This is a genomic window from Streptomyces humidus (assembly GCF_014649655.1).
Lineage (GTDB): Bacteria > Actinomycetota > Actinomycetes > Streptomycetales > Streptomycetaceae > Streptomyces > Streptomyces humidus.
Window position 1 is genome coordinate 1 of record NZ_BMTL01000037.1, and the last position, 96,736, is coordinate 96,736.

A 96,736-nucleotide genomic window follows, 5' to 3' on the forward strand; every position below is an offset into this window, starting at 1 on the left:
CAGCGGCCACCATAAACAGCGACGATCCCGGCAGCGGAGGCCAGGGCCAGATCACGGAGCGTACGCACACTCACCGTATTCGAGCGTCACGCTCTGCCATGGAGTGGCGGCTTTTACGCTTATCTCCTCCGCCCACCTTCTTCAGGAAGCCGGTGTCGTCCATGATCAGCACGCCACCCGGTTCACCGAGATGCTCGATCACGTAGTCCCGCACATCGTCGCGAACACCGTCGGTGTCTCAGTCCGTCCAGCGCAGCAGCCGCTGCATTCCATCTGGCGACACCTCGCCGGCCTGCTCGGCCAGCGTCTACCCGTTCTTCCGCTCCAACCCCGCAACCAGCCCGCTTACATAGTCGCGGGTCCGAGCCCGCTGCTCCAACCGCGCGGAACCCGGCGCAAGCCGCGGCTGAGACACCGTGCGCGGCGGAACCGGGCGACCTGGTCCCGCAGGCGCGTCGGCAGTCCTGCCGGAGCCCATCGCGCCAACAGCGCCACGATGGCGTCGCTCGCGAACGCGCTCCGGACGGGCTCGCTGGTGAGCATGATCCCGGAGGGCACGACGTGGTGCGGCCTGGCATCCGGTCGTTTCACTACGGCGACGTTCCAGGCGGCCATCGACGGCGGCGTCCCGGTCCGCCCGATCGCGCTGAGGTACCGCCTGGCCGACGGCCGCGAGACGAGCCGTCCCGCATTCATCGGCCCGGAGTCGCTGATCGCGTCCCTGCGCCGGGTCGCGGCCCTGCGCGGGCTGGTGCTCGAGATCCACATCTGCCCCGGAGATCGCCGCGGGCCGCGCGGAGAACCGTCGTGAGCTGGCGGCGCTCGCCGAGGCTGCGGTGCATTCGGCGCTGGGGACGGTGCAGATCCCGGCCCAGCGGCGCCGGAGCACCCAGCGGGTCCCACTGGCTTCGCCTCCTGCGAAGTGATCCGGGCCTGTCGCCGCGATCCGGCGACAGGCCCGGGTTAGGAGGCTTTCGCGGTTTTGCGCGCGGGCCTGTCATCGTGATCCGATGACAGGCCCGTTCGCCGATCTTCCGCGTGGAATTCGACGGCGGCTGCGGCTCGCTTGGCCGGCTCGGCCTGGCTCGGCCCGTCCGGTCGGCTGGCTCGGCTTACCCGACCCCGTCCGAACTCGGTCCAACCCGATCGGCCGGCCCGTCCGGTCGGTTCGCCCGTCTGAGCTCGGTCCAACCCGGCTGGCTCGGACCGTCAGGCCGGACACGTCCCGCTGACTCGGCGCGCTGGACTGATCGGTCTGTCGCGCGCGCCCGGTCTGCGCCGGGCACGAAGCCGCGCTCCCGTTCAGCTGATGGCGAGCGTGAGCTTCCCGCCGGGGTGACCGTCCTCGCTCTCGATCTGCGCGGCGGCCGCGTCATCGAGCGGGTAGCTCTTGCCTTGGGCGATCCGGACCCCGCGGTCGGTGACCCAGCCGACGATCGCGGTCAGCACCTCCCGCGACTGCTCGGGACCCGAGTACGGGATCCTCAGCTCGTAGGCGGCCTCATCGGCGATGGTGACGATCCGGTCCTTCGTGCCCCGCAGCTTGACCGACCCGGGCAGCACCCCGTGCCCGGCGGCGTCGAACACGGCGTCCACCGGTCCCGGCGTGGCCTCGCGAACCCGTTCCTCCCAGCCGTCGCCGTAGAGGACGGGCACGACCCCCAGCGACTTCAGGTCGTCGAGGTTCCGGCTGCCGGCGGTGCCGATGACGGTAGCGCCCTGCGCGACGGCCACCTGCGCGGCGAAGCGCCCGACCGTGCCGCTGGCGCCGTGGACCAGCAGCGTCTCGCCTTCGCGGACCTCGAGCAGTCCGAGGACGCGAAGCGCGGTCTCGCCGGCGACCGGCAGCGCCGCCGCGTCTGCCCACGAAATGCCTGCGGGCTTGGGCGCGAGCGCCTTCGCCAGCGCGTACTCGGCGTAGCCGCCGGTCTCGGGCCAGCCGAACACCTCGTCACCGACAGCGAACTCCGCGCCCTCGCCTGCGGCGTCGACGACGCCGGCCACTTCGAAACCGGGGGTGTGCGGGAAGGAAACCTGGAAGTTCTGCCGCTTGGAGCCGTTGCGGATCTTCCAGTCGAGAGGGTTGATCCCGGCGGCCCGGACGGCCAGCCGCACCTGCCCCGGGCCGGGTTCCGGCACCGGGACCTCGGACAGCTGCAGGACTTCCGGCCCGCCGTAGGCGGAGAAGGTGATCGCTCGCATGGGTTCTCTGCGTTCCTCGAGTTGTGACTTCGAATGTTGGCGGATGCGTTGCCGTGCCCAGAGCGCCGAGGCCGTGGGCACGATCGCGGGGCGCTCATCGCGGCCGGAGGTTCAGGAACCAGCCACGTTCGTGGGCGCGGTCCAGCCGGTGGATCGGATCCACTCGGCCAGGTCCAGGGTGGCCGGCTCGATCGCCCGCACAACCGCAAGATCCGACGGGTGTTCCGCCGCCTTCGCGAACTGGCGGAACATCGCCCTGTCGAGGTCGCTGGGAAGCACGCTCAACGGGAGGGCCTCGTAACGTGCCGGGAGCCCGGCGCGCGCGCCGAACGCCGCGGCGATCTGAGGGCCCGTGAGCTCGTCGCCGACGAGCTCGACGGCTCCGCCGGGTGCCTCCGCGGTGTCGAGCAGGAGCGCGGCGGCGACCCGGCCGACGTCCCTGAGCGAGATCATCTTCAGGGCGACGTCCTCCGGCAGCGGCAGCCTCAACACGATCTCTCCGTGCTCCAGGCTCGGTGCCATCTCCTCCATGAAGGGGGCCGGGCGAACCACCATGGCCCTGAGGCCGGACTTCCTCAGGTGCTCCTCGATCGAGTGCTTCGAGTCGTGGTGCGGCACACCCCACTCCCGGTCCGCGCCGATGACCGAGTTGAACACGACGTGCGGGACGCGTGCCGCGACCGCCGCGTCGACGAGCGCGGTGCCGATGCGGATCTCCGTCTCGACCTCTTCGAGGCTGTTCGCCTCCGGGGTCATGAAGTAGAACCCCTCGACCGCCGTCAGCGCGGCGGCCAACGACGCCGGGTCGTCGGTCCGGATGGCCGCCAGCTCGACGCCGCGGGCGGCCAGCGCCTGAGCCCGGTCGGACTGCGGGTTGCGGACCAGGGCCCGCACCGGGGCCTTGTGATCCAGCAGCGCGTCGACCACGAGCCCGCCCTGTCGCCCCGTCGCGCCGAAGACTGCGATAGTGCCGGTCGTCTGTGTGCTCATCGCTGCCACCCTTCACCAGCGGCCTCGACCTTGATCTTTTGTGACATGTCTCTACGGTGCGGTCCGCGGCGCCAGGCGCACCACCGGTATCACGCCAGGTTCTTCCGATAACCCGCCAGTGGCGGGTAGCCTCGATGGCGTGTCCGACTTCAGCGGCGAGCCGAGCTTCTGCACCGACGATGCGCCGTTGTCGGTGCCGCTGGCCCATGGCGCCGAGGTGGCCGCGCACTTCCACGACTACGGCCAGCTCCGCTACGCCGCGCGTGGGGCCCTGGTCACAGCGACCCAGGTGGGCACCTGGGTGGCGCCGGCCAGTCGGATCATGTGGGTGCCGCCCTTCGCGGTGCACAGCAGCAAGGCGTACGGCGAGACGGACATCCGGGTGCTGTCGCTGCCCGTGACGCTGACCGGACAGCTGCCGGCCGAGCCGTCGGTCTTCGTGGCGAGCGCGTTGCTGCGCGAGGCCTATCTGGCGCTGATGAGCGAGGGCGAGCCGCTGGAGAGCCCCCGTGCGCGGCTGCTGATCGACGTCGTACTCGCCGAGCTCGCCCGCGCCGCACAGGAGCCGCTGCGCCTCCCGGAGCCGAGCGACCGGCGTCTCAAGGCGGTCACCGACCTGCTCCACGTGGACCCAGCAAGCCCGGCGACCCTGGCCGAGCTGGGCCACCGCGCCGGCGCCAGCGAACGCACCCTGAGCCGACTGTTCGGCAGGGAACTGTCGATGAGCTTCCACCAGTGGCGCACCCTGCTGCGCATCCAACGGGCGCTGATCGAGCTCAGCGACGGTGCCTCGGTCACCGCCACGGCGATCCGGCTGGGCTGGTCGAACCCCAGCAGCTTCATCGACGCCTTCACCGAGCTGGTCGGTCAGACACCCGGGGGCTATCGCTCGTCGGCTCGGTCCTCCGGCAGCTCCCATGGGTGAGAGGTTGGCGGGGTAGCCGTAGTTCCTGGCGGAACATCGGTAGCAGCCCAATGGTGCGGGAGCTCACGCTGGGGGGGTGTCCCAGTGGTTGTCAAGCCGCTGCTGGGGCAGGAGCGGCTTCGGGGCGGTAATGAGTCCCGTTGCGCAGCATCGCGTAGAGGACGTCGCAGCGTCGGCGGGCCAGGCAGATCAGCGCGGCGTTGTGCTTCTTGCCTTCGGCGCGTTTGCGGTCGTAGTAGGTCCTGCTGGTCGGGTCCGACAGGGCGGCGAACGCGGCGAGGAAGAACGCGCGTTTGAGCTTGCGGTTGCCGGTGCGGGCGGGGTGCTCGCCTTTGATGCTGGTGCCGGAGCTGCGGGTGACCGGGGCGATGCCGGCGTAGGCCGCGAGATGTCCGGAGCTGGCGAAGTTGGAGGCGTCGCCGATCTCGAGGAGGATGCGGGCTGCGGTCCTGACGCCGATGCCGGGCATCGAGGTCAGGACCCCGGCAAGAGGGTGTGCATCGAATATCCCCTCGACCTGGGCGGCGACCTGCTTTCGTTGCTGGAGAACGGTTTTGAGGCTGTCCGCGAGTCGGGGCAGGACCGTGTCTGCGGCCGCGGTGCCGGGGACGGTGACGGTCTGCTCGCCGAGCGCGGTCATGATCGCCTCGACCAGTTTGTCGCCCATGCGAGGCGCGTGGACCTTGGCGATCGCGGTGAGTTTGCGGCGGCCGGCCTTGGCGATGCCGGTCGGTCCGCCGCAGCGGGACAGTATTTCCAGCACGGCCGGGTGGCTGATCTTGGGGCCGATGGCGTGCTCGAGGGTGGGGTGGATGCCGGTGAGCAGGCCGCGGATCCGGGTAGCTCCGCCGGCCAGGTCGTCGTCGAACCCGACCAGCACCTCCAACTCGGCCAGGGCCTCGTCGCCGACATCGACCGGGCGCAGGGTGTGGGGCAGCGAGCGGGCGGCGTCGGCGATGACGAACGCATCCCGGGCATCGGTCTTCGCGCGGCCGGGGTAGAGGTCGGCGATGCGGCGCATGGCCAGGCCAGGCAGGTAGGCGACCTGGTGACCGGCCGCGCGAGCGACCGCGACGGGCAGCGCCCCGATCGTGGCCGGCTGGTCGACCACGACCAGCAGCGTTCCGTGCCGGGCGAGTTTGTCGAACAGGGCTCTCAGTTTGGGTTCGGTGTTGGGCAACGGGGCGTCATGCAGCCGCTTGCCGTCCGGGTCGAGGCCGACCGCGTGGTGGGCATCTTTGCCGACGTCCAGGCCGAGGAACACGCTGAAACTGCTGCTCATCCACCATGCCGTTCACTCGTCGCGAGTGGTCACCGGGAGGGCATCGATGGCCGGCACCCACGTTACGACGAGACCTACCAGTTGGTGGCCGTGTCCCTATCAGCGGTCCCTCGATGCCACCAGACCCGGTGACACCACCCCCCCGGATCATGCCTTCGACTGGGGGCGTTAGTCATGCCGGGCCTGGCGACCACAGCTCCTTGAACAGGAACTACGAAAAAGGTAACGGGGGTATCGCTGCCCGATCACTGCAAGTTGTGGTCAACCCGCAGCAGGCTCGGGAACTGCTCACCGCCCTCACCTACGTGGGCGGCTATGAGCGGGCGAGTGGTCGGCGGCTGCGGGCCTTCTTCGGGTGCCTCTACTACGCGGCCATGCGGCCGGGTGAGGCACTCGGCCTCCGCCGCGCCGACTGCACGCTTCCGGCACAGGGCTGGGGCCGCATCGAGCTGGCGGAGACCCGCCCGACGGCCGGTAAGGCGTGGACCGACTCCGGCGAGGCGCACGACCGGCGAGGACTGAAGCAGCGGGCCCAGGGAGAGGTACGCACCGTGCCGATTCCGCCCCCGCTCGTGCGGCTGCTCCTTGACCACCTGGACGAGTTCGGCACGGCGGAGGACGGCCGGCTGTTCTCCAGCGAGCGGGGCAACGTGATCGCTGCCTCGTCGTACTCCCGAGCGTGGAAGCAGGCCCGGGAACTGGCGCTCGTCCCCGACCAGGTGTCCTCGGTCCTGGCCTTCCGGCCGTACGACCTCCGGCACGCGGGCGTCTCCCAGTGGCTCAACTCGGGAGTGCCCGCCCCGGAGGTCGCCGCTCGCGCCGGCCACTCGGTGGACGTGCTCCTGAAGATCTACGCCAAGTGCATCGACGGCCAGGAGCAGGAGATGAACGACCGGATCATGCAGGGGCTCGGGGAGGACGACACCGAGAACTGAAGACGGTCACGATCAAAGGACGGAAGCCCCGGAGTGATCCGGGGCTTCCGTTCGTCCACGCATAGTCCACAGAGACGTGCTGAGGCCTCTCGAAACCTCCGCTGACCTGCTGCGGAGCCCTCCAAGATCAACACGCCATTACAACGTGATCAGTGGCAAACGGCTGCTCCCGGCGGCACCCGCCTGCACATACGCGAAGACCCCGGCTCCAGCGTTTCCGCTGGTGACGGGGTCTCGGACACACTTACACAGTGTGCCCCCGGCAGGATTCGAACCTGCGCACACGGCTCCGGAGGCCGTTGCTCTATCCCCTGAGCTACGGGGGCGTGTCGGTCGTGAGGTGTTGCTCGCGGCGACGGGTAGAACACTACCAGCTCGCTCGGGGTGATCAGGAACGGGTTTCCGGGGCTCATGGAGGGCCGGGTGGCTCGCACGGGGTGGAAGTGGGGAAAACCCGGACGCGGTGGCCGGTCCCGACCTACTCTCGAGTGGTGTCAGGCGCGTCGGGCCGGGTGCTTGTGGTGGACGACAACAAGGTCATCCGGCAGCTGATCAGGGTCAATCTCGAGCTGGAGGGCCTCGAGGTCGTGACCGCGTCCGATGGTGCCGAGTGTCTGGATGTCGTTCATCAGGTGCGGCCCGATCTTGTGACCCTCGACGTCGTCATGCCCCGGTTGGACGGGTTTGGCACCGCCGCTCGGTTGCGTGCCGATCCGCGGACACGTGACCTTCCCCTGGTCGTCATCAGCGCCTGTACGCAGTACGAGGTCGAGGCCGGCCTCGAGGTCGGCATCGACGCTTTCCTCCCCAAGCCCTTCGATCCCGCCGAACTCGTCTCCGTCGTAAGGGCGTTGGTGGAACGGGGGCAGGGCGTGGGCGAGGACGGCGCAGCGGGCGGCGTGGTGCGGTCGGGACTGGGAGCAGGACCGGAACGGGGGTCGGGGCTGGAGCTGGGGACGGGGGCCGTGATCGGGGCGGGGAAGGGCGGCGGGCCGAGTGGGGGTGCCGCGGCCGGGGAGTAAGGCGCTGCCCTGGAGCCCGGGGCCCTTCCTCCGTTTCCTCCGCGCCCCTTTGTCCACCCGTCCACTTCCTCCCCGTTCTCCGCTTTCCCGGCGTTCCCCACCGTGGGGTTCCCTTCCCGTCCCCTTTACCGTCGTCCTCTTCCGCGTCGTCCTCTTCCGCGTCGTCCTCTTCCGCGTCGTCCCTCTCCGTCGTCCCCTGTCCTTCTCGGCGTCCACATCTCGGGACCTCGGCCGACCGGCTCGCCCGCTCACCCCCCTCCTCCCATACGCTGGTCCCGTGACCCCCGTCGAGCTCTCCCGTACCGTGCTGTGCGCGGTGCGTCGTGCTGTCGACGAGGGGGAACTCAGCGTGGCAGTTCCTGCTCGTGCCGTGGTCACGCCGCCGGGGCCCGGAGGGCAGGGCGACTACTCCACCAACATCGCCCTGCAGCTCGCCCGGCCGGCCGGGCAGACGCCGCTCCGGGTGGCCGAGGTTCTCCGGCCGTATCTGATGGGCGCCGAGGGCGTCTCCGGTGTCGAGATCACCGGGCCCGGGTTCCTCAACATCAGCCTCGACGGTTCCGCCGTCGCCGGCCTGGTCCGGCGGATCAGGCTCGACGGCTCGCGGTACGGGCACAGCGACGACCTCGCCGGAGAGGTCTTCGAGGTGCGGGTGCCGTACGAGGTGCGGGCCGAGGTGCTCGCCGACGTGCTCGCGCGGATCATCGGGGCGCAGGGCGGCCGTGTCGACGTCAGTCACGACGTCGGCCACGGGGCCAGCCGCGACATCGGCCATGGGGCCAGCCGCGAGGCCGGTCACGGGGTTGTCCGCGCCCTCGTCCACGGAGTCCGCCGCGATGACGCACAGGGCGTCGGCGACGACGACCGCGGAGGCACTGTTCTCCGGCCCGTTCCCGCTCCCGAGGATCCTGCCCCGCTCGGTCTCGACGCCGCTCGCTGGGCCCTGCTCCACCCGGCCCCGCACGACCGGCCCCGCATCACCGCCGACCATCTGGTCCAGCGCGAGGGCAACCCCCTCTTCCGCGTCCGCTATGCCCACGCCCGCACCCGGGCCGTGCGCCGGAACGCCGCCGACCTGGGCTTCGCCGCCCGGCCCGGCCCGCTGGACGCCGCCGACCTCGTCAGCCTTCTCGCGGACTATCCCCGCATCCTCGCCACCGCCGTCGCCCCGGCGACCCGTTCGTCCAGGCCGTCGCCGCACCCGCTGGTCGTTGTCGACTTCGCCGCGCCGTCGCGGCTGGCCCGGCATCTGGTCGGGGTGGCCGACGCCACGCTCGCTCTGCTTCCCGCCGTCCTCCCGCGTGGTGCGGAGAAACCCTCGGCCGCCCATCGTGCCCGGCTCGCGCTCGCCGAAGCGGCCGGGGCGGTGCTGGCCGGCGGCCTGTCCCTGCTCGGCATCGACGCACCCGACCACCTCTGAAAGAGCACGCCCAGATGAGCCGTTCCGCCCACCCCGCCGGGCCCCGTCACGCCGACGTCCTTCCCGAGGGCCACTACTCCGCTCCGCCCGCCGACCTCAACGCCCTCGACCCCAAGGTCTGGGCGCGGACCGTCGTCCGTGACGACGACGGTGTCGTGACCGTCGGCGGCGTCGACGTCGTCACGCTCGCCGAGCAGCACGGCACGCCCGCCTACATCCTCGACGAGGCCGACTTCCGCGACCGGGCCCGTGCCTGGCGCACGGCGTTCGGGGCCGACGCCGACGTCTTCTACGCGGGCAAGGCGTTCCTGTCCCGGGCCGTCGTGCGGTGGCTGCACGAGGAGGGGCTGAACCTCGACGTCTGCTCCGGCGGCGAGCTCGCCACCGCTCTGTCCGCCGGCATGCCCGCCGACCGGATCGCCTTCCACGGGAACAACAAGTCCACGGAGGAGATCGAGCGGGCGGTCGACGCCGGTGTCGGGCGGATCGTGCTCGACTCGTTCCAGGAGATCGTGCGGGTCGCGCACGTCGCGCAGTCCAGGGGCAAGCGGCAGCGGGTGCAGATCCGGATCACCGTCGGCGTCGAGGCGCACACGCACGAGTTCATCGCCACCGCCCACGAGGACCAGAAGTTCGGGATCCCGCTCGCCGGCGGGCAGGCCGCCGAGGCCGTGCGGCGGGCGCTCCAGCTCGACGGGCTGGAGCTGATCGGGATCCACTCGCACATCGGGTCGCAGATCTTCGACATGTCCGGCTTCGAGGTCGCCGCTCACCGGGTCGTCGGGCTGCTCAAGGACATCCGTGACGAGCACGGGGTGGAGCTGCCGGAGATCGACCTCGGAGGCGGGCTCGGGATCGCCTACACCAGTGACGACGATCCGAGCGAGCCGCACGAGATCGCCAAGGCGCTGACGGAGATCGTCACCCGTGAGTGCGAGGCGGCCCGGCTGCGCACGCCCCGTATCTCCGTGGAGCCGGGCCGCGCCATCGTGGGCCCCACCGCCTTCACCCTCTACGAGGTCGGCACCGTCAAGCCGCTCGACGGACTGCGGACCTACGTCTCCGTCGACGGCGGCATGTCGGACAACATCCGTACCGCGCTCTACGACGCCGAGTACAGCGTCGCGCTCGTCTCCCGCGTGTCCGACGCCGCGCCGATGCCGGCGCGGGTCGTGGGCAAGCACTGCGAGAGCGGGGACATCGTGGTCAAGGACGCGTTCCTGCCCGCCGACCTGGCGCCGGGCGACCTGATCGCCGTGCCCGCCACCGGTGCGTACTGCCGGTCCATGGCCAGCAACTACAACCACGTGCTGCGGCCGCCGGTCGTCGTCGTGCACGAGGGGGAGTCGCGGGTCGTCGTGCGGCGCGAGACGGAGGAGGATCTGCTGCGGCTCGACGTCGGCTGAGCGCGTCGGCGCCGGTGCCGGCGGCCGGTGGGACGGTGACGGAAGAAGCCCGGGAACATCCGGCGGAACGGCCGCCGGGACGGTTGCCGGCCCGGGCGGTGGAACGGCCGGTGGAACGGCTGCCGGAACGGGCGGTGGGGCGGGTGGAAGATCTCCTGTCTGCCGTCCTCCGGAAATGAAATAGATGTCTCACGATCCGGACCAGGGGCAGAAAGTCCGGTCCGGTGAGTGAGACTGGGTCAACCGGAAACATCCGTAGACGGTACGAGGAAACGAGGTCGGATGATGCGTACGCGTCCGCTGAAGGTGGCGCTGCTGGGCTGTGGAGTGGTCGGCTCAGAGGTGGCGCGCATCATGACGACGCACGCCGACGACCTCGCCGCCCGGATCGGGGCCCCCGTGGAGCTCGCCGGAGTGGCGGTGCGGCGGCCGTCCAGGGTCCGGGAGGGCATCGACCCCGCCCTCGTCACCACCGACGCCACCGCCCTGGTCAAACGCGGGGACATCGACGTCGTCGTCGAGGTCATCGGAGGCATCGAGCCGGCTCGTACGCTCATCACCACCGCCTTCGAGTACGGCGCGTCCGTCGTCTCGGCGAACAAGGCGCTCCTCGCCCAGGACGGCGCCGCGCTGCACGCCGCCGCCGAGGAGCACGGCGAGGACCTCTACTACGAGGCCGCCGTCGCCGGCGCCATCCCGCTGATCAGGCCGCTCCGTGAGTCCCTCGCAGGGGACAAGGTGAACCGGGTGCTGGGCATCGTCAACGGCACCACCAACTTCATCCTCGACAAGATGGACTCCACGGGCGCCGGATACCAGGAGGCGCTCGACGAGGCCACCGCCCTGGGGTACGCGGAGGCCGACCCGACGGCCGACGTCGAGGCGTTCGACGCCGCCGCCAAGGCCGCCATCCTCGCCGGGATCGCCTTCCACACGCGCGTGCGCCTCGACGACGTCTACCGCGAGGGCATGACCGAGGTGACGTCGGCCGACTTCGCCTCCGCCCGGGAGATGGGCTGCACCATCAAGCTGCTCGCCATCTGCGAGCGGGCCGCCGACGGCGCGTCGGTCACCGCGCGGGTGCATCCCGCGATGATTCCGCTGACCCATCCGCTCGCCTCGGTGCGCGGCGCCTACAACGCCGTGTTCGTCGAGTCGGACGCGGCCGGGCAGCTCATGTTCTACGGTCCCGGCGCCGGCGGTGCTCCCACCGCCTCCGCCGTGCTCGGCGACCTGGTCGCCGTCTGCCGCAACCGGCTCAGCGGGTCTACGGGGCCCGGCGAGTCGGCCTACGCCGCGCTGCCGGTGTCGCCGATGGGCGACGTCGTCACCCGGTATCACATCAGTCTCGACGTCGCGGACAAGCCTGGCGTTCTCGCCCAGGTCGCCACCGTCTTCGCCGAGCACGGAGTGTCCATCGACACCGTGCGGCAGCAGGGCCGACTGGACGGAAGCGGCGAGGCCTCCCTCGTCGTCGTCACCCATCGCGCGTCCGACGCCTCCCTCACCGGGACCGTCGAGGCGCTGCGCAAGCTCGACACCGTGCGGGGTGTCGCCAGCATCATGCGGGTTGAAGGAGAGTAACCAGCAATGACCCACCAGTGGCGCGGAATCATCGAGGAGTACCGGGACCGGCTGCCGGTTTCCGACAGCACGCCCGTAGTGACGCTCCGTGAGGGCGGCACGCCCCTCGTGCCCGCGCAGGTGCTCTCCGAGCGCACGGGCTGCGAGGTCCACCTCAAGGTGGAGGGCGCGAACCCCACCGGGTCCTTCAAGGACCGGGGCATGACCATGGCCATCACGCGGGCCAAGGAGGAGGGCGCGCAGGCCGTCATCTGCGCCTCCACCGGCAACACCTCCGCCTCCGCCGCCGCGTACGCCGTGCGCGCCGGTATGGTCTCGGCCGTCCTCGTCCCCCGGGGCAAGATCGCGCTCGGCAAGATGGGGCAGGCCCTCATCCACGGCGCGAAGATCCTCCAGGTCGACGGCAACTTCGACGACTGCCTCACGCTCGCGCGTGCGCTGAGCGACAACTACCCGGTGGCGCTGGTCAATTCGGTGAACCCGGTGCGTATCGAGGGCCAGAAGACGGCCGCCTTCGAGATCGTCGACATGCTGGGCGACGCGCCCGACATCCACGTCCTGCCGGTCGGCAACGCGGGCAACATCACCGCGTACTGGAAGGGGTACCAGGAGTACGCCGCCGACAAGATCGCCGCGCGCACGCCCCAGATGTGGGGCTTCCAGGCGTCCGGCAGCGCCCCGATCGTGCGCGGCGAGGTCGTCAAGGACCCGTCGACGATCGCCACCGCGATCCGCATCGGCAATCCGGCCTCCTGGAAGTTCGCGCTGGCCGCGCAGGAGGAGTCCGGCGGCTTCATCGACGAGGTGACGGACCGTGAGATCCTGCGCGCCTACCGGCTGTTGGCCGCGCAGGAGGGCGTCTTCGTGGAGCCCGCGTCCGCCGCGTCCGTGGCCGGTCTGCTGAAGGCGGCCGAGCAGGGCAAGGTCGACCCGGGGCAGCGGATCGTGTGCACCGTCACCGGCAACGGTCTGAAGGACCCCGACTGGGCCGTCGCGGGCGCACCGCAGCCGGTCACCGTGCCGGTCGACGCGGCGACGGCCGCCGAGCGCCTCGGACTCGCGTAAGCGACACCGGAGCACCGCGGGGTGGACGCCGGGCACGGGCGTCGGCGCCGGCACCAGCGCCGACGCCCACGGCCGGCGCGGGCGCCCCAGGGCCTCGGCTCTCGAGGCGACCTGCCGGTGCACCGCCCGGTCGGCCCAACGCCTCCGTCGTCCGGGCGGCCGGGCGGCCGGACGCCGAACCGCCCGGTCGGCCCAGGGCCTCGGCCCTTCGGGCGACGTGCCGGAGAAGTGTCAGGCGGCCCGGATCCTCGTGGTCAAGGGGACTTCCCCGGCGGATCGTTCGCAGGCTCAGGGCGGTCCGGACGGTCCGGGTGATCCGGGCGGTCCGGACGGTCCGAGCGACGCGCGACCCCGTGAGCGGCAGGTCGGGGGAGTTCCCCGGTGTGGGTGCACGAGGGGCCTGCGACACGCATCGTGCGCCTCCTGTGCGCCCTATGTCGCCGCAGAACCTTCCTTCGATAGGCTGTACCGGACCCGCCCGCTCGCATATGCCGCAGTGACGCGTCGCCGTCGCGGTCCCGGGTCCTCCCCACGCATCGCCTCTCATTCGACAGTCCCGCAGCTCAAGGAGAGTCATCGCGAGATGGCCGGTCCCGCCTTCCGCGCCGCCCCCGTCCGGGTGCGCGTCCCCGCCACCAGCGCCAACCTCGGCCCGGGTTTCGACGCCTTCGGCCTCGCGCTGGGACTCTACGACGACGTGGTCGTCCGGGTGGCCGACTCGGGGCTGCACATCGACATCGCGGGCGAGGGCAGCGAGACGCTGCCGCGGGACGAGAAGCACCTCCTCGTCCGGTCCCTGCGCACGGCCTTCGACATCCTGGGCGGTCAGCCGCGGGGCCTGGAGATCGTCTGCGCCAACCGCATTCCGCACGGCCGGGGCCTCGGCTCGTCGTCGGCCGCGATCTGCGCGGGCATCGTCGCCGCGCGCGCGGTGACCATAGGCGGGGAGAGCAGGCTCGACGACGCGGCCCTGCTGGAGCTTGCGACCGAGATCGAGGGGCACCCGGACAACGTGGCGGCCTGTCTGCTCGGAGGGTTCACCCTGTCCTGGATGGAGGCGGGCGCCGCGCGGGCGATCAGGATGGAGCCCGCCGATTCCATCGTTCCGGTGGTTTTCGTGCCCGGGAAGCCGGTGCTGACCGAGACCGCGCGCGGACTGCTCCCGCGCTCCGTGCCGCATGTCGACGCTGCCGCCAACGCGGGCCGCGCGGGCCTGCTCGTCGAGGCCCTCACGCGCCGCCCGGAACTGCTGCTGCCGGCCACCGAGGACCGTCTGCACCAGGAGTACCGCGCGCCGGCCATGCCGGACAGCGCGGCGCTGGTGGAGCGGTTGCGCGCGGACCGGATCCCCGCGGTGATCTCCGGCGCCGGCCCCACGGTGATGGCGCTGGCCGACGCGGGAACGGCCGACAAGATCGAAGCCTCGGCCGGCGCGGACTGGGCCGCGAACCGCCTGGCCCTGGACCTGCGAGGGGCGAGCGTGCTGCCCCTGGCGCCCTCCGGCGACATCTAGAAGTGCGCGGTTGCCGGATTTCGAGAGGGGGAATGTTTGTTGGATCCGGTAGTGTTAATCTCAAGTCTGCACCCGACCCCACCATGGCGAGGTGCTTCGTGTCCCCCTCCGGGACAGACATTCTTCCGGGAGCTTCCCAAGCCGCACTGCGTTCCGTACGTCGTACCTGGGCAGTACGCCGTGCAGCGACGCTGAGCGGTCCTCGGGGCACGCTCCGGAATCGGTGCGACCACGCGACGTGACACTGGGTGTCGCGGTTCGTTCAGGAAGCGCCATCACCAGAAATCTCTTCCGCCGCTTCGGCGGACAACCGCCCCGGCTTCGCCACAGCAAGGACCGAAGCCGGACAGCACAAACGGTCGCCGAGCCAGACAGGCCGACGTCCGCTCCAGGGAAGGACCCTTCGTGAGCGACACCACCGATCTGATGGGCGCACGTGTCGAGGAGACCGCTGCCGCGCCCGCCACGGACGCCTCCGCGCCTGCCACCGGTGCGGGCTCCCGGCGGCGCCGCGGTACCGGCCTCGACGGCATGGTGCTGGCCGAGCTGCAGCAGGTCGCATCCGGACTCGGCATCAGGGGCACCGCGCGGATGCGCAAGAGCCAGCTGATCGAGGTCATCAAGGAGGCGCAGGCCGGGGGCAACTCCCAGGCCCCTTCGGGCACCGGGGGAGGCGCCGCCCCCGCGAAGGCGTCTCCCGCTGAGGACGCCGCCGAGACCAAGCCCAAGCGCCGCGCCACCTCCAAGGCGCGCACGGGCGAGTCCGCCGAGAAGAAGGCGGAGACCGCCCCGGCCGAGGCCGCCGCCGAGAAGGCCGTGGCCCAGCAGCAGATCGAGATCCCCGGCCAGCCGGCCGGCGGCGAAGCCCCCGCCGAGCGCCGTCGTCGGCGCGCCACCTCCGAGGCGGGCAGCCCGGAGACGGTCGTCGCCGAGGCGAAGAGCGCCGCGAAGACCGAGGCCCCCGCTCAGGCGCAGACCGAGGCCCAGGGCCAGCCGCAGGGCGACGCCCGCGGTGACGCCGACGGCGCCGAGGGCCGTCGCCGCGACCGCCGTGAGCGCGGCCGCGACCGCGGTGACCGCAGCGACCGCGGCGACCGCCGCAAGGGCGACGAGCAGCAGGGCGGCCAGCAGCAGCGTGGCGGCCCGCAGCAGGGCCAGCAGCAGAGCGGCGGCCGCCAGGACCGCCAGCAGCGTGACAACGGCCCGCGGGCCGACGAGGACGACGACTTCGAGGGCGGCCGGCGTGGCCGTCGCGGCCGTTACCGCGACCGCCGCGGCCGTCGTGGGCGCGACGAGATCGGCGCCCCGGAGCCGCAGCTCGCCGACGACGACGTCCTGATCCCCGTCGCGGGCATCCTGGACATCCTCGACAACTACGCCTTCATCCGTACGTCGGGCTACCTGCCGGGTCCGAACGACGTCTACGTCTCCCTCGCCCAGGTCCGCAAGAACGGCCTGCGCAAGGGCGACCACGTCACCGGCGCGGTCCGCCAGCCCAAGGAAGGCGAGCGGCGCGAGAAGTTCAACGCGCTGGTCCGACTGGACTCCGTGAACGGCATGGCGCCCGAACACGGCCGCGGGCGCCCGGAGTTCAACAAGCTGACCCCGCTGTACCCGCAGGACCGCCTCCGTCTGGAGACGGACCCGGGCGTGCTGACGACCCGGATCATCGACCTCGTGTCGCCGATCGGCAAGGGCCAGCGCGGTCTGATCGTGGCCCCGCCGAAGACCGGCAAGACCATGATCATGCAGGCGATCGCCAACGCGATCACCCACAACAACCCCGAGTGCCACCTGATGGTCGTCCTGGTCGACGAGCGTCCGGAAGAGGTCACCGACATGCAGCGGTCGGTGAAGGGCGAGGTCATCTCCTCGACCTTCGACCGCCCCGCCGAGGACCACACCACGGTCGCCGAGCTCGCCATCGAGCGCGCCAAGCGTCTGGTGGAACTGGGCCACGACGTGGTCGTGCTGCTCGACTCGATCACCCGTCTGGGCCGTGCGTACAACCTCGCCGCGCCCGCCTCCGGCCGCATCCTGTCCGGTGGTGTCGACTCGACCGCCCTGTACCCGCCGAAGCGCTTCTTCGGTGCGGCCCGCAACATCGAGGACGGCGGCTCGCTGACCATCCTCGCCACCGCCCTGGTGGACACCGGGTCCCGCATGGACGAGGTGATCTTCGAGGAGTTCAAGGGCACCGGCAACATGGAGCTCAAGCTCGACCGCAAGCTCGCCGACAAGCGCATCTTCCCGGCGGTGGACGTCGACGCGTCCGGCACCCGCAAGGAAGAGATCCTGCTCGGCAACGACGAGCTGGCCGTCGTCTGGAAGCTGCGCCGGGTGCTGCACGCGCTCGACCAGCAGCAGGCGATCGAGCTGCTGCTCGACAAGATGAAGCAGACGAAGTCGAACGGCGAGTTCCTGCTGCAGATCCAGAAGACGACGCCGTCGCCGGGCAACAACGACTGACGCCCGTCCCGCAGCAGACCGAAGAAGGGCCGCCCCCCTCAGGGGGCGGCCCTTCTCGTGTCGGTGCGCGTTGTTAGGATCACGCTCTTCGCCGGGCTGTTCGAGCCCGTGACGAATCTGATTCCTGATCCCTAGGGGGGGACCGAGTGGGTACACCCACGTCCGGGGGCCGTCGGCACAGACGCAAGCTGCGCATAGCCCTGCCCGTCGCCGCGGCAGGGCTGGCCGCGGCCGTCGCCGGTGCGCTGCTGACCTCGTCCGCCTCGGCCGTCACGGCGCCTCCGAGGCCCGCACACGGCGCGCCGTCGGCCGAGCAGCTCATGGACCGCCTCGCCATCGCCGTGGCCGGTGACGACACGCCGGGCGAAACGGGCAAGTCGTCGCTGAGCGCGAGCGCTGGCACCGCGACCGCCACCGTCGACCCGAAGATCATCGGCGGCACCACGACGACCATCACCACGGCCCCGTGGATGGCGCAGCTCTGGTACGGCGACGACCGCGGCACCGCGACCACCAGCGACGACATCGGCTTCTTCTGCGGCGGCACGGTCGTGTCGCCGACGAAGATCCTCACCGCCGCGCACTGCCTCAGGGACGAGACCGGCAAGAACTACAGCTGGTACTCCCACGGCACCGTCATCACCGGCACCTCGCAGCTGCCGGCCTTCGACAGCAGCGGCAACATCACCGACCTGCACGGCGGCAACCTCAGCGGCGTCTGGCGCCAGTGGAACCACCCGTCGTACAGCCCGTCGACGATCGACAACGACATCGCCGTCCTGACCCTGCCGAACCCGGTCAAGGCCACGCCGATCCGCATGACGACGGCCGCCGACACCGCGTCGTACGCCGCCGGCACCCAGGCCAAGCTCTTCGGGTGGGGCCGCACCAGCTCCGCCACGCAGGACATCTCCGACGTGCTGAAGACGGCCACGCTGCCGATCCGGTCGGACACCGCCTGCGCGGACTACTACGGCGCCGACTTCGTCAAGGGCCACAACGTGTGCGCGGGCGACCCCGCCACCGGCAGCGACACGGGCACCACCTCCGCCTGCAACGGCGACTCCGGCGGTCCGCTGATCGTCAGGAACGCGGCCGGCGAGGACCGGATCGTGGGCGTCGTCTCCTGGGGCGTGAAGGACTGCGTCGAGAGCGGCGCGTACAGCGTGTTCACCAAGGTCTCGACCTACGTCGGCACCGCCTACCCGCGTGTCGCGGACACCAACCTCAACGGTGACCACCTCGCCGACCTGTGGGTGCGCAACGCCTCCACCAAGACCGGCTACGAGCTCGACTCCAAGGCCACCTCGCTCGCCGCGCGCCAGTCCTGGGGCTCCTTCAGCGCCTACAACCTCGTCCTGCAGACCGACCTGGACCGGGACGGCTACCAGGACCTGCTGGTGCGCCGGACGTCGGACGGCGACGTCTTCTGGCAGCACTACCTGCCCTCCACCGACACCTGGGCGACCAAGCTGATCGGCGACAACTGGAAGACCCGCCTGAGCATCGTCGCCCCCGGCGACATGACGGGCGACTACCTGCCCGACATGCTGGCGGTGGACTCCGCGGGCGTGCTGTGGCTGTACCCGGGCAAGGGCAACGGAAGCTTCGGCAGCCCGCTCAAGATCGGCGCGGGCTGGAACAACTTCAACGTGGTGCGCGGTCACGGCGACTTCAACGGCGACGGCGTGACGGACCTGCTCGCGCGCAACAAGAGCACCGGCGCCGTGTACCTGTACCGGGGCCGCGGCGTGCTCGGCACGGCCGTCCTCCAGCCCGCTCTCAAGGTCGCGACCTGGACCAACACGACGTACAACGCCTTCGACACGGTGGGCGACCTGAACAGCGACGGCAAGGCCGACCTGGTGGCCCGCACCCCCGGCGGCACCCTGTACCTGTACAAGGGCACCGGAAGCGCCACGAGTGCGATCTTTGCCACAAGGGTCTCACTCGGGACGGGTTTCCAGCAGTACGACATCTTCGGCTGAGTCCGGCCGAAAACCGCAGGTGAGCGCGGTACTCCTCGCTCACCTGCGTCACGCTCCGTGCCCGGTCCGCTGCGGACCGGGCACGGAGCGTTGTGCAACCCTGTCCCGAGTTTCCCCGTCTGTCCTGGGGGAGTGACGATAGTGAGGTCGCGCGACAGAAGGAGCGATGTGTCCGCCGAGAGCACGCCGGAGCCCGGCATACCGGGTGAGACCGGCACGACGAGCGGGGCCGACGGCAGCAAGGGCCCGCGCCACCGCAGACAGCGGGGCAGGCGCAAGGGGCTGCTGGTCGCCGCATGGACCGCCGCGGGCATCGTGGTGCTGGGCGGCACCGGAGCGGGCTACCTGTACTTCAAGCTCAACGGCAACATCAAGAGCGTCGACATCGACCAGGCGCTGGGCACGGACCGGCCCACCAAGGCCGACAACGGCTCCGAGAACATCCTGGTCCTCGGCTCGGACACCCGCTCCGGCGCCAACAAGAAGCTGGGCGGCGGCGCCGACGACGGCAGCGCCCGCGCCGACACGGCGATGATCATCCACGTGTACAAGGGCCACAAGAAGGCGAGCGTGGTCTCCGTTCCGCGCGACACCCTCATCGACCGCCCCGCCTGCACGGACGCCAGGGGCGTCACGCACGACGCCGCGCACGGCGTGATGTTCAACTCGGCGTACTCGACGGGCGGCGCCGCCTGCGCCGTGAAGACGGTCGAGTCGATCAGCGGCGTCCGCATGGACCACTATCTCGAAGTCGACTTCTCCGGCTTCGAGAAGCTCATCGACGAACTCGGCGGAGTCCCGGTCACCACCACCAAGGCCATCAAGGACCCCGACAGCCATCTGGACCTCAAGGCCGGCACGCACACCCTCGACGGCGAACAGGCCCTCGGCCTGGTCCGCACCCGGCACGGCGTCGGCGACGGTTCCGACCTCGGGCGCATCCAGCTCCAGCAGGCCTTCGTCAAGGCCCTCGTCAGCCAGGTCGGACACGTCGGCCTCCTCACCGGCGGCCCCAAGCTGTACGACCTCGCCGACACCGCCACCAAGGCCGTCACGACCGACTCCCACCTCGGCTCGCTCAAGTCGCTGATGTCGTTCGCGAACGGACTCAAGGGCATCAGCGCCGACCACATGAACATGGTCACGATGCCGGTCCTGTACGACCCGTCCAACCCCAACCGGGTCCTCGTCTCGGAGGCGAAGGCCAAGCAGGTCTGGGCGGCCCTGAAGAACGACCGGCCCATCCCGAAGGCGGCCACCACGGGCAACGCGACGGGCGAGGCGGCCGGGGTCGTGACCGCGTCCTGACGTCTCCTGCCGGCATCCCGGCGTCGTCCTGACGGCGTCGGGGACGCGGGGGCGCAGGGGCCGGCCGGTCCCGGCGGGCCGCCGGGAATAGATCGCCCCACCCCCCGGTTTTGGGGGATGCGGCCAGTCCTGGCAGACTGGTACGTCGGCTCCGGTTCACGCTCGCCGTATCCCGCGGCAGCGACCCGGCGCCCTCCCGAAACTAGGAGACACCTTGAAGCGCGACATTCACCCCGAGTACGTCGAGACGCAGGTCAGCTGCACCTGTGGCGCGTCGTTCACCACCCGCAGCACGATCGAGGGCGGCAACATCCGCGCCGACGTCTGCTCCGAGTGCCACCCGTTCTACACGGGCAAGCAGAAGATCCTCGACACCGGTGGCCGTGTGGCCCGCTTCGAGGCCCGCTTCGGCAAGGCCGCCGCCGGCTCCAAGAAGTAGCGAGCCCCTCTTCGCCGGTCCACGGCAGTGTCCCCGCCCGGGGGCACGCCGGGACCGGCGTTTTTGGTCGCCCGCCCTTCCCCCCGTTCGTCATTCAGGAGCCCACCATGTTCGAGGCCGTCGAGGAGTTGCTCGGAGAGCACGCCGACCTGGAGAAGAAGCTCGCCGACCCGTCGGTCCACGCCGACCAGGCCAACGCGCGCAAGCTGAACAAGCGCTACGCCGAGCTGACCCCCATCGTCGGCACGTACCGCTCCTGGAAGCAGACCGGCGAGGACGCCGAGACCGCGCGCGAACTCGCCGCCGACGACCCCGACTTCGCGGCCGAGGTCAAGGAGCTGGAGAAGCAGCGCGAGCAGCTCACCGAGAAGCTGCGGCTGCTGCTCGTGCCCCGGGACCCGTCCGACGACAAGGACGTCATCCTCGAGATCAAGGCCGGCGCGGGCGGCGACGAGTCCGCCCTGTTCGCCGGCGACCTGCTGCGGATGTACCTGCGCTACGCGGAGCGCGTCGGCTGGAAGACCGAGATCATCGACGCCACCGAGTCCGAGCTGGGCGGCTACAAGGACGTCCAGGTCGCCGTGAAGACCAAGGGCGGCCAGGGCGCCACCGAGCCCGGACAGGGCGTGTGGGCGCGGCTGAAGTACGAGGGCGGCGTGCACCGGGTGCAGCGGGTGCCCGCGACCGAGTCCCAGGGGCGGATCCACACCTCCGCCGCCGGGGTGCTCGTGACGCCCGAGGCCGAGGAGGTCGACGTCGAGATCAACGCGAACGATCTGCGCATCGACGTGTACCGGTCCTCCGGCCCCGGCGGGCAGTCGGTCAACACCACCGACTCCGCCGTGCGCATCACGCACATCCCCACCGGGGTCGTCGCCTCCTGCCAGAACGAGAAGAGCCAGCTGCAGAACAAGGAGCAGGCGATGCGTATCCTGCGCTCCAGGCTGCTGGCGGCGGCGCAGGAGGAAGCCGAGCGGGAGGCCGCCGACGCCCGCCGCAGCCAGGTCCGCACCGTCGACCGCTCCGAGAAGATCCGCACGTACAACTACCCGGAGAACCGCATCTCGGACCACCGGGTCGGCTTCAAGTCGTACAACCTGGACCAGGTCCTGGACGGCGACCTCGACGCGGTGATCCAGGCCTGCGTCGACGCGGACTCGGCCGCCAAGCTCGCAGCCGCGTAGGCGGTGCAGGACGGACGCACGACGAGTACGACACGGAGGACGCGCGTGCAGCAATCATTTGGGGGACGCCCCCCAAGCCCTCGCAGTCTGCTGCTCGCTGAGGTAGCTCAGGCCACCCAGCGGCTGGCCGACGCCGGCGTGCCCTCGCCGCGCAACGACGCGGAGGAGCTCGCCGCGTTCGTGCACGGCGTGAAGCGCGGCCAGCTCCACTCCGTGCAGGACTCCGACTTCGACGCCCGCTACTGGGAGGTCATCGCCCGGCGCGAGCAGCGCGAGCCGCTCCAGCACATCACCGGACGGGCCTTCTTCCGGTACCTGGAACTCCAGGTCGGCCCCGGGGTGTTCGTGCCGCGTCCCGAGACCGAGTCGGTCGTCGGCTGGGCCATAGACGCCGTACGCGCCATGGACGTCGTCGAGCCCCGGATCGTCGACCTGTGCACCGGCAGCGGCGCCATCGCGCTCGCCCTCGCCCAGGAGGTGCCGCGCTCCCGCGTGCACGCCGTGGAGCTGTCCGAGGACGCCCTGCGGTGGACGCGCAAGAACATGGAGGGGTCCAGGGTCGACCTGCGCCAGGGAGACGCCCTGGACGCCTTCCGCGACCTCGACGGGCAGGTCGACCTGGTCGTCTCCAACCCGCCGTACATCCCGCTCACCGAGTGGGAGTACGTCGCTCCCGAGGCCCGGGACTACGATCCCGAACTCGCCCTGTTCTCCGGCGAGGACGGCCTCGACCTGATCCGCGGCATCGAGCGCACCGCGCACCGGCTGCTGCGCCCGGGCGGCGTCGTCGTCATCGAGCACGCCGACACCCAGGGCGGCCAGGTGCCGTGGATCTTCACCGAGGAGCGGGGCTGGGCCGACGCGGCCGACCACCCCGACCTCAACAACCGGCCGCGCTTCGCCACCGCCCGCAGGGCGATGCCGTGAGCGTCGGCCCCGGTACTTTCGACCCGCAGCAGGACGCGCACCCATACGCGCAGAGGTACTTCGTGTACGAGGAGGCTCGCTAAATGGCACGGCGATACGACACCAACGACGCGACCGACCGTGTGACCGGTCTGCGCGAGGCCGCGTCCGCCGTCCGCCGTGGCGAACTCGTGGTCCTCCCGACCGACACCGTGTACGGGATCGGGGCCGACGCGTTCTCCTCGGAGGCCGTCGCCGACCTCCTCGATGCCAAGGGCCGGGGCCGCAACATGCCCACGCCCGTCCTCATCGGCTCCCCGAACACGTTGCACGGGCTCGTCACGGACTTCTCCGAGCTCGCCTGGGAACTGGTCGACGCCTTCTGGCCGGGCGCGCTCACGCTCGTCGCCAAGCACCAGCCGTCCCTGCAGTGGGACCTGGGCGACACCCGCGGCACGGTCGCCGTCCGGATGCCGCTGCACCCGGTCGCCATCGAGCTGCTCACGGAGGTCGGCCCGATGGCGGTCTCCTCGGCGAACCTCACCGGTCATCCCGCGCCGGAGAACTGCGATCGCGCGCAGGAGATGCTCGGCGACTCGGTCTCCGTCTACCTCGACGGCGGCCCGACCCCCGGCAACGTGCCCTCCTCGATCGTCGACGTCAGCCGTGCCGTGCCGCGGCTGCTGCGGGCGGGCGCGATCTCCGCGGACGAGCTGCGGAAGGTCGTACCCGACCTCGAGGTGGCGAATTGACAGCCCCTGACGCGGGGCGTGGCATAGGCAACGGGGAACGTGCCGCGGAGCAGACGACGACGTTCGGGTTTCCGCGCGACACCTTCCGCATCCTCCACGTCAGCACCGGCAACGTCTGCCGCTCGCCCATCACCGAGCGGCTGACCCGGCATTTCGTGTCGCAGAGGCTCGGGGTGCTGGGCGGCGGGCTGATCGTGGAGAGCGCGGGCACCTGGGGCCACGAGGGCGCGCCGATGGAGGCCAACGCGGAGACCGTGCTGGCCGACTTCGGCGCGGACGCCACCGGGTTCACCGGCCGCGAGCTGCTCGACGAGCACGTCATCATGGCCGACCTGGTCCTGACGGCGACCCGCGACCACCGCGCCCAGGTCATCTCCATGGGCCACTCGGCGGGTCTGCGCACCTTCACCCTGAAGGAGTTCACCCGGCTGGTGAACGCGATCGACCCGGCCACCCTCCCCCCGGTGGACGAGGGCGTGGTGATGCGCGCGCGGGCCCTGGTCCGCGCGGCGGCGGCTCTACGCGGGTGGCTCCTGGCCCCGACCCTGGAGGCGGACGAGGTCTACGACCCCTACGGGGCGCCCCTGCCGTTCTTCCGCTCGATCGGCGACGAGATACACCAGGCCCTGGATCCGGTCGTCACGGCCCTGACAGGCGTGCCCGCGCGCGCCTGACACGGACGCGGCCGCACCCCGCCCGGCACCGAGAACCCCGGAGCTGTGCGCACTGCGCGAGAACGGCGCGCGCCGCCCTGGCCGTGCGCTCGCGTCCCGCTCCGCCGGGACGGCGCCGTGCGCCGAGCCGTGTCGCCGGCGTTCACCGGAGGTCTCCGGGCGGACGTGGGAGCAGAGGGCGGCGGAACCGGGCCGGGGCGCGTTCGGCCAGGGAAGCCGCGGCCGCGTCATGCCCCGGGCGGGCCGGCGGGGCCGCACCGGGCGCCGTAGTCGTCGCGGCGTCCGCCGGGCCCCCTGGAGGACGCGGAGGGCGCGGAGGACGTGTGCGGCGGGTCCGGACGGGGGCGCCGCGCCGGGGGTCCGCCGTGACCGCACATGGTGCGGGGTTCCTTCGCGCTGAGCCGTCGGGTGCCGGGGGTCGCGCCGGGCCTCACCGGGTGATCCCGACCGGGCGTCGAGACCGCGCGTGCTGTCCGTGCCGGGCCTACATTGGACGTACGTCACCGTCGACGCCCCGGAGCGCACCATGTCGGTCACCCATGTCCCCGAGGCCGACGTCCTGCGCCGACAGGACCCCGAGCTGGCCGAGATCCTGCTCGGGGAACGGGAGCGGCAGGCGTCGACGCTGCAACTGATCGCCGCCGAGAACTTCACCTCGCCGGCCGTGCTGGCCGCGCTGGGCTCGCCGCTCGTCAACAAGTACGCGGAGGGGTATCCGGGGGCCCGCCACCACGGCGGCTGCGAGATCGTCGACGTCGCCGAACGCATCGCCGTGGACCGCGCCAAGGCGCTGTTCGGGGCCGAGCACGCCAACGTCCAGGCCCACTCGGGGTCCTCGGCCGTGCTGGCGGCCTACGCGGCGCTGCTGCGGCCCGGCGACACCGTCCTCGCGCTCGGGCTGCCCCACGGCGGGCACCTCACCCACGGCTCGCCCGCCAACTTCTCCGGGCGCTGGTTCGACTTCGTCCCCTACGGGGTGGACGCGGAGAGCGGCCTCATCGACCACGAGCAGGTCCGGGCGCTGGCCCGGAGCCACCGGCCCAAGGCGATCGTGTGCGGGTCCATCGCCTACCCCCGCCACATCGACCACGCCTTCTTCCGCGAGGTGGCCGACGAGGTCGGCGCCTACCTCATCGCCGACGCCGCCCACCCGATCGGTCTCGTCGCCGGGGGAGCGGCGCCCAGCCCGGTGCCGTACGCCGACATCGTCTGCGCCACGACGCACAAGGTGCTGCGCGGACCGCGCGGCGGAATGATCCTCTGCGGCGGCGACCTGGCCGAGCGGGTGGACCGCGCCGTGTACCCGTTCACCCAGGGCGGCGCGCAGATGCACACCGTCGCCGCGAAGGCGGTCGCGTTCGGCGAGGCGGCGACACCGGCGTTCCGTGTGTACGCCCACCAGGTGGTCGCCAACGCGAGAGTGCTCGCCGCCGCTCTGGAGAGCGAGGGGCTGACCGTCACGACCGGCGGGACCGACACCCATCTCATCACCGCCGACCCTGCCCCCCTCGGCGTCGACGGCCGTGACGCGCGGGGACTGCTCGCGGCCGCCGGGATGGTGCTGGACTGCTGCGCCCTGCCGCACGCGCACGCCCGCGGCCTGCGCCTGGGCACCGCCGCGCTCACCACGCAGGGCATGGGGGAGCAGGAGACCAGACGGATCGCGGCGCTGCTGGCGGGGGTGCTGCGGGGTGACATCGAGGGCCGGAAGGCCCGCGAGGAGGTGCGCGAACTCACCCACGCGTTTCCGCCGTATCCGGGCTGAACCGGGGTAGGCGTGGCCCGTGCGCACCCGCTCGCGCACCCCCCGTGCACCCCTGCGCACAGACTCACGTGAAACCATCGTCACTACCCGGCAGTCCTCACACATATGCGCCGTGCGGCAGACGATCGCTAGGGTGTGGGACTGAGATGGCCAGCGAGACCTGTGGGGAAGCCTGTGCGTGAATACCTGCTGACGCTCTGCATCACGGCCGCGGTGACGTATCTGCTGACAGGGCCGGTGCGCAAGTTCGCGATCGTGGCCGGGGCGATGCCGGAGATCAGGGCCCGTGACGTGCACCGGGAACCCACTCCGCGGCTCGGCGGGATCGCCATGTTCTTCGGTCTGTGCGCCGGGCTGCTGGTCGCCGACCACCTGACCAACCTCAACGAGGTCTTCGAGAAGTCGAACGAGCCGCGCGCCCTGCTCTCGGGAGCGGCGCTGATCTGGCTGATCGGCGTCCTGGACGACAAGTTCGAGATCGACGCGCTGATCAAGCTGGGCGGCCAGATGATCGCCGCCGGCGTCATGGTCATGCAGGGGCTGACGATCCTGTGGCTGCCCATCCCGCTCGTGGGCACGGTCGCGCTGACCCAGTGGCAGGGCACCCTGCTCACGGTGGCGCTGGTCGTCATCACCATCAACGCGGTGAACTTCGTGGACGGCCTCGACGGCCTCGCCGCCGGCATGGTGTGCATCGCGGCGGCCGCGTTCTTCATGTACGCCTACCGCATCTGGTACTCGTACGGCATCGAGGCCGCCGCCCCGGCGACGCTGTTCGCGGCGATCCTGATGGGCATGTGCCTGGGCTTCCTGCCGCACAACATGCACCCCGCGCGGATCTTCATGGGTGACTCGGGCTCGATGCTGATCGGGCTGGTGCTGGCCGCGGGCGCGATCAGCATCACGGGCCAGGTCGACCCCGACGTGATGAAGCTGTTCTCGGGGTCCGAGCGCAACGCCGTCCACCAGATGGTGCCGGTCTACATCCCGCTGGTGATGCCGCTGACGATCATCGCGATCCCGGCCGCCGACCTCGTCCTGGCGATCGTGCGGCGCACCTGGCGCGGCCAGTCGCCGTTCGCGGCGGACCGCGGGCATCTGCACCACCGGCTGCTGGAGATCGGCCACTCGCACAGCCGCGCGGTGCTGATCATGTACTTCTGGTCGGCGCTGATCGCGTTCGGCGCGCTGGCCTACTCGGTCAACTCGGCGTCCATGTGGATCGTCCTCGGCGTCGTGGCGCTCAGCGCGGTCGGCCTGGGGCTGCTTCTGCTGCCGCGGTTCACGCCGCGCACGCCGCGCTGGGCCGAGGCCTTCGTCCCGCCGCGCTACCGGCGGCGCCGGGCCGAGGCGCGCGCCGGGTCCGCTCTCACGGCGGCCGCCGCCGCGGGCGCACCGGTCGCCGTGGGAGCGGCCCCGGTCGAGCGGACGCCGCAGTCGGTCCCGGCCCGCGAGCCGGGCACACACCGCAAGCTGAACGGCAGCACCGCCCTGTCGGAGCGGACCGCGCGGGTGCGTACCCAGGAGCGCGAGCGGGCGTAGGGCGGCGCGAGCGGGCGTAGGGCGCGGCGCGCCGGCCGGAGCGGGGCCGGTCCGCGATCGCGCCCGACAGCGGGGCCGGTCCGCGGTTCAGCCCAGGCCCGGGGCCCAGGCCGTGTGGAGGGTGGCGCAGACCTCGCCCACGGTGGCCCGCGCGGCCAGCGCCTCCTTCATGGGGTAGAGAACGTTGTCGTCGCTCTCCGCGACGCTGTGGAGGCGGCGCAGGGCCTCGTCCACGGCGGTCTGGACCCGCCAGGCGCGCAGTTTGGCCAGCCGTTCGCTCTGGCGGGCCCGCAGGGCGTCCGCGGCCGGGTGCGCCCTCGGGGCGGGACGGGGTGCGGGGCGGCCGGCCCTCCGGTCGAGCCCGAGGAGCGTGAGCGCCCCGCCCTGCCGGTCGGTGTGCGCCAGGAGAGCCAGCGCCCCGTCCTCCACGGCCGAGGCGAGCAGGCGGGGGCGGTGCGGAGCGGGGGGCGGGTCGAGCCGGGGGTGCTGGACGTACATCCGGGGGGCGGGCAGGCCGGGTGCGACGCGCTCGCGCGTGGTCCGGGCCCAGACCCCGCGTGCGGCCCGTAACTTCGCCCGGCTCTCGCGGGCGGTGGCCCCCGCGGTGAGGCAGATGCTGAACCGGGCGGCCACCGCGTGCGCGTCCAGGCCGGCCGCGGTGGCCGCCCGCAGGTACTCGATGCCGCCCGCGACGGTGCGGGCGATCTCCAGCGCCGGGTCCGCGCCCGGTCCGGCCAGGCGGTGGCCGCAGACCGAGAGGCTCTGCCAGCGCGGCAGCTCGGCCAGGCCGTAGGCGACCACGTCCATGGCCAGTCGCAGCCTCGACCGCAGAGGGAGCCCGCCCGACCCGCGGTCCGGCACACCGCGGAAGACGTCGTTGCGGACCGCCCCGGCGAGCCGGCGGGCAGGGGTGCCGTGCTCCTCGGCGACGAGCTGGTAGAGGAGCAGGAGCGGGGCCGCCGAGGCGTCGGCGGCCAGCGTGGGGAAGATCCGCGCCAGCCGGAGTCCGCCGAACAGCACCCGCATGTCGTCGATCGAGTCGACGGGCACCCCGCAGCGGCCGACCAGACCTCGGGCGTTGGGCGCGTCGGAGTCCAGGCCGGCCCGGGTGGCCAGGTCGAACACGACCGGCACGGTCCTGGCGCCGGCCCCCACCCGGCGCCGGAACCCGGCGTTGACCTCGCCCGCGGCGCCGAGAACGCTCACGGACACCACCACCCGGGCCGGACGGCGAAGGGCGGGACGACGACGGGCCGGACGGCGGCGGGGCGGGCCACGGCACAGCGGGCCATGGCGGGGCGGGCGGCGACCGGGGCGGCGGCTGTGTCTGTGGCGGCGGCTGTTTCCGTGGCGACGGTGATCGGCCGACCGCCGGTGTCGCGGCGGTCGGCGGTGCGCAGGCGGGCGTCCGGTCCGTGCCGACTCAATCCAGCCCCCTCCCCCCGCCCCGCCCGCCGGTCCGCGGCGGCCGTGTGCCTCCCAGCCTGATCGACCGCCCCGACCGACGGAACCCCTATTCCGCACCCCGGACGCACGTCCCCGTCGAAGGCCAACGCCGCCCCGCCCGCGCCGACCGAGCCCGACGGCGCACGCGCTGCTGCGGGCGACGTCCGTCCGGTTCGGCCGGGTAGGGGGGTACGGGTTCGAATAGGGGTTGTCGGGGCCGCCGGGGGTCACGAAGCATGGGGCTCGAGACGACAGGCCCCTGGGGCGCAGTCCGACGGCCACCTGTACGAAAGGTTCCATGGTGAGTGCCCACCGCGTTGACGAGAACCTGTGGATCCGACGGTTCCACCCGGCGCCCTCCGCGGCCACGAGGCTCGTGTGCCTCCCGCACGCCGGCGGATCGGCCTCGTACTTCTTCCCGGTCTCCAGCACGCTGGCCCCCGCGGTCGACGTGCTCGCCGTCCAGTACCCCGGTCGCCAGGACCGGCGGCACGAGGCCTGTGTCGACAACATCCCCGACCTGGCGGACGCGGTGACGGCCGCACTGCTCCCGGTGGCCGACCGGCCACTGGTGCTCTTCGGCCACAGCATGGGCGCCGTCCTCGGGTTCGAGGTGGGGGCGCGGCTGGAGAAGGCGGGCGTCGTGCCGCTGGCACTGTTCGCCTCGGGCCGGCGCGCTCCCTCCCGTCACCGCGACGAGAACGTGCATCTGCGCAGCGACGACGGGATCGTCGCCGAACTCAAGGCGCTGAGCGGGACACAGGCCGCGGTGCTGGCGGACGAGGAGATCCTGCGCATGGTGCTGCCCGCCGTGCGCAGCGACTACAAGGCGGTCGAGACCTACCGGCACACCGGCGGGCTGCGGCTCGCGGTGCCGATCCACGCGCACTTCGGGGTGGACGATCCCCTGGTCACCCGCGACGAGGCGCAGGCCTGGGCGGACCACACGAGCGGGGACTTCACGCTGCACAGCCATCCCGGCGGGCATTTCTATCTCGACGAGCAGGCTCCGCGGGTCATCGAGGCGATCGCCCGCGTGACGTCAGCGCATTCGCGCCCGGTTATCTGAGCTATCTGAGCGCTTACCGCGAACTTGTCTTTTCCCTTTCCGTCCGGGCCGGCAGATCGGTTGGCCGGATTTCCACCATGCCTGTCCGAAGCTTTTCGCCTGTTGACATCGGAGATGGCCGGATGATTCAATCATGCGGGTTTGTGGCGTTTATGGAGAGGTGAACTGCCAAGAGTAATTAATTCCTCCCGTTGCGCGCCGCGGCCTCTGAATTGTTCCGATGGATACGGGGTGCTTGACAATTCATGGTGCTGATCGGGCGAGGCAAGGAAATCGACCGAACTCTCGCATCGTTCGACTCGGTCCGCTCCACCGGCAGGTCGCGGACGGTACTCGTCGAGGCGTCGGCGGGATGCGGCAAGACCGAGCTCCTGGGAGAGCTCGTCCGGCACGTGGAGTCGCTCGGGCACACCGTTCTGCACACCACCGCGACCGCGGAGGAGAGGGGCACCTCCCTCAGCGTGATCCGCAGCCTGGTCAACGGCGCCCCCTTCCCGGACGACCTGGTGCGCCGCTTCCACACCATGGGCGACACGGTGGCCCGCAGGATCGCGGCGGACGGCCACGACGAGGCCCGCCGGGACGCCGCCTGGTACGAACTGATGCGGACGTTCTGCACCCAGGTGCGCACGCTCGCCCGCCGCGAGCCCGTCGTGGTGGCGGTCGACGACATCCATCACGGAGACGCCGACTCCCTGCGTCAACTGCTCCACCTGGCCCGGCACTGCAGCGATCTCCCGGTGCTGCTGGCCTTCACCCGGCCGCTCGTCGGCGAGCCGGCAGGCCCCGGCTTCGGGGCTGAGCTGCTCCGGCAGCCGAACCTCGACCGGGTGCCGCTGTCCCGGTTCGACGTGCGGGGCGTCACCGCCTTCCTCGCCGAACTGGGACACCCGGTCGCCGACGCCGACACGGCCGAGCGGTTCACGCAGCTCAGCGGCGGCAACCCGCTGCTGCTGCGCGCCCTGCTGGAGGACGCCCGGCCGGAGCCCTGGGGCTCCCCGGGGCCGTCCCACGACCCGTCGGCGGCGCCGAGAGCCGGGCAGGCCTACGGCAGGGCCGTCGCCGCGTGTCTGGACCGCAGCGGAGAGAAGGTGCGCGAGGTCGCCGGCGGGCTGGCCGTGCTCGGCGCCGAGTCCACCCCCGCCCTGCTCTCGCGCCTGCTCGACGTCTCCGCCGCCGAACTCACCGAGAACCTCCAGGCGTTGCGCGGGGCCGGCATCGTGTCCGCCGCCTCCTTCCAGCATCCGGCTGCCGAGCGGGCCGTCCTGGACTCCCTGGAGCCCTCCCGCCTGCTGGAGCTGCACCGGCGCTCCGCCGAACTGCTGCACGCCTTCGGCGCCCCGCCCGCCCTGACCGCCGAACACCTCCACCGGGCGGGACGGGCCGACGGCGCCTGGGCGGTCGGCGTGCTCCGGCAGGCCGCCGAACAGGCGCTGCTGGAGGACGGCGCTGACCGGGCCGTCTCCTACCTGGAACTGGCCCACGCCGCCGGCGAGGATCCGCTGGTCCGCGCCGAGATAAAGATCAGGCTCGGCTCGGTCGCCCGCCGGATCAGCGTCGCCGACGCGGAACGCCACGTCGACGACGCGCTGCGGGTGGTCAGGACGGGCCGGGTCGATCCGTCGGACGCGGGCGGACTCGGTGAACTGCTGCTCGCCCACGGCCGGTTGGGGCAGGCGCGCACCCTGATGGACCAGGGTCGGCGGCCCGCCGTCGAGACCGGGGGCGGCCGCCCCGCCCGCACTGCCCCCGCGGCCCAGCGCCCGCCCGTCGACGGCCCGGGCGTCGTCGTCCGGTTCGGCGGCCCGGCGGCGGGCCGCCAGTCGCGGCACATCACCCGCGCCGAGGGCCTCCTGCAGATCACCCGGCTCACCGACACCACCTTCGACGTCGTCGTCGACGCCGTCCGGACGCTGCTCGGACTCGGCGCCGTGGCACGGGCCCTGCACTGGTGCGACACGTTCCTGGGCGAGGCGGCGGTGCGGGAGGCGCCCGGCTGGGAGGCCGCCTTCGCGGCCGTCCGCTCCGAGGCCGCCCTGCACGCCGGCGACCTGGCCGAGGCCGAGCGCGACGCGAACCGCTGTCTCGCGCTGCTGTCCCAGCGTCGCCGGTCGGCCTTCGAGGCGGCGGCGATCGCCCGTCTGGTGACGGTCCATGTCGCCCGCGGCGACCGCGCGAAGGCGGCCCGGCTGCTGAGCCGCCCGGTGGCGGACTCCCTGCCGGACACCGTCCACTGGCTCCACTATCTGCGAGCCCGCGGGCTCTACCACCTCGCCGCCCGGCAGTACGACTCCGCCCTGCGGGACTTCCACGAGGTGGGCCGCGTCGCCGTGCGATGGGGCACGGACCGTCCCGCCCTGCTGCCCTGGCGCACGGACGTCGCCGAGGTCCTGCTGCGACTCGGCGAACGGGCTCACGGGCACCGGCTGGCCACGGAGCAGTTGTCCCTCGTCCAGCACGGCGCACCGCGCGCCCGGGGCGTCTCGCTGCGTCTGCAGGGCCTGGCCGGCAAGCCCGGAGCGCGGCTCGCCCTGCTCAACCGGGCCGCCGTCGAACTGAACCGGGCCGGCGACCCGCTGGAGCTGTGCCGCACCCTGTTCGACCTGGCCGACGCCTACCGGCAGGCCCGGCAGACCCGGCAGGCGGCGGGCGTCCTGCGCCGTGCGCGGCTGCTGGCCGAGAGCTGCGGACTGGAGCCGCCCCGGGACCGGATCGGGCTGCACGACACCCTGGACGCCCCGGTGGAGGGGGCCTCCGCGGAGCCGCCCCAGCAGCCCGGGCAGCCCGGTCCGCCTGAGCCGCCCGGCGGGCCACCCCGACCGCCCGGACCGCACGCCGACTGGGAGCACCTCAGCGGGTCCGAACGCCGGGTGGCGAGCCTGGCCGTCGGCGGACACACCAACCGGGAGATCTCCGCACGGCTGCACATCACGATGAGCACGGTCGAGCAGCATCTGACACGTGTCTACCGCAAACTCGGCATCACCGGACGTGAGGATCTGATCTCGGAATTCCTCACGGGCGTCCAGATATGAGGAGCCGACGGATATGGGGAGCGGCCGTAATGAGGAGCGGCCGTTATGAGAGGTGTCCGGTGGTGAGGGGCGGGCGGATGTGACCGCGGCCGGGGCCCCGTGCGCGCTCCCCGCAAGGTAAGAATCTGACTAGAGCATTGCCAAGTCGTGGGGGAAGGCTGGGTGGGCAAACAGCGGCAATACCAGACAAGACGCCCGTGATTCCGCACAGACGCGCACGGCCACTCTCATGTGTGACAGTGAGCACACTCCATAGGTAAAGACCTCATCAAATAGTTTGTGATACGGTTCACGAGTACCCCCGGACAGAGCCGCTGGACCGCATCACGACGGTCCGTCGGAGCGAGGCGGCGTGAGGTCTTTCGCCCCTCGTACCGGGACTACGCTCGTCCATGACGACACCCTGCCCCCCTTGATTGCGGAGTTGCCGCCATGCAGTCCAACGACGTACGAACGCTCGTGCACTGTGCCCTGCCCACCGCTGTCGCGGGTGTGGCGGGAGTCGCGGTGAGCGCCGCCGTCGCCGGCGGCAAGGGAGCGCTCGGCGCCGTCTTCGGTGCGCTGCTCGTCCTGCTGTTCATGGGGGGCGGACTGGTGGTGCTGCTGCGCACCGCGCGCCAGTTTCCTCATCTGTTCCAGTCGATGGGGCTGTTGCTCTACACCACGCAGATCCTGTTGCTGATGATCGTCCTGATCACTTTCAAGGGGACCTCGGTCTTCGATCCGAAATGCTTCGCGTTCACGCTGCTCGCCGCCACCCTCGTGTGGATCGCGGCCCAGGTGCGTTCGCACATGAAGGCCAAGATCCTCTACGTCGAGCCGGACTCCGCCCGGACGTCGTCGTGACCTGTAGGGCCGGTGTAAAGGGCCTTCCACTCTTTTGCTATGGTCTCGCCACAACTGCGGCAGAGCTGGCGCGGGCGGCAAGCGTGCCTGTGACGTCTCACGGTTCGGAGCCCAGTCGCCGCCCCCTTATCCGCAAGTCCAGTCCAGTGCCGTCCCGCGGTCGCAGGCCGCGCCGACACATCGAGGTTGCCGTACCCATGCGCCACGCTGAAGGAGCTCGCGGTGAGTAACGCCAAGACGCTCGCCTTCGAGACCGACTGTCATATTTTCGACGGGTGCGGTTTCCCGACCCCCGGCCTGCACTCGTTCATGTTCGAGCCGCTCTTCACCGTCGGCGGCATCGAGTTCAACAAGCCGATGCTGCTCTCGCTGGTGAGCACCGTCGTCGTCATCGGGTTCTTCTGGGCGGCCTTCAACAAGCCGAAGCTGATCCCCGGCAAGCTCCAGATGGTCGGCGAGGCCGGCTACGACTTCGTCCGCCGAGGCGTCGTCTACGAGACGATCGGCAAGCGCGAGGGCGAGAAGTACGTCCCGCTGATGTTCGCGTTGTTCTTCTTCATCTGGATCATGAACCTGTGGTCGATCGTCCCGATCGCCCAGTTCCCGGCCACCGCGGTCATCGCCTTCCCGGCAGGTCTCGCGGCTCTGGTCTACATCCTGTGGATGAGCATCACGTTCAAGCGCCACGGCTTCGTCGGCGGCTTCAAGAACATCACCGGCTACGACCGTTCGCTCGGCCCGGTGTTCCCGATGGTCATGTTCTTCGAGTTCCTGTCGAACGTGTTCATCCGGCCGTTCACCCACGCCGTCCGGCTCTTCGCCAACATGTTCGCCGGCCACGTTCTGATCCTGATCTTCACCATCGGAACCTGGTACCTGCTCAACGGCATCGGCATCGCCTACTCGGCGGTCTCGTTCCTGATGGTCCTCGTGATGACGGTCTTCGAGCTGTTCATCCAGGCCCTCCAGGCCTACGTCTTCATCCTCCTGTCCTGCAGCTACATCCAGGGCGCGCTCGCCGAGCACCACTGAGCACCCGCACCACACACCCCTGAACTTCCGGTGGCCAACCCCCACCGGCCTGTGTAAAGAGAAGGAAGTTACGGCATGTCCGCTCTCGACACCCTCGCCGCGGTCGAAATCAAGGGCAACCTCGCTGCCATCGGCTACGGTCTCGCGGCCATCGGCCCCGGCGTCGGCGTTGGCATCATCTTCGGTAACGGCACCCAGGCTCTGGCGCGTCAGCCCGAGGCCGCCGGCCTGATCCGTCAGAACCAGATCCTCGGCTTCGTCCTCTGTGAGGCGCTCGCCCTGATCGGTCTGGTCATGGGCTTCGTCTACCCGTCTGCCTGACGGTTTCGGCCGACGAGAGAATTCCACGGAAGGAACTGATGTGATCTCGCCCTTGCTGCAAATCGCGGCTGAGGAGGAGGCCCAGAATCCTCTGATCCCGGAGATCCCCGAGCTCGTCATCGGTCTGATCGCGTTCGCGATCGTGTTCTTCGTCCTGGGCAAGAAGCTCCTTCCGAACATCAACAAGGTTCTGGAAGAGCGTCGCGAAGCCATCGAGGGCGGGATCGAACAGGCCGAGATTGCTCGCACGGAGGCCCAGAGCGTCCTGGAGCAGTACAAGGCACAGCTCGCCGAGGCCCGTCATGAGGCCGCGCGACTGCGCCAGGAGGCGCAGGAGCAGGGCGCCACGCTCATCACCGAGATGCGCGCGGAAGGCCAGCGCCAGCGCGAGGAGATCGTCGCCGCCGGACACAGCCAGATCGAGGCCGACCGCAAGGCCGCCGCGTCCGCGCTGCGTCAGGACGTCGGCAAGCTCGCCACCGAACTGGCCGGCAAGCTCGTCGGCGAGTCCCTCGAGGACCACGCCCGGCAGAGCCGCGTCATCGACCGCTTCCTCGACGAGCTCGAGGAGAAGGCCGAGGCGTCTCGATGACCGCACACGGAGCGAGCCGCGAGGCATTCGCAGCAGCCCGTGAGCGTCTTGACGCGCTGACGGACTCCACGTCCGTGGACGCGGCGCGACTCGCAGAGGAGCTGGCGTCCGTCACGGCGCTGCTCCACGGCGAGATCTCGCTGCGTCGGGTCCTCACCGACCCGGCACAGTCCGCCGACCGCAAGGCCGAGCTGGTCCAGCGCCTGCTCGGCAGCCAGATCAGCGGCCCCACCGCCGACCTGGTGGCCGGCACGGTGCGCTCCCGCTGGTCGCAGTCCCGCGACCTGGTGGACGCGCTCGAGGAACTGGCGAACATCGCCGACCTCACCGCCGCGCAGAAGGCCGGCACGCTCGACGACGTCGAGGACGAGCTGTTCCGCTTCGGGCGGATCGTCTCCTCCAACACCGGGCTGCGCGCCGCACTGACCGACCGGAAGGCCACCGTCCCGGCCAAGAGCGAGCTGCTGCACAGCCTGCTCGGCGGCCGGGCCGACGCGGCCACCGAGCGACTGGTGACGCGCCTGGTGACCGCGCCGCGTGGACGTAGCCTGGAAGCGGGCCTCGAGTCCCTGTCCAAGCTCGCCGCGGAGCGCCGCGACCGCATGGTCGCCGTCGTCACCTCGGCGGTGCCGCTGAGCGACCCGCAGAAGCAGCGCCTCGGCGCGGCCCTCGCGAAGCTCTACGGCCGCAGGATGCACCTCAACCTCGACGTGGACCCCGCGGTCCTCGGCGGGATCCGGGTGCAGGTCGGCGACGAAGTGATCAACGGCTCCCTCGCGGACCGGATCGAGGACGCCGCCCGCCGCATGGCGAGCTAGCAGCAACTCAAGACCGCAGTACGAACTGATGGCGGCCCTGGTTGGGCCGTGCAGAGGATTCACCTCTTTCAGGGGGGAGTCCCCATCCCCCCAAAGTGAAACTTCGGGCCCAACAAGGAGAGCAGGGAACCCAGATGGCGGAGCTCACGATCCGGCCGGAGGAGATCCGGGACGCGCTGGAGAACTTTGTCCAGTCGTACAAGCCGGACGCGGCCTCGCGCGAGGAGGTCGGTACGGTCACCCTTGCCGGCGACGGCATCGCGAAGGTCGAGGGCCTCCCCTCGGCCATGGCCAACGAACTGCTGAGGTTCGAGGACGGCACCCTCGGCCTCGCGCTCAACCTCGAAGAGCGCGAGATCGGTACCGTCATCCTCGGCGAGTTCAGCGGCGTCGAGGAGGGCCAGCCGGTCACCCGCACCGGAGAGGTCCTGTCCGTCGCCGTCGGCGAGGGCTACCTGGGCCGGGTCGTCGACCCGCTCGGCAACCCGATCGACGGCCTCGGCGAGATCGAGACGTCCGGCCGCCGTGCCCTGGAGCTGCAGGCTCCCGGTGTCATGGCCCGTAAGTCGGTGCACGAGCCGATGGAGACCGGCTACAAGGCCGTCGACGCGATGACCCCGATCGGCCGTGGTCAGCGTCAGCTGATCATCGGCGACCGCCAGACCGGCAAGACCGCCCTGGCCGTCGACACGATCATCAACCAGCGCGACAACTGGCGCTCCGGCGACCCGAAGAAGCAGGTCCGCTGCGTCTACGTCGCCATCGGCCAGAAGGGCTCGACCATCGCCTCCGTGCGTGGCGCCCTCGAAGAGGCCGGCGCGCTGGAGTACACGACCATCGTCGCCGCCCCGGCGTCCGACCCGGCCGGCTTCAAGTACCTGGCGCCGTACACCGGTTCGGCCATCGGCCAGCAGTGGATGTACGAGGGCAAGCACGTCCTCATCATCTTCGACGACCTCTCGAAGCAGGCCGACGCCTACCGCGCCGTGTCCCTGCTGCTGCGCCGCCCGCCGGGCCGTGAGGCCTACCCGGGTGACGTCTTCTACCTGCACTCCCGTCTGCTGGAGCGCTGCGCGAAGCTCTCCGACGAGCTGGGCGCCGGCTCGATGACCGGTCTGCCGATCGTCGAGACGAAGGCCAACGACGTCTCGGCGTTCATCCCGACCAACGTCATCTCCATCACCGACGGCCAGTGCTTCCTGGAGTCCGACCTGTTCAACGCCGGTCAGCGCCCGGCCCTGAACGTCGGTATCTCGGTCTCCCGCGTCGGTGGCTCCGCCCAGCACAAGGCCATGCGCCAGGTCTCGGGCCGGCTCCGCCTCGACCTCGCCCAGTACCGCGAGCTGGAGGCGTTCGCCGCCTTCGGTTCCGACCTGGACGCCGCGTCGAAGTCGCAGCTTGAGCGCGGTCAGCGTCTGGTCGAGCTGCTCAAGCAGCCGCAGTACCAGCCGATGCCGACCGAGGACCAGGTCGTCTCCGTCTGGGCCGGCACCACCGGCAAGATGGACGACGTCCCGGTCTCCGACGTCCGCCGCTTCGAGAAGGAGCTGCTGGACTACCTGCACCGCAAGGAGCAGGGCCTCATGACCTCCATCAAGGAGGGCGCGAAGATGTCGGACGACACCCTCACCGCTGTTGCCGACGCGATCGCCGAGTTCAAGAAGCAGTTCGAGACCTCGGACGGCAAGCTTCTCGGCGAGGACGCCCCGGCCGCGGCCAAGTGACGTAAGGAAGGGACCTGACTCATGGGAGCCCAGCTCCGGGTCTACAAGCGTCGCATCCGATCCGTCACCGCGACCAAGAAGATCACCAAGGCGATGGAGATGATCGCCGCCTCGCGCGTCGTCAAGGCGCAGCGCAAGGTGGCGGCCTCCGCGCCGTACGCGACCGAGCTCACCCGCGCGGTCTCGGCGGTCGGCACCGGTTCGAACACCAAGCACCCGCTGACCACGGAGGCGGAGACGGCGACCCGTGCCGCGGTGCTGCTCCTCACGAGCGACCGCGGGCTGGCCGGCGCCTTCAACTCCAACGCGATCAAGGCCGCCGAGCTGCTGACGGCGCGCCTCGAGGCGGAGGGCAAGGAGGTCGACACGTACATCGTCGGCCGCCGCGGTCTGGCTCACTACAACTTCCGCGAGCGCAAGGTCGCGGAGTCGTGGTCGGGCTTCACCGACGAGCCCACCTACGCGGACGCGAAGAAGGTCGCGGGTCCGCTGATCGAGGCCATCGAGAAGGAGACGGCGGACGGCGGCGTGGACGAACTCCACATCGTCTTCACCGAGTTCGTCTCGATGATGACGCAGACGGCGCTGGACGACCGTCTGCTGCCGCTCAGCCTCGACGAGGTCGCGAAGGAGGCGGCACCGAAGGGCGAGATCCTTCCGCTGTACGACTTCGAGCCGTCGGCGGAGGACGTCCTCGACGCCCTGCTGCCGCGGTATGTGGAGAGCCGCGTCTACAACGCGCTCCTCCAGTCGGCAGCCTCCAAGCACGCCGCCACGCGGCGCGCGATGAAGTCGGCCACCGACAACGCGGGCGAGCTCATCGAGACGCTCTCCCGCCTTGCCAACGCGGCCCGCCAGGCCGAAATCACCCAGGAAATCAGCGAGATCGTCGGTGGCTCCGCAGCCCTGGCCGACGCGACCGCGGGGAGTGACAGGTAATGACGACGACAGTTGAGACGGCCGTTGCCACGGGCCGCGTCGCCCGGGTCATCGGCCCGGTCGTCGACGTGGAATTCCCCGTCGACGCCATGCCGGAGATCTACAACGCCCTTCACGTCGAGGTGGCCGACCCGGCCCTCGCCGGCGAGAAGAAGACGCTGACCCTGGAGGTCGCCCAGCACCTGGGTGACGGCCTGGTCCGCACCATCTCGATGCAGCCCACCGACGGTCTGGTCCGCCAGGCCCCGGTCACCGACACCGGCACGGGCATCACCGTCCCGGTCGGCGACTTCACCAAGGGCAAGGTGTTCAACACCCTCGGCGAGGTGCTGAACGTCGACGAGAGTTACGAGGGCGAGCGCTGGTCCATCCACCGCAAGGCCCCGCGCTTCGACGAGCTCGAGTCGAAGACCGAGATGTTCGAGACCGGCGTCAAGGTCATCGACCTTCTCACCCCGTACGTCAAGGGTGGAAAGATCGGCCTGTTCGGCGGCGCCGGCGTCGGCAAGACGGTGCTCATCCAGGAGATGATCTACCGCGTCGCCAACAACCACGACGGTGTCTCCGTGTTCGCCGGCGTCGGCGAGCGCACCCGTGAGGGCAACGACCTCATCGAGGAGATGACCGACTCGGGCGTCATCGACAAGACCGCCCTGGTCTTCGGTCAGATGGACGAGCCCCCGGGCACCCGTCTGCGCGTGGCCCTGGCCGGTCTGACCATGGCGGAGTACTTCCGCGATGTGCAGAAGCAGGACGTGCTGTTCTTCATCGACAACATCTTCCGCTTCACCCAGGCCGGTTCCGAGGTGTCGACCCTGCTCGGCCGCATGCCCTCCGCGGTGGGCTACCAGCCGAACCTGGCCGACGAGATGGGTCTCCTGCAGGAGCGCATCACCTCGACCCGTGGTCACTCGATCACCTCGATGCAGGCGATCTACGTCCCCGCGGACGACCTGACCGACCCGGCCCCGGCCACCACCTTCGCCCACCTCGACGCGACGACGGTTCTCTCCCGTCCGATCTCCGAGAAGGGCATCTACCCGGCCGTGGACCCGCTGGACTCCACGTCCCGGATCCTGGACCCCCGCTACATCGCGGCGGACCACTACAACACCGCGATGCGCGTCAAGACGGTCCTGCAGAAGTACAAGGACCTTCAGGACATCATCGCGATCCTCGGCATCGACGAGCTGGGCGAGGAGGACAAGCTCACCGTCCACCGCGCCCGTCGCGTGGAGCGCTTCCTGTCCCAGAACACCCACGTCGCCAAGCAGTTCACCGGCGTCGACGGGTCGGACGTCCCGCTGGACGAGTCGATCACCGCGTTCAACGCGATCATCGACGGCGAGTACGACCACTTCCCGGAGCAGGCGTTCTTCCTGTGCGGTGGCATCGAGGACCTGAAGGCCAACGCCAAGGAGCTGGGCGTCTCCTGAACTCCCTGAGTTCGCAGTGAGCCCCACGGCTCACGTCCGAGGGGGCGGGCGCGTCCCGCCCCCTCACTCACGCCCCTTAGACTTGTAACCAACACCCGGCAGACCCGCCGGGTGGTGACCCGAGGAGCCACCTTGGCTGCTGAGCTGCACGTCGCGCTGGTCGCGGCCGACCGAGAGGTCTGGTCCGGCGAGGCCACCCTGGTCGTCGCGCGCACCACGTCCGGCGACATCGGCGTCATGCCCGGTCACCAGCCGCTGCTCGGTGTGCTGGAGTCGGGCCCGGTGACCATCCGTACGAGTGATGGTGGAACGGTCGTCGCCGCGGTGCACGGCGGTTTCATCTCGTTCGCGGACAACAAGCTGTCGCTGCTGGCCGAGATCGCCGAACTGTCGGACGAGATCGACATCCAGCGCGTGGAGCGGGAGCTGGAACGCGCGAAGGCGGAGGGCGACGCCGCCGCCGAGCGTCGCGCGGACGTCCGACTGCGTGCGGCGGCCACGCGCTGACCCAGGGCACAACCGCATGACGTCACTCAGCCGCGGTCGGTTCCGGAGCAATCCGGCGCCGACCGCGGCTGAGGCAGATATGGATGTTTTTTCCGTTCCGTTACCTATTTCGGTACCTAGGAGACGAGGAGGTCGGTGTCGATGGTCCTCGCTCTGACTGTGTGCGGAATCGTCGTGGCCCTGGTGGTGCTGGGGTTGTTCGTCTTCGGCCTGCGCCGCAGACTCATCCAGCGCTCCGGCGGCACCTTCGACTGTTCGCTGCGCTGGGACGTCCCCGAGGAACCGGACACGAGCGGGAAAGGCTGGAGCTACGGCGTCGCCCGCTACAACGGCGACCGCATCGAGTGGTACCGGGTCTTCTCCTACGCCTACCGCCCGCGCCGCGTCCTGGAACGCGGCTCGATCGAGGTGGCCGGCCGCCGGCTCCCCGAGGGGGAGGAGGAGCTGGCGTTGCTGTCCGACGCGGTCGTCCTCGTCTGTGTGCACCGCGGGACCCGTCTCGAACTCGCGATGAGCGAGGACGCCTTGACCGGGTTCCTCGCCTGGCTGGAGGCGGCGCCGCCCGGACAACGGGTGAATGTGGCCTGATTCCTTGCCCGTTGGGTGGGGGTGCCCCCGGACGAAGTCTGGGGGAGGGTGAATGTGGCCTGATTCCTTGCCCGTTGGGTGGGGGTGCCCCCGGACGAAGTCTGGGGGAGGGTGAACGTGACGAAAAGACCTCACCCTCCCCCGGAAGAGGTCCGGGAGAGGGTGAGGTCTTTTCGTCACGCGGTCACGCGCGTGCGGTCATGCGCTCAGGACAGCCCGTTGCTGATGGCGTTCACCAGCTCTCCGTTGCCGGTGTCGCCGCTGAACTCCCAGAAGAAGGCGCCGCCCAGACCCTGGTTCCTGGCCCAGGCCATCTTTCCGGCGATGGTGGCCGGGGTGTCGTAGGACCACCAGTTGCCGCCGCACTTCGCGTACGCCGTGCCGGCGACGGTTCCGGTGGCCGGGCAGGACGTCTTGAGGACCTTGTAGTCCTCGATGCCCTGCTCGTAGGTGCCGGCCGCCGGGCCCGTGGCCGTGCCGCCCGGAGCGTCCTGGGTGACGCCGGTCCAGCCCCGTCCGTAGAAGCCGATGCCGATGAGCAGCTTGCTCGCGGGCACGCCCTTCGCCTTGAACTTGGCCATCGCGTCGGCCGTCGTGAACCCGGCCGTCGGGATGCCGCTGTAGGAGGTGAGCGGCGAGTGCGGGGCGGTCGGGCCCTGGGCCGCCCAGGCGCCGAAGAAGTCGTACGTCATCACGTTGTACCAGTTGACGTACTGAGCGGCGCCCGCGTAGTCGGCGGCGTCGATCTTGCCGCCGGCGGAGCCGTCGGCGGTGGTCGCCGCGGTGACCAGGTTGCCCGTGCCGAACTTGGCGCGCAGGGCCTGCATCAGGTTCCTGTAGGCCGCGGCCCCGCTGGTGTCGCAGGACAGGCCGCAGGCGTTGGGGTACTCCCAGTCGATGTCGATGCCGTCGAAGACGTCGGCCCAGCGCGGGTCCTCGACCAGGTTGTAGCAGGACTGCGCGAACGCGGCCGGGTCGGCGGCGGCCTGGCCGAAGCCGCCGGACCAGGTCCAGCCGCCGAAGGACCACAGCACCTTGATGTGCGGGTACTTGGCCTTCAGCTGGCGCAGCTGGTTGAAGTTGCCGCGCAGCGGCTGGTCCCAGGTGTCGGCGACGCCGCTGACGGACTGGTCGGCGGTGAAGGCCTTGTCGTAGTCGGCGTAGGAGTCGCCGATCGCGCACCGGCCGTTCGTGACGTTGCCGAAGGCGTAGTTGATGTGCGTGATCCTGGCGGCCGAACCGGACGTCACGAGGTTCTTGACGTTGTAGTTGCGGCCGTAGATGCCCCACTCGGTGAAGTAGCCGAGCTTGACCTTGTCGCCGGTGGGCGGGGGATTGGTGCCGCCGCCGGTGGTGCGCACGGCGACCGCGCCGCTGGCCGGACCGGTCTGGTCGGCGGTGTCGCGGGCCTGGACGGTGTAGGAGTAGTCGGTGCCGGCGGTCAACCCGGTGTCGGTGTACGAGGTCGTCGTGACCGTGGCGACCTTGGCGCCGTCGCGCAGGACGTCGTAGTTCTTGACGCCCTTGTCGTCGGTGGCGGCCGGCCAGGCCAGCTTCACCGAGGTGTCGGTGACGCCGGAGGCGGTCGGGGTGCCCGGGGCCGACGGCGCGGCGTCGCCCGGCACCGTCGTGCCGTCGCAACCGCCCCCGTTGAGCTTGCAGTTGGCCGGCGAGCCGGTCCCCGCACCGTTGAAGCCGAAGGTGACCGAGGCGCCGGGGGCGAGGGAGCCGTTGTAGGACTTGTTCTTGGCGGTCCAGTGCAGGCCGGAGGACGTGACGTCGGCGTCCCAGGCCGAGGTGACCGACGTGCCGGAGGGGAAGTCCCACTCGACCGTCCATGAACTGATGGCGGTGGTGCCGGTGTTCTTCACCGTCCACCTGCCCTCGAAGCCGGTGCCCCAGTCGGAGGCCTTGGTGTAGGTGGCGGAGGCCGCCGACGAATCCGGCGCGGCCTGAGCGGGGTCCGCGAGGCCGGTGAGGCCGGCCAGCGGGAGCAACAGGGTCGCGAACCCTGCCGCGGCTCGGTGTCTGAAGCGCATCCTGCGCCTCCTCGGGGGAGTCGGGGGGCGTGACTGAGCCTTCACACCCACGGTGCCGCGAGAATAGAAAGGTCTGGACCACGGGTCAATAGGTCTGGACCAGTGCGGCGGTCAAACCTCCGCGCCCCCTCCGGATCCCGTGTGTACGCCCAACTCCTTTGCCAGTACCGCCGCTTGCACCCGGCTGCGCAGCTCCAGCTTTCCCAGCAGCCGGCTGACGTGCGTCTTCACCGTCGCCTCCGCCATGTGGAGACGCCCGGCGATGCCGGCGTTGGACAGTCCCTGGCCCAGGCAGACCAGGACCTCGCGTTCCCGCCGGGTCAGCGAGTCCAGCACGGTGGGATCGGCCGCGGGGGCGCGCACCGGCCGTGCGGCGAACTCGGCGATCAGGCGGCGGGTCACGGCCGGCGCGATCAGGCCCTCCCCGCCCGCCACCGTCCGCACCGCCGCGAGCAGGTCCTTCGCCTCCGTGTTCTTCAGCAGGAACCCGGCCGCACCCGCCCGCAGGGCGCCGAACACGTACTCGTCGAGGTCGAAGGTGGTCAGCACCAACACGTCGGCCAGGCCCTCCTCGACGACCTTGCGCGTCGCCGACACCCCGTCCAGCCGCGGCATCTGAATGTCCATCAGAACGAGGTCGGGGCGCAGCTCCCGGGCCAGCGCCACCGCCTCCTCGCCGTCCGCCGCCTCACCGACCACCTCGATGTCGGGCGCGCTGCGCAGAATGAGGACGAGTCCCGCGCGGACGGCGGACTGGTCCTCGGCCACCAGCACCCGGATGACGGCGCTCACGCGGACTCTCCTTCCAGGGGCAGAACGGCGTGCACGGTCCAGCGCGAGCCCTCCGGCCCGGCGGCGAACGTGCCGCCCAGCAGCGCCGCCCGCTCCCGCATCCCGACGAGCCCGGCGCCCGAGCCGGGTGCGCGGGGCCCGTCCCGGTGACCGTACGGACTGCACACCCGCAGGTCGAGCGCACCGCCGCGGCGGACGAGGCCGACGGTGACCCGGCCGGGGCACGCGTGCTTGAGGGCGTTGGTCAGCGCCTCCTGGACGATGCGGTAGGCGGCGAACTCGACGGGCGTGGGGACCCTGCCGTGACAGGCGTCGAGGCTGACGTCGAGGCCGCCTGCGCGGGCGCCCTCGACGAGGGCCTCCAGACCGTCGAGGGTGGGAGCGGCGGCCGGCTCGCGTTCCCCGCTGCCGTCGCGCAGGATCCCGATCATCCGCCGCATCTCCACCAGCCCCTCGACACTGTTCTCACGGATGACGGTCAGGGCCCGCCGGGAGGTGTCCGGATCGTCGATCGAGAGGGCCGCCGTCGAGTGGATGGCGATCGCGGAGAGATGGTTGGCGACCATGTCGTGCAACTCCCTGGCCATCCGCGCCCGTTCGGCCGTGACCGCCTGGGCGCGGTCGGTCTCGGCGAGCAGCGCGGTCTGCTCGGCCCGCAGCCGGGCGGCCTCGGCGGCGTCACGGTGATCGCGCACGATCCAGCCGGTGGCGGCCGGCCCGTATGCGACGGCGCCCACCACCACGCCGATCAGCAGCGCCCCCGGCACCCGCCACACCGCGAACGGCACCAGCGTCCCCGCCACCGTGAGCAGCCCGGTGATCCACTGGATGCGGCGGGCGGAGGTGAGCGGGCCGTACAGAACGGCCGCGTACATGACGTCGGTGAACATCAGCACGGTGGCCAGGCTGCCCTGGGTCGCGAGGTCCGCGGTCACGGTGACCCCGGCGACGGTCAGAGCCGTGCGCGGGGCCGCCCGGCGCAGGAGTTCGCAGCCGGCCATCACGGTGAGCGGCAGCAGCACCGGCCAGGGACCGTCGAAGAGGGTGATCGGGTCGTCGGACCGCCGGGTGCTCAGCCCGATGGCCGCCAGGAGCAGTCCGCCGAGCAGCCCGCCGACCGCGACGCACACGTCGAAGCGGTGCGGACGGGGTAGTCGTCGTGCCGGCATGCCCTCCATCCAACACGCCTCTCGCATCGGGCGCCTGCTGCCCGGGGACGGTCCCGGACTGCATCTTTCGATGTACCCCCGGTTCGTCATCGGCGACGACGAGGACGAGCCCGCCCGACGGGAGCCTGGAAGGGTGACCGAGGGGAGCGAACCGTGATCGTCGCGCTGATCGTCGCCTGCGAGGTGGCTTTCTGGGTGCTGCTGGCCGCCGGACTGACACTCCGCTACGTGTTCCGCATGCCGAGGCTGGGCCTGGCCCTGCTGCTGTGCGAGCCGCTGCTGGAGGTCGTGCTGTTCGCCGTGACCGCGGTCGACCTGAGCAACGGCGCCGAGCCGGACTGGCGGCACGGCCTCGCAGCCGTCTACATCGGCTTCACCGTGGGCCTCGGACACTCCACGATCCGGTGGGCCGACGCCCGGGTCGCCCACCGCTTCGCCGGCGGCCCGCCGCCGGTGCGGCCACCGAAGTACGGCACGGCCCGCGCCGTCCACGAGTGGAAGGTCGCGGGCCGCTGGACCCTCGCCGCGCTGGTGGCCGCGGCCCTGCTGGAGGCGGCCGTCCGGTACGTCGGCGGCGACGGCGACACCGGCTCGCTGCGGGCGTGGCAGCAGCGGATGCTGTTCGTCGTCGGCGTCAACGTCGTCATCGCCGCGAGCTACACCCTGTTCCCGAAGAGAAGGCCGAAGGGCGAACCGGAGCGGGAACCGGCCAACCTGGGCTGACCGTCCGTGCCGTGAGGTCGTGGCGCGCGGGGCGCCTCCCCTCAGCGTTCGCCGCCCGGCACCCACAGGACGTCGCCCGTGGCCTTGTTGGCCGTGCGGGCCAGAATGAAGAGCAGGTCCGAGAGCCGGTTGAGATAGGTCGCGGTCAGCGGGTTCATCACCTCGCCGTGCACCTCCAGCGCAGCCCAGGTGGAGCGTTCGGCCCGCCGCACGACCGTGCAGGCCTGGTGCAGCAGGGCCGCTCCCGGGGCGCCGCCGGGAAGGATGAACGAGCGCAGCTTCTCCAGCCGCTCGTTGAAGCGGTCGCAGTCCGCCTCCAGCCGGTCGACGTAGAACTGCTCGACGCGCAGCGGCGGGAACTCGGGGTTCTCCGCCACCGGCGTCGACAGGTCCGCGCCGACGTCGAACAGGTCGTTCTGGACGCGGGTGAGGACCGCGACGAGTTCCTCGTCGAGCCCGCCCAGCGCGAGAGCGGTGCCGATGACCGCGTTCGCCTCGTTGGCGTCCGCGTACGCGGCGATCCGCAGGTCGGTCTTGGCGACCCGGCTCATGTCGCCGAGGTTCGTGGTGCCCTGGTCGCCGGTCCTGGTGTAGATGCGCGTCAGATTGACCATGCCGCCAATCTAGACGGTCCCCGCCGGTGCGCTCCGTTCCCTCCGTCACTGCGGCGCCCCTTGGATCACTTCAGGGTCAAACGGTGTGAATCGGGCAGGAATTGACGACGTGACCGGTGTCTCACGCCCTGAGACGTGAAACGCGTTACTAAGCGGTCACACAGCGCCTCGGGACCGCTAATCTCCGGCCGAGAGGCACACGGACAGGTGCAGGAACGGGCAACCGTGCGGGCAACCGGACGGAGGCCCGGGCGGACGGCCGGACAGGCGACCGGAACGGCTGGGCCGGATGGCTGAACGCCGGTGACATCGACGCGTGAGCGGGCAGGGCTTCTACAGACGCCGCACCGCACAGGCCCCACGGGCCTCACCCCTGCGGGTGAATTCGGTATCGGTTCGCTCACAGACGGCAACCTCCGGCCGCTTCACGTAGTCAGAGGATGCAACGCACCACCGGACATCACACCGCGGAGCACGAGACGCACGCTTAGGGGAGCGCTATGCACATCAGGGGCGACCACGTCGAGCTGGTCGTCGGGGGCCGTCTCGACGTCCGCAGCGCGGCGGACGCCCGTACGGCCCTGCACACGGCCGTCGACGACGGAGTCGGCGACCTGGTGCTCGACCTGTCCGAACTGGATTCCTGGGACGCCACCGGACTCGGTGTCATCATGGGCGTCCACCGACGGGCGGGCCGCTGCGGCCGACGGCTGGTGCTGCGTGACGTACCGCCGCAGATGCAACGCCTGCTGGTGGCCACCCGGCTGCACCGCATCCTCGCGATCGAGGGCGGCATCGGCGTGGAGTCGCTGCCCCGGGTGTGACCCGAGGGGGCCGTGGCCTGCGCGGGGAACGCGTGACGGGCGCAATCCTCACAAGACCGTGACGCTTCGGGCGGCGTGCCACCCCGGACTGTCGTAGACACTGTGCGAAGGTTTACGGTTCGTCTGCCCGCTGCTCTCAGCCTCGAGCGGGCACCGGACCAGAAGCGACAGCGCAGTGTGCAGCAAGGCCGGGAGGGGCTACCGCCACACGACGCTTTTGGGGGCTCGAACCCATGGACCCGAACCCGCGGGGACCCGAGGAGTACGGCCAGGACGGCGACGGGAAAGCTGCGCGTCCGCGCCCATCCAGGGACCCCCTCACACCCGACTTCGGCCAGCACCAGCCGGCCCAGGCCCGCACGGTGCGGCTCGTGGTCGGCGAACACCTGCTCACCGTCAACCCGGTGGACGGCAGCGAGACGGAACGGCGCCCGCCCGGGTCGCAGGAGACCGAACGGCCCGTCAAGCGCACGCCCGAGCAGCGCGCCGAGACCGAGCGCGCCGCCCGGCCGCCCGCCTCCGCCGGACCGGCCCGCTCCTCATGGCCGCTCCAGGGCCGCCAGGACGAACGCGAGCAACTGGTCAGGTTCCTCGCCCGCGGCCGCTCCGTCCGCGTCACCGGCGCTCCCGGCTCCGGCCGCACCAGCCTCCTCGACCTCGTGGCCGAGGACTGCGAGGACCTCGCCCCCGACGGCGTCGTCCGCCTCTCCGGCTTCGGCCGCACCGCCTCCGAGCTGCTGCACGACCTCTTCCACGCCGTCCACGACGCCCCCCGGCACCGGCCCGCGGACGACGAACTGCGCGCCCTCGTCCGCGAGATCGGCGCGGTCGTCGTCGTCGACGACATCGACCTCGGCGGCGCCGCCCTCGACGAACTGCTCGACGCCACGCCCGAGTGCGCCTTCCTGCTCGGCGCCGCCCCGGACGCCCCGGCGCCCTCCGCGGAGTCCGCCGTCGAGGAGGTCGCGCTCACCGGGCTCGACCGCGCGGGCGGCGTCGAGGTCATCGAGCAGGCCGTCGGCCGGGTCCTCACCGAGGAGGAGGCCAACTGGGCCGGCGACCTCTGGTTCGAGTCCGAGGGCCTGCCGCTGCGCTTCGTCCAGGCGGGCGCCCTCCTCTCGCAGCGCGACCGGCTGCGGGCCGGCGCCGACGCCGTGGAGGCCTTCGGCGTCTTCGAGGACGCCCGGCCGCTCCCCGGCCCGGTGGACGCCGTCGCCGGGGCCGGCGCGTCGGAGGAGATACCCCTGCCCTCGCTCGGCGAGGCCGCCGCGCCCGCGCCGCTCCTCGCCGCCCGCCTCAGCGCCTCCGCCCGTGCCGCACTGCGGTTCGCCGTCGCCCTCGGCGGCGAGGTCCCGCACCAGGCCCATCTGCCCGCCCTGGTCGGCGACACCCACGCCGACTCGGCCCTCGGCGAACTGGCCGCCTGCGGACTCGTCTCCCCGGTCGGCGGCGCCCGCTACCGCCTCGCCTTCGGCGTCCAGGCCCAGCTCGAGGCCGCCGGATACGCCGACGACGTCGAGGCCCGGGTCCGGACCGTCGCCCAGCACTACGCCTGGTGGGCCGGACATCCCTCGGTCACGCCCGAGCGGGTGTGCGCCGAGGCCGACGCCGTGCTCGCCGCCCTCGTCGCCGTCGTCCCGGGCACCACCCGCCCCGACGAGGGCGAGGAGGCCACCGCGGTCCGGCTCGCCCGCACGGCCGCGCCCGCGTTCGCCGCGGGGCTGCACTGGCGCGCCTGGGAGAGCGCCCTGCACGAGGGCGCCGAAGCGGCCCGGCTGGCGGGCGAGTCCGCCGACCGCGCCTACTTCCACCATGAACTGGGCGTCCTCGCCCTGTGCACCGGCGACCTCGACCGCGCCCGCTCCGAGCTGGAGGCATCCCTCGCCCTGCGCGGGGCCATCGCCGACAAGCGCGGAACCGTGACCGGCCGCCGCGCCCTCGCACTGGTCGCCGACGCCTCCGGCGACCTGCCCGGACCGTTGACGGCGACGGCCGACGAGGAGGCTCCCGACGCCCGCCAGGAGGAGCCGGCGTCCGCGCCGCGCGGCTTCCGGGCGGAGCTTCCGTTCTTTCCGCCGGAGGCCGAGAGCGTCGTCGCCCGCCACGAGCCGTTCACGCCTGCGCCCCGGCACCACCGCGGCGGTCTGAAGGGCCTGGCCAGGCGCAACCTCGTCGCGGCCGGCGCGGGTGCGCTGCTCGTCGCCGTGCTCGGCACGGTGGTGACGCTCGGCGCGACCTCCGACAACGATGCCCACAACCCCTCCGACCGGGTGGGCGTCAGCCCGACCGCCACCGACGGCCAGGACGACGGGGGGCCGAACCCCGACACCCCCGGCGACGGCGGGGCGGCCTCCGACTCGGGCGAGGCGACCAGCAGGCCGACCGACCCCGGTCCGGACGGCACGATGGGCACGTCGGACGACCCGACGCCGACGGGGACGGCCGAACCGTCCTCGGAGACGAGCGGTTCGCCCGGCCCGGGGCCCGGAGGCTCGCCGTCCGGCACGCCCGAGCCGTCCTCGTCGCCCAGCCGGAGCCCGAAGCCCTCGGCGTCGCCGTCGGCGTCGCCGTCGGAGAGCCCGTCCTCCTCCGCGAGCCCGTCACCGTCGGACACCGGCTCGCCCTCCGGGACGCCGACCGGCGCCACGTCGAACTCGGCGAGCAGCTCGATGTCGTCCTCGCCCGGCAGCTCCCTCAGCTCCGCCGGACCTGCCGGACCCGCCGCGGGCACCGGCACACCGGCCTCGCCGGACCAGGTGATCTGAGCCCCGGGCACGCGAACGGGCCGGGTTCCTGGGGGAACCCGGCCCTTCTCGTCGTACGCGCGCGTGCGTGCGTGGTCAGAACAGACGCAGCTTGTCGTCCTCGATGCCGCGCAGGGCGTTGTAGTCGAGGACCGTGCAGCCGATGCCGCGGTCCGTGGCCAGGACGCGGGCCTGGGGCTTGATCTCCTGGGCCGCGAACACGCCGCGCACCGGTGCGAGATGCGGGTCGCGGTTCAACAGCTCGAGATAGCGCGTGAGTTGCTCGACCCCGTCGATCTCGCCGCGCCGCTTGATCTCCACCGCGACGGTCCGCCCGTCCGCGTCCCGGCACAGGATGTCGACCGGGCCGATGGCGGTCATGTACTCGCGGCGGATGAGGGTGTAGCCCTCGCCCAGGGTCTCGATGCGGTCGGCGAGCAGTTCCTGGAGGTGTGCTTCCACGCCGTCCTTGATCAGGCCGGGATCCACGCCCAGTTCGTGCGACGAGTCGTGGAGGATCTCCTCCATCGTGATGATGAGCTTCTCGCCGCCTTTGTTGACGACGGTCCACACGCCCTCGTCGTCGCCCGCACCCTCCTTGAGCGTGCAGGGCGGCGACATCCAGTTCAAGGGCTTGTAGGCGCGGTCGTCCGCATGGATCGAGACGCTGCCGTCCGCCTTCACCAGGATGAGGCGGGGGGCGGAAGGGAGATGGGCGGTGAGCCGGCCGGCGTAGTCGACGGAACACCGGGCGATGACGAGACGCATGGGGCGCAACGCTATCCGACGCCCCCGCTCCCAAGCGATTCGCCCTGGAAAAAGATCGTTCGACGGGCACTCGACAGTGGCCGATAGTGTGCCCAACCGGGGTTCCCTATGTGCCCATTCTCCTGGTGCGGTCACGGTCCGTTGCCTACCGTAGTGAACGGGAGGTCGCGATGCGTGTACTCAGCGTGTGCGGTGTTTCGGCGTGCGCCTCCCGTTCCCTGTCCGGCAACCCCTGTCGTTCCGGGGGTGCGAGAGGAGTACCCATGTCGCTCGACGTCTCACCGGCCCTACTCGAACAGGCCGAGCGAGGCGAGGTCGACGAAGCAGCATTCGTCGACTGCGTCCGGACCTCCCTGCCCTACGCATGGGAGATGGTCAGCTCCCTGGTGGCCCAGCTGAAGGTGGACGGCGGAGACTTCGCCGACAACCAGACGCCCCCGCCGGACGAGCAGGCACGCGGGCAGTTGCTGCGCGCGCTCGCGAGTGACGCCATACGCGGTGCGCTGCAGCGGCACTTCGGTGTGCGGCTGGCCTTCCAGAACTGCCACCGGGTGGCGGTGTTCCCGTTGGACCCGGCTGTCGACGAGAAGCTCGGCCGCTTCACCTCGCTCCGCAGCCAGGTACTGAACCAGTCCCCGGAATTCCGGGACTGCTGAACCTGTGAGGCCGTCGCTTGCCGCTCCTGACGCGGGAGATCGCGCAGACACGGGAGCGGCAGGCCTTGTGGTCGGCTGGGCTGTTCACCGGAGGTGGGGGAGCACCTCCGAGCCCAGTCGCCGCACGTTCTCCTCCGTGGCCGCGAGGTCGCCGGAGCCCTCGACGAGCAGAGCGAAGCGCGAGATGCCGGTCCGCTCGCCGGTCGCCGTGAGGCGGTCGACGCACAACCGCGGGGTGCCCACCGGGTGCAGCCCGCAGAGCAGTTCGGTGTACGCCACCGGGTCCCGCATGCTGCGGGCTCGGCCGTCCACCGTCACATGGGCGTCCAGGCCCTGCTTCAGCCAGCCCGGCATCGCCTTCACCAACGTCTCCACCGCGTCGGTGCGCCGGTCCGCGATCTGGCAGACGCCCGCCGAGACGTGCGCCGCCCCGCGGATCTCGTCCCCGGAGCGACCGGCGGCGCGCGCGCACCGCCGCCACTGGGCGACCATCTCGGCCTTCTCCTCGTCTCCGACGTGCATCCCGAGCAGCATCGGCAGCCCGCGCTCGGCGGCCAGCCGCACGCTCGCCGGCGAGGTGCACGCCACGACGACCTCCGGTCCCGTCGTGTCGGTCAGCGCCTCCGACGGCCTGGGCACCACGGGGACCTCACGGAAGCGGAAGCGCTCGCCGTCCGCTCCCACCGAGGGCTCGCGCAGCCAGCGCACCAGCAGATCGAGTGATTCCGGGAACCCCTGTTCGTACGCCTGCAGACCGGAGCCGAACACCTCCAGGTCGACCCACGGCCCGCCGCGGCCCACGCCCAGCGAGAAGCGGCCGCCGCTCGTCAGATGCAGCAGCGCGGCCTGCTCGCCGAGGGCCACGGGGTGGACGGTGGGCAGCACGCTGACCGCCGTGCCGACCCGGATGCGCCGGGTGCGGCCCAGCAGCAGAGCGGCGAGGGTGACCGCCGACGGGCAGGTGCCGTACGGCACGAAGTGGTGCTCGCCCAGCCAGACCGCGTCCAGACCCGCCTCCTCGGCCACCTCGGCGGAGCGGACGGCGCGGTGCAGCGCCTCGCCCTGGCCCTGGCCGGGAAACTGGGCTCCCAACACGAAACTTCCCACACGCATGGACATTCCCGCTTCCTTGGCTCCGACTCGGAGCTCCCCCACCGGGCATAACCGTCCGACACGTGCCGAGGACACGGCCTGGCGAAGAGATTTGCGGATTGTCTGCAGAATGCGGCGTCCGGCAGGGTGACTTGCGGGGCGGTCGTCCTACGGGTGCCCCGGCCCGGGCCGCGTACGCTGGACGCCGAGCCCGCTTCCCGCACAGCCCCGTGAGGTGTCCCGTGTCCCCGCGTCGCAACCGACCCAAGGGTGAGAGCTCGTCCGGCCGGAGCGCCGAGGACGACACCGCGAGCCGTTACGGCGGCTGGCAGTCGGCTGAGGCCTGGCAGGGCGAGCGGTGGAGCGTACGGCACGTGGCCGGTTCCAGCGCGCAGGGCAAGGCGTACCGGTGCCCCGGCTGCGACCAGATGATCCCCGACGGCGTCCCGCACGTCGTCGCCTGGCCCGAGCACGCCGGCGTCGACGACCGCCGGCACTGGCACAAGGCGTGCTGGAACGCACGGGACCGCCGCACCCCGGGGGTGCAGCGGTCCCGTAACGCGCCGAGGTTCTAGTTCACCCTCACGGGCGATCAGACGTCCCGCTTCTCCAGCAGCGCGAAGGCGGCGCCGAGGACGACGGCGGTCACGCCCAGCGCGATCCACAGCGGGTCCCAGCCGCTCGGACCGCTCTCACTGAGCGAGGCCGCGTAGAAGACGCCCAGCTGGTTCGGGATCGAGTACTGGAACAGGGCCTCGCGCAGCTTCTCCAGCGAGGACGAGAACATGAAGATGGCGATCACCAGCGGGGCCAGCAGGACGCCGATCATGATCGTGATCGCGCCGGCCGAGTGCCGGATGATCGAGCCGACGGCCAGCGAGAGCAGGCCCAGCAGCGCGACGTACAGGGACACGCCGACGGTTGCCTTCAGCCACTCCTCGCCGGTCGGCCGGCGGGCCTGGTCCAGCATGCCCACATGGACCACGGCGACGAAGCCGGCCGACAGGAGCGTCACCACGAAGGCGACGGCGAAGAACACCACGGCCTTCGCCGCGAGGACCCGGCCGCGCGACGGGCACGCGACCATGGTCGTGCGGATCATGCCCGTGCCGTACTCCGAGGCCGTGGTCAGCACGCCCAGCGTGATGATGCACATGCTGCCCAGCAGGATCCCGAAGAACCCGAACGAGAGGGCGGTCTGGTCCCCGAGATCACCCTCGGAGGTGCTCGAGGAGACCACCGCGCCGGCCAGCAGGCCGATGCCGACGACGAGCAGCACGAACACGCCCAGCGTCCACATCGTGGAGCGCACCGACCGGATCTTGGTCCACTCCGAGGCGACGGCGTGCCCGAGGTGGGTGGGCACGATCGGGATCGGCGAGGTGTAGCCGGGGCCGGCCGGGGCGTAGGACGGACCGGGCGCCGCCTGCCAGGCGGGCGCGGCCTGCGGTGACTGGGGCTGCGGGGTGCTCATCGGGCGTCCTCGGACTTGGTCGGGGCAGCGTCGGGGGCAGGGGCAGGGGCAGGGGCAGGGGTGGCGGAGGGGGCCGCCGGGGTCTGGGCCGCCGGTGCCTGGGCGGGCGCCGCGTACGGGTTGGCGCCGCCGGGGGCGGGAGCGGCCCCGGGCGCGCCGGGGGCGCCGTACGCCCCGTAGGAGGCCGCGGGAGGCGTCTGGAAGGGCTGTGGGGGCGCGTAGCCCTGCTGCGGGGGCGGCGGGGCGTACCAGCCCGGCTGGCCCTGGCCCGGCACCGGCATCGGCGGCTGCACGCCGGGCGGCAGCGGCTGCTGGAGCCCGGCCTTCTGGTCGACGGTCGAGCGGTAGTCGACGGCGCCCTGCGTCATCCGCATGTACGCCTCCTCCAGCGAGGCCTGGTGCGGCGACAGCTCCCACAGACGGACGTCGCACTCGTGGGCGAGGTCGCTGATGCGGGGCAGCGGCAGCCCCGTCACCCGCAGCGCGCCGTCCTGCTCGGGCAGCACATGGCCGCCCGCCTCGGTCAGCGCCGAGGTCAGCTTCTCGCGCAGCGCCGGGTCGGTGTGCGGGGTGCGCACCCGTGCGAAGTCGGCGGAGTTGGCCGAGATGAAGTCCGTCACGCTCATGTCGGAGAGGAGCTGTCCGCGCCCGATGACGATCAGGTGATCCGCGGTCAGGGCCATCTCGCTCATCAGGTGGGAGGAGACGAACACCGTGCGGCCCTCGGCGGCCAGCGACTTCATCAGGTTGCGCACCCAGAGGATGCCCTCGGGGTCGAGGCCGTTGACCGGCTCGTCGAAGAGCAGCACCTGCGGGTCGCCGAGCAGCGCGGCGGCGATGCCGAGCCGCTGGCCCATGCCCAGGGAGAAGCCCTTGGAGCGCTTTCTGGCCACGTCCTGGAGGCCCACGACGCCGAGCACCTCGTCGACCCGGCGGGCCGGGATGCCGGACAGCTGGGCCAGACAGAGCAGGTGGTTGCGGGCGTGCCGGCCGCCGTGGACCGCCTTGGCGTCGAGCAGCGCGCCCACCTGGCGGGCCGCGTTGGGCAGCTTGCGGTACGGGTAGCCGCCGATCGTCACCGTGCCCGCGGTCGGGTTGTCCAGGCCGAGGATCATCCGCATGGTCGTCGACTTGCCCGAGCCGTTCGGTCCGAGGAAGCCCGTCACGGCGCCGGGCCGTACCTGGAAGGAAAGGTTGTGAACAGCGGTCTTGTCGCCGTAGCGCTTGGTCAGGCCGACTGCTTCGATCATGCTCCGCACCCATCGAAAGGATCAGGACAGCAGGGCGCACGCCCCCGTAAGGGTTAGGAGGATATCGGGACGCTGACGGTTCCGCTCAAATCGAAGCAAAGACGAAAGCGTCAGGCAGACGAAAGCGTCAGGCGTCGCGCTTCTTCAGCAGCAGGTAGCCGCCCGCCAGCGCGGCGACCACCCACAGCGCCATGATGGCGAACCCGCCCCACGGCCCGTACGGGGTGTCGTCGTCGATCGGCGTCACCACCCGCATGATCTTGCTGCCGGCCTGGTCGGGCAGGTACCGGCCGACCTTCTTCGTCGCCGAGACGTTGCCGAGGATGTTGGAGATCAGGAAGAAGAACGGCATCAGGATGCCGAGCGACAGCATCGGCGAGCGCAGCATCGTGGCCACGCCCATCGAGAACACGGCGATGAGAGTCATGTACAGGCCACCGCCGATGACCGCCCGCAGGACCCCGCTGTCCCCGATCGACGCCTTGTGGGAGCCGAGCATGGCCTGCCCGAGGAAGAACGTGACGAAGCTGGTGGCGAGGCCCACCGCCAGCGCCAGTGCGCCGGCCACGGCGATCTTGCTGAAGAGGAACGCGCCGCGCTGCGGCACCGCGGCCAGCGAGGTGCGGATCATGCCGGTGCTGTACTCGTTCGACACGACCAGCACCCCGAACACGATCATCGCGAGCTGACCGAGGCTCATCCCCGCGAAGCTGATGAAGGTGGGGTCGAAGGACAGCCGGTCGTTGCGGCTCATGTTGCCGAAGTCGTTGTTCGACAGCGCCGCGATCAGCATGCCGAGGGCGACGGTGACGACCACCGCGAGGGAGAGCGTCCACACGGTGGACGCCACCGACCGGATCTTGGTCCATTCGGACCGGATGACCTGCGCCGCCGCCATCGTCAGCTCCTCGTCCAGCCGGCGCCCCACGGCTGCTCCGGGGGCGCGTCCGTGTGCGCGTGGTACTCCACCGACTCCGCGGTCAGCTGCATGAACGCCTCCTCCAGCGAGGCCTGCTGCGGACTCAGCTCATGCAGCACGAGGTGGTGCTCCGCGGCGAGCTCCCCGATGTGCTCGGCCTTGCCGTCGTCCACCTCCAGCGCGCCGTCGCCGGCCGCCACGACGGTGATCCCGGCCCCGTGCAGGACGTCGAGCAGCCGTTCGCGCTGCGGGGAGCGGACCCGTACGTACGTCCGTGAGTTCTGCGCGATGAAGTCGGCCATGGAGGTGTCGGCGAGCAGCCGGCCCTGCCCGATCACCACGAGGTGATCGGCCGTCAGTGCCATCTCGCTCATCAGATGCGAGGAGACGAACACCGTCCGCCCCTGCGCGGCCAGCGATTTCATCAGGTTGCGGATCCAGTGGATGCCCTCGGGGTCGAGCCCGTTGACCGGCTCGTCGAACATCAGGATCCGCGGGTCGCCGAGCAGCGCGCCCGCGATGCCCAGCCGCTGGCCCATGCCGAGCGAGAACCCCTTGGCCTTCTTCTTCGCCACCCCCGTCAGGCCTACGGTGTCCAGCACCTCGTGCACCCGGCTCCTGGGGATGCCGTTGCTCTGCGCCAGGCACAGCAGATGGTTGAAGGCGCTGCGCCCGCCGTGCATGCCCTTGGCGTCCAGCAGGGCGCCGATGTACTTCAGAGGGTCCCTGAGCCGGTCGTAGTGCTGCCCGTCGATCCGGACGTCCCCGGCCGACGGCCGGTCGAGACCGAGCATCATCCGCATGGTGGTGGACTTGCCGGCGCCGTTGGGGCCGAGGAAGCCCGTGACGATGCCGGGTCTGACGGTGCAGGTGAGGCCGTCCACCGCCACCTTCTCGCCGTACCGTTTCGTCAGGCCCTCGAGCTCGATCATGCGGCCACGCTAAAGCGCGGCGAAGCCCTCTGCCACCGGAGTGGCAGAGGGCTTCGCCGATGTTCGTCGCCCTGTCCCCGTGCTTACCGGGACTGCTGGGCCGGGACCCCGCGGGAGATCGGCTCGTCGTCCGTGGACGGCGCGCCGGCCGCGGCCACCGCGGCGCCGGTCAGCGTGGCGAGCATCTCGCGGACGTTCGTCAGCTGAGCGTTGATCGAGTCGCGGCGGTTGGTGAGAGCCGCCAGCTCGCGCTCGGATTCCGAACGGATCCGGTCCGCCTTGGCGTTGGCGTCGGCCACGATGTCCTCGGCCTGGCGCTGCGCCGTCTCGACGGTCTGACGCGCGCGACGCTCGGCGTCGGTGCGCAGCTTCTCGGCCTCCAGGCGCAGCTGCTCCGCGCGGTGCTCGATCTCCGCGAGACGCTTCTCCGCCTTCTGCTGACGGGACGCGAGGTCGCGCTCCGACTGCTCGCGGCGCTTGGCCAGGTTGGTCTCGAAGTCGGCGGCGGCCTGCGCGGCCTTGGCGCGGGTCTCCTCGAAGAGGGCGTCCGCCTCCTCACGCTTCGACTGCGCGTCCTTCTGCGCCTCGGAACGCAGCTGCGACGCGTCGCTCTTGGCCTTCTCGACGATGCGGACGCCCTCGTCCTCGGCCTTGGCCTTGCGCTCCGCAGCGAACGATTCTGCGTCGTTGCGCACCTGCTGGGCCGCGGACTCGGCGAGCTCGCGGTGCTGCTCGGCCGCGCGCCGGGCCTCCTCGCGCAGATCCTTGGCCTCTTCCTCGGCGAGGCGGAGGATCTTCTCGACACGCGCGCCGAGACCGGCGTACGACGGCTCCGCGTCGCTTACCTGGGCCTGGGCGTTCTGCGTCTCGAGGTGAAGCTCCTCGATGCGCTTTTCCAGAGCAGTGATACGGGCCAGAGCGCTGTCACGGTCGGAGACGAGCTTCGAGATGCGTTCGTCCACCTGAGCGCGGTCGTACCCACGCCGCACAAGCTCGAAGCCGTAGGGGGAAGTGTCGCTCATGGGGTTCCTGTCGAATGAGACCGGTGAGGTGATAGGGGGAATCCTAGGGGCCTTTGCGGTGTGTCATCGAGCGTATGCGTGTTTGATCTGGAGAATGACACCCCTTTTGGGTGGCTCGGCGGCGGACCGCTTGCCAAAGTTGCGGTCAAACGCCCAAGAATTTAACGCAATCCACACATTCCGCTAGCCGTCCGAGGACTTCCCACCCGATCGAGGAGCTCCGATGGCCGCGCCCGCCTTGACGCCCCCGTCCTTGGCCCCGGCCGGCGCCTCGAACGACTCCAGCGCCTCCAGCACGTCCTGGACCCGGGAGATCTCGGCGTTGATGTCCTCGCGCCGGCGCACCAGGACCTCCAGCTCGCGCTTGCCTTCCTCGACCGTGCGCCGTGCCTCGCGGATCGCCTCGGCCTTGAGCTCCTCGGCCTCGCGCACCAGCGTCGACTTCTTCTGCTCGGCCTCCTTGAGGAGCCCCTCCGCCTTCTTCACCGCGGCGATACGGACCTTGCCGGCCTCGGAGTTGGCGTCCGACACCAGCTCCTTCGCCTTGGCCTGTGCCTTGGCGAGCTGCTCCTCGGCCGCCGCGATGAGCGCGTCGCAGCGGTCCCCGGTCGACCGCATCGTCTCGGCCGCCTCGCGGCGGGCCCGCTCGTGCAGCGCCTCGATCTCGTGGGTGATGCGGTCGCGCAGCTCCTCGGCCCGCTCCCGAATCGCGGTGGCGTCCCGACGGGCGCCGACCAGCAGCTCGTCGGCGTCCGTACGCGCCTTCTCCACCCGGGAGTTGCCCTCGACGGTCGCCTCGGAGACGAGCCGCTCCGCCTCGCTGCGGGCCGCGCCGACCATCGAGTCGGCCTGCGCCTCCGCCTCCGCGGTGGTCTTCTGCGCCTGCTGCTGCGCCTCGGTGAGCAGCTTGTCCGCCTCGGCCGCCGTCTCCGTGATGAGGGTGTCGACCTGCTCGGCCGCCTCGGAGCGCCGCTTGTTGGCCTCCTTGCGGGCCTCGTCCAGCGTCGAGTCGGCCTCCTCGCGGGCCACGCTCATCAGCCGGTCGGCCTCCGCCGCCGCCTCGGCCTTGAAGCGCTCCGCCTCGGACCGGACCCGCTCCGCGTGCCGCTGCGCGGACCCCACCGTCTCGGCGGCCTCGGCGCGCAGCCGCTCCGCGTCCCCGGACGCGTCCTGGATCAGCTTCTCCGCCTTGGCGACCGACTCGGACCGCAGCCGCTCGGCCTCCGCGATCGTCTCGGACTGGAGGCGCTCGGCCTCCGCGATGGTCTCGCTCTGGAGGCGCTCCGCCTCGTTGCGGGCCTCGTTGATGAGGGTGTCGGCCTGCGTCGCCGCGTCCGAACGGATGCGGTTGGCGTCGTCGCGGGCGTCCGCCCGGGTGCGCGACGCGTCCTGGTCGGCCTGCGCGATGGCGTCCGACACCTCGGTGCGCACCCGCTGGGCGTGCGCGGACGCCTCCGAACGCAGCCGCTCCGCCTCGGAGATCGCCTCGCCGACGGTCCGCTCGGCCAGCTCCTGCGCGGCCTGCGACGCCTCGTTCGCCTCCCGCCGGACCCGGCCCGCGTCCTCGGCGGCCCGCTCCCGCTCGGCGTAGGCGTCGGCGCGGACGCGGTCCGCCTCCTCCTCGGCCTCGCGCCGGGTGCGGTCCGCCGCGTGCTCGGCGGCCGACCGGAGCCCGGCGATCTCCTCCTGGGCCTGCTCGTGCAGCCCGGCCACCGAGTCGCGCACCTGCTGCGCGTGCTGTTCGGCCGCCGACACCATCTCGTCGGCCCGCCGGTTCGCCTCCTCGACCAGGCGGACGGCCTCGGTCTGCGCATCCTCCACCCGCCTGCGCGCGGAGGCCAGCAGCTCCTCGCTCTGCTCGCGGGCCCGCTCACGCTCCTGGCCGGCCTCCTGGCGGGCGGAACCGAGCAGCTCCTCGGCCTCGCGCCGGCGCCGGACGGCCTCCTCCTGGGCGGCGGCCAGCGTCTCGGACGCCTCGGCGGCCAGCCGCTCGGCCGCGGCCTGCGCCTCCGCGCGCACCCGGTCGGCGGTGTCCTGCGCCTCCGACTTCAGCCGCTCCGCCTCGGCGGCGGCCTCGGAACGCAGCCGGACGGCGACGGCCTCGCCCTCGGCGCGCGAGGCGGACGCGTCGGCCGCGGCCTCGTTGCGCAGCCGGTCGGCCTCCGCGTCGGCCTGCTGCTGCAGGGAGCGGATCCGCTCCGCGGCCTCCGAGCGCAGCCGGTCGGTCTCCTCGGCGGCCTCGCGGCGGATCCGCGCGGCCTCCTCCCGGGCGTCCGTCAGCGCCTGCTCGGCGGAGGCGAGACGGGCCTCCGCCTCCGTCTGCAGCCGGGTGAGCTCCTCGGCGGCCTCCGCCTGCCGGCCCTCGATCGCCCGCTCGGACTCCTCGCGCAGCTCGCGCGCGGCCTGCTCGGCGTTCGCGGTGATGGTCTCGGCGAGCTCCACCGCCTCCTCGCGGGAGCGCTCGGCCTCCGCGCGGGTGCGCTCCAGGACCTCCGCGGCCTGCCGGCGCAGCGTGGTGGCGCGCTCGATGGCCTCGGTGCGCACCTTCTCGCTGTCCGAGGTGGCCTTCTGGCGCAGCTCGTCCGCGTCGGCCTTCGCCTTGGACAGCAGCTCCTCGGCGGAGCGTGCCGCCTCCTCGATCTGCTGGACGGCCTCCTTGCGGGCCTCCGCGCGGATCTTCTCGCCCTCGGCCACCGCGTCGGCGCGCAGCTGCTCGGCCTCGCCGCGCAGCCGGCGGGCCTCCTCCTGCAGCTCGACCGTCTTGGCGCGGTACTCCTTGGTGTCGTCCTTCGCCGAGCCCTTGAGCTGCTCGGCGATGTCGTGCGCCTCGGCGCGCAGCCGGTCGGCCTCGGTCTCCGCCTCGCGACGGATCCGCTCGGCCTCCTCGGCGGCGGCCCGGGTGGTGCGCTGCGCGTCCTCCTGCGCCTTGTTGAGGACGTCCTCGGCGGTCTTCGCCGCCTTCGACAGCTGGGTGGCGCTCTCCTCGGCGGTGAGCGTGCGGGCCTTCTCCGAGGCCTCCGCGACGATCTTCTCGGCCTCGGCGCGGGCGTCGGCGACGAGCTGCTCGGCGTCCGCCCTGGTGGTCTCGGCCTCCTTGGTGGCCTCGCTGACCAGCCGGGCGACCTGCTCCTTGGCGGTACGGGTGCGCTGCTCCTTGGCCGCCTCCGCGCCGGCGAGCGCCTTCTCGGCGGCGGCCTTCGCCTCCGCGACCACCTTGTCCGCCTCGGCCTGCGCCTTGCGCAGCGCCTCCTCGGCCTCGGACATGCGCTGCTCGGCGGCGCGGCTGAGCTCACCTGCCTGGCGGCGGGCGGCGTCGGACTCCGTGACGGTGGAGGTACGCAGCTGTTCCGCGTGGTCGCTGGCTTCCTGCGCCTGTGTGGAGGCGGCGTTCAGCAGCCGCTCGGCGTCCGTGCGGGCGCGCAGCAGCAGCTGCTCGGCCTCCGCGCGGGCCGCCTCGGCGTCGGCCTGGAGCCGCTGACGCGCCTCGGCGGCCACCCGTTCGGCCTCGGCGCGGGCCGTCGCCAGGGCCTGTTCGGCCTCCGCCCGCGACTCGTCGAGCAGCCGACGGGCCTGCGCCTCGCTGCGGGCGCGCAGCTGTTCGGCCCAGGCCACGTTCTCGTTGACGTGCGACTCGACGTTCTGCCGGCGCTCGGCGAGCTCCTGGTCGAGCTGCTGGCGCCGGGTGACCGCCTCCTGGTGCAGCTCCGCCTGCAGGCGGGCCGCCTGCTCGGCGTGTTCCTGCAGGATCCGCTGGGTCTGCGCCCGTACCTGGCTGAGCTCGCGCTCGGCGTCCTGACGCAGCTGGTCGGCCTGCATCTGCGCGTTGCGCAGCAGCTGTTCGGCCTGGTACCCGAGGTCGCCGCCGTCGAAGGCGGGCCGGGACATGATGGTGCGACGCGCCTCGTGCAACTTGGCGCGCAGCACCTCGACCTGGTAGCCGAGGTCCTCGGCGTGCTGAATCGCCTTTTCCCGCTCGGTCTTCAGCCGCTTCATCTCGGCTTCGAACCGAGTCAGGTGGTCGACGTCAGCCGCCGGTTCCCGCTCCTGGCTCTCGTAGCCCCGCACTGCGCGGTCCCATCCGTCCCTGGTCGCAAGCTTGCCGAACGAGCTCCGTCCATCCGCCGAACGGGGCTCCCGGGGAATGGTGTCAGATCAACGACGGAGCATGGGCTGCTGCCCCGACGCTCGTCCCCCGAAACCCGGACCCCGGCCGCGTCCTGCCGCCGTACGGCAGGACCGGGTCGCCCCGGTGTGAGCGGCGACCGAGCCCAACCCTACCGGCCCATATGTACGAGGGTCAGTGCTCAGGTGACTCAACGGGGGCCGATGTGACCAGTTCTGTCAGTACTCCGTGGCAATCCTTCGGATGCAGGAAGGTGATTCGTGACCCCATGGAGCCGCGCCGGGGCTCTTCGTACAGAACGCGTACGCCCTTGGAGCGAATGTCCTCGGAGTCCGCGTCCACGTCCGCCGTACCGAAAGCGATGTGGTGGACGCCCTCGCCGTTCTTGGCGAGCCATTTGCCGACGGCGGAGTCCTCCCGCGTCGGTTCGAGAAGCTGCAGGTAGGAGGCGCCTCCGTCGGACGTCTCGTTGATCTTGAGCATGGCCTCGCGCACGCCCTGCTCCTCGTTGACCTCGGAGTGGAACACCTCGAAGCCGTATGTGGAACGGTAGAACTCGACGGTCGCGTCGAGGTCGTGGCAGGCGATCCCGATGTGGTCGATTCGCGTCAGCATGTTGTCAGTGCAGCGCGCGAACGGTGGTTACGCAACGTGCGCGCGATCACACCGACGGCCCGATGACGGCACGGAGTGCCACTCAGTACATTCGAAGTAAACCCTCGTTCACTCCTCGGCCTGTGCAGGCCGGTAAGGGGAATCGCAGCTCATGACTGGATCGACTGGCTCCAACGGCACGACCTCGGTGATCGTCGCGGGCGCGCGTACGCCCATGGGACGGCTCCTGGGCTCGCTCAAGTCCTTCTCGGGCGCCGACCTCGGCGGCTTCGCGATCAAGGCCGCCCTCGACCGCGCGGGGATCGGCGGCGATCAGGTGCAGTACGTGATCATGGGCCAGGTGCTGCAGGCCGGCGCGGGCCAGATCCCGGCGCGGCAGGCCGCCGTCAAGGCGGGCATCCCGATGAACGTCCCGGCGCTCACCGTCAACAAGGTGTGCCTGTCGGGCCTCGACGCGATCGCGCTCGCGGACCAGCTGATCCGCGCGGGTGAGTTCGACATCGTGGTGGCAGGCGGTCAGGAGTCCATGACCAACGCCCCCCACCTGCTGCCCAAGTCCCGTGAGGGCTTCAAGTACGGCGCGATCGAGATGCTCGACGCGATGGCGTACGACGGGCTGACCGACGCGTTCGAGAACATCGCGATGGGCGAGTCCACGGAGAAGCACAACACACGTCTGGGGATCGGGCGTCCCGAGCAGGACGAGATCGCCGCGCTGAGCCATCAGAGGGCCGCCGCCGCGCAGAAGAACGGCGTCTTCGAGGCCGAGATCACTCCGGTCGAGATCCCGCAGCGCAAGGGCGAGCCGGTCGTCTTCAGCAAGGACGAGGGCATCCGCGCCGACACCACGGCGGAGTCCCTGGGCAAGCTCCGCCCGGCGTTCACCCGCGACGGCACGATCACCGCGGGCTCCTCCTCGCAGATCTCCGACGGCGCGGCGGCCGTGGTCGTCATGAGCAAGGCCAAGGCGCAGGAGCTCGGCCTGGAGTGGATCGCGGAGATCGGCGCCCACGGCAACGTGGCCGGACCGGACAACTCGCTGCAGTCCCAGCCCTCCAACGCCATCCTGCACGCGCTGGGGAAGGAGGGCCTGGAGGTCGCCGACCTCGACCTGATCGAGATCAACGAGGCCTTCGCCGCCGTCGCGGTGCAGTCGATGAAGGACCTCGGCGTCTCCACGGACATGGTCAACGTCAACGGTGGCGCCATCGCCCTGGGTCACCCGATCGGCATGTCCGGCGCCCGGCTCGTCCTGCATCTGGCGCTGGAGCTCAAGCGCCGCGGCGGCGGCGTCGGCGCGGCCGCGCTGTGCGGCGGCGGCGGTCAGGGCGACGCGCTGATCGTCCGGGTGGCCAAGGGCTGAGGCCCTCGCCGGACGGACGGGTCCGTGGCGGATCCCCCACGGACCCGCCACGGACCCAGCCACGGCGCTTACCTGAGCGGAACAGTGCGGAACCGGAAGCGGACCGAGCCGAAGCGGACGGAACCGCGGACGGACCGCGAACGGACCTGGCAGAACCGAGCTGAACCGAACTGAACTGAACTGAACTGAGCTGAACCGCGGAACGGAGCTGAACGGAGTCGTGATGCAGGACGTCTCCTCGCTGGCCGCCCAGGCCAGGGAAGGCCGCCCCCGGGCCGTCGCCCGCCTGATCTCCCTGGTGGAGGGAGCGTCCCCGCAGCTCAGAGAGGTCATGGCGACCCTGGCCCCGCTCACCGGCAATGCGTACGTCGTGGGCCTGACCGGTTCGCCGGGCGTGGGCAAGTCCACCACGACCTCCGCGCTGGTCACCGCCTACCGCAGGCAGGGCAGGCGGGTCGGCGTGCTGGCCGTCGACCCGTCCTCGCCGTTCTCGGGCGGCGCGCTGCTCGGCGACCGCGTCCGGATGTCCGAGCACGCCTCGGACCCCGGCGTCTACATCCGCTCCATGGCCACCCGGGGGCACCTGGGCGGGCTCGCCTGGGCGGCCCCGCAGGCCATCCGCGTGCTGGACGCGGCGGGCTGCGACGTGATCCTGGTCGAGACGGTCGGCGTCGGCCAGTCGGAGGTCGAGATCGCCTCCCAGGCGGACACCAGCGTGGTGCTGCTCGCCCCCGGCATGGGCGACGGCATCCAGGCCGCCAAGGCCGGGATCCTGGAGATCGGCGACGTCTACGTCGTCAACAAGGCCGACCGGGAGGGCGCGGACGCCACCGCGCGCGAGCTGAACCACATGCTCGGTCTCGGCGAGGCCCGCGCCCCGGGCGACTGGCGGCCGCCCATCGTGAAGACCGTCGCCTCGCGCGCCGAGGGCGTCGACGACGTCGTCCAGGCGCTGGAGAAGCACCGGGCCTGGATGGAGGAGCACGGAGTCCTCGCCGAGCGCCGCCGCGCCAGGGCGGCCCGCGAGGTCGAGACGATCGCCGTCACGGCTCTGCGTGAACGCATCGGCGACCTGCACGGCGACCGCCGGCTGAGCGCGCTCGCCGAGCGCATCGTCTCCGGCACGCTGGACCCCTACCGGGCGGCGGACGAACTGGTGGCGGGGCTCACCGAGGGGTGAGCCGGGCCCCTGGGCCCCGGTGGGCGGCGCGCACCGCGTCGCCGGCCCTTGGGCGCCTGCCTGCGCCGGAGAGCCGGTCTGCCCTCCGGCCGGGCGTCCGGGTCCGGCTGTCCGGGGCGGGCCGGCCGGCGGGCGTTACCCCGGCCCGTACGCGGTTCTGCCGGCCACTCGTCGCGCACCGGCTGTTCGCCGCCCCCGGGCCGGCCGTCGCCCCGGCCGGCGTGGCCGGATCACCGTGGCAGGCGGGGCGGGTGTCGGCCAACCTGCCCGACGACGCGCGGCGGCACCCCGTCGGCCGTCACGGCGCCCGTGCGGTGGGGGACGACGGGGAGTCGGGAGCGGCCGGTCGTAGCGTTCGCCGACGACGGGAGCGGCGCCCGAGGCGGAGCGGGAGTGCATCTGCGAACGCCCCGCCGAGCGCCCGGCCGAGCGCTCCGCACGGCTCGACGCGGCCCGTAGCCGGGGCGGGGCGAGGGCGGGTCGGGGACGAGGCGAGGGCGGCGCGAGGCGCGGGGCCCGGGGCCGTCACGCGCACGGGACGCGGCCGTCCGGCACGGCGCACGCTCACGGTCAGCTGGACACGGGACGCCGGGCGCGAGGCACCGGACACGGGGCGTCGGACGTGGAACGTCGGGCGCTGGGCGTCGGGGGGCGAGACGCCGAACGACGGAAGGCGGAGCCCTGTTCCGGCTCCGCCTTCCGATCGTGTCGCCTGGAGGGGACGCCTACAGCCGTCCCTGATGCCCGCGGAGGTGTCCCGCGACGGGCTTGAGGGCCTTGGAGAGCTGCGTCAGGGCCTCGGGGGAGAGGAGGTCGATGAAGTGCCGCCGTACGGAGTCCACGTGGTGCGGCGAGACCTTCTGCATCGTCTCCATGCCGTGCTCGGTCAGGACCGCGTACAGGCCGCGGCGGTCCGACTCGCAGTTCTCCCGGCGCACCAGGTCCGCGTTCTCCATGCGGGTGATCTGGTGCGAGAGACGGCTCTTGGACTGGAGGGTGGCGGCCGCGAGATCGCTCATCCGCATCCGCAAACCCTCTGACTCGGAGAGGTTCACGAGGATCTCGTAGTCGTTCATGGTCAGGCCGAACGGCTGCAGGTCCCGTTCGAGCTGGTACGTCAACAGCCTGTTGACCTCCAGATGGGTGCGCCAGGCGCACTGCTCCGCGTCGGTCAGCCACCGAGTGGCCGTTTCGGTCTCCATAAATGAAGTCTACCTAAAATGTTGAAAGGCGAACTAGTGAGGGTGGTGTGACGGTGCGCACGCGTTCGATGTCACACTCCGCAGACTACCGCTCACAGCCCGAAGCGACGTTGGAGGTCTCCCAGCTGTCCGGGAAGGCGTGGTGCGCCGGATTGCGCTCCGGGGCCGCCGTGTCCGCCCGCGCCGGCGCCCGAACCGGGCACTCCCGGCTCGTGCGGGACCGCCCCCGTCGCCTGCTCCGCCATCAGGATCTCGGTCGACTGCAACAGGACCGTCCCGGCGCCCACGAACTCGAACTGGTGCTCCTCGCCGGAGGCGCCGCCGAGGCCCGTCAGTGCACGTAGACCGCCCATCACGCCCGTCATGTACCCATGGTCGTAGTGGTGGCAGGGAGAGGGGCAGTCGGCCCACCCGACGAGCGCCTGGGGGTCCACCCGCAGGGGTGGTTCCATGAACACCACCGGCCCGTTGGACGCGGCCACGAACTTTCCGGTTCCGATGAGGGTGAGGAAACCCGGCACGATCGACTGCTTGAGCGACAGACTTGGCTGAAAAGCAAGCAGATTGCCCGAGCGAATGGTCAGATTGCCGTCGTCCAAGTCGTACGAATTCACGTCGAAGGCCCGGTCGGCGAGCAGCATCTTGCCCGATCCCTCCGCCACGACCCAGTCGCTCGCGTGCAGAGGCGAATGGAAGGAAGTGCGCACCAGACGGTCCAGCCGGCCGTGCCCGACGCCGTTGAAGTCGATCGACCCGTAGTAGGCGATCATCTTCCCCTTCTGCAGGAACCACTGGCTCCCCTTGAGCTCCACGCAGAAGGTGTAACTGTTCACGTTGTCGTCGACCGGCAGGGTCATGGGGTCGTACACCGTCGGGCCGCCGCCCGGAGCCCCGTACATGCTCACAGCTTCTCCTCCGACGCCTGGACGAACACCGCACCGCTGCCGCTCAGCTCCAGCTGGAACGCCTCGCCGGAGCCGCGGCCCACCATGTCCCGCCAGCCCAGCGCCGTCGACAGCTTGTTGCGGACGTCGCCGTGGTGGGCGACGTACGCCTGGGGATCGACGTGCACCGGGCGCTGCGGGGTGATCGGCACCTCGAACACCCCGCCGTGGGCCATCACGGCGACGGCGCCGTGGCCCTTGAGGGTGGTGGTGAACAGGCCCTGCCCGCTGACCTGGCCGCGGACCATGCCCATGACCCCGCCCTGGGAGCCCAGGAACATCGTGCCCTGCTGGAGCGTGCCCTCGAAGGCGAGCAACCGGTCCGCCTCGACGTACAGCGTGTCGCCGGTGAGCCGGATGACCTGGACGTGGTGGCCGCCGTGTCCGAAGAGGACCGTGCCGCTGCCCTCGACGGTCATCAGCGGGGTGTCCTCGTTGGCGAGCCGCCGACCGATCATGGACATCACCCCGCCCTGGCCACCCTGGACGTTGGGCGTGAAGGAGACCTCGCCGCGGTACGCGAGCATCGCGCCGCGCTGGCTGTAGAGCTTCCCGCCGGGGGTGACGGTCGCCTCGACGATCTTGGAGTTGATCTCACGGAACGCCATGTCACACATCCCCCGCGATCGTGTTGCGCTCGCTCGGCTGGACGTACACCAGGCCGTTCCCCTCGAACCGGATCTGGAAGGCCTCGCCGCCGCCCTCGCCCATGAAGGTGCGGAACGTCACTCCGGACTGGAAGGACTGCCGCACGTCGCCCTGGTGCGCGATGTACGCCCCGGGGTCGACGATCAGCGGGTACTGCGGGCTGACGCGCAGCACCACGGCCGGCCCGTCCGAGGTGATCGCGGCCTGGCCGTGCCCCTCGACGGTCGTCGTGAACAGTCCGTTGCCCTGGGTCGCGCCGCGCAGTCCGGTGAAGCTCGTCCCCGTGCGCAGGCCGGCGTCGGTCGCGAGCAGGTTGCTCGACTCGACGTACAGCTTGTCGCCCTGGAGCTGGACGAGATTGATCTCGGACGCGCGGTCGGCGAACCAGCACGTGCCCTGCCCCCTCACCTCCATCACGGTCATCTGCTCGCCGGTGAGCCGCCGGGTCACCATGCCCCGGATGCCCTCGCCGCCGCCGCTGAGTTTCTTGAAGGCCATCTGCCCGTCGTACGCGACCATGGAGCCGTTCTTCGCCTTCACGGCGTCCCCGGTCACGTCGACGGCGAGCACCTTGCTGCCTTGGAGTCGAAACATCGCCACGCTGGGAAGGTATCCGCCACCCGGGTGCGCACAACAGCACCCGGAGGTGGAGAGCGACCCTGAACGCACCCTTAGGGGGACCGTTTGCCACAATGGACGAACGCTTGTGCGTGCATTCACAAGCCGCCCTGCCCGACGCCGTACCTCCGAACCTCCTCCGAGCCTCCCCCCGAAGGTGACCCGTGGACCTGAAAACAGCCTCCGCCCTCCGCCGACTGCGCCTCGTCTCCGCGCCGGAGGCCGTGTCCTTCCTCCTGCTGCTGGTCTGCTCGGTGCTGAAGCGGACCACGGACTTCAACGCCGTGCCCGTGATGGGCATGGTCCACGGCGTTCTGTTCGTCCTGTACGTGCTCTTCTGGGCGGACGCCTGGAACCGTGCCAAGTGGCCTCTGAGGACCGCGGCCCTCTACTTCGTCCTCTCCGTCCTGCCGGCCGGCGGCTTCTTCGCCGAGCGCAGGCTGCGCCGTGAGGCCGAGGACGCGGTCATCGCCTCCCGCGCGCGCAGGGAAGGCGTGGTGAGCGCGTGATCGTCGCCTTCTCGGTCACCCCGCTGGGCGTCGGCGAGGACGTCGGCGAGTACGTCGCCGAAGCCGTCCGCGTCGTCCGCGAGTCGGGCCTGCCGAACCGCACCGACGCCATGTTCACCTCCCTCGAGGGCGAGTGGGACGAGGTGATGGACGTCGTCCGGCGCGCCGTCGCCGCCGTCGAGGAACGCGCCCCCCGGGTCTCCCTGGTCCTGAAGGCGGACATCCGCCCCGGCGTGACCGACGGCCTGACCTCGAAGGTGGCGACCGTGGAGCGGCACCTGGCTCCCTGAGCGGCCACCGAACACCCGTCCGGCCGGTCACCCGAACGGGAACGGAGAGGCGGGGTTCCCGCCCGAACCGCATGGCTAGTGTCTCCGGGGGCCGATCATGTTCCGCGCGGTGGCGCGGCGCCTGAAGGGGGAGTGTGCGGTGGCAGGGCGGCGAGGACCGGGGACTCTCGGCAGGGCGCTCACGGCGTTCGTACTGACGGTCTCCCTGGCGGTGGTCTGTGCGGGGGAGGCGGCGCGCGCGCCCGCGTGTCCGCCGGCGCGCGGCGAGCTGACCGTCGAGGACCTGCCCGCGGGCTCGTCCGTGCGGGCCTGCCGCGCCGTCGGCCGCGTGGTCACCCACGACGGCGCGGGCCTCGTGGTCCCCGGACCCGGCACCACGGTCAGCGTCGACGCGCTCACCACGGACGGCTCGGCGCACGGCTTCACCCTGGCGGTCGCCGCCGACGGCACGGTCTCCTACGCCTACGAGGCCGCTCACGCGCGGGCCCGCCCGGGCCGACGCGCCGACGCCCCCGCCCCCTGCACCGACGGCGCGTACTCCACCGCCGGGCGCAAGGAGTACGGCACGTACGAGTGGTTCCTCGGAGACGGCCCCCTGCCCGCCCGCCTCTCCGGTGTCCAGGCCCGGCAGGTCTTCGAGGCAGCCGTCGCGACCATCACGGCCGGCCGCAACGACTGCGGGTACGGGGACGCCGTCACCGCCAGGGCCAGGTATCTGTCGACCACCGCCGCCGAGGCGGGCGTCGACCGCGAGTCCCGCTGTCTGCGCCGGGACGGTGTGAGCGTGTGGGACGCGGGCGACATCGGCCCCGGCGCCGTCGCCACGACCTGCTCCTGGAGCCGGCCGGTGCACGGCGGCCCGGACCGGCTGCTGGAGGCCGACGTCCGCTTCAACACCCACGACCACGCGTTCACCGACCACCCGTCCGGCGACTGCACGGGCGCGTACGACCTGCTCAGCGTCGCCACGCACGAGGCCGGCCACGTCTTCGGTCTGGCCCACGCCGGCTCGGGACACGAGAACCTCACCATGTACGCGAGCTCGTTCGCCTGCTCCACCGACGCCCGCACCCTCGGCAAGGGGGACGTCCTCGGCCTGCGCAGCCTGTACTGAGGGCTGGGCTCACGGGCCGCGCTCCCGGGCCGGACACGGGCCCGGCCTCGAAGCCGCGAACCGCCCGACCGCGCCGGCCCGGACAGCCCCCGCGTGAGTGAGAGGGACGGGTATCGGCGCAGGCCGGGAACGCCGAAACGTGAGACGGGGCTGACCGCGATGTGACCGGCCGGTAAGGTCTGGAGGCGTGCCGAAACCGCTCAGTCTCCCTTTCGACCCCATCGCCCGCGCCGATGAGCTCTGGAAGCAGCGCTGGGGGAACGTGCCGTCCATGGCCGCGATCACCTCGATCATGCGCGCGCACCAGATCCTGCTCGCCGAGGTGGACGCCGTGGTCAAGCCGTACGGCCTGACGTTCGCCCGGTACGAGGCGCTGGTGCTGCTCACCTTCTCCAAGGAGGGCGAGCTGACGATGTCGAAGATCGGCGAGCGGCTCCAGGTGCACCCCACCTCGGTGACGAACACCGTCGACCGGCTGGTGCGGTCGGGCCTGGTGGACAAGCGCCCCAACCCCAACGACGGACGCGGCACCCTCGCCGTCATCACCGACAAGGGCCGCGAGGTCGTCGAGGCGGCCACCCGCGACCTGATGGCGATGGACTTCGGGCTCGGGGTGTACGACGCGGAGGAGTGCGGGGAGATCTTCGCGATGCTGCGGCCGCTGCGGGTGGCTGCGCACGACTTCGAGGACTGATCCGGCGCGCGGGCCCCACCCGCGCAAGATCGCCCCAAAACCGGTGGTTACGCTCGTCCTCATGAAAAAGAGCGTGCTGACCCGCTACCGCGTCCTGGCCTACGTCACCGGTGTCCTGCTGGTGCTGCTGTGCCTGGGCGTCATCGCCAAGTACGGCCTGGACCTCGACGGCGCCGCTGACTTCACCCGCGTCATCGGCTTCGCGCACGGCTGGCTGTACGTCGTCTACCTGGGCTTCGCCTTCGACCTGGGTTCCAAGGCGAAGTGGCCGGTCGGCAAGCTGCTGTGGGTGCTGCTGGCCGGCACGGTCCCGACGGCCGCCTTCTTCGTCGAGCGGAAGGTCAGCCGCGAGTTCGCCGACGTCTTCGCGGACGCGGCCCCGGCGGCCGTCGAGGCATGACCCCGGCGGCCGTCGGGACGTGACCCCGGCGGCCCTCAGGCGAAGCCCGCCGCGGTGCGCCGCGGCCGGGACACGCCGTGACGGGTGGCGGTGACACGGGCCGCCGCGCCCCGGCGGGTCAGTCGCCGGACGGGCCGGGCGAATGGTCGGACGTGCCAGGCGAGTCGGACGGGCCGGGCGCGGCTGACGCCGGCGACAGGCCCTGCAGCAGTACGCGTGTGAATCCGCGCACCCACTCCTCGTCGGCCGGCTCCGCGCTGACCAGGGTGCGGTGCACCACCGCGCCCGCCACCACGTCGAAGATGAGGTCGACCGTGCGGGCGGCCTCCGCCGGGTCGGTCTCCGCGGGGAGTTCGCCGCGGGCCTGCGCGCGGGCCCGGCCCTCCAGGACCAGATCCTTCTGAGGGTCGACGATGGACGCCCGGATGCGCTCGCGCAGCGCGTCGTCGCGGGTCGACTCGGCGACGGCAGCCATCAGCCCGCTCTTGGCCTCCGGACGGGCCAGGATCGCCGCGAACTGCAGGACCACGCCCTCGATGTCGGCCGCCAGGCTGCCGCGGTCGGGGAGTTCGAGTTCGCCGAAGAGTTCCGCGACCGCGTCGACGACCAGTTCGTTCTTGCCGGCCCAGCGGCGGTACAGCGTCGTCTTGGCGACCCCCGCGCGCGTCGCCACGTCCCCCAGGGTGAGTTTCGACCAGCCCAGTTCGACCAGCGCCTCCCGTGTCGCGGCCAGGATCGCGGTGTCCGCGGCGGCGCTGCGCGGCCGGCCGGGACGGCCGGGACCGCAGGCGGGAGTGCGGATCTGCATGCCTCCGACCATAACCGCAGGTTTTTTCTCCGCCTCCGTGAGGCAGATCACCGGAGTGCGGTGTTGCGGAGGCATCCGGTGCCATTACGCTACGACTCGTATCGAAAGCTCGTGACGGACGTACACGGACAGGCTCCGGCAGGGCGCGGGTGGGGACCCAGGGCGCTGGTGTTCGGGATGTTCGCAAAGTATTCGGATCGCTTTTCACGCAGGCGCGCGGACGGGGGAGGATAGACGCATGCAGCCACGGAACATGTCCATGAGCGGAGTCGTCGACCTCGCCGCGGTGAAGGCGGCCCAGGAGGCCAAGGCGAAGGCGGAGCAGACGCGCGCCGAAGCGGCACGGCACGGCGGCGTGGGGGCCGTCTCCCCGGCCGATCTCGTCATCGACGTCGACGAGGCGGGGTTCGAGCGGGACGTCCTGCAGCGGTCCGCCGAGGTGCCCGTCGTCATCGACTTCTGGGCGGAGTGGTGCCAGCCGTGCAAGCAGCTGAGCCCCGTCCTGGAGCGGCTCGCCGTCGAGTACGACGGCCGCTTCCTGCTCGCCAAGATCGACGTCGACGCCAACCAGATGCTGATGCAGCAGTTCGGGGTGCAGGGCATCCCGGCGGTGTTCGCGGTCGTCGCCGGCCAGGCGCTGCCCCTCTTCCAGGGAGCCGCCCCCGAGGCGCAGATCCGCCAGACCCTCGACCAGTTGGTGGAGGTCGCCGAGCAGCGGTTCGGGCTCACCGGCCTGACCGTCGACGCCGACGCCGGGCCGGGCGCGGCCCAGCCGGCGGCGGCCGAGCCCGTCGGGCCGTACGACGCGTTGCTCGAAGCCGCCGTACAGGCCCTGGACGCCGGTGACTTCGGCGGAGCCGTCCAGGCCTACAAGAACGTGCTCGCCGACGATCCGGGCAACAGTGAGGCCAAACTCGGGCTCGCGCAGGCCGAGTTGCTCCAGCGGGTGGGCGGCATGGACCCGCAGCGGGTACGCAAGGAAGCCGCCGAGAGGCCGACGGACGCCGAGGCGCAGATCGCCGCGGCCGACCTGGATCTGGTGGGCGGTCACGTCGAGGACGCGTTCGGCCGGCTCATCGACACCGTGGCGCGCACCGCCGGTGACGACCGGGACGCCGTGCGGCTGCGGTTGCTCGAACTGTTCGAGGTGGTCGGCCCCGAGGACCCGCGGGTCGCGGCGGCCCGACGGGCGCTGGCGCGCGCGCTGTTCTGATCCTCCGGGCGACCGGGTTCTGACCAGTCGCTAAACGTCAGAGCCCGTGTCGGCGGAGTGAAAGTTCCGCTGACGTGGTTCCCCCGCGGCCGCGCTTTACCAAATCTTGGTAATCGCGGCCGCTGTTACTGGGAGTAAGGCTCGGCTGTCGATGTGTCGGATTCCGTCCATCGATCAACAGCTTTGTCCTGGGCATGAAAGGTACCCTGCGTCGCCGGTCGAGACCTGCGGGTCGCGGTTCGGTTATCCGGCCGTTACTAGCGAGTAACGAACCCCCTTGTGCGGGCGGCGAGAATGCACCACGATCGGCCACGCTCGGTCCAATCCCGTACCCCGGCAGCCGGTTGGGTCAACGGGTTTTCCTGGGTCCCCACCGAGCAGGGCCGACGGCAGTGACGCCGGCCCTTGGGCAGGGGGGTCTTCGCTGCGGCGAAGCCTGTCCAGCAAGGTTGTGCGTGATGTGTGTCAGGCGCGACCAGTGGTTGTCGCTCGGGGGTGATCGCCGGTGATCGGTGCGCGGTTCGCGCCTCCGGGGCAGGCGCTCCCCTTCCCGAGGACGTAGCACTTCTCCCATCCCTGCCCGGCTGAGCCGCCGTCTCGGAGGCGAGTCAGGGCCAGGAGATGTACGTCCGAGAAGGAGGAAATATGGAGTCCCAGGTGCGTGGCGGGACCAGATGGAAGCGCTTCGCTGTGGTCATGGTGCCCAGCGTCGCCGCTACGGCATGCATAGGTGTGGCCCTCGCGCAGGGCGCACTGGCCGCGTCGTTCAGCGTGTCGGGTCAGTCGTTCAAGGTGACGGCGGACAAGCTCGTCGGCACCGGCTTCGCGCAGTACGGAGCCATCGACTCGGGGTACAACCTCGACGGCAGCAAGACGGCTCACCCGGTCGCGGTCTCGGCGTTCAGCAAGGCCGAGATCACGAACATGTGCCAGTCCGTGGTCACGCCGAACATCCCGCTGCTCGGCTCGGTGAGTCTGACGCTGAAGGCGGGCGGCGAGGGCAAGCCGGTCGAGGCCGACAATCTCTACATCGACGTCGACAACCTCAGTGCCGACGCGACGTTCGAGAACATCCGCATCGGTGTGGCGGGCAAGGACCTCAAGGGTCCCGGCATCAAGAGCGGTGACGCCGCCAACCCGTTCGGATTCGGTCAGGACGCCGACAAGGCCACGCTGACCGACGTGAAGCAGACGGCGTGGGCCACCACTGCCGGAACCTTCAAGCTCAGCGGCCTGAAGATGTCGTTGTCGCAGGGTGTCAAGGAGTGCTACTAAGCACTCTCTGACGGGCGGGGGAGCCGGTGGCGCCCCCGCCCGTCCAGTCTGAAACCCGGGTCTTCACCGGCAGCACGACTCACCACCACAGAAACGCCGCACCAGGGAGCTGTTTTCCATGAGCGCCGAGACTCCTGCCGCCTCCGGCCAGTTCACCCGCCGGAGGGAGCAGTTCCGCGCCTGGCGGGGCACCAGGCCTTTCTGGGCGGGCCTGTTCGTCCTTCTCGCCGGCTTCCCCATCGCCTACTTCCCCTACGCCCACCTCCAAGTGGGCCATCTGACACTGGCGATGGCGACCACCGCGGGCGCGGGGTCGCTGATCATCGGCGTGCTGCTGGGCGTCCTGGGCATCAGTCTGTGGTTCCAGAAACACGTGCAGGTCTTCGCGGGTGTGGCGGCGATCCTGCTGGGTCTGGTGTCCATCCCGGTGTCCAACCTCGGCGGCTTCCTCGTCGGTTTCCTGTTCGCCCTCGTCGGCGGCGCGATGGCGATCGCCTGGGCCCCGGGCGAACCGCCCGTGCCGGCCCCCGCGCCGGAGGCCGGCACGAACGCCGGGGCCGCCCCGGGAGGCGCGTTCCCCGAGGGCCCCGCCCCGGCGGACGACCTCGGCACGAACCCGTACAGCACAGGTCCCGCCCAGCCCGAGAGGCCGTCCTTCAGCAAGGGCGAGGGACCGGGCGAGCCGCACGACCTGCACGATCTGTCAGGAACGAGCCCGGCCAACGGGGCGAACGGGAGGCACAGTGCCGGCTGACGAGGTTTCCACCGGGAGCGATGTGGACGCTGCCTGCGTGAGAACCACCGGGCCGCGCCACGCGGCACCCAAGAAGCCGCTGTTCACCAGGTTCCACATGCCGGCCGGCAAGGCGATAGCCCTGGCGGCCATGCCGACGGCGGTCCTCATGGGGATGGGCTTCACGCCCACCCTCGCCAACGCCGACGACCAGCCGTCGTCCAAGAACCTCACGATCGACGAGTACAAGGACTGTGTGGCGGCCCTGGCGGGCACGGACGCCTCCGCGTCGGCCTCGCCCTCGCCGTCCGCCTCGGAGAGCGCGAGCGAGTCCCCCGACGCCTCCAAGGACGGCGGCAAGGGCGACTCCGGCCCTTCGAAGGACACCTCGGGGTCCACGGGTTCCACGGGTGACGCGGGAGGCTCGCCCTCGCCGGATTCAGGTTCCGGCGATACGGCCGAGCCCGCCCCGTCCGCGTCCTCCTCGCCCGACAAGTCGGCGACGTCCGGCGACACCGCCGCGACGACTCCGTCGGCCGCCGAGACGAGCAAGAACGTCCTGGACACGATCGGCGACGCCCTCACGGATCTGCTCGGCGGCGACAAGTCCGCCGGGACTTCCGGCGCGAGCCCGTCCCCGTCGGCCTCCCCCTCGGCCGACGCCTCGGACCCGGCCGCCGGCTCGGGCTCGTCGGGTGCCTCCGGTTCTCCGGACGGCGGCTCCCCGGGCACGTCCAAGGACTCCGGCGGTTCCGGCGCCGGCACGGTGAAGGACACGGTGAAGGACACCGCCGACAAGCCGAAGGACACGGTCGAGCCCACCGCGAAGGAGACCGGGAACACCGCCGCCGACGCCACGGCCTCGCCGAGCCCCTCGCCGAGCGCCACCACGAACGCCGACGACTGCCCCGCCGCCACGGACGACGAGGGCGGCATCGACAACAGGGTCCGGCTGCCCGACGACCCCTGGTTCCTGAACGCCAGCTCGCTGCTCCTCAAGGGCGCGGACTACCAGGGCATAGTCAAGGTGAAGACCGCCAACGGCACGGTCAAGGAAGTGCTGAAGTACGTCATCTCCGGGGGCACCGACATCGGCGACCTGCACCAGACGGTCAACGACAAGCAGTCGGGCCGCACTTACCACGTGCAGGCCGGCAAGGGCACGACGTCCACCATCACCGACGGCGACACGGTCATGTACACGGAGAGCATCTCCGGCAACCTGTTCGGCCTGATCCCGGTGACGTTCAGCCCGAAGAGCCCGCCCCCGCTCAACATCCCGCTGATCTACTTCACCAAGGCCAAGGTCCAGCAGGCGGGCCAGTTCGGCGGCACGCTCACCGTCCCCGGCCTGCACCAGTACACGACCGCCGGCTGACCGCCGACGTCACACGCCACTCCGGGAGCCGCAAGAAGACCGTGCCCCCGCCGGGTTCCCCCCGGCGGGGGCACGGTCGTCCTGTGCCCGGCACGAGCGGAGGGAAAGATGATCGACTTCTCCTTCGAGCCGCGCGCGGACGACGTCTCCTGGTCGTCCGACTGGCGGCCGGAGAACCCGGACCGGCCCGAGCACCCGGAGCTGACCGGCGCGGACTTCTGCCTGAGCTGCTTCCGGGCAGACGTGCAACTCGTCGTGCACGGTGTGGATCTCAGCCTGCGCACGCCTGGACTGCCCGTGGTCGACTTCGCGCTGATGCTGGAGTACGCGAGGAGGGAGCTGGAAGCCCGGAGCGGCATCGCGGTGGAGACGAGCGTGACCAGTCACGTGTTCTCGCTCAGCCGGGGACCGGAGGTCGTCACCCTTACGACGAACTACGCCTCGGCCGTTGCCGAATCGACCTGGGACGAGCTGCGTCACCTGACCGACCGGGCCAAGAGCGAGGCGTTCCGGCTGATCACCACCGCTCATCCGGAACTGCGCGACCACGCGTGGCTGCGCGAGACGGTCGGCACGGAAGCGCCGCCGACCGCGTGAGCCGACGGCGGAAGAACCGAGGGCGCCCCCCTGTCGCAGGGAGGCGCCCTCAGTGCCGTACGGGCTCCGTCACGGAGCCGCCCGCTCAGTCGCGGGAGCCGCCGCCGAGGTGGTGGACGCGGAGCATGTTGGTGGTGCCGGGGACGCCGGGGGGCGAGCCGGCGGTGATGATGACGATCTCGCCCGGGCTGAACCGGTTGATCTTGGCGATCTCCTGGTCCACCATGTCGACCATCTCGTCGGTGGTGTTCACGAACGGCACGATGTGCGACTCGACGCCCCAGCTGAGCGCCAGCTGGTTGCGGGTGCCCTCGTCGGTGGTGAAGGCGATGATCGGCTGGGAGGCGCGGTAGCGGGACAGCCGGCGTGCGGTGTCGCCGGACTGGGTGAACGCCACCAGGCCCCGGCCGCCGAGGAAGTCGGAGATCTCGCACGCGGCGCGGGCGATCGAACCGCCCTGCGTGCGCGGCTTCTTGCCGGGCACGAGCGGCTGCAGGCCCTTGCTCAGCAGCTCCTGCTCGGCCGCGGTGACGATCTTCGACATCGTCTTCACGGTCTCGATCGGGTACGCGCCCACGCTCGACTCGGCGGACAGCATGACCGCGTCCGCGCCGTCCAGGATCGCGTTGGCCACGTCGGAGGCCTCGGCGCGGGTCGGACGGGAGTTGGTGATCATCGACTCCATCATCTGGGTCGCCACGATCACCGGCTTGGCGTTGCGACGGCACAGCTCGATGAGCCGCTTCTGCACCATGGGGACCTTCTCGAGCGGGTACTCGACGGCCAGGTCGCCGCGGGCCACCATGACGGCGTCGAAGGCCGCGACGACGTCCTCCATGTTCTCCACCGCCTGCGGCTTCTCCACCTTGGCGATGACGGGGACCCGGCGGCCCTCCTCGTCCATGACCCGGTGGACGTCGGCGACGTCCTTGGCGTCCCGGACGAAGGACAGGGCGACCAGGTCGGCGCCCATGCGCAGCGCGAACCGCAGGTCCTCGATGTCCTTCTCGCTGAGCGCGGGCACGTTGACGGCGGTGCCGGGCAGGTTGATGCCCTTGTGGTCGGAGATGACGCCGCCCTCGATGACGATCGTCTTCACCCGGTGGCCCTCGACGTCCAGGACCTTCAGCTCGACGTTGCCGTCGTTGATGAGGATCTGGTCGCCGCGCGAGACGTCGCCCGGCAGGCCCTTGTAGGTCGTGCCGCAGATCGTCTTGTCGCCGGGGACGTCCTCGGTGGTGATGGTGAACTCGTCACCGCGCACCAGCTCGACGGGACCCTCGGCGAAGGTTTCGAGGCGGATCTTCGGGCCCTGGAGGTCGGCGAGGACGCCGATGGCCCGGCCGGTCTCCTTGGCGGCGGCGCGCACCCGGTCGTAGCGACCCTGGTGTTCGGCGTGCGAGCCGTGGCTGAAGTTGAAGCGGGCCACGTTCATGCCGGCCTCGATCAGCGACACGAGCATTTCATGGGAGTCGACCGCGGGGCCGAGAGTACAGACGATTTTCGAACGGCGCATGGGGCGATCCTATCGGTTTGTTTCGCTACGGAATATTCCGTCTGGTGGAAGATACAAATGGGCGGGAGTGTGCTCAGTTGCTTTCCTGCTCAGTTTGTCGTTTTCACCAGTGCGTAGGTCTGTGTCGCGATCTCCAGTTCCTCGTCCGTCGGCACCACGGCGACCGCCACCCGGGCGTCCGACGGGGAGATCAGCCGCGGCCCGTCGCCGCGCACGGCGTTCAGCCCGTCGTCCACCGCCAGACCCAGGGCGTCCAGCCCGGAGACCGCCGCCGCCCGCACCGCCGCCGCGTTCTCCCCGACCCCGGCGGTGAACGCGATCGCGTCCACCCGCCCGAGTACGGCGTAATAAGCGCCGATGTACTTCTTCAGCCGGTGAATGTAGATGTCGAACGCGAGCTTCGCCTGCTCGTCCCCCTCGTCGATCCGGCGTTGGATCTCCCGCATGTCGTTGTCGCCGCACAGCCCGATGAGACCGCTCTTCTTGTTGAGAAGAGCATCGATTTCGTCGATGGACATTCCGCCAACGCGCGCCAAATGGAAGATGACGGCCGGGTCCGCGTCCCCGGAACGCGTCCCCATCACCAGCCCCTCCAGGGGCGTCAGCCCCATCGAGGTGTCCACGCACCGGCCCTTCTCCACGGCGGACGCCGACGCTCCGTTGCCGAGGTGCAGCACGATGACGTTCACCTCCTCGGGGGCCTTGCCCAGCAGCTTCGCCGTCGCACGGGAGACGAACGCGTGCGAGGTCCCGTGGAAGCCGTAGCGCCGCACCCGGTGCGCGTCGGCCGTCTCGACGTCGATCGCGTAGCGGGCGGCCGACTCCGGCATCGTCGTGTGGAAGGCGGTGTCGAACACGGCGACCTGGGGCAGGTCGGGGCGCAGCGCCGTCGCCGTGCGGATCCCGGTGAGGTTGGCCGGGTTGTGCAGAGGGGCGACCGGGATCAGCCGCTCGATCTCGGCGAGGACGGCGTCGTCGATCACGGTCGGCCGGGTGAAGTGCTTGCCGCCGTGCACGACGCGGTGCCCGACGGCGGCCAGTTCGGGGGAGTCCAGGCCGAGACCGTCCTTCGCCAGCTCCTCCGCCACGGCCTTCAGGGCGGCGTCGTGGTCGGCGATCGGCGCGCTCTGCTCGCGGGTCTCGCCGCCGGTGGCGAGCGGCGAGTGCTTCAGCCGGGAGGACCGCTCGCCGATGCGCTCGACGAGGCCGCTCGCCAGCCTGCTGCTGTCCCGCATGTCGAGCAGCTGGTACTTCAGCGACGAGGAGCCGGAGTTGAGGACGAGGACGCGGGTCGCGCTCACAGATCGGTCGCCTTCTCGCTGGAGGTGGGGGTCGGGCTCTGGGCCTGGATCGCCGTGATGGCGACGGTGTTGACGATGTCCTGGACGAGAGCGCCCCGGGACAGGTCGTTGACGGGCTTGCGCAGCCCCTGCAGCACCGGCCCGACCGCGATCGCGCCGGCCGAGCGCTGCACGGCCTTGTAGGTGTTGTTGCCGGTGTTGAGGTCCGGGAAGATCAACACGCTTGCCTGGCCGGCGACTTCGGAGCCCGGCAGCTTGGTCGCGGCGACGGTCGGCTCGACGGCGGCGTCGTACTGGATGGGCCCCTCGATCTTCAGGTCGGGCCGCCGCCCGCGCACCAGCTCCGTCGCCTCGCGCACCTTGTCGACGTCCGCGCCCGAGCCGGACGTGCCGGTGGAGTACGACAGCATCGCGATCCGCGGCTCCACCCCGAACTGCGCGGCCGTGGCCGCCGCCTGGACGGCGATGTCCGCCAACTGCTCCGCGTCCGGGTCCGGGTTGACCGCGCAGTCGCCGTAGACGAGGACCTTGTCGGCCAGGCACATGAAGAACACCGAGGAGACGATGTCGGCGTCCGGCTTGGTCTTGATGATCTCGAAGGCGGGCCGGATGGTGGCGGCCGTGGAGTGCACGGAACCGGAGACCATGCCGTCGGCCAACCCCTCCTGGACCATGAGCGTGCCGAAGTAGTTCACGTCGGACACGACGTCGTAGGCCAGCTCGACGCTGACGCCCTTGTGGGCGCGCAGAGCCGCGTACTTCTCCGCGAAGGCGTCGCGCAGCTCACTGGTCGCCGGGTCGATCAGCGCGCAGTCGCCGAGGTCGATGCCCAGGTCGGCGGCCTTCTTGCGGATCCGGTCGACGGGCCCGAGCAGGGTGAGGTCGCACACGCCCCGGCGCAGCAGCACCTCGGCCGCGTGCAGGACGCGCTCCTCGGTCCCCTCGGGCAGCACCACCCGGCGCTTGTCGGAACGCGCCTGTTCGAGGAGCTTGTGCTCGAACATCATCGGCGTGACGCGGTCGGTGCTGGGGGCGGAGACGCGCTTGAGCAGCTCGCTCGTGTCGACGTGCCGCTCGAACAGGCCCAGCGCGGTCTCCGCCTTGCGCGGGGTGGCCGCGTTCAGCTTGCCCTCCAGGGAGAACAGCTGCTCCGCGGTGGGGAAGCTGTTGCCGGGCACCGACACCACGGGCGTGCCGGGGGCCAGCCGGGCGGCGAGGGTGAGGATCTCGTCCCTCGGGACCTCGCCCAGCGTCAGCAGCACGCCGGCGATCGGCGGGGTGCCGGCGCTGTGCGCGGCCAGCGAACCGATGACCAGGTCGGCCCGGTCGCCGGGGGTGACCACCAGGCAGCCCGGGGTCAGGGCGTTGAGGAGGTTCGGCAGCATCGCCCCGCCGAAGACGAAGTCGAGGGCGTCGCGGGCCAGTCCGGAGTCGTCGCCCAGGACCACCCGTCCGCCGAGGGCGTGGCTGATCTGGGCGACGGTCGGCGCGGAGAGGGCGGGCTCGTCGGGCACGACGTAGCAGGGCACGGGCAGCCGGGTGGCGAGCCCGGCGGCGATCTCCTCCCGGTCCTCGGGTGCGACGCGGTTGGTCACCATGGCCAGGACGTCGCATCCGAGGCCGTCGTACGCCCGGTAGGCGTTGCGGGTCTCGGCGAGCACCGACTCCGCGGTCTGCCTGCGGCCGCCGACGACCGGGATCACGGACGCGCCGAACTCGTTGGCGAGGCGCGCGTTGAGCGCCAGCTCGTCCGGGAACTGCGTGTCGGCGTAGTCCGTGCCGAGGACGAGGACGACGTCGTAGTCGCGGGCGACCCGGTGGAACCGGTCGACCAGGGTGGAGACCAGTTCGTCCACCCCCTGTTCGGCCTGGAGGGCGGACGCCTCGTGGTAGTCCATGCCGTAGACGGTGGCCGGATCCTGCGCCAGCCGGTAACGGGCGCGCAGCAGTTCGAAGAGCCGGTCGGGCCCGTCGTGGACGAGAGGGCGGAAGACGCCCACCCGGTCGACCTGCCGGGTCAGCAGTTCCATGACCCCCAGCTCGACGACCTGGCGGCCGTCACCGCGGTCGATCCCCGTCACGTACACACAGCGGGTCACGCGAGCTCTCCGTTTCCTTCCGGGACAGTCTGTCGGCGCTCGGCCCGGACGGTCGGCCCGGGCTCTTTCCGGCGCACAAAAATCGCCCACCTAGGTGAGCAGATCCCTCTTGACAATACCCCCGGCCGTGGTTAAGGCGCCCATCAGCGACAGTCCGCTCGGCGGCGTGAAACAATCGGATCCGGCTCACCGGCAACGACAGCGAGCAGGAGACACAGCACGATGCGCATCGGAGTTCTCACCGCAGGCGGCGACTGCCCCGGCCTGAACGCAGTGATCCGGTCGGTCGTGCACCGCGCCGTGGACCATTACGGCGACGAGGTCATCGGCTTCGAGGACGGCTACGCGGGGCTGCTGGACGGCCGTTACCGGGGGCTCGACCTCAACGCGGTGAGCGGCATCCTGGCCCGCGGCGGCACCATCCTCGGCTCGTCCCGCCTGGAGCGCGACCGGCTGCGCGAGGCCTGCGAGAGCGCCTCCGACATGATCCACGACTTCGGCATCGACGCCCTCATCCCGATCGGCGGCGAGGGCACGCTGACGGCGGCGCGCATGCTGTCCGACGCCGGGCTGCCGGTGGTCGGCGTCCCGAAGACGATCGACAACGACATCTCCTCCACCGACCGCACCTTCGGCTTCGACACGGCGGTCGGCGTCGCGACGGAGGCGATGGACCGCCTGAAGACGACCGCGGAGTCCCACCAACGGGTGATGGTCGTCGAGGTCATGGGCCGCCACGCGGGCTGGATCGCGCTGGAGAGCGGAATGGCGGCGGGCGCGCACGGCATCTGTCTGCCCGAGCGCCCCTTCGACCCCGCCGACCTGGTGAAGATGGTCGAGGAGCGGTTCGCGCGCGGCAAGAAGTTCGCGGTGATCTGCGTCGCGGAGGGCGCGCACCCGGTCCACGGCACGATGGACTACAGCAAGGGCGCGATCGACCAGTTCGGCCACGAGCGCTTCCAGGGCATCGGCACGGCGCTGGCCTACGAGCTGGAGAGGCGGCTCGGCAAGGAGGCCCGTCCGGTCATCCTCGGCCACGTCCAGCGCGGCGGCGTCCCGACGGCGTACGACCGCGTCCTCGCCACCCGGTTCGGCTGGCACGCCGTGGAGGCGGCCCACCGCGGCCAGTTCGGGCGGATGACGGCGCTGCGCGGCACGGACGTGGTGATGGTGCCGCTGGCGGAAGCGGTGACCGAGCTCAAGACGGTGCCCAAGGACCGGATCGTGGAAGCGGAGTCGGTCTTCTAGACCTTCCGTACCGTCGGCCCACCGGCCCCGCCTCGCCGGTGTCCTACGAGGGCGGGGCGGAGCCGCCGGTGCTCCACCCCGACGACGGGCCCGCGGCAGGCGTCGCTCTCGGCGCGGATCCGGTCGCCGCCGGAGCCGCGCCGCGGTTCCCCCTCGGCGTCGGAAACCTCCCGTGACAGGGGCGCGTGCCCGCACGGCCCGGCGCGCCGGCCGGCTCACGTCCCTCCGGCGGGTCCGGGGCGCTGCCGGGGCCGTGCGTGAAGCCCGGGCTGCTCTTCGCCGTCCGGCGGGTCCGGGTGCTGTCCGGGCCAAGCGCGGAGTCGGCTTGCTCTTCGCCGTCCGGCGGGCTCGGGCGCTGTCGGGCTGTGCGTGAGGCTGGGCTGCTCTTCGCCGTCCGGCGGGTTCGGGCGCCGGTCGGCTCATCGTCCTCTGGCGGGTCCGGGTACCCAGCGGTAGACCAGCTCCGGCCTTCCCACCTGCCCGTACAGCGGCTTGCGTTCGGCTCGCCCGGCCTCGACCAGGTGCTCCAGATACCGCCGGGCGGTGATCCGGGAGATGCCCACCGCCTCGGCCGCCGCGGCCGCCGTCAGCCCCTCCGGGGCCTGCCGGACGGTCTCCGTCACCCGTTCCAGGGTCGGTGCGCTCAAGCCCTTGGGCAGCGCGGCGGGGCTCGGCGCGCGCAGCGCCGCGAGCGCCCGGTCGACCTCGTCCTGGCCGCTCGCCTCGCCCGCCGCCCCCCGGAACTCCGCGTACCGCACCAGCCGGTCGCGCAGCGTCGCGAAGGTGAACGGCTTCAGCACGTACTGCACGACGCCGAGCGAGACGCCCTCGCGGACCACCGTCAGGTCGCGGGCGGAGGTCACCGCTATGACGTCCGCGTGATAGCCGGCCGCCCGCAGCGAGCGGGCCAGCTGCAGGCCGTGTCCGTCCGGCAGGTGCAGGTCCAGCAGGAGGAGGTCCACCGGCGTGCGGTCCAGCAGCCGCCGGGCCTCCGCGCCGGTGTGCGCCTTGCCGACGGCCACGAACCCCGGGACCCGCCCGACGTACATGACGTGGGCGTCGGCGGCGACCGGATCGTCCTCGACGACCAGCACTCTGATCGGCTCCGCGCTCGTCATCCTCTGCCTCCCGGCGTCGCCGCGGCCGTCGTCCGCAACGGCAGGCGCACCACGAACTCGGCCCCGCCGCCCTCGGCCCCGGCCACCGACAAGGTCCCCTCGTGCCGGTGCACCGCCTGCCGGACCAGGGCCAGTCCGAGGCCCCGGCCGCCCGGCCCGGACGGCTTCGTCGAGAAGCCGCGCTCGAAGACCAGGGAGGCGTGCGCGGGCTCCACCCCGGCCCCCGTGTCCGCCACCCGCAGCAGCAGTTCGGGGCCCTGGGTGGACGCCGTCACCGTCACCCGGGCCCGCATGCTGCCCTGGGCCGCGTCGACCGCGTTGTCGATGAGATTGCCCAGGATCGTCACCAGGTCGCGGGCGGGCAGGGACTCCGGCAGCACACCGTCGTCCAGGGTGCTCTCCTGTGAGACCACCAGCTCCACGCCCCTCTCGTTCGCCTGCGCCGTCTTGCCCAGCAGCAGCGCCGCCAGGACCGGCTCGCCGACCGCCGCGACCACCTGGTCCGTCAGCGCCTGGGCCAGCTCCAGCTCCGCCGTCGCGAAGTCCACCGCCTCCTGCGCCCGCCCCAGCTCGATCAGGGAGACGACCGTGTGCAGCCGGTTCGCCGCCTCGTGGGCCTGCGAGCGCAATGCCTGGGTGAAACCCCGCTCGGAGTCCAACTCGCCCATCAGCGACTGCAGTTCGGTCACATCGCGCAGGGTGACGACGGTGCCGCGGCGTTCGCCGCCGGACACCGGGGACGTGTTCACGACGAGCACGCGGTCCGCCGTCAGGTGCACCTCGTCCACCCGCGGCTCCGAGGCCAGCAGCGCGCCCGTCAGGGGAGCCGGCAGGCCCAGGCCTGCGACGGACTGCCCCACCACCTCGTCGGAGACCCCCAGCAACTCGCGGCCTCCGTCGTTGATCAGCGCCACCTTGTACTGTCCGTCCAGCATCAGCAGCCCCTCGCGCACCGCGTGCAACGCGGCCTGGTGGTAGTCGTGCATCCGGCTCAGCTCGGTCGCGTTCATGCCGTGGGTGTGCCGGCGCAGGGACGCGTTGACGAGGTAGGTCCCGATCGCGCCGAGGGCCAGCGCCCCGCCGGCCACCGCGAACAGCGCCGTCACCTGGTCCTGCACCCGTTTGCTGATCGACTCGACCTTGATGCCCGCGCTGACCAGGCCGACGATCTTCCCGTCGCCGTCCTCTATGGGGGTCACCGCGCGGACGGACGCGCCGAGGGTCCCGGTGTAGGTCTCGGTGAAGGTGTCGCCCCGCAGGGCCTTCGCGGTGTTGCCGCGGAAGCGGCCGCCGATCTGGGTCGCGTCCGGGTGCGTCCAGCGGATGCCCTGCGGATCCATGATCGTGACGAAGTCGACGCCGGTGTCCCGCATGATCCGCAGCGCGTACGGCTGGAGCTCGGCGCTGGGGCGGGCCGTGCGGATCGCCGAGTGCACCGAGGGGGAGTCGGCGACGGAGCGGGCCACCGCGGTGGCCTGGCTGCGCGCCGCCTGCTCGGCCTGGCCGCGGTCGCTGACGTACGTGAACAGCGCGTATCCCGCCACGAGCACCGCGATCAGCACGGCCTGCATGGCGAACAGCTGGCCGGCGAGGCTGCGGGGCCGGGGGAGGTCGGGGAGGCGCATGCCGTCAGTGTGCCCCCGCCGTCGAGCGTGAACTAAATGAACGGAAGGGTGACCGCCCTCACAGCTCGCGAGAGAGTCACCGCATCCCCCACAACTTCCCGGACGTGAGCCGCACGCCGGTGATTGCCGACGAAGACGTCAAGGAGGGCAGCCGTGGCCGCCAGCAGCACCCCCGATACGGCACCTGCCGCACCCGTGGTCAAGCGGGACCGCACCCACTATCTGTACATCGCGGTGATCATCGCGGTGGCGCTCGGCATCACGGTGGGCCTCGTGGCCCCCGACTTCGCCGTCGAGCTGAAGCCCATCGGCACCGGATTCGTCAGCCTGATCAAGATGATGATCTCGCCGATCATCTTCTGCACGATCGTGCTGGGCATCGGGTCCGTCCGCAAGGCCGCCAAGGTCGGCAAGGTCGGCGGCATCGCGCTCGGCTACTTCGTGGTCATGTCGCTCGTGGCGCTCACCATCGGCCTGGTCGTCGGCAACATCCTGGAGCCGGGCAGCGGTCTCCACATCACCGACGCCGTGAAGGAGACCGGCCAGGCGCAGGTCTCGGCGGAGGCCAAGGACACCACCGAGTTCCTGCTCGGCATCATCCCCACCACGATCGTCTCCGCCTTCACCCAGCCGGACGTCCTGCAGACCCTGCTGGTCGCGCTGCTGTGCGGGTTCGCCCTCCAGGGCATGGGCAAGGCCGGCCGGCCGATCCTGCGCGGCGTCGAGCACATCCAGCGGCTCGTCTTCCGCATCCTCGCGATGGTCATGTGGGCCGCTCCGGTCGGCGCCTTCGGCGCGATGGCCGCGGTCGTCGGCTCGGCGGGCGTGGACGCGCTCAAGAGCCTCGCGGTCCTGATGCTCGGCTTCTACACCACGTGCTTCCTGTTCGTCTTCATCGTGCTCGGCGCGCTGCTGAAGATCTTCACCGGACTCAACATCCTGACGTTCTTCAAGTACCTCGCCCGTGAGTTCCTGCTGATCCTGTCCACCTCCTCCTCCGAGTCCGCGCTGCCGCGGCTCATCGCGAAGATGGAGCACCTGGGCGTCAGCAAGCCCGTCGTCGGCATCACCGTCCCGACCGGCTACTCCTTCAACCTCGACGGCACCATGATCTACATGACCATGGCGTCCCTGTTCATCGCCGACGCCATGGGCACGCCGATGTCGATCGGCGAGCAGATCCCGCTGCTGCTCTTCCTGTTCGTCGCCTCCAAGGGCGCGGCCGGCGTCACCGGCGCGGGTCTGGCGACCCTGGCCGGCGGTCTGCAGTCGCACAAGCCCGCCCTGGTGGACGGCATGGGCCTCATCGTCGGCATCGACCGCTTCATGAGCGAGGCCCGCGCCCTCACCAACTTCGCCGGCAACGCCGTCGCCACCGTCCTGGTCGGCACCTGGACCAAGGAGATCGACAAGGAGCGTGTCCAGCTGGTGCTCGCCGGCGGCCTGCCGTTCGACGAGAAGACCCTGCTCGACGACGACCACGACGACCATGACGACGACGCCGCCGACGCGAACGTCCCGGCGGGCCTGCCCGAGCAGCGCGAAGAGGGCGACAAGGAACTCGCCAAGGCCTGAGACCCGGACCCGGGCCCTCATGCTCCGGGTGTCCGGCCCCGCCTGAACCGGGGCCGGACACCCGGCCATCGCCCCCCTCGCTCCGGGCGGCCGAGCACTCCCCCGTGGCTCGGCCGCCCGGTTTCCCCGCGTCCCCCTCCTGCCCGGCCCGGTGCCGGGCCTTTTCTCGTTCCGCCCGGGAACGCCCCGGCCTGTCCTGAACGGGGGGACGCGTCGGGGGTCCCGGGGTCTTGCCCTGACGTCGGCGTCAAGCCGTACCTTCGGTGGCATGCGCATCGGAGAGCTGGCCGCGCGGGCCGGGACCACGACCCGGACGCTGCGGTACTACGAGTCCCGGGGCCTGTTGTCCGCCCGGCGGAACCACAACGGACACCGGACCTACGACGAGGCCGACCTGAAGCTGCTGCGGCAGATCAGGACGCTCCAGGACTTCGGGTTCGACCTGGAGGAGACCCGGCCCTTCGTGGAGTGTCTGCGGGCCGGGCACCCCGAGGGCGACTCCTGCCCGGCGTCACTGGCGGTCTACCGGCGCAAGCTGGCGGAGCTCGACGAGCTGATCGGCGAGCTGCGCGCGGTGCGCGCCCAGGTCGGCGAGCAGCTGGTCAGGGCGGAGCGGGCGCGGGACGAGCTGGCTGCCGATGCGACGGTTCCGGGTGGTCCGGATCCGGTGTGCGAGTTGGGAGGGCGGACGCGGTGACCAAGGCCGACGGTGTGGCGGAAGTGACGGACGCGGACTTCGGGGCGGAGGTGCTGGCGGCGGAACTGCCGGTGCTGGTGGAGTTCACCGCCGACTGGTGCCCGCCGTGCCGGCAGATGGGGCCGGTGCTGACGGCGCTCGCCGCCGAGGAGGGCGAGCGGCTGAAGGTGGTGCAGCTGAACGTGGACGTGAACCCGGAGACGACCAACGCCTACAAGGTGCTGTCGATGCCGACGTTCATGGTGTTCCGGTCCGGAGAGCCCGTGAAGGCGATGGTGGGGGCCCGGCCCAAGCGGCGGCTGCTGGAGGAACTGTCCGACGTGCTGTGACCCCGGCCGGAACAGAAGAAATCCCCCGAGCAATTGCGCTCGGGGGATTTCTTTGCGTATATTCGAGGATTCGTGACTTCATGAGAAAGAGGTCACGAAGAAGCTTTGTGTGCACAGTATATGCGGGCGGGAGTGGAATTGTCAAACACCGGCTTTCCTGACAGTGAATTGCGGCACGAACAGGAATTCATCGACGGGCTGTACGCACGCGTGGACGCCCTGCGCGGGGACACCGAGGCAGGCGTCACGGACGCCCTCGCCCAGGGGGACAAGCCCATGCAGGCGCGGCTGGAACGGGACATCCTCGTCGCCGAGCGATCCGGGCTGCTGGCCGCGTTGAACGCGGTGGACGGCTCGCTCTGCTTCGGGCGCATCGACCTCGCGTCGGGCACGAACCACCACATCGGCCGCATCGGGCTGCGCGCCGACGACGCCGAGCGCACGCCCGTCCTCATCGACTGGCGGGCCGACGTCGCCCGCCCCTTCTACCTGGCCACCGGCCACACCACGATGGGGCTGCGCCGACGCCGGCACCTCACCACCGAAGGCCGCCGGGTCACCGCCCTGCACGACGAGATCCTCGACCTCGGCGACGCCACCCGCACCGGTCACGAGGACCCCACCGGCGACGCCGTGCTGCTCGCCGCCCTCGACTCCGCGCGCACCGGCCGGATGAGCGACATCGTGCAGACCATCCAGGCCGAGCAGGACGAGATCATCCGGGCCCCGCACCGCGGGGTGCTGGTGGTGGAGGGCGGCCCGGGCACCGGAAAGACGGCCGTCGCCCTGCACCGGGCCGCCTACCTCCTCTACGAGCACCGGGAACTGCTCGCCAAGCGGGCCGTCCTCGTCGTCGGACCCAACCCCGCCTTCCTCGGCTACATCGGCGAGGTGCTGCCCTCGCTCGGCGAGACCGGCGTGCTGCTCGCGACGGTCGGCGAGCTGTTCCCCGGCGTCAGGGCGACGGCGACCGACACCCGTGAGGCGGCGGCCGTCAAGGGCCGCGCCGACATGGCGGACGTGCTCGCCGACGTCGTCCGCGACTGGCAGGCGCTGCCCGACCCGGTGATCGCCGTCGAGCACGACCGCGAGTTCCTGATGCTCGACGACGGCCTGGTGAAGGTGGCCCGCGAGCGCACCCGCGCCGCGCAGCTCCCGCACAACGTGGCCCGTGAGCACTTCGAGGGCCACATCCTCAACACGCTCACCGACATGGTCGCCGAACGCATCGGCACCGACCCGTTCGACGGCACGAACCTGCTGGACCCGAGCGACATCACCCAGATCCGCGACGAACTCGCCGAGAACCCCGAGGTCTGGGCCGCCGTGGACCAGCTGTGGCCGCGCCTGACCCCGCAGCGCCTGGTCGCGGACTTCCTCGCGGACCCGGTGGGCTACCTCTCCGACGACGACGCGGCCGTCATCCGCCGCCCGGTGACGCGGGCGTGGACGGTGGCGGACGTGCCGCTGCTGGACGAGGCCGCCGAACTGCTCGGCGTGGACGAACGGGTGGCGCGGGCGCTGGCCGAGCGGGAGCGCGAGACGCAGGTCGCCTACGCCCAGGGCGTCCTGGACGTCTCCTACGCCTCGCGCACCTACGAGTTCGAGGACAAGGACGAAGAGGACTCCGAGGTCCTGTCCGCGCACGACATCATCGACGCCGAGCGGTTCGCCGAGCGGCACGAGGAGGACGACCACCGCAGCGCCGCCGAGCGCGCTGCGGCCGACCGGACCTGGGCGTTCGGGCACATCATCGTCGACGAGGCGCAGGAGCTGTCCCCGATGGCCTGGCGGATGCTCATGCGGCGCAGCCCGACCCGCTCGATGACGCTGGTCGGCGACCCGGCGCAGACCGCCGAGGCGGCCGGCGTCGGATCCTGGGACCGGATCCTCCAGCCGTACGTCCAGGACCGCTGGGAGCACATCCGCCTCGGCGTCAACTACCGCACCCCGGCCGAGATCATGGACGTGGCGGCCGCGGTGGTGCGCGCCGAGCACCCGGACTTCGAACCGCCCGGCTCCGTGCGGTCGACGGGTGTCCGGCCCTGGGCCCGCGCCGCCCACGACCTGCCCGACGCGGTCGCCGAGGCGGTTCGCGAGCTGACCCCCGCCGAAGGCCGGCTCGCGGTCATCGCCCCGCGCGACCTGCACCGGAAGCTGGCGGCGCGGCTGGACGGGATCACCGCGGGCGCGGAGCCGGACCTGTCGCGGACGGTCGTCCTGCTGGACCCCCGTCAGGCGAAGGGCCTGGAGTTCGACTCCGTGCTGGTGGTGGAGCCGGCGCGCTACGGCACGAGCGACCTGTACGTGGCGCTGACCCGCGCCACCCAGCGGCTCGGGGTGGTGCACAGCCGCCCTCTCCCCAAGCCGCTGGCCGACGCCCTCGCACCCGCGACGACGACCGCCGGGACGTGACGGCTCCCGCCGCCGTCACGGCCTGGCGTCATGGCTCGGAGCGGGCCGCTCGGCGGTGCGCCGGGCCGGCAGCGGCGGCCGGGGCCGGGGCTGGGGCCGTGGCCGTCGGGCCCGCGTCGGTCGTCCGCTGCCGCTGCCGCAGTCGGCCGACGTGCCGGGCCCGCGGCGACCGCCGGACGTGACGGCTCCCGCCGTCACCGCGCCCGGCAGGCCGGGCGGGGCGGTTCAGGCCGGGCGCAGCCAGATCGTCGCCAGCGGGGGCAGGGTCAGGCGGACCGTCGCCGGGCGGCCGTGCCGGCCCTGCGGCTCCGGCTTGACCGGGGCGGGGCCGGCGACGCCACTGCCCCCGTACGCGGACGCGTCGGTGTTGAGCGTCTCGTGCCAGGCCAACACGTCGTCGGGGACGCCCAGGAGGTAGTCGTGGCGCACGACGGGCGAGAGGTTGCTGACGCACAGCAGCGGGGAACCCGCGGCGTCGTGGCGCAGGAACGCGAAGACGTTGTCCTCGGCCGCGTCGCCGACCACCCACTGGAAACCGGCGGGGTCGGTGTCCAGCTGCCAGAGCGCGGGCGTCGCCCGGTAGACGGCGTTGAGGTCGCGCACCAGGTCCCTGACACCCCGGTGGTCCGCCTCGGCCCCGTACGCCGGATCCAGCAGCCACCAGTCGGGGCCGTGCGTCTCCGACCACTCCGCGCCCTGGGCGAACTCCTGCCCCATGAAGAGGAGTTGCTTACCGGGGTGGGCCCACATGAACGCCAGATAGGCCCGCAGACCGGCGCGCTGCTGCCACCAGTCGCCGGGCATCTTCGACACCAGCGAGCGCTTCCCGTGCACCACCTCGTCGTGCGAGATGGGCAGCACGTAGTTCTCGCTGTACGCGTACACCATCGAGAACGTCATCTCGTGGTGGTGGTACCTGCGGTGCACCGGCTCGTGGCTCATGTAGTCCAGCGAGTCGTGCATCCAGCCCATGTTCCACTTCAGCCCGAAGCCGAGCCCGCCGAAGCCGCTCGGCCCCGGCTGGTCGGTGGCCCGCGTGACGCCGTCCCAGGCCGTGGACTCCTCCGCGACGGTGACGACGCCGGGACTGCGCCGGTACACCGTCGCGTTCATCTCCTGCAGAAAGGCCACCGCGTCCAGGTTCTCGCGGCCGCCGCGCTCGTTCGGGGTCCACTGGCCGGGCTCGCGCGAGTAGTCGAGGTAGAGCATCGAGGCGACGGCGTCCACCCGCAGCCCGTCGATGTGGAACTCCTCGCACCAGTACACCGCGTTGGCCACCAGGAAGTTGCGCACCTCGCGCCGGCCGAAGTCGAACTCCAGCGTCCCCCAGTCCGGGTGCGCGGCCCGCAACGGGTCCTCGTGCTCGTACAGCGGGCGTCCGTCGAACTCGGCGAGGGCCCAGTCGTCGCGCGGGAAGTGCGCCGGGACCCAGTCCATCAGGACGCCGATGCCGGCCCGGTGCAGGGCGTCCACCAGGTACTTGAAGTCGTCGGGCGTGCCCAGCCGGGCCGTGGGCGCGTAGAAGCCGGTGACCTGGTAGCCCCAGGAGCCTCCGAAGGGGTGCTCGGCGACCGGCATCAGCTCGACGTGCGTGAAGCCCAGGTCGCTGACGTAGGCGGGCAGCTGGTCGGCGAGCTGGCGGTAGGTGAGGCCGGGCCGCCAGGACGGCAGATGGATCTCGTACACGGAGAACGGCGCCTGGTGCACGGGTATCTCGGCCCGCCGGGCCAGCCACTCCTCGTCGCCCCACTCGTAGTGCGAGGCGTCCACGATCGACGAGGTCGCGGGCGGGACCTCGGTACGCCGGGCCATCGGGTCGGCGCGCAGGGTGTGCGAGCCGTCGGGCCGCGTGATGTCGAACTTGTACAGCTCGCCCTCGCCGACCCCGGGCACGAACAGCTCCCAGACCCCCGTCGAGCCGAGCGAACGCATCGGGAACCCCGTGCCGTCCCAGAAGTTGAAGGAGCCGGCCACCCGCACACCGCGCGCGTTCGGGGCCCACACGGAGAAGCCGGTGCCGCTCACCCCCTGATGGACCCGCGGATGTGCGCCGAGCACCGTCCACAGCTCCTCGTGCCGGCCCTCGCCGATCAGGTGCAGGTCCAGATCGCCCAGCGTGGGCAGGAAACGGTAGGCGTCCTCGGTCTCCACGGTCGCGTCGTCGTAGGCCACGAGCAGCCGGTAGGCCGGGACCTCCGTCAGGGGCAGCAGGCCGGAGAAGAAGCCGTCGCCGTCGTTCTGGAGCTCGGCGCGCAGATCGCCCGCGAGCACCGTGACGGACCGCGCGTACGGGCGCAGCGCCCGGAAGACGACCCCGCCGGGCACCGGATGCGCGCCGAGCACCGAGTGCGGGGCGTGATGGGAGCCGTGCAGAAGACGCTCGCGGTCGTCGGCCTCCAGCACGGGAGAGACCGCCGGCGCGGGGGGCGGAGCCGCAGGAGGTGTCGCGGGGGACGGGGCCGGCGCGGGGGACACCGGGGGCGCGGGTTCGGCGGCGGGGTTCTCGTTCTTCCCGTCGGCCTTCTTGACCTTCTTCGGGGGAGTCACGTACGGAGCCTCCTCAAGGCAGGTCGGGTGCGGCGAGGCGGTGTATCGCGGACAGGGGGACGGGCAGCCAGTCGGGGCGGTGCCGGGCCTCGTAGACGACCTCGTAGACCGCCTTGTCCGTCTCGTAGGCCCGCAGCAGCACGGGGTCGGCGCGCGGGTCGGCGCCTGCCGCCTCGGCGTACCCGGAACAGTAGGCCGCCCGGCAGGCGTGCGCCCAGCCCGGGTCGGGCGGGTCCGCCGAGTGGGCCGCGTAGTCGAAGGAGCGCAGCATGCCCGCCACGTCCCGCACGGTCGGCTGCGGCATCCGGCGCTCGGCCAGCGGCCTGGCCGGCTCCCCCTCGAAGTCGATCAGCGTCCACTCGCCGGAGGACGTGCGCAGGCACTGCCCGAGATGCAGGTCGCCGTGGACGCGCTGGGCGGTCCAGGTGCGACCCTCGGCCGCGAGGTCGGCCAGCGCGGTGAAGGCGGTGCGCAGCGCCGGCGCGTAGGGGCGAAGCGCCGGCACCGCCTGCGCGGCGGCGTCGAGCCGCTCGGTCATGCCCTCCACCATGTGCCCTGTCTGGCCGTGCCCCAGCGTCGCCGTGGGCAGCGCCCGGGCCAGCGCCCCGTGCACCTCGGCGGTGGCCCGCCCCAGCGCCCGGGCCTCGGCGGTGAAGTCCTCGCCCTTGGCCAGTTCCCGCAGCGCCAGCTCCCAGCCGTCCGCGGCGCCCTGCAGATACGGCTGGAGCACCCCCAGGACGTAGGACCCGTCCTCGTCCTGGCCGTCGCCGCCGTGGCTCTCGCCGAGGTCGGCCCGCAGCCAGGCCGTCGGCGGGGGCACCCGGGGGCAGCCCTCGCGGGCCAGTGCGAGCGGCAGCTCCAGGTCGGGGTTGACGCCCGGCACGACCCGGCGCAGGAGCTTGAGAATAAACGTATCTCCAAAGACGACGGACGAATTCGACTGCTCGCCCGTCAGCCGCCGCGGGACCAGTCCCGGCCGGATCTCCTGCCCCGGATCCCGCTCACAGCGCAGCACGCCGACCCGCGCCTCGGTGCGCAGCGCCTCCAGCAGCACCTCGGCCGGCCGGGCGTCGTACAGGGCGTCGAAGACGGTCCGCCCGGTCAGCGGCCCCTGGGCCACGTGCCCGATCAGCGCGGGGGCCAGCCGGGGCGGCAGCGCCTCGCGGACGCCGATGAGCAGCTGGTAGCAGTCGCCGGGCCCCGGGCCCTGACGGGCGCGCACCAGCAGGTGGTACAGCCCCAGCCTGGACTCGGCCGGCAGCAGCTCGGTGGCCGCCACCAGCGAGAACCCGGTGACCGGGCGTCCCTTGCCGGCGAACCAGCGCTGCCGTGGCAGCCACTCGCGCAGCAGGGGGTCCAGTGACGCCAGGAGACCGGGGACTGTCTTGCCGGAGAGCGTGACCGTTTCCGCCATGGCGTCGCATTCCTTTCCCCGCGGGGGTCGGGGTGTTACTCATGCGTGCCCCGGGCGGGGCAGGGGAAACGCCCCGCCCCGGGGGTTCCGGGACCTGCCCGGTCGATCAGGCCGCAGGAGAGCGACGGCGACCGGCCGGCGACCGGCCCCGCGTCCGCGGCATGATCGGCGGACGGGTTTCCTAGGCGGCGTCCTTGCGCAGCCTGAACCAGTAGAAGCCGTGCCCGGCCAGGGTGAGCAGGTAGGGCAGTTCACCGACCGCCGGGAAGCGCACCCCGCCGAACAGCTCGACCGGATACCGCCCGTCGAAGCGGCTGAGGTCGAGTTCGGTGGGCTGTGCGAAGCGTGAGAAGTTGTGCACGCACAGCACCAGGTCGTCCTCGTGTTCGCGCAGGAAGGCGAGGAC

At 71.4% G+C, this 96,736-nt stretch carries 83 protein-coding genes, 1 tRNA gene and 2 pseudogenes; 53 read left to right on the top strand and 33 right to left on the bottom strand.

The features are described from left to right. Positions 1-136: 136 nt before the first annotated feature. Positions 137-415, bottom strand: a pseudogene (locus IE239_RS33425) (transposase); the annotation flags it as partial. On the opposite strand from IE239_RS33425, the gene IE239_RS33430 reads away from it, so the two are divergent. Then, positions 407-811 (top strand): 1-acyl-sn-glycerol-3-phosphate acyltransferase, encoded by a 405-nt coding sequence (locus IE239_RS33430; protein WP_229878526.1) that lies wholly within the window; start codon positions 407-409, stop codon positions 809-811. The pseudogene IE239_RS33425 and the gene IE239_RS33430 overlap by 9 nt on opposite strands. A gap of 491 nt (positions 812-1,302) precedes the next feature. On the opposite strand, the gene IE239_RS33435 is transcribed toward IE239_RS33430, so the two are convergent. Both IE239_RS33435 and IE239_RS33440 read right to left on the bottom strand, forming a co-directional pair. Further along, the gene (locus IE239_RS33435) at positions 1,303-2,202 is read right to left on the bottom strand and encodes an NADP-dependent oxidoreductase (RefSeq protein WP_190153221.1); all 900 of its coding nucleotides are present in this window, start codon (positions 2,200-2,202) and stop codon (positions 1,303-1,305) included. A gap of 111 nt (positions 2,203-2,313) precedes the next feature. Next, positions 2,314-3,192 carry an NmrA/HSCARG family protein gene (locus IE239_RS33440; RefSeq protein ID WP_190153222.1) on the bottom strand — a complete coding sequence of 293 codons (879 nt, stop codon included), beginning with the start codon at positions 3,190-3,192 and terminating at the stop codon, positions 2,314-2,316. Between the two features lie 139 nt (positions 3,193-3,331). Here IE239_RS33440 and IE239_RS33445 point away from each other — a divergent pair, with 139 nt between their 5' ends. Further along, on the top strand, positions 3,332-4,117 hold the full coding sequence (locus IE239_RS33445; protein WP_190153223.1) for an AraC family transcriptional regulator: 786 nt from the start codon (positions 3,332-3,334) through the stop codon (positions 4,115-4,117). A 91-nt stretch (positions 4,118-4,208) separates the two neighbouring features. On the opposite strand, the gene IE239_RS33450 is transcribed toward IE239_RS33445, so the two are convergent. Continuing rightward, positions 4,209-5,399: an IS110 family RNA-guided transposase gene (locus IE239_RS33450; protein ID WP_190153224.1), complete on the bottom strand. Its 1,191-nt coding sequence runs from the start codon at positions 5,397-5,399 to the stop codon at positions 4,209-4,211. Between the two features lie 251 nt (positions 5,400-5,650). Here IE239_RS33450 and IE239_RS33455 point away from each other — a divergent pair. Then, positions 5,651-6,334 (top strand): annotated as a pseudogene (locus IE239_RS33455) (tyrosine-type recombinase/integrase); the annotation flags it as partial. A gap of 254 nt (positions 6,335-6,588) precedes the next feature. On the opposite strand, the gene IE239_RS33460 reads toward IE239_RS33455, so the two are convergent. Further along, positions 6,589-6,660 (bottom strand) — tRNA-Arg (locus tag IE239_RS33460). A 195-nt stretch (positions 6,661-6,855) separates the two neighbouring features. On the opposite strand from IE239_RS33460, the gene IE239_RS33465 reads away from it, so the two are divergent. From IE239_RS33465 to IE239_RS33540, 16 genes are all read left to right on the top strand, one after another. Beyond that, positions 6,856-7,356 (top strand): response regulator, encoded by a 501-nt coding sequence (locus tag IE239_RS33465; protein WP_373308183.1) that lies wholly within the window; start codon positions 6,856-6,858, stop codon positions 7,354-7,356. Positions 7,357-7,633: 277 nt separating this feature from the next. Then, the gene (gene nrtL, locus IE239_RS33470) at positions 7,634-8,776 is read left to right on the top strand and encodes an ArgS-related anticodon-binding protein NrtL (protein WP_190153225.1); all 1,143 of its coding nucleotides are present in this window, start codon (positions 7,634-7,636) and stop codon (positions 8,774-8,776) included. 14 nt (positions 8,777-8,790) lie between these two features. After that, positions 8,791-10,182, top strand: coding sequence for a diaminopimelate decarboxylase (gene lysA / locus IE239_RS33475; protein WP_190153226.1), 1,392 nt, complete (start codon positions 8,791-8,793; stop codon positions 10,180-10,182). Positions 10,183-10,467: 285 nt separating this feature from the next. Further along, entirely contained in the window at positions 10,468-11,766 is a 1,299-nt protein-coding gene (locus IE239_RS33480; RefSeq protein WP_190153288.1) for a homoserine dehydrogenase, read from the top strand. A 6-nt stretch (positions 11,767-11,772) separates the two neighbouring features. Next, positions 11,773-12,831: a threonine synthase gene (gene thrC, locus IE239_RS33485; RefSeq protein ID WP_190153227.1), complete on the top strand. Its 1,059-nt coding sequence runs from the start codon at positions 11,773-11,775 to the stop codon at positions 12,829-12,831. Positions 12,832-13,414: 583 nt separating this feature from the next. Then, the gene (thrB, locus tag IE239_RS33490) at positions 13,415-14,344 is read left to right on the top strand and encodes a homoserine kinase (protein WP_190153228.1); all 930 of its coding nucleotides are present in this window, start codon (positions 13,415-13,417) and stop codon (positions 14,342-14,344) included. 405 nt (positions 14,345-14,749) lie between these two features. After that, positions 14,750-16,813: a transcription termination factor Rho gene (gene rho / locus IE239_RS33495; protein ID WP_190153229.1), complete on the top strand. Its 2,064-nt coding sequence runs from the start codon at positions 14,750-14,752 to the stop codon at positions 16,811-16,813. Between the two features lie 146 nt (positions 16,814-16,959). Next, positions 16,960-18,801, top strand: coding sequence for a trypsin-like serine protease (locus IE239_RS33500; protein ID WP_229878517.1), 1,842 nt, complete (start codon positions 16,960-16,962; stop codon positions 18,799-18,801). Between the two features lie 168 nt (positions 18,802-18,969). Beyond that, the gene (locus tag IE239_RS33505; protein WP_190153230.1) at positions 18,970-20,109 is read left to right on the top strand and encodes an LCP family protein; all 1,140 of its coding nucleotides are present in this window, start codon (positions 18,970-18,972) and stop codon (positions 20,107-20,109) included. A gap of 214 nt (positions 20,110-20,323) precedes the next feature. Beyond that, positions 20,324-20,548 carry a 50S ribosomal protein L31 gene (rpmE, locus tag IE239_RS33510; protein WP_069769943.1) on the top strand — a complete coding sequence of 75 codons (225 nt, stop codon included), beginning with the start codon at positions 20,324-20,326 and terminating at the stop codon, positions 20,546-20,548. A 107-nt stretch (positions 20,549-20,655) separates the two neighbouring features. Continuing rightward, positions 20,656-21,732 (top strand): peptide chain release factor 1, encoded by a 1,077-nt coding sequence (prfA, locus tag IE239_RS33515; RefSeq protein ID WP_190153231.1) that lies wholly within the window; start codon positions 20,656-20,658, stop codon positions 21,730-21,732. 87 nt (positions 21,733-21,819) lie between these two features. Next, the gene (gene prmC, locus IE239_RS33520; RefSeq protein WP_069770011.1) at positions 21,820-22,659 is read left to right on the top strand and encodes a peptide chain release factor N(5)-glutamine methyltransferase; all 840 of its coding nucleotides are present in this window, start codon (positions 21,820-21,822) and stop codon (positions 22,657-22,659) included. An 83-nt stretch (positions 22,660-22,742) separates the two neighbouring features. Beyond that, a complete protein-coding gene (locus IE239_RS33525) occupies positions 22,743-23,390 on the top strand; it encodes an L-threonylcarbamoyladenylate synthase (RefSeq protein ID WP_190153232.1) in 648 nt (215 codons plus the stop codon). After that, on the top strand, positions 23,387-24,064 hold the full coding sequence (locus tag IE239_RS33530) for an arsenate reductase/protein-tyrosine-phosphatase family protein (protein ID WP_190153233.1): 678 nt from the start codon (positions 23,387-23,389) through the stop codon (positions 24,062-24,064). Before IE239_RS33525 ends, IE239_RS33530 begins: the two co-directional genes overlap by 4 nt. Before the next feature lie 526 nt (positions 24,065-24,590). Further along, positions 24,591-25,829 carry a serine hydroxymethyltransferase gene (glyA, locus tag IE239_RS33535; protein ID WP_190153290.1) on the top strand — a complete coding sequence of 413 codons (1,239 nt, stop codon included), beginning with the start codon at positions 24,591-24,593 and terminating at the stop codon, positions 25,827-25,829. 174 nt (positions 25,830-26,003) lie between these two features. After that, on the top strand, positions 26,004-27,371 hold the full coding sequence (locus IE239_RS33540) for an MraY family glycosyltransferase (RefSeq protein ID WP_190153234.1): 1,368 nt from the start codon (positions 26,004-26,006) through the stop codon (positions 27,369-27,371). Positions 27,372-27,458: 87 nt separating this feature from the next. Here the strand turns inward: IE239_RS33540 and IE239_RS33545 are convergent, their stop codons facing one another. Continuing rightward, positions 27,459-28,577: a methylmalonyl-CoA mutase family protein gene (locus IE239_RS33545; protein ID WP_229878518.1), complete on the bottom strand. Its 1,119-nt coding sequence runs from the start codon at positions 28,575-28,577 to the stop codon at positions 27,459-27,461. Next, positions 28,574-28,798, bottom strand: coding sequence for a hypothetical protein (locus tag IE239_RS33550; protein ID WP_190153236.1), 225 nt, complete (start codon positions 28,796-28,798; stop codon positions 28,574-28,576). Before IE239_RS33550 ends, IE239_RS33545 begins: the two co-directional genes overlap by 4 nt. 317 nt (positions 28,799-29,115) lie before the next feature. Between IE239_RS33550 and IE239_RS33555 the strand changes: the two genes are divergently transcribed. From IE239_RS33555 to IE239_RS33610, 12 genes are all read left to right on the top strand, one after another. After that, positions 29,116-29,886 (top strand): thioesterase II family protein, encoded by a 771-nt coding sequence (locus IE239_RS33555; protein ID WP_229878519.1) that lies wholly within the window; start codon positions 29,116-29,118, stop codon positions 29,884-29,886. A 245-nt stretch (positions 29,887-30,131) separates the two neighbouring features. Next, positions 30,132-32,921, top strand: a complete 2,790-nt coding sequence (locus IE239_RS33560) for a LuxR family transcriptional regulator (RefSeq protein ID WP_190153237.1) — start codon at positions 30,132-30,134, stop codon at positions 32,919-32,921. A gap of 432 nt (positions 32,922-33,353) precedes the next feature. Further along, positions 33,354-33,767, top strand: a complete 414-nt coding sequence (locus IE239_RS33565; RefSeq protein WP_190153238.1) for a Cg1360 family ATP-synthase-associated protein — start codon at positions 33,354-33,356, stop codon at positions 33,765-33,767. A gap of 222 nt (positions 33,768-33,989) precedes the next feature. After that, positions 33,990-34,799 carry a F0F1 ATP synthase subunit A gene (gene atpB, locus IE239_RS33570; protein ID WP_190153239.1) on the top strand — a complete coding sequence of 270 codons (810 nt, stop codon included), beginning with the start codon at positions 33,990-33,992 and terminating at the stop codon, positions 34,797-34,799. Between the two features lie 75 nt (positions 34,800-34,874). Then, positions 34,875-35,120, top strand: coding sequence for an ATP synthase F0 subunit C (gene atpE, locus IE239_RS33575; RefSeq protein WP_067259277.1), 246 nt, complete (start codon positions 34,875-34,877; stop codon positions 35,118-35,120). Between the two features lie 43 nt (positions 35,121-35,163). Continuing rightward, on the top strand, positions 35,164-35,712 hold the full coding sequence (locus tag IE239_RS33580) for a F0F1 ATP synthase subunit B (RefSeq protein WP_190153292.1): 549 nt from the start codon (positions 35,164-35,166) through the stop codon (positions 35,710-35,712). Next, on the top strand, positions 35,709-36,530 hold the full coding sequence (locus IE239_RS33585) for a F0F1 ATP synthase subunit delta (protein ID WP_190153240.1): 822 nt from the start codon (positions 35,709-35,711) through the stop codon (positions 36,528-36,530). The genes IE239_RS33580 and IE239_RS33585 overlap by 4 nt, the downstream gene beginning before the upstream one ends. 134 nt (positions 36,531-36,664) lie before the next feature. After that, entirely contained in the window at positions 36,665-38,254 is a 1,590-nt protein-coding gene (gene atpA, locus IE239_RS33590; protein WP_190153241.1) for a F0F1 ATP synthase subunit alpha, read from the top strand. Between the two features lie 21 nt (positions 38,255-38,275). Next, entirely contained in the window at positions 38,276-39,193 is a 918-nt protein-coding gene (locus IE239_RS33595; RefSeq protein ID WP_190153242.1) for a F0F1 ATP synthase subunit gamma, read from the top strand. Next, positions 39,193-40,629, top strand: coding sequence for a F0F1 ATP synthase subunit beta (gene atpD, locus IE239_RS33600; protein ID WP_190153243.1), 1,437 nt, complete (start codon positions 39,193-39,195; stop codon positions 40,627-40,629). Before IE239_RS33595 ends, atpD begins: the two co-directional genes overlap by 1 nt. 132 nt (positions 40,630-40,761) lie before the next feature. Beyond that, on the top strand, positions 40,762-41,136 hold the full coding sequence (locus IE239_RS33605) for a F0F1 ATP synthase subunit epsilon (protein ID WP_190153244.1): 375 nt from the start codon (positions 40,762-40,764) through the stop codon (positions 41,134-41,136). 141 nt (positions 41,137-41,277) lie between these two features. After that, positions 41,278-41,724, top strand: a complete 447-nt coding sequence (locus tag IE239_RS33610; RefSeq protein ID WP_190153245.1) for a DUF2550 domain-containing protein — start codon at positions 41,278-41,280, stop codon at positions 41,722-41,724. Between the two features lie 206 nt (positions 41,725-41,930). On the opposite strand, the gene IE239_RS33615 is transcribed toward IE239_RS33610, so the two are convergent. The 3 genes from IE239_RS33615 to IE239_RS33625 form a co-directional block, all read right to left on the bottom strand. After that, a complete protein-coding gene (locus tag IE239_RS33615; protein WP_190153246.1) occupies positions 41,931-43,763 on the bottom strand; it encodes a glycoside hydrolase family 18 chitinase in 1,833 nt (610 codons plus the stop codon). A 111-nt stretch (positions 43,764-43,874) separates the two neighbouring features. Further along, positions 43,875-44,555, bottom strand: a complete 681-nt coding sequence (locus tag IE239_RS33620) for a response regulator (RefSeq protein ID WP_190153247.1) — start codon at positions 44,553-44,555, stop codon at positions 43,875-43,877. After that, positions 44,552-45,724: a sensor histidine kinase gene (locus IE239_RS33625; RefSeq protein WP_229878520.1), complete on the bottom strand. Its 1,173-nt coding sequence runs from the start codon at positions 45,722-45,724 to the stop codon at positions 44,552-44,554. Before IE239_RS33625 ends, IE239_RS33620 begins: the two co-directional genes overlap by 4 nt. Before the next feature lie 153 nt (positions 45,725-45,877). Between IE239_RS33625 and IE239_RS33630 the strand changes: the two genes are divergently transcribed. Next, positions 45,878-46,447: a hypothetical protein gene (locus tag IE239_RS33630; RefSeq protein ID WP_190153249.1), complete on the top strand. Its 570-nt coding sequence runs from the start codon at positions 45,878-45,880 to the stop codon at positions 46,445-46,447. Between the two features lie 41 nt (positions 46,448-46,488). Here the strand turns inward: IE239_RS33630 and IE239_RS33635 are convergent, their stop codons facing one another. Beyond that, positions 46,489-47,061: a cob(I)yrinic acid a,c-diamide adenosyltransferase gene (locus tag IE239_RS33635; RefSeq protein WP_190153250.1), complete on the bottom strand. Its 573-nt coding sequence runs from the start codon at positions 47,059-47,061 to the stop codon at positions 46,489-46,491. Between the two features lie 500 nt (positions 47,062-47,561). On the opposite strand from IE239_RS33635, the gene IE239_RS33640 reads away from it, so the two are divergent. Together IE239_RS33640 and IE239_RS33645 are read left to right on the top strand one after the other, a co-directional pair. Continuing rightward, a complete protein-coding gene (locus IE239_RS33640; RefSeq protein ID WP_190153251.1) occupies positions 47,562-47,885 on the top strand; it encodes an STAS domain-containing protein in 324 nt (107 codons plus the stop codon). Positions 47,886-48,118: 233 nt separating this feature from the next. Beyond that, on the top strand, positions 48,119-50,650 hold the full coding sequence (locus tag IE239_RS33645; protein WP_190153252.1) for an ATP-binding protein: 2,532 nt from the start codon (positions 48,119-48,121) through the stop codon (positions 50,648-50,650). Positions 50,651-50,725: 75 nt separating this feature from the next. Here IE239_RS33645 and nucS read toward each other — a convergent pair whose 3' ends face one another. Next, complete coding sequence (gene nucS, locus IE239_RS33650; protein WP_190153253.1) at positions 50,726-51,397, bottom strand: endonuclease NucS; 672 nt, start codon at positions 51,395-51,397, stop codon at positions 50,726-50,728. Positions 51,398-51,660: 263 nt separating this feature from the next. Between nucS and IE239_RS33655 the strand changes: the two genes are divergently transcribed. Then, a complete protein-coding gene (locus IE239_RS33655; protein WP_190153254.1) occupies positions 51,661-52,053 on the top strand; it encodes an SCO5389 family protein in 393 nt (130 codons plus the stop codon). Between the two features lie 84 nt (positions 52,054-52,137). On the opposite strand, the gene IE239_RS33660 is transcribed toward IE239_RS33655, so the two are convergent. Next, the gene (locus tag IE239_RS33660; RefSeq protein WP_190153255.1) at positions 52,138-53,166 is read right to left on the bottom strand and encodes an LLM class flavin-dependent oxidoreductase; all 1,029 of its coding nucleotides are present in this window, start codon (positions 53,164-53,166) and stop codon (positions 52,138-52,140) included. 221 nt (positions 53,167-53,387) lie between these two features. Between IE239_RS33660 and IE239_RS33665 the strand changes: the two genes are divergently transcribed. After that, complete coding sequence (locus IE239_RS33665; RefSeq protein WP_190153256.1) at positions 53,388-53,720, top strand: Rv1322 family protein; 333 nt, start codon at positions 53,388-53,390, stop codon at positions 53,718-53,720. A gap of 17 nt (positions 53,721-53,737) precedes the next feature. Here the strand turns inward: IE239_RS33665 and IE239_RS33670 are convergent, their stop codons facing one another. From IE239_RS33670 to mce, 7 genes are all read right to left on the bottom strand, one after another. Then, on the bottom strand, positions 53,738-54,619 hold the full coding sequence (locus IE239_RS33670; RefSeq protein ID WP_190153257.1) for an ABC transporter permease: 882 nt from the start codon (positions 54,617-54,619) through the stop codon (positions 53,738-53,740). After that, positions 54,616-55,869: an ABC transporter ATP-binding protein gene (locus IE239_RS33675; RefSeq protein WP_190153258.1), complete on the bottom strand. Its 1,254-nt coding sequence runs from the start codon at positions 55,867-55,869 to the stop codon at positions 54,616-54,618. The genes IE239_RS33670 and IE239_RS33675 overlap by 4 nt, the downstream gene beginning before the upstream one ends. A gap of 127 nt (positions 55,870-55,996) precedes the next feature. After that, a complete protein-coding gene (locus IE239_RS33680; RefSeq protein WP_190153293.1) occupies positions 55,997-56,767 on the bottom strand; it encodes an ABC transporter permease in 771 nt (256 codons plus the stop codon). Between the two features lie 2 nt (positions 56,768-56,769). Next, positions 56,770-57,720, bottom strand: coding sequence for an ABC transporter ATP-binding protein (locus tag IE239_RS33685; RefSeq protein WP_190153259.1), 951 nt, complete (start codon positions 57,718-57,720; stop codon positions 56,770-56,772). Between the two features lie 83 nt (positions 57,721-57,803). Then, positions 57,804-58,742 (bottom strand): coiled-coil domain-containing protein, encoded by a 939-nt coding sequence (locus IE239_RS33690; RefSeq protein WP_057583994.1) that lies wholly within the window; start codon positions 58,740-58,742, stop codon positions 57,804-57,806. Positions 58,743-58,925: 183 nt separating this feature from the next. Continuing rightward, positions 58,926-62,807: a polarized growth protein Scy gene (scy, locus tag IE239_RS33695; protein ID WP_190153260.1), complete on the bottom strand. Its 3,882-nt coding sequence runs from the start codon at positions 62,805-62,807 to the stop codon at positions 58,926-58,928. Between the two features lie 232 nt (positions 62,808-63,039). Further along, complete coding sequence (gene mce, locus IE239_RS33700; RefSeq protein WP_190153261.1) at positions 63,040-63,480, bottom strand: methylmalonyl-CoA epimerase; 441 nt, start codon at positions 63,478-63,480, stop codon at positions 63,040-63,042. Between the two features lie 151 nt (positions 63,481-63,631). Here mce and IE239_RS33705 point away from each other — a divergent pair, with 151 nt between their 5' ends. Both IE239_RS33705 and meaB read left to right on the top strand, forming a co-directional pair. Continuing rightward, positions 63,632-64,843, top strand: a complete 1,212-nt coding sequence (locus IE239_RS33705; protein ID WP_190153262.1) for an acetyl-CoA C-acetyltransferase — start codon at positions 63,632-63,634, stop codon at positions 64,841-64,843. Positions 64,844-65,066: 223 nt separating this feature from the next. After that, on the top strand, positions 65,067-66,023 hold the full coding sequence (gene meaB / locus IE239_RS33710) for a methylmalonyl Co-A mutase-associated GTPase MeaB (protein ID WP_190153263.1): 957 nt from the start codon (positions 65,067-65,069) through the stop codon (positions 66,021-66,023). A 725-nt stretch (positions 66,024-66,748) separates the two neighbouring features. Here the strand turns inward: meaB and IE239_RS33715 are convergent. The 4 genes from IE239_RS33715 to IE239_RS33730 form a co-directional block, all read right to left on the bottom strand. Continuing rightward, entirely contained in the window at positions 66,749-67,225 is a 477-nt protein-coding gene (locus tag IE239_RS33715) for a MarR family winged helix-turn-helix transcriptional regulator (protein WP_190153264.1), read from the bottom strand. A 92-nt stretch (positions 67,226-67,317) separates the two neighbouring features. After that, positions 67,318-68,124: an AIM24 family protein gene (locus IE239_RS33720; RefSeq protein WP_190153294.1), complete on the bottom strand. Its 807-nt coding sequence runs from the start codon at positions 68,122-68,124 to the stop codon at positions 67,318-67,320. Between the two features lie 2 nt (positions 68,125-68,126). Continuing rightward, positions 68,127-68,777, bottom strand: a complete 651-nt coding sequence (locus IE239_RS33725; RefSeq protein ID WP_190153265.1) for an AIM24 family protein — start codon at positions 68,775-68,777, stop codon at positions 68,127-68,129. A 1-nt stretch (position 68,778) separates the two neighbouring features. After that, positions 68,779-69,411, bottom strand: coding sequence for an AIM24 family protein (locus IE239_RS33730; RefSeq protein ID WP_190153295.1), 633 nt, complete (start codon positions 69,409-69,411; stop codon positions 68,779-68,781). A gap of 188 nt (positions 69,412-69,599) precedes the next feature. Here IE239_RS33730 and IE239_RS33735 point away from each other — a divergent pair, with 188 nt between their 5' ends. The 5 genes from IE239_RS33735 to IE239_RS33755 all read left to right on the top strand — a co-directional run bounded on the left by IE239_RS33735 (position 69,600) and on the right by IE239_RS33755 (position 72,442). Continuing rightward, positions 69,600-69,944 carry a DUF3817 domain-containing protein gene (locus tag IE239_RS33735; protein WP_190153266.1) on the top strand — a complete coding sequence of 115 codons (345 nt, stop codon included), beginning with the start codon at positions 69,600-69,602 and terminating at the stop codon, positions 69,942-69,944. Continuing rightward, entirely contained in the window at positions 69,941-70,234 is a 294-nt protein-coding gene (locus IE239_RS33740; protein ID WP_190153267.1) for an MTH1187 family thiamine-binding protein, read from the top strand. The genes IE239_RS33735 and IE239_RS33740 overlap by 4 nt, the downstream gene beginning before the upstream one ends. 139 nt (positions 70,235-70,373) lie before the next feature. Further along, positions 70,374-71,348: a matrixin family metalloprotease gene (locus IE239_RS33745; protein ID WP_229878522.1), complete on the top strand. Its 975-nt coding sequence runs from the start codon at positions 70,374-70,376 to the stop codon at positions 71,346-71,348. Between the two features lie 187 nt (positions 71,349-71,535). Beyond that, positions 71,536-72,042, top strand: a complete 507-nt coding sequence (locus IE239_RS33750) for a MarR family winged helix-turn-helix transcriptional regulator (protein ID WP_190153269.1) — start codon at positions 71,536-71,538, stop codon at positions 72,040-72,042. Between the two features lie 61 nt (positions 72,043-72,103). Beyond that, complete coding sequence (locus IE239_RS33755) at positions 72,104-72,442, top strand: DUF3817 domain-containing protein (protein ID WP_190153270.1); 339 nt, start codon at positions 72,104-72,106, stop codon at positions 72,440-72,442. 118 nt (positions 72,443-72,560) lie between these two features. On the opposite strand, the gene IE239_RS33760 is transcribed toward IE239_RS33755, so the two are convergent. Further along, a complete protein-coding gene (locus tag IE239_RS33760; protein WP_190153271.1) occupies positions 72,561-73,250 on the bottom strand; it encodes a TetR/AcrR family transcriptional regulator in 690 nt (229 codons plus the stop codon). Positions 73,251-73,488: 238 nt separating this feature from the next. Here IE239_RS33760 and IE239_RS33765 point away from each other — a divergent pair, with 238 nt between their 5' ends. From IE239_RS33765 to IE239_RS33785, 5 genes are all read left to right on the top strand, one after another. After that, entirely contained in the window at positions 73,489-74,463 is a 975-nt protein-coding gene (locus tag IE239_RS33765) for a tetratricopeptide repeat protein (protein ID WP_190153272.1), read from the top strand. A 645-nt stretch (positions 74,464-75,108) separates the two neighbouring features. Beyond that, positions 75,109-75,738, top strand: a complete 630-nt coding sequence (locus IE239_RS33770; protein WP_190153273.1) for a DUF6230 family protein — start codon at positions 75,109-75,111, stop codon at positions 75,736-75,738. 118 nt (positions 75,739-75,856) lie between these two features. After that, positions 75,857-76,492, top strand: a complete 636-nt coding sequence (locus IE239_RS33775; RefSeq protein ID WP_190153274.1) for a DUF6114 domain-containing protein — start codon at positions 75,857-75,859, stop codon at positions 76,490-76,492. Then, positions 76,482-77,849, top strand: coding sequence for a hypothetical protein (locus tag IE239_RS33780; protein ID WP_190153275.1), 1,368 nt, complete (start codon positions 76,482-76,484; stop codon positions 77,847-77,849). The genes IE239_RS33775 and IE239_RS33780 overlap by 11 nt, the downstream gene beginning before the upstream one ends. A 108-nt stretch (positions 77,850-77,957) precedes the next feature. Then, positions 77,958-78,446 (top strand): hypothetical protein, encoded by a 489-nt coding sequence (locus tag IE239_RS33785; protein ID WP_190153276.1) that lies wholly within the window; start codon positions 77,958-77,960, stop codon positions 78,444-78,446. An 85-nt stretch (positions 78,447-78,531) separates the two neighbouring features. Here IE239_RS33785 and pyk read toward each other — a convergent pair whose 3' ends face one another. The 3 genes from pyk to pta form a co-directional block, all read right to left on the bottom strand. Next, positions 78,532-79,962, bottom strand: coding sequence for a pyruvate kinase (gene pyk / locus IE239_RS33790; protein ID WP_190153277.1), 1,431 nt, complete (start codon positions 79,960-79,962; stop codon positions 78,532-78,534). 89 nt (positions 79,963-80,051) lie between these two features. Then, the gene (locus IE239_RS33795) at positions 80,052-81,263 is read right to left on the bottom strand and encodes an acetate kinase (protein ID WP_190153278.1); all 1,212 of its coding nucleotides are present in this window, start codon (positions 81,261-81,263) and stop codon (positions 80,052-80,054) included. Then, entirely contained in the window at positions 81,260-83,362 is a 2,103-nt protein-coding gene (pta, locus tag IE239_RS33800) for a phosphate acetyltransferase (protein WP_190153279.1), read from the bottom strand. Before pta ends, IE239_RS33795 begins: the two co-directional genes overlap by 4 nt. Positions 83,363-83,584: 222 nt before the next feature. On the opposite strand from pta, the gene IE239_RS33805 reads away from it, so the two are divergent. Continuing rightward, positions 83,585-84,610, top strand: a complete 1,026-nt coding sequence (locus IE239_RS33805; RefSeq protein ID WP_190153280.1) for an ATP-dependent 6-phosphofructokinase — start codon at positions 83,585-83,587, stop codon at positions 84,608-84,610. A 419-nt stretch (positions 84,611-85,029) separates the two neighbouring features. Here the strand turns inward: IE239_RS33805 and IE239_RS33810 are convergent, their stop codons facing one another. Together IE239_RS33810 and IE239_RS33815 are read right to left on the bottom strand one after the other, a co-directional pair. Further along, on the bottom strand, positions 85,030-85,728 hold the full coding sequence (locus tag IE239_RS33810; RefSeq protein WP_190153281.1) for a response regulator: 699 nt from the start codon (positions 85,726-85,728) through the stop codon (positions 85,030-85,032). Continuing rightward, entirely contained in the window at positions 85,725-87,353 is a 1,629-nt protein-coding gene (locus tag IE239_RS33815; protein ID WP_190153282.1) for a sensor histidine kinase, read from the bottom strand. Before IE239_RS33815 ends, IE239_RS33810 begins: the two co-directional genes overlap by 4 nt. A 153-nt stretch (positions 87,354-87,506) precedes the next feature. Between IE239_RS33815 and IE239_RS33820 the strand changes: the two genes are divergently transcribed. The 4 genes from IE239_RS33820 to IE239_RS33835 all read left to right on the top strand — a co-directional run bounded on the left by IE239_RS33820 (position 87,507) and on the right by IE239_RS33835 (position 92,369). Beyond that, the gene (locus IE239_RS33820; RefSeq protein WP_190153283.1) at positions 87,507-88,928 is read left to right on the top strand and encodes a cation:dicarboxylate symporter family transporter; all 1,422 of its coding nucleotides are present in this window, start codon (positions 87,507-87,509) and stop codon (positions 88,926-88,928) included. Positions 88,929-89,196: 268 nt separating this feature from the next. Beyond that, entirely contained in the window at positions 89,197-89,625 is a 429-nt protein-coding gene (locus tag IE239_RS33825; protein WP_190153284.1) for a MerR family transcriptional regulator, read from the top strand. Continuing rightward, on the top strand, positions 89,622-89,954 hold the full coding sequence (locus tag IE239_RS33830; protein WP_308435444.1) for a thioredoxin family protein: 333 nt from the start codon (positions 89,622-89,624) through the stop codon (positions 89,952-89,954). The genes IE239_RS33825 and IE239_RS33830 overlap by 4 nt, the downstream gene beginning before the upstream one ends. Positions 89,955-90,074: 120 nt before the next feature. Further along, positions 90,075-92,369: a HelD family protein gene (locus IE239_RS33835; protein WP_190153297.1), complete on the top strand. Its 2,295-nt coding sequence runs from the start codon at positions 90,075-90,077 to the stop codon at positions 92,367-92,369. A 225-nt stretch (positions 92,370-92,594) separates the two neighbouring features. Here the strand turns inward: IE239_RS33835 and glgB are convergent, their stop codons facing one another. The 3 genes from glgB to IE239_RS33850 all read right to left on the bottom strand — a co-directional run. Next, positions 92,595-94,844 carry a 1,4-alpha-glucan branching enzyme gene (gene glgB, locus IE239_RS33840; RefSeq protein ID WP_190153298.1) on the bottom strand — a complete coding sequence of 750 codons (2,250 nt, stop codon included), beginning with the start codon at positions 94,842-94,844 and terminating at the stop codon, positions 92,595-92,597. Positions 94,845-94,929: 85 nt separating this feature from the next. Then, positions 94,930-96,330: a maltokinase N-terminal cap-like domain-containing protein gene (locus IE239_RS33845; protein ID WP_190153285.1), complete on the bottom strand. Its 1,401-nt coding sequence runs from the start codon at positions 96,328-96,330 to the stop codon at positions 94,930-94,932. 181 nt (positions 96,331-96,511) lie between these two features. Continuing rightward, positions 96,512-96,736 (bottom strand): alpha-glucosidase C-terminal domain-containing protein (locus IE239_RS33850; RefSeq protein WP_190153286.1); only part of this gene is annotated, 225 nt, incomplete at its 5' end.

Bases quoted from the DNA above. Each gene is read 5' to 3' on its own strand.
- IE239_RS33435 (WP_190153221.1), bottom strand. From the start codon at position 2,202: ATGCGAGCGATCACCTTCTCCGCCTACGGCGGGCCGGAAGTCCTGCAG.
- IE239_RS33440 (WP_190153222.1), bottom strand. From the start codon at position 3,192: ATGAGCACACAGACGACCGGCACTATCGCAGTCTTCGGCGCGACGGGG.
- IE239_RS33450 (WP_190153224.1), bottom strand. From the start codon at position 5,399: ATGAGCAGCAGTTTCAGCGTGTTCCTCGGCCTGGACGTCGGCAAAGAT.
- lysA (WP_190153226.1), top strand. From the start codon at position 8,791: ATGAGCCGTTCCGCCCACCCCGCCGGGCCCCGTCACGCCGACGTCCTT.
- IE239_RS33480 (WP_190153288.1), top strand. From the start codon at position 10,468: ATGCGTACGCGTCCGCTGAAGGTGGCGCTGCTGGGCTGTGGAGTGGTC.
- thrC (WP_190153227.1), top strand. From the start codon at position 11,773: ATGACCCACCAGTGGCGCGGAATCATCGAGGAGTACCGGGACCGGCTG.
- thrB (WP_190153228.1), top strand. From the start codon at position 13,415: ATGGCCGGTCCCGCCTTCCGCGCCGCCCCCGTCCGGGTGCGCGTCCCC.
- prfA (WP_190153231.1), top strand. From the start codon at position 20,656: ATGTTCGAGGCCGTCGAGGAGTTGCTCGGAGAGCACGCCGACCTGGAG.
- IE239_RS33525 (WP_190153232.1), top strand. From the start codon at position 22,743: ATGGCACGGCGATACGACACCAACGACGCGACCGACCGTGTGACCGGT.
- glyA (WP_190153290.1), top strand. From the start codon at position 24,591: ATGTCGGTCACCCATGTCCCCGAGGCCGACGTCCTGCGCCGACAGGAC.
- IE239_RS33555 (WP_229878519.1), top strand. From the start codon at position 29,116: ATGGTGAGTGCCCACCGCGTTGACGAGAACCTGTGGATCCGACGGTTC.
- IE239_RS33560 (WP_190153237.1), top strand. From the start codon at position 30,132: ATGGTGCTGATCGGGCGAGGCAAGGAAATCGACCGAACTCTCGCATCG.
- IE239_RS33565 (WP_190153238.1), top strand. From the start codon at position 33,354: ATGCAGTCCAACGACGTACGAACGCTCGTGCACTGTGCCCTGCCCACC.
- atpE (WP_067259277.1), top strand. From the start codon at position 34,875: ATGTCCGCTCTCGACACCCTCGCCGCGGTCGAAATCAAGGGCAACCTC.
- IE239_RS33585 (WP_190153240.1), top strand. From the start codon at position 35,709: ATGACCGCACACGGAGCGAGCCGCGAGGCATTCGCAGCAGCCCGTGAG.
- atpA (WP_190153241.1), top strand. From the start codon at position 36,665: ATGGCGGAGCTCACGATCCGGCCGGAGGAGATCCGGGACGCGCTGGAG.
- IE239_RS33595 (WP_190153242.1), top strand. From the start codon at position 38,276: ATGGGAGCCCAGCTCCGGGTCTACAAGCGTCGCATCCGATCCGTCACC.
- atpD (WP_190153243.1), top strand. From the start codon at position 39,193: ATGACGACGACAGTTGAGACGGCCGTTGCCACGGGCCGCGTCGCCCGG.
- IE239_RS33610 (WP_190153245.1), top strand. From the start codon at position 41,278: ATGGTCCTCGCTCTGACTGTGTGCGGAATCGTCGTGGCCCTGGTGGTG.
- IE239_RS33615 (WP_190153246.1), bottom strand. From the start codon at position 43,763: ATGCGCTTCAGACACCGAGCCGCGGCAGGGTTCGCGACCCTGTTGCTC.
- IE239_RS33625 (WP_229878520.1), bottom strand. From the start codon at position 45,724: ATGCCGGCACGACGACTACCCCGTCCGCACCGCTTCGACGTGTGCGTC.
- IE239_RS33635 (WP_190153250.1), bottom strand. From the start codon at position 47,061: ATGGTCAATCTGACGCGCATCTACACCAGGACCGGCGACCAGGGCACC.
- IE239_RS33640 (WP_190153251.1), top strand. From the start codon at position 47,562: ATGCACATCAGGGGCGACCACGTCGAGCTGGTCGTCGGGGGCCGTCTC.
- IE239_RS33645 (WP_190153252.1), top strand. From the start codon at position 48,119: ATGGACCCGAACCCGCGGGGACCCGAGGAGTACGGCCAGGACGGCGAC.
- nucS (WP_190153253.1), bottom strand. From the start codon at position 51,397: ATGCGTCTCGTCATCGCCCGGTGTTCCGTCGACTACGCCGGCCGGCTC.
- IE239_RS33655 (WP_190153254.1), top strand. From the start codon at position 51,661: ATGTCGCTCGACGTCTCACCGGCCCTACTCGAACAGGCCGAGCGAGGC.
- IE239_RS33660 (WP_190153255.1), bottom strand. From the start codon at position 53,166: ATGCGTGTGGGAAGTTTCGTGTTGGGAGCCCAGTTTCCCGGCCAGGGC.
- IE239_RS33670 (WP_190153257.1), bottom strand. From the start codon at position 54,619: ATGAGCACCCCGCAGCCCCAGTCACCGCAGGCCGCGCCCGCCTGGCAG.
- IE239_RS33675 (WP_190153258.1), bottom strand. From the start codon at position 55,869: ATGATCGAAGCAGTCGGCCTGACCAAGCGCTACGGCGACAAGACCGCT.
- IE239_RS33680 (WP_190153293.1), bottom strand. From the start codon at position 56,767: ATGGCGGCGGCGCAGGTCATCCGGTCCGAATGGACCAAGATCCGGTCG.
- IE239_RS33685 (WP_190153259.1), bottom strand. From the start codon at position 57,720: ATGATCGAGCTCGAGGGCCTGACGAAACGGTACGGCGAGAAGGTGGCG.
- IE239_RS33690 (WP_057583994.1), bottom strand. From the start codon at position 58,742: ATGAGCGACACTTCCCCCTACGGCTTCGAGCTTGTGCGGCGTGGGTAC.
- mce (WP_190153261.1), bottom strand. From the start codon at position 63,480: ATGCTGACGCGAATCGACCACATCGGGATCGCCTGCCACGACCTCGAC.
- IE239_RS33705 (WP_190153262.1), top strand. From the start codon at position 63,632: ATGACTGGATCGACTGGCTCCAACGGCACGACCTCGGTGATCGTCGCG.
- meaB (WP_190153263.1), top strand. From the start codon at position 65,067: ATGCAGGACGTCTCCTCGCTGGCCGCCCAGGCCAGGGAAGGCCGCCCC.
- IE239_RS33715 (WP_190153264.1), bottom strand. From the start codon at position 67,225: ATGGAGACCGAAACGGCCACTCGGTGGCTGACCGACGCGGAGCAGTGC.
- IE239_RS33720 (WP_190153294.1), bottom strand. From the start codon at position 68,124: ATGTACGGGGCTCCGGGCGGCGGCCCGACGGTGTACGACCCCATGACC.
- IE239_RS33725 (WP_190153265.1), bottom strand. From the start codon at position 68,777: ATGGCGTTCCGTGAGATCAACTCCAAGATCGTCGAGGCGACCGTCACC.
- IE239_RS33730 (WP_190153295.1), bottom strand. From the start codon at position 69,411: ATGTTTCGACTCCAAGGCAGCAAGGTGCTCGCCGTCGACGTGACCGGG.
- IE239_RS33755 (WP_190153270.1), top strand. From the start codon at position 72,104: ATGAAAAAGAGCGTGCTGACCCGCTACCGCGTCCTGGCCTACGTCACC.
- IE239_RS33760 (WP_190153271.1), bottom strand. From the start codon at position 73,250: ATGCAGATCCGCACTCCCGCCTGCGGTCCCGGCCGTCCCGGCCGGCCG.
- IE239_RS33765 (WP_190153272.1), top strand. From the start codon at position 73,489: ATGCAGCCACGGAACATGTCCATGAGCGGAGTCGTCGACCTCGCCGCG.
- IE239_RS33770 (WP_190153273.1), top strand. From the start codon at position 75,109: ATGGAGTCCCAGGTGCGTGGCGGGACCAGATGGAAGCGCTTCGCTGTG.
- IE239_RS33775 (WP_190153274.1), top strand. From the start codon at position 75,857: ATGAGCGCCGAGACTCCTGCCGCCTCCGGCCAGTTCACCCGCCGGAGG.
- IE239_RS33785 (WP_190153276.1), top strand. From the start codon at position 77,958: ATGATCGACTTCTCCTTCGAGCCGCGCGCGGACGACGTCTCCTGGTCG.
- pyk (WP_190153277.1), bottom strand. From the start codon at position 79,962: ATGCGCCGTTCGAAAATCGTCTGTACTCTCGGCCCCGCGGTCGACTCC.
- IE239_RS33805 (WP_190153280.1), top strand. From the start codon at position 83,585: ATGCGCATCGGAGTTCTCACCGCAGGCGGCGACTGCCCCGGCCTGAAC.
- IE239_RS33810 (WP_190153281.1), bottom strand. From the start codon at position 85,728: ATGACGAGCGCGGAGCCGATCAGAGTGCTGGTCGTCGAGGACGATCCG.
- IE239_RS33815 (WP_190153282.1), bottom strand. From the start codon at position 87,353: ATGCGCCTCCCCGACCTCCCCCGGCCCCGCAGCCTCGCCGGCCAGCTG.
- IE239_RS33825 (WP_190153284.1), top strand. From the start codon at position 89,197: ATGCGCATCGGAGAGCTGGCCGCGCGGGCCGGGACCACGACCCGGACG.
- IE239_RS33835 (WP_190153297.1), top strand. From the start codon at position 90,075: ATGCGGGCGGGAGTGGAATTGTCAAACACCGGCTTTCCTGACAGTGAA.
- IE239_RS33845 (WP_190153285.1), bottom strand. From the start codon at position 96,330: ATGGCGGAAACGGTCACGCTCTCCGGCAAGACAGTCCCCGGTCTCCTG.